Raw genomic sequence first — 114658 nt, 5'->3', positions numbered from 1 at the left:
GGCGGTGCTGGCCTGAACCCGTCGCCGAGACGTATTCAAGGGGGCGCTGAACCGACGAACGACCCACCAGTTTTTTGCATGATCGCAACGGGCTTCTATGCTTGATCTGAACACGAATAGCTTCGGTGACGCCATGGAAGACATTTTCGTTGTGAAACGCTGCAACAAGATCATCGTTCATGGCCGCCGGGCCGGAGAAGTCGGCCATCCACCGCCCGACGCCGCCGTCTGGTATCGCATCATCGATACCCGCACTCGCGGCTTTATCGGTGACGGTTACGATCTTGAAGAGGACGCCAGGCGCGAATGTCGCAGGCTTAACGAGGCCAGTTCGCCGGTGTCGCACGGGTTGGCCTGAAGCCGGCCACTTTCATTTTCCGGGTCTATACTTGAAGGAGCTGAAGGACCAGCGACCCATCGGCAGAAAGCTCGCTCCCCCGCGGGCTTTTTGTTGCCCTTTAGCCGATATCCTTGAACGGAGGTGATTGTCATGTCCGAGAAAGAGTCTATCGCCACCCTGCTCACCCTGCTTGACTCCCGTCAGGCCCGCCTTGCTGCTGCGTGCAAGGAAATCGCCGACTGGGTCGATCATCAAGGGGGGCATCCGACAGCGCTCAGGATTCGTGACCGCTTGAACGACATCGAGAAGGACACGCCGCAGATTCGCAGCGCGTTGTCTGCACTCAAACATGTCGAGCCGCCACTGCCTCGGTTCAAATCAGGCGACCGCGTTATTTGAGCCAGGGACAGAGTCCAATTCAGCACACCTGAGCGGTGACCTCTTCGTCACCGTGGTTATGCCTGCCTGCCAGACTCGCGCTGCATCCCAACCCGGCCCAGTTTGCCGGGCTTTTTTTTATTCGTGCCTTCGGCCATTTCACACCGCCTTCACAAGCCACCTCCTACAGTTCACCTGCTCCTTTGAAAACATCCCCTGGCCCGCCCGCATGCGGGCCATTTTTTTGCCTGCCGTAACGCGAACGAACGCCCTCACCCGCCAGGTGTCGAACGCTTACACATCACGAAGGAGAATGTCCCATGGTCACTCACTTCAAAGTCGGCGGGCACCTGGCCTGCGGGCACAAAGGCAGCAACCTGACTTCCAGCAGCATATTGAACCGGGTGAAATGCAGAAGCTGCCGCAACACCGATGCGTACAAGGAAGCGCGCAAAGCCGAACGCAACGCCGCACGTCGGGCCGCACGCAAAGCCAAAGCCACCCATGCCGCCAATGACTGGCGCGCATCCTGGGTACAACGGCTGATCGAGATGCCTGGACTGCAACGGCTACCGCGTGGCTTTACTGGCCAGCCATTTGTATAGCTGACACGCCAGGCGTGAGGATTTCCTCTAGAAAATCGATAAACACATTGATCCGGCTGGATCCCCGGTGGTTGGGCAAGTACAGCGCGTTGATGCAGCTGCTCGCACTGCCGGGATTGACTTCGTAGTGTTCCAGCAATCGCGTCAGCCGGCCTGCGGCGACATCGTCGCGCACCAGCCAGTCGGCCAGCAGGGTCACCCCGCCGCCGGCGATTGCCGCTTCGCGCAGGATGTCGGCGTTGTTGCTTTGCAGGCGGCCATGCACATTGAGCTGGATGGTTTCCTTGTCGCCCTGGAACGTCCAGCACTGGTGCGAACCAGCGTAATCAAAGCGCAGGCATTGGTGCTCGAGCAAGTCGCGAGGATGACACGGCGCCGTGTGGCGGCTCAGGTAATCCGGGCTGGCCACCACCCAGCGCTGGAAGGCCCCTACCCGTTTACTGACGATGTCTTCACTGACCACCGACGATCCCAGACGCACCGACACATCGATCTGTTCGCTCAGCAGGTCGCTGACCTGATCGCTCAACGACACGCTTATTTCCAGTCCCGGATGGCGCTCGAGCAATCGACCCAGATGCGGCGCGATGATCCGCCGACCAAACTCGACGGGCACGCTGATCCGCAGGCGTCCTTGCGCCTCGCTGCCACGGTCGGCAACCACGGCATCGGCTTCGTCGATGGCGTCAAGAATCGCCACAGCCTTTTCGAAATAGGTTTGCCCGGCGACGGTCACGCTGGTGTTGCGTGTCGTGCGGTTGAGCAGGCTGGCGCCGAGCTCGTTTTCCAGCCCCGCCACCTGGCGAGTGACCGAAGACGTCGAGATGCCGAGCTTGCGCGCCGCAGAGGAATAACCGCCGCAACGCACGGTTTCAACAAACATCTTCAGTGCCAGCAACTTGTCCATAAGTGGAATCCGGTCAAAAGGGAACGGTGGTGATTGTGCATCACCGTTCGCCAACCGTCTTGTATGACGGTGCTTCACCGGATTCCCCGGCGCCTGGCGCTCAGGCATTGGCCTTGCGACCGAGGAACATCACCAAAGCCAGGGTCGGGAGCAATGCCACCGATGCGGCAGACAGGTTCCAGCCGAAGTGCTCGTAGAGCGGGCTCGCCACCAGCGATCCCAAGGCACCGCCAACGAAGATGCTGGTCATGTACACGGCGTTGAGTCGTGCCCGGCTGTGCGGGTCGATGGCGTACACCTCGCGTTGGCCCAGCACCATGTTCAGTTGCACGGCGAAATCCAGCAGCACCGCACACACCACCAGCCACAAGTAGCTGCTGCCGGGCAGCGCAGCGATCAACAATGAAGCCGGTGCCAGCAGCAGTGCGACCAATGTTCCGCGGTGGCCGTGACCGGCATCGGCCAAGCGCCCGGCAATCGGCGCAGCGACTGCACCTACCGCTCCGACCAGGGCAAAAATCGCCACCTGCGCCTGGCTGAAACCGTGGTGACGCATCAGCTCAATCGGCGCAAGCGTCCAGAACAGGCTGAAGCTTGCGAACAACAATCCCTGATACAACGAACGTTGACGCAGCACCGGATGACGACGAGCCAGGGTAAACACCGAGCCGATCAGCGCGGCATAAGTCGCCTGATGCGTCGGCACACGGCGCGGCAGCGCAGCCGCTGTGATCAGGGCGATGACGGCCATCAGTGCCGCCGCGCTGTAAAACACCCCGCGCCAGCCGAACACTTCCACCAGCAGGCTGGACAGCGGACGCGACAACAGAATGCCCAGCAGCAGCCCGCTCATGATATTGCCCACCACACGACCGCGCGTGGCTTCGGGTGCCAGATGCGCCGCCAATGGCACCAGAATCTGCACCGCAACCGAAGTAAGGCCGATCAGCAATGAAAACACGAGGAACATCGACGGCGAGTGCGTCAGCCCGGCACACAACAGCGTAACGCTCGCCGCGAGGGTGAAACCCACGACCAGACGCCGGTTTTCCATCAGGTCGGCCAGCGGCACCAGCAACAGCAGACCCAGCGCATAACCAAACTGTGTGAGTGAAACGATCAGGCTGGCATTGGCGCTGGACAGGCCGATCTGCGGCGCGATCAATTCGACAATCGGCTGGGCGTAATAGAGGTTGGCCACGACCGCGCCGCAGCAAAATGCCAAGAACGCGACCATCAGGCCGGAGAGTGAAGCAGGCTGTTCGGCCTTGGCCGCTGCTGCGGGGTTACCCGTGAGCATGATGACACCTCGTTGAGTTCGGGAAAGTGATGCCAAGGCTAAGGGCTCGGGTCGATGCAGAGAATCCGTGCTCCCGGCAATGCAGTGATGCGCCATCCGCAACGACCCCGGCGTTGCTGTTGGCGCAAAGCGCTATTGCGCGACGTGGCAATACTCCGGCGCTTACGTCTTCTCTACCCTTGGGCACTTGGCGCAGGGCACTCCATCAGCGCCCTTCCCCGGTTGCTCAAGGAGCTGTTCATGACCCCGAATCCATCATCGATGCGCACTGCGTGTCTCTCGCGCTTCAAATCCTCATGAAGGGCAACTTCCTGAGATCCAGCCCCCTCTGGATCAGCACGGCCGTCCTCGCTTCGATAGGCGCAATCGGCGCAGCGATGCTGATGTGGCGCCCGGCGATAGCGCCGATTGAGCGCCCGCGAACGTTCGATGCCGCGCAATTGCAGCGCGGTGCGCGGGTGGTCGAAGCAGGCGATTGCGCGGTGTGCCATACGCGTCCGGGCGGTCAATACATGGCGGGCGGGCTGCCGCTGGTGACGCCGTTTGGCACGCTCTACAGCACCAACATCACACCCGACCCGCAGACCGGTATCGGCCAATGGTCACTGCCGGCGTTCGAGCGGGCGATGCGTGAAGGGATCGCCCGCGATGGCCACTTCCTGTACCCCGCCTTCCCGTACGTGCACTACCGGCGCATGAGCGAAGGCGACATTGCCGACGCGTATGCGTACTTGATGAGCGGCCCTGCCGTGAACTCACCGGCCATGCAAAACCGCATGAATTTCCCGATGAACATCCGGCCATTGGTGTCGTTCTGGAATCTGCTGTTCCTGCATGCAAAGCCGCTGACGCCGGTGGCGCAGCAATCCGAGGCGTGGAATCGCGGGCGTTATCTGGTTGAAGGCCCCGGCCACTGCGCGGGCTGCCATTCACCGTTGAACCTGATCGGCGCCGAGAAGTCTGGCGAAAGCCTCGCGGGCGGTGAGGTGGATGGCTGGGAGGCACCTTCGCTGCTCGGCATGGCCCGTCGCGCAAACCCGTGGAGCACTGAACAGTTGGTCCGCTATCTGCGGGCAGAAGTGGTGGATGGGCACGGCACAGCCGCAGGCCCGATGCGCCCGGTCAGCCTCAGTCTGGCTCGCTTGCCGGTCAGCGACGCAGAGGCGATTGCCGAGTATTTGCTGAGCCTGCAAACCAAGGCTGCGATCACCGAAATCCAACCCGGCGCCGGGAGCGTTGAGACCTTGGACCAGACCAGCGGCGCCCTGCTGTTCGCCAGTGCCTGCGCCGGTTGTCATGCCCCTGCGGCGCCGATGCGCGAGATCGACGGGCGTCCGGCGCTGGATCGCACCTCGGCACTGCAAGCCCCAAGCGCACGCAACTTCCTGAAAACCGTGCTCGAAGGTGTGCCGGCAACTCCGGGCGTGCCCGGACCGGTCATGCCGCCGTTTGCCGCCAGCCTGGACAACATTCAACTCGCAGCCCTGGCGTCATACCTGCGCCAGCAAGCCAGGCCTGACCAACCCTGGGCAGAGCTTTCTTCCACTATTGAAGCGATCCGTCAGGAGACGAAATGACCCAAGTCACGCTCAACGTCAACGGCTCGGCCCACGCCTTGGAGCTGGAACCTGACATGCCGCTGCTCTATGCGCTGCGCAATCATTTGGGGCTGAACGGCGCCAAATACGGGTGTGGTTTGGGGCAGTGCGGCGCCTGTACTGTCATCGTCGATGACAAGCCGGTCTTTTCTTGCGTGACGCCCTGCGCAGGCCTTGAAGGCAAAAAGGTTCGAACGGTTGAAAGCCTCGGTTCTGCCGAACGTCCCGGCCCTTTGCAGAAAGCCTTTATCGACAAACAGGCGGCTCAATGCGGCTACTGCATCGCTGGCATGCTGATGCGCGCGCAGTCATTGCTGGAGAGCAATCCGCGCCCGGACGAGCAGACCATTCGCGAGCACATGGCAGGTAACCTGTGTCGTTGCGGCACCCACCTGCGAATTATCGAGGCAATCAGCCTGGTGGCCGGGCAAAACGGGAGCGCGACATGACGATGGAGAAAAAAGTCGACCACAGTCGCCGGGCTTTCTTGCGTGGGGGCGCCTTGCTGGTGGCGTTTACCCTGGTGCCGGCGGCGCGTCGTGCATGGGCCGACACCGAAGTGGATACCCTCGGCACGGTGGTGCTGGCACCTGATCTGCCCGGCAGCCTGCGCACCAACCCCTACCTCGATGCGTGGATCCGCGTGGGCCCTGAAGGCATCACCGTCTACACCGGCAAGGTCGAATTGGGCACTGGCGTCAAAACAGCCTTGCTGCAAATTGCCGCCGAACGTCTGGAGGTTTCGCCGACGGCGATCAACCTGCTGACGGCCGACACCGCCCTGACGCCCAACGAAGGCTACACCGCCGGCAGCCACAGCATTTTCGACAGCGGCACCGCGTTGTTCAACGCGGCGGCGCAGGTGCGTGAGTTATTGCTGCAGTCGGCCGGGCGCAGCTGGGACGTTGTGCCGGCACTGTTGACGACGCAGGAGGGCGCCATTCACGGTCCTGCCGGACAACGAATGTCCTACGCTGACGCCGTCAAAAACGTCGATTTGCACCTCTATGCCAAGTCCGAATCGCCGGCAATGCCAGCGACGGGCTTCAAGCTGATCGGTCATTCGCTGCAACGGCTGGACATTCCGGCAAAAGTCAGCGGCGGCCCTGCATTTGTTCAGGACATTCGTCTGCCGGGCATGCTGCACGCTCGGGTCATTCGCCCTCCTCGTCCCGGCTGCACGCTGGAAGCCTTCGACGCGGAGTCGATCAAAACGTTGGCCGGGGTTGTGCAGGTGATTCGCGACGGCAATTACCTTGCCGTGGTGGCGCGTGATGAATGGCAAGCGATCAAGGCCATGCGCCGCGGATATGAATCGGCGCACTGGAGCGGTGGACAAGCGATACCCGAGTCACGGGACATCCACACATTGCTCGAGCGCCTGCCTTCACGCCGCTACCCGATCAGCCACGAGGGCACCCCAGAGGCAGCGACCGACAACCGCTATCGAGCGCGCGTGACCAAGCAATACCTGATGCACGGTTCCATCGGCCCATCCTGCGCAGTGGCCTGGTTCAAGGACGGCACCCTCACCGTCTGGACCCACACCCAAGGCGTGTATCCGCTGCGCGCCGGGATCGCCGAAATGCTGCGGCTACCGCCCGACCGCGTTCGCTGCATCCACACCGAAGGGTCCGGTTGTTACGGCCACAACGGCGCGGACGATGCGGCGGCCGACGCGGCGTTGATTGCCATGCGAATACCGGGCACGCCGGTGCGAGTGCAGTGGATGCGCGAGCAGGAAAATCTCTGGGAACCCTACAGCTCGGCGATGGTGACTGAAGTGCAGGCCAATCTTGATGCGCAAGGTCGACTGCAGGACTGGAACTATGAACTGTGGACCACGCCGCATAACGAACGCATCGTCAACGCGGGCCGGTTGCTGCCGGCGCGACTGCTGGCCCGACCGTTCATCTCTGCGCCTTCGGTGCCCATCGCTCAACCTGAAGGCGACGGCGATCGCAATGCCGTGCCGCTGTACACGCTGGCATCCACGCGCATCAACATGAACTTCGTCACTGAGATGCCGTTTCGCACCTCTGCCATGCGCTCGCTGGGCGCGCACATCAACATCTTCGCAATCGAGGCGTGCATCGATGAGCTTGCCGCCAGGGCCGGGAGCGATCCGGTGGCCTTGCGCCTTGCGCATCTGGCAGATCCCCGGGCGCGGGCCGTGGTGGAGCGCGTGCGCGACGCCATCGGCTGGTCGCAAAAAAGCAGCGAACCCGGCGCGGGCATCGGCTTCGCGTTTGCCCGCTATAAAAACATCATGGGTTATTGCGCGATCGCGGTGCGCTTGCGCGTACATCCGCAGACCGGCGAGGTGCAGGTCGATCACGTCGTCACGGCGGTAGACGTCGGGCAAATCGTCAATCCCGATGGACTGCGCAACCAGGTGGAAGGCGGGATCGTGCAGTCCACCAGTTGGACGCTGTATGAAAAAGTCGCCTATGACGCCGGGGGCATACGCAGCTACGACTGGAGTGGCTACCCGATCCTGCGCTTTTCGCAGGTGCCGAAAAAGGTCGACGTGCACCTGCTCGACCAGCCGGGACAGCCGTTTCTCGGCGCCGCCGAAATCGTCCAGGGACCGATGGCCGCCGCCCTCGGCAATGCCGTGGCGAACGCTACCGGCCGACGCTGGCTGAACCTTCCTTTGACCCGCTCAGAGCAACCGTCCTGACCCTGCGCAGCGTTGCGTTTCACGCAATGCAGCGTAGAGGCTGATGCGGATTATCAAGCGGCATGCAGCGGATTAACTTACGGCCATACGGTGCCTGGCCAAACGTCCATCGCCGCCCTGCTCCCTCTTTTCGAAACCTGGAGAAATTCTATGACGCAGCAACTGTTCCAACCCATCGCATTGGGGCCATACACACTCCCGCACCGAGTGGCGATGGCGCCGCTGACCCGCTCTCGTGCCGGGCAACCGGGCGATGTCCCGACGGCCATGAACGCCGAGTATTACCGTCAGCGTGCGAGCGCCGCATTGATCATCACCGAGGCGACGCAAATCTCCCGACAGGGCCAGGGCTATGCCTGGACCCCGGGAATCTACAGCGATGAGCAGGTACAGGCCTGGCGCGAAGTCAGCAGCCAGGTGCACGAGGCCGGCGGTTTGATCTTCATGCAACTCTGGCACGTGGGCCGCGTGTCGCACCCAAGCTTTCAGCCCGACAACGCCCTCCCGGTGGCCCCAAGCGCATTACCCGTGCCGGGCAAAACGTTCATCGTCGACGCGGATGGCAACGGTGTGTGGGGCGATGTGCCGGTTCCGCGGGCACTGGAAACTTCGGAGATCGCTGACATCATCAACGACTACCGCCGGGCCGCGCGCAATGCGCTGAGTGCCGGGATGGATGGCGTGGAAATTCACGCCGGCAACGGCTATCTGTTGGATCAGTTCATCAACAGCAACAGTAACCAGCGCGAGGATAGCTACGGCGGCAGCCTGGAAAACCGTGCACGGCTGTTATTGGAAGTGGTTGCTGCGGTTGTCGACGAAGTCGGCGCAGAGCGCGTGGGCGTACGCCTCACGCCAATGGGACGCTTCATGGGCATGGGTGATGAGACGCCGCAAGCGACGTTTGGCCATATCGTGCGTTCGTTGAACCAGTGGAATCTGGCCTACCTGCACCTCGTCGAGCCTGCCGTCGTCGGCACCGTCAAGGACGAGAACTTCGATCCGCGCTGGGATGCAATCATCGGCCAACTGCGTGCAGCGTGGGACGGCGTGCTGATGATCGCCGGTGGCTACGACCCCGAGACAGCGGAACAGGCCTTGATCGACGGTCGCGCGGACATCATCGCGTTCGGCAGGCCGTTTCTGGCCAACCCTGATCTGCCACGACGAATTCGCGACGGATTGTCGCTCAATGCGCCGGATCCGAGCACCTTCTTTGGTGGCGATCAGCGTGGATACGTGGATTACCCGGCTCACTCCTGACAGCTGAATCCAGACCATCAATGCACCTTGGCGCGCCCGTGGGCGCCCTGTCCGACGGGCAGGAGCGCCGCGCCAAGGAACTGATGCTGCGTGCAATCAGCCGCAGCGTTTGCATCAGCGAACGGGCTGAACAATGCGCTCTAGCACAACCTCCAGTGGATGGCGTAATTGCATGTTGGTAAAGCGCTTCACCTGACTGCGGCAGGAGTATCCCGTCGCCAGCGCCTCACCCTTTTTGTCCAGCTTGCCGGCCCATGACTGCTCGAAAATGGTCCGCGAGGTGTCCTGGTTTCGGGCTTCATGACCGTAGGTTCCGGACATGCCGCAGCAGCCGGTCGCCTCAGTCGTCAGCTTGAGCCCGAGCCGGGCAAAAACGGTTTCCCATTGCGAAGTGCTGGCCGGGACATTGGTTTTCTCGGTGCAGTGCGCCAACAAACGGAATGTATCAGTCGCGGGATGCGGATTTTCCGGCAACGCATCGCAGAGCCATTCCTGGGGTAGCAGGACCTTTGGGCAATCGTTGAGCCCCGGTACTTTCTGATATTCCTGGCGGTAGACCAGGGTCATCGCCGGGTCCAGCCCCACCAGCGGCACTCCACAGTCGGCGAGCGTCTTGAGCTGATGGGCGTTGCGGATCGCCGCCTTGGCGAAGGCACCGAGGAAACCCTGCACATGCAAAGGCTTGCCGTTGGCGCTATAGGGCGCCAGAAACACCCGATAACCCAGCTGATGCGCCAACTGAATGAAGCTCGCCAGCAACGGGGTTTCGAAGTACCGGGTGAAGGCGTCCTGCACCAGCACCACGCTGCGCTCACGTTGCGCGACAGTGAGCTCGCGCAAGGCCGGCACACTGGCGACAGCGACCTTGCAGCGGGTCAACGTGGCCTGCAAGTTATGGCGATTGATCAACGGACTGTCGAGCATACCGACCTGTCGCTCAAGCAAACGGCTCACCCATTTCGAGCTCATCACCGCGTTGTACACACCTGGCGCGTAGGCCATGTAAGGCAGGGTGAACTCCAGCGAGCCGATCAAATAGTCGCGCAGCGGGCGTTGATAACGACCGTGGTACAGCTCCAGAAATCGCGAACGGAATTCCGGCACGTTGACCTTGACCGGGCATTGTCCCGCACAGGATTTACAGGCCAGACACCCCGCCATCGCGTCGTAGACCTCATGGGAGAAATCCGCCTCGCCGCGCGAGCGCGCCAGGTTATTGCGCAACCGCGTTGGCAACCCGCTCAGCCACGACAATTTGCCTCGGGCCGCTTGCAGTACATCGATATTGGCCGCGCCTTGCAGACGCAACCACTCGCGAATCAATGAAGCCCTGCCCTTTGGTGAATGCTGGCGTTCACGGGTGGCTTTCCACGACGGGCACATCGCATCGTTGGGATCGTAGTTGTAGCAGGCGCCATTACCGTTGCAGTGCACGGCGGAGCCGAAGCTTTGCCATACGCGCTCGTCGATTTGCCGGTCCAGATCACCACGCAGCGTGACTTCGTTGACCTTGAGCAAGCCTTGGGCGGCGTCCGGCGGAGTGCAGATTTTGCCGGGATTGAGCTGATTGTGCGGGTCGAACGCCCCCTTGAGCGATTGCAGCGCCGGGTACAGCTCGCCAAAAAACTCGGGGACATATTCCGAACGCAAACCTTTGCCGTGCTCACCCCACAGCAGCCCCCCATAACGCCGGGTCAGCTCGGCCACGGCATCGGAAATCGGCTTGACCAGAGCGGCCTGGGCCGGATCTTTCATATCCAGCGCCGGACGTACATGCAACACACCGGCATCGACGTGACCGAACATGCCATAGGCCAGGCCATGGCTATCCAGCAAGGCGCGGAACTCAGCGATGTAGTCAGCCAGTTTCTCCGGCGGCACGGCGGTGTCTTCGACGAAAGGCTGCGGGCGAACCTCACCGTCGACGTTACCCAGCAGCCCGACCGAGCGTTTGCGCATGGTGTATACGCGGGTCACGGCTTCGGCCCCCTCGGCCAGGGTATGGCCCAGTCGCTCAATCGTCGTGTCGGCCTGCAGATGCTCCACGAACGACGCCACGCGAGCATTTACGTCCGCCAGGTCTTCCCCGCTGAACTCCACCAGGTTGATGCCCAGCGTCGCGCGCTCGGCGTCCGTCGGGAAGTACTCGGCGACGCTGTGCCAGACGATGTCTTTCATCGCCAGCATCAACACTTTGGAGTCCACGGTTTCGATGGACAACGGTTTGTGCGCCAATAACGCATTGGCGTCGCGCAACGCATCCATGAAGCTGCTGTAGCGCACGTTCACCAACACCGAATACTTGGGAATCGGCAGCACGTTGAGCTTGGCTTCGACGATGTAGCCCAACGAACCTTCCGCACCGCACAGCACACTGTTGAGGTTGAAACGCCCGTGCTCGTCACGCAGGTGCGCCAGGTCGTAACCGGTCAGGCAGCGGTTGAGCTTGGGGAACACCGACTCGATCAGGTCGGCCTGGGTTTCCTGAATGTGCCGCGCCGTCCGGTACACCTCGCCGATGCGGCCGGATTGCGTGCATGCCACTTCCAGCTCCGCGTCGGACAGAGGCCGGCTGTGCAGGCGCTCGCCACCGAGCAGCACACTGTGCAGTTCCAGCACGTGATCGCGGGTCTTGCCATAGGTGCAACTCCCCTGGCCGCTGGCGTCGGTGTTGATCATGCCGCCGACGGTCGCGCGGTTGGACGTCGACAGCTCCGGGGCGAAGAACAGCCCATGGGGTTTGAGCGCGGCATTCAGCTGGTCCTTGACCACGCCCGCCTGCACCCGCACCCAACGCTCGGCGACATTGATTTCGAGGATGGTGTTCATGTGCCGCGACAAGTCGACCACGATGCCATCGGTCAATGACTGGCCGTTGGTGCCGGTGCCGCCGCCTCGCGGGGTCAGCTTGATCTGGCGAAAGCGTGGTTCGGCCATCAAGGTCGCGATGCGTGCGATGTCGTCCGCGTCCATGGGGAACACCGCCGCTTGTGGCAGGCGCTGGTAAATCGAGTTGTCGGTCGCCAGCACGGTGCGGGTGGCGTAGTCGGCGCTGAGCTGGCCACGAAAGCCGCTGGCGCGCAGGGCCTGAAGAAATTCCGGGTAGTCTGCCGCGAGTGCAACGGTGGGCAACTGAGCGATCATCGCAGGCTGTTCTCTTGTCGGTCTAATCATGGAAAAAATCAAAACACTTGTCGCCTGAGCATTAATGGGTCAGCCTCAGGTCGTCGGCTACGCCAATGATCCTGTAGGCTCTGGCGCCGGACAAACGGATAATCCTGCCGCTATCGATGACTTTTACGAATGAATTACCGTCACCTCACGCCCTCGATGTCGTTGCTGCTGGCCTTTGAGGCCGCCGCCCGCCATGAAAGCTACACCCGCGCCGCGATGGAACTGTCACTGACCCAAAGCGCCGTGAGCCGGCAAGTCCAGGCGCTGGAACAGCAACTGGGCCTGACGCTGTTTCGCCGTGAAGGCCGGCAAGTGCAGTTGACCGATGTCGGTCGTCTCTACCAGCGGGAAATGAGCGAAGCGCTCGGACGCATCCGCAGCGCCACGTTGCAAGCCATGGCTTATCAATCCGGCAGCGGCACCTTGCGCCTGGCGACCTTGCCGACCTTCGGCTCGAAGTGGTTATTGCCGCGCCTACATGACTTCTACAAAACCCATCCCGGCATGCTGGTGCACATCAATTCCCGGATCGACGCCATCGACTTCGAAACCAGCGGTATCGATGCCGCGATCGTCGTCGGCAATGCCGATTTGCCGGGCCTGATCAGCCATCGCCTGCACACCGAAGAACTGATGGTGATCATTTCTCCAGAAGCGGCCGAGCTCCACGACGCCTGGACGCCGGAGCGCATTGGCGCACAGACACTGCTCAACGTCGCAAACAACGCCAACGTCTGGGGCGAGTGGTTCAGCCACCACGGCCTGCCCCATCGAATGATGCGGCTGGGGCCGAGTTTCGAACTCACCTCGCACTTGATCCAGGCCGTCAGGGCCGGCATCGGCATCGGTTTGGTGCCACGTATTCTAGTGGCCGACGAGTTGGCCAACGCAGAGCTGATCAGCCTCGACCAGCCGTTCGCCAGCCAACGCAGCTACTACCTGACCTACCCGCCGCGCAACGAGATGTTGCCATCGCTTATCGCATTCCGTACCTGGTTGCTGGAACAGATCTGAACGAGCGCGAAGAACAGGCTGACCATTTTGTTCTTCTATGATGTCCATCAGTTGCGCGCGCAACTGCGGGTTTTTTGATGCGTTGGTGGCAAGGAAATTGAGGAATCCATGACTGACCGCGAACAACTCCATCGAGATGGCTTTGCGCTGCTCCGTCGAGCGATCCCGGCCGAGTGGCTGGGTGACCTTCGTGCCGTGTTCGATGCCGGCGTGAAGCCGGCGGACCAATGGCCAGTGCCGCGTGGCATGGATTGGTGCCATTCGCTGCTGGATTCTGATTCGAAGATTCAGGCGGTGTGTCGTCTGCCGGAGCTGCTGGCGGTGGTGGGAGAGCTGATCGGAGAGCGGTTTTTCCTCTCGCAGGTGGAGGGTCGCGAGCCCCTTGCAGGTGGCGGTCATCAGCAGCTGCACCGCGACTTGTCGGCCCAACGGCCAGGCGACATTGTGAACGCCATTGCTTACTTCGACGATTATGGCCCCGAGAACGGCGCAACACGTATCGTTCCCGGCAGCCATCGCCCTGACCAGGAAGCGCCGCCATTCGACTTCAATGACGAGTCCCGGTCCGTGCAGCTTTCAGGCTCCGCGGGTGACATCCTGGTGTTTGATGCCGATTTAGTGCATGCGGGCAGTCTGAACTCGATCGGCGCACGCCGACGCTCCATCCTGATCAGCTATTTTTCGGAGCCTTTATACGCGTCACACCTGGAAACGGTGGGCCTGCGAAGTATTCGGATGGACACGACCGATCGGTTCGACCCTTCGGATTTTGCCTGCTCAAGCTATCAAGAATAGCGGACCGGAAACCAACAAGGAGTGCCTGCTATCAATGGCAGCACCCACGACACCCGTCCAACTGACAATCGGACGGGTGTGGTGGCCTTGATGGATTCTCCAGGGGGGATCCACCCCTACAGCTGGGACTTTTTTTGTGCTCGCCACTTTCCTGGGGTCATATTGAATTTCTTGGAGAACATTCGGGTGAAATGGGATTGATCAGCAAACCCGCACTCCAAGCCCACTTGAGTAATAGAAAAATCAGTTTGCTCAAGGAATTCTTTCGCTCGGGTTAATCTTGCAAGCTGAAGCCAATCACGTGGGGAGTGGCCCGTAGCATTCTTGAAAGCTCGGGAAAAATGACTTCGTGACAAGGAACACTCCTTGGCTACGGCCGAAACCTGAATGCCGCAATCAAGGTTTTCCATCATGACTTCTTTTGCTTTTCGCTCCTGCCAATAACTCAGCCTGCCCGGCCCGTTACTGGTCGCTATGAATCGCAGATAGGCGGGAGCCATCGTCATGATCTGCTCAGCGCCCAGCCCGGCGGCACTGATTGCGATGGATCCCCGTTTGTCGCCTCCCTGGCTGGACTTGAAGACTTCTACAACGTCCACGTCGTTCATTGTGACCTCTCAATGTTGGAGACGAGGTCTATTGTGGCCAGCATCATTTTGGCGAAAGCGCTTGATCGGGCCGTCCATGCGCCCGTTTGGGCCAGATCGTTAGCGGGGTTTGCGTAGCCCGCTTGGGGTTAGGCCCAGGTGGCGCTTGAACAGTCGAGCAAGGTATGAGGGGGAGTCCAGGCCTACCGCGAGGCTGACTTCGAGGATCGATAGTGAAGTGCATGAAACAAGCCGGGCGGCCGTTTCCACTCGGGTGCGGTTGGTGAAATCCAGCAGGGTTTCGCCCGTAATGTCTTTGAAGATACGAGTAAGGTGTCGCCGGGACAGGTGAAACTCATGCCCAATCGACTCAATATCCAAATCTGTTTCCAGATTCTCCTGAATGTAGCGCTGTATGTCGCGAACCAGCGTCGCCTGCTGCTGTTCACTCGGCTGCGGCTGAGTCTGCTGACAAGCGATAACCCGCGCGCACTCCTCGAAGAGCAGATGATTGAGATGGGGTAATTGGCGCTGAAAGGCCTCCGCGGATGCACTGCATTGCAGTTGGTCGTACAGGCGCAAGATACTTTCCAGAGCTTCGGTTCCTTGCCAGATCCCCGATCGATTTACCTGTTTGGCGAAACCGCTGTAACCGTTCATCTGTCCTTGATGTTTGATGTAAGAGGGATCGACATACAAGGTCATATGTTTCTCCCGCCCCGGAGCCGCTTGGGTTGCGTGTGCAAAGTCTGCCGGCACAAAGGAAAACAACCGGGGCGAAACGTGAGAAGTCTGGCTGCTTTCGGTCGACAGGAATAGCCCTCCCTGGCGTGGTAACAGCAGCATATGACAGTCGTGGGCGTGCCAATCCACGGCGTAGCCACTGGTGTCGCTAGTCTCCAAGTGAAACACTTCGGGCGACTGACCACTGAGCTTGGACGACATATAGGCCATAAAGCAGACCCCTTAATACTAATGCACCGCTGCAATAGCCTCGTCGGGGCGGTTCTGAGCGGCGGATAGGGACTATAGGAACGATAGGGTCATTATCATACATACCTTCCCAACGCGGCACGACCAGACCAAAGCGCTCCTCCCCCCTTGATATTCACTGCTGTCTTGGCCATATCCAATTGGTATTGCGCTGGCTTTACCGTGCGGTCACCGGGTGAGCATGGCGTATCGTCCTTGGGTCAACAGAACGGAGGCTGATATAAAAACTAAGGTCCTGCATGATAAATCTCACGCAAGCAATTGATATATATAGAAAAACAGGCGAATTGAAGGAGGTACAAAAACGCCACATCACCCTATAAGAATCAATAACTTAGCGTTGGATATTCCTACAATAGTTCACCCTTTCCCTGGCGTTCTGCCGACCGAAACAATCAAACCTCCCTGCAATACCAAGACTGCGCGTATAGAACACCATCGACCTCTTCCAGACCACTCAGCGTGAAACCGAGCGTTGCCATACTGGTCAGACGAGCATCAAGAAGCGGTCGAAGCGGCGGCTTATCACTTGGCCAGGCGCCATATCGCAAAGATGCGGTGCTGGACGTTCTTTTCAGGATGTCAGACGGCGCAGTGGAGAAAATGATATCGCCCCTTACCGGTTCGGCACTGGCAATATCCCTTTGGGATCTGGCGACACCACGCTCTCTCATGGGTACGATCAGGAACTGCATTGCTTAACCATACTGGACAAAAATACAGTATCCGGGCGATATGCTGATTGCTCAATTGGTCGCTGACGATTGGTAACGTTTCGCCTTGAAGCAGTAGAGACTGTTCTACGTTGAGAGCACGGCCAGGAGAACCTGACCATGGGTGGATAACGTGCGCAATCAGGAGCAGAAGCTAATCTCCCCATTGAACGATAAAACTCAATAATCGAAAGTGTCTGCCGATAGTCAAAACGATGCCCCAGCATTAGGGGATTTTAGAATGTGGAGTAGCAGGCTCAAGCTTATGAAAGATATCTATCTACTGATCGAACATGGTATGGATCAGGGCGAAGTTTATGTGCTTGGCTGGTTCGATGATGAGAAAAGGGCCAAGGAAGTGGCTGAGGAGAAGGAGTGGGAGGCATACCGCGCCAGCTTGAAAACTGAGCACCCCTGGTCAAATCACAAACCGCTGCCGCCAGACCAAACTAAATATCGTCGCTTCTGGATCAAAGAGATTTCCAAATTTGATCACGTTCCAGTTCCTAGATCCTCGGCAGTTCATTGACCCCCCATCCGACTTCTGCTCGATTGCAGATCTATCAACTTATCTTCCAGCGGTGACCTCCAGGACGTACGCCTGACAAGCAGCCATGCGGCCAAGCGTACGCAGCCGGAACGCCCTGTTAGCGATCGGGATCTCTGCCGTCTCTTCGCGGAAACGCTTGCGGGTAGAAGGTTTTGATTGATCGAATCATGTCCCGAAAGTCAGAACACAAGGTCCGCTCGACACGACTGATCGCTACAGCGGATGGCACACCAATGACAGTGGCGATGTTGCGGAGAAGGTTTGATTTGGCCAGGGAAGCGGCCGGCGTGGCGAAATCTGAATTTCAGATGCGGGATTTACGAGCCAAAGCCGGCACAGACAAAGCCGAATCCAGCGGTGAGATCATGCAGGCGAGAGATCAACTTGGGCACAAGACCGTGGTAATGACAGAGCAGTACATCCGGAACCGCATGGGCAAGAAAGCCACTCCTACCAAGTGAATTGCGGACCAAATCCAAAATAGCGGACCAGAAACAAACAAGGGCTTGCATTAGCTTTCGCCTGCAAACCCTTGATTTTAGATGGTGCCCGAAGCCGGAATCGAACCGGCACGCCCTTACGAGCGGGGGATTTTAAGTCCCATGCGTCTACCAGTTTCGCCATTCGGGCGGTAGCGCGGTAAAGCAGTCTGGAGACTGACCAGTTACGACCTGGCAGTTCTGACGCTTGTGCAACAGAGGGGGAAATATATACATCCCGCCCCGGTGAAGCAAGTTCGCAAGGATCCTTTTCAAGACTAAATCTTGCAGGACCGAGGAAATAAAAAAGCTCCGTAGATCATGGATCTACGGAGCTCGTTTAAAGTGGAGGCCGAAGTCGGAATCGAACCGGCGTAGGTGGATTTGCAATCCACTGCATAACCATTTTGCTATTCGGCCTCAAACATCTGATGTTCAGTAGCACAACATCAAACGTGTAAACTCGTATCTGGAAACAAGATTCTAATCTAGCTTCCAACCCTTTGAAATCTAAGGGGTTTTCGTGTTCCTGAATCAGGAATGGACGCAATTCTGGACTGGTTCGAAAGGCATGTCAAGAACTGGAAGAAAATAATTCCAGATGCGCTAACGCCACTACCCGGTTGCTTTCGAGACTAACACTTCAGCGCCACAGAAAGCGCTACCCACCGCAAGATGCACGCTGTAACCGCTGCCGATACTCGCTGGGCGTCTCGTGCATTTCATGGCGGAAGTGCCGATTGAAATTCGACAAGTTGGCGTACCCCACCTCAAAACAGATATCGGCAACGCTGAAACTGCTTTGCGCCAGCAAACGGCAGGCACGCTGGACTCGCAGCTTGCGCGTCAGGTCGACGAAGGTATGGCCGGTGGCGCGCTTGAAGAATTTGGAGAAGGCCGGCTCGTTCATGTCCAGGCGCTGGGCGATGACGGACATGCGCAACTCATCGGCGAGGTCGTTCAGGATGTAGTCGAAGACAATGCTCATGCGCTGGGCTGTCAACGCGTCGAGCATAGGCGCGTATTGCAGGCTGGCAAGCGTTTGTCTCTCGCTGTCGGGGGTCGAAGCCAGCAACTGCAACAATGACAGGAACAGGCACAACCGCTGCAATCCGTGGCACTGGCCGATCTCTTCCAGCAGTCGGGCCGCTTCCTTGCGGGTATTGCCATGAAATTCGATGCCCTGCGCCGCCAGGCGAAACAGGTTTTGCAACTCGCTGAGTTCAGGGAATTTGTCGCGCAGTTGCATCAGCATCTGGCCATCGAATTGCAACACCACGTCACGGCCGGTAATCACCTCGCCTTTGCCCAGATCGCTGATCCAGTCGTGAGGCAGGCCCGGGCCGATGAGGGCGACATGCCCGGCTTCGAATACGCCGATGTAGTCACCAGCCAGTAGCCGACCGCTGCCTTCGCGGATCAAGTGGATCTCGAACTCCGGATGATGGTTCCAGCGCGCCAGGTCGAAGGGATAGTCGTGTTCGTACCAACGAAAGCTGTGCTGGGGCTCGTTGAGGATAACTTCAAGCGCTGGTGGCTTGTCTGCGGTTACGTGATGGTTCATCACCCTGGCGATTCCGTTTTTGTTGGTTTTATCAAGGTACCGCGAAGCCCGGGACGAGTCGAAGTCTCGGGACGCTGACATGAGACTCGCACTAACGACGCCCGGCGCCTAGCGCGTTACATGGAGCCCACTGATACTTTTTTTCCACGGTCAAAAAAGTATCAGCGGCGCGTATGCCATTCATTTGTTCGCTGCTTGGGTAGCTGCAATTCTGTGGTCATCCCGGTGCGGCTATGACCCGCCTCGTGGATTACAACAACAATAAAGCTTCTGCCGCCCAAGGCGCAGAGCGGAGATCACGATGAAGATCATTCCAAGCGCACTTTTTCTGTCCGCCGGCCTGTGCTCTGCCCTGCTCTGCCAGGCGGGTGAAACGGTGACCATCGCCACCGTGAACAACAGCGACATGATCCGCATGCAGCGACTGTCCAAAACTTTCGAACAGCTGCACCCCGACGTGAAGCTCAACTGGGTGGTGCTCGAAGAGAACGTGTTGCGTCAGCGCCTGACCACCGACATTGCCACTCAGGGCGGCCAGTTCGACGTGCTCACCATCGGCACTTACGAAACACCCTTGTGGGGCGCCAAGCATTGGCTGGAGCCAATAAAGGACCTGCCCGCCAGCTATGACCTCGACGATATTTTCCCTGCGGTTCGCCAAGGGTTATCGGTCAACGACACGCTCTACGCCCTGCCGTTCTATGGCGAAAGCACCGTCACCTATTACCGAACCGACCTGTTCAAGAACGCCGGCCTGAGCATGCCCGAGCACCCGACCTGGACGCAGCTCGGCGAGTTCGCCGGCAAGCTGCACCAGCCGGATAAAGAACAGTATGGGATGTGCCTGCGCGGCAAGGCCGGCTGGGGTGAGAACATGGCGCTGCTGACGACCATGTCCAACGCCTTTGGCGCGCGCTGGTTCAATGAGCAGTGGCAGCCGCAACTCACCGGGCCGCAATGGACTGCCGCCGCCAACTTCTACGTCAACACCCTCAAGCAGTACGGCCCACCGGGTGTGTCGAGCAATGGCTTCAACGAGACGCTCGCCCTGTTCAACAGTGGCAAATGCGCAATCTGGGTCGATGCCAGCGTCGCCGGCTCCTTCATCACCGACACAACGCAAAGCAAGGTGGCCAATGATGTTGGTTTCGTCGCCGCGCCAACAGAAGTCACCGACAGAGGCTCGTCCTGGCTCTATGCCTGGTCACTGGCCATCCCGGCGACATCCAAACACAAGGAAGCCGCCAAAGCCTTTGTGACCTGGGCCACCTCCAGAGAATACATACAACTGGTTGCCGAGACGGATGGCATCAGCAATGTACCGCCGGGCACCCGCATGTCGACCTACAGCGATGCCTATTTGCAGGCGGCGCCCTTCGCCGGTGTCACGCTGAAAATGATGCAGAACGCCGACCCGGCGCACCCATCAGTCCAGCCCGTGCCCTACGTCGGTATTCAGTACGTGACCATTCCCGAATTCCAGGCGATTGGCACGTCGGTCGGCAAGCTGGTATCCGCGGCGCTCACCGGGCAGATGCCAGTGGAACAGGCCCTGGCCTCTGCGCAGCAAAGCACCGAACGCGAGATGAAGCGCGCCGGTTATCCCAAGTAGCACGGCGTGGCGCAATCACTGCGGGGTCTTCGCAGACTAACGACCATTTTTAATGCCCTCAACGGGCGTCTCTTTAGCTCTAACGATTGGATGGAAACAATGAAACGTCTAGAAGGAAAAAGTGCCCTGATTACCGGCTCCGCCAGAGGAATAGGCAGGACGTTCGCGCAAGCCTATATCCGCGAAGGCGCTACGGTCGCGATCGCCGACATCAACCTGGAACGTGCCCAAGCCACGGCAACCGAGTTGGGGCCCAATGCTTATGCAGTCGAGATGGATGTGACCGATCAGCAATCCATCGACGCCGCCATCGCCACGGTGATCGCCACCACAGGCAAGCTCGACATCCTGATCAACAACGCGGCGCTGTTTGATCTCGCGCCGATCACGGAGATTTCCCGGGACAGCTACGAACGGCTGTTCTCGATCAACGTTTCCGGCACCCTGTTCACGCTGCAGGCCGCGGCCAAGCAGATGATCCGCCAGGGCCACGGCGGCAAGATCATCAATATGGCCAGCCAGGCCGGTCGGCGCGGTGAAGCGCTGGTCGCGGTGTATTGCGCGACCAAGGCGGCGGTGATCAGCCTCACGCAATCGGCCGGTCTCAATCTCATTCCCCATCACATCAACGTGAACGCCATCGCGCCGGGGGTGGTGGACGGCGAGCATTGGGACGGCGTCGACGCGCTGTTTGCCCGCTATGAAAACCGCCCGCTCGGGGAAAAGAAAAAACTGGCGGGACAGGAAGTGCCGTACGGGCGCATGGGCACGGCAGATGACCTTGTCGGCATGGCGATTTTCCTCGCATCGGCCGAATGCGATTACATCGTGGCGCAGACCTATAACGTCGATGGCGGTAACTGGATGAGCTGACTGGCCCCAATTACAGGGCCAGCCAATGCCTCAAAGGCGAAACCGATCCACCGACTGCGAGAGCTGTCCGGCCAGGCTGGACAGTTCATCGGTGGTCGAGGCGGTCTGGTTGATCACCTTGCTGTTGCCTTCGGACATGCCGGCAATCATTTCCACCTGGTGCGCGATTTCGTTGCTGGCCAGGCTCTGCTCACCGATTGTGCGGCTGATGTCATTGACCAATTCTGTGGTACTGAGCGTGGCCTGGAGTATTTCGCGGATGGCGCGCTCGACGTCGGCAGTCACCGCCATGCCCTTGTCGACCTGCGCGACGCCCGCCTCCATGCTGCTGACCGCCTCGCGGGTGCTTTGCTGGATACGCGCGACCATGGTGGCGATTTCCTGGGTGGAGGCGCTGGTGCGGCCCGCCAGACTACGCACTTCATCGGCGACGACGGCGAAACCACGGCCCTGCTCACCGGCACGGGCGGCCTCGATGGCGGCGTTAAGCGCCAACAGGTTGGTTTGATCGGCGATGCCCTTGATCACCTGAATGATGCTGAAAATCCCCTCGGACTCCTTGTCCAGGGTGCGGATCACCTGGGCCGACTGCTGCGCCGAACGGGCAATCCCGTCCATGTCGCTGACCACTTGATGAATCACCCGACCGCCGTCCTTGGCCAGTTCCTCGGCCTGATTGGCCATGTTCAGTGCACGCTCGGCATGCCGGGTGATTTCTTCGATGCTCGCCGTCATTTCGCTGGCCGCCGCGGCCATGGTGCTGGCGGCAACGCTTTGCTGCTGGCTGCTGCCCGCGACCTGATGGCAGCCGCTGCTCAACTGCTGGCTCATGCCGCTTACGCCGTGGGCGTTGCTGCGAACCACTTCGATCATGCCGCGCAGGTCACGCTGCATGGTCGCCAGGCTGCGAATCAAGGTGCTGGCTTCGTCCTTGCGGGTGGGCTCGACGATAGGCTCGCTCAGGTTGCCATGGGCGATGCTGTCGGCAATCCGGCTGGCGATCTGCAACGGCCCCATGATGCTCAGGATGACCGAGCGTCCCAGGGCGAGCAGCAGCAACAAGCTGGCAATGAGTACGGCGCCGAGGGTGAAGTTGGCACTGCTGATGGTTTGCCGAGTGCCCGCGCTGGTCTGTTGAGTGTTGGTTTCGATCAGCTCACTGAGGGTGGCCATCTGGTCTTCCAGTTGGCTGAACGCGTTATTGAACGTACCCAGTTGCTGTTGTGCGGAATCCGGATTATCCAGAGCCAGCCCGACAATGCGCTCGGCGGCACTGATGTACGTATCGAGGCTTGGCTTGATCTTGTCCAGCGCGGCCTTGAGGGTGTCGTTGACCGGCAGCTTGAGGTTGTCACCGAGCATCTCGCGAAAATGCGCGGCATGCTCATTGAGTGAACTGCGCACCTCGGCCTTGCTGCTGGGGCTCTTGCCCAACCCTACCAGCATCGCCGACAGTACATCGGCGCGCAGTGCATCGTGCATCATGTCGGCTTCGAGGTGGTTGCGCAGCGCGGTCATACTGACCTCGTTGTCACTCACCGCTTCAGCCATCCGTGTATTGCCCACATAGCTGACCAGACTCAAGATCAGGGCGGTGAGCAAGCCAGTGCCTATCAGCAAAATCAAACGTAATTTTATGGACACTCGATGGTTCCCCTGTCAGCAGGTGCGTGGTCGGCTAATTGCCTACTGTTGGGGTTATCGACTGTTCCAACCGGTTACTTAGACTTATTTCCACGCAAGCCGATTTTTGCGACCTACGGTATGCGCGGGCTCAATGCCCGCGAATGTAGTGCTCAAGTTGCCGTATCAAATCGGCCTGCTCGACGATGGCTTCCTTGACCAGATCGCCGATCGACAGCAGCCCGATCAATTCGCCGCCCTCCAGCACCGGCAGATGGCGCAAATGACTGTCGGTCATGACCTCCATGCAGCGCTCGATGCTCTGCAAACTGTCGGCAGTCACCACCGGTGCGCTCATGATCTCGCGCACCGGCGTGCCGACCGAAGAACGCCCCTGTAGCACCACCTTGCGCGCATAGTCGCGCTCGCTGATGACGCCGACCACCTGCCCTGCTTCGATCACGGGCAGCGCGCCGACGTTCTTCTCGGCCATCATTTTCAGGGCGTCGAGCACCATTTGATCCGGTGCGATGCTGTGCACCTGCTGGTTTTGCACGACTTTCAGTTTGAGCAACTGTGCGGCTGTTTTCATCAACGTTCTCCGATGCGGTTCAGGGCGACGGTCAAGCCGCCGCGACTTCCACGACGCCGGCGTTCAGACGCACCGGCCACACCCGCAGACGCTGTTCGGGGTACTCCAGGCAGCTGCCGTCTTCAAGACGAAAGTGCTGCTTGTAGATCGGCGACGCCACTACCAGATCCCCCTTGAGACTGCCGATCAATCCGCGGCCAATCACGTTCGCGCCGGATTGCGGATCATGGTTGTCGATGGCGTAAAGGGTGCGACCTTCGGCCTGCGGCAGGTAGAACAGCGCGACCTGAGCGCCGTCGAGCCAAACGACGACACCGGAATTGCTGACCAGATCCTGCTGACTGCACACCGCCTGCCAGGCTTGGGCATTGGCCCCGGTGGCAAGGGCATCGACACGCTGGGTAGTGGACTGGCTCATCAGGCATTCTCCTCGGTGACAGGGATAAGGTTGAGTTCGGCGGCCATGATCGGCCGGCGTTGACCGCGTTCCTGAACAAAATGGATGTCCGGGTCCGGGCGCTGATCGTTAACGAAGGTGCGGAAGCGCTTGAGTTTTTCCGGGTCTTTGAGGGCATTGGCCCATTCGCATTCATAGCGATTGACCACCAGTTGCATCTGCGACTCAAGTTCCGCACCAAGTCCCAGGCTGTCGTTGATGATCACGTCCTTGAGGTAATCCAGGCCACCCTCCAGGCTTTCGCGCCACACGGAAGTGCGCTGCAATTTATCGGCGGTGCGGATGTAGAACATCAGAAAGCGGTCGATGTAACGGATCAGGGTTGCATCGTCCAGGTCGGTGGCGAACAGTTCGGCATGGCGTGGGCGCATGCCGCCGTTGCCGGCCACATAGAGGTTCCAGCCGTTCTCGGTGGCGATCACGCCGACATCCTTGCTCTGCGCCTCGGCACATTCACGAGTGCAGCCAGAAACCGCGAACTTGAGCTTGTGCGGCGAGCGCAGGCCTTTGTAGCGATCTTCGAGGGTCAGGGCCATTTTCACGCTGTCCTGCACGCCGTAACGGCACCAGGTGCTGCCCACGCAAGACTTCACGGTACGGGTCGACTTGCCGTAAGCGTGCCCGGTTTCGAAACCGGCCTCGATCAGCTCGGACCAAATGTCCGGCAACTGATGCAACTGCGCGCCGAACAGGTCGATCCGCTGGCCGCCGGTGATCTTGGTGTAGAGGTCGTATTTCTTCGCCACCACGCCGATCGCGATCAGTTTGTCGGCAGTGATCTCACCGCCAGCAATGCGCGGCACCACCGAATAGGTGCCGTTTTTCTGCATGTTGGCCATGAAGGTATCGTTGGTGTCCTGCAACGGCACCAGCGAGGCGTCCATGATTGGCTGGTTCCAGCACGAGGCGAGGATCGAGCCCACCGCCGGTTTGCACACGTCGCAACCGGTGTGTCCACGGCCATGCTTGGCCAGCAGCTCTTCGAAAGTGATCACCCCTTCTACCCGCACCAGCGCATAAAGCTCCTGGCGGGTGTAGGCGAAGTGTTCGCACAGGCTCTTGTCGACGCTCACGCCACGGGCAATCAGTTCATGCTCGAAGACTTGCTTGAGCAGCCCCGCGCAACCGCCGCAACCGGTGCACGCCTTGGTCTGCGACTTGAGCAGGCCCAGGTCGGTGCAGCCGCCATCGATGGCCGAGCAGATCGAGCCCTTGGTGACGTTATGGCACGAGCACACCGTTGCCGACTCGGGCAACGCGCCCGGGCCCAGGGTTGGTGCGCCGGTGGACGATGGCAGAATCAGGCTGGCCGGTTCCGACGGCAAGGCAATGCCGTTCTGCATGTATTGCAGCAAGGTGTCGTAATAGCTGTTGTCGCCGACCAACACCGCTCCGAGCACACGCTTGCTGTCGGCATCCACCACCAGCCGGCGATAGCTGGCCGTCGCTTCATCGATGAACTGATAACTGCGCGCGCCCGGTGTCTGGGCATGGGCATCGCCGATGGAGCCGACGTCAACGCCGAGCAGTTTGAGCTTGGTCGACATGTCGGCGCCCTGGAACGGCTCGGCGACTTGATCGCACAGCAGCGACGCGACGCCACGGGCCATCTGGTAACCGGGGGCGACCAGGCCGAAGAGGCTGCCATTCCAGGCGGCACACTCGCCGATGGCGTAGATGTGCGGATCGCTGGTCAGGCACTGGTCGTCGATCACCACGCCGCCGCGAGGACCAATGTCCAGCGCGCATTGGCGGGCCAATGCATCTTGCGCACGGATGCCGGCGGAGAACACGATCAGGTCGGCTTCAAGAAATTCGTCGTTGGCAAAATTCATCCGGTAGCGGTACTGCTCGCCGGCACTGATCGACTGCGTGCCACGGGACAGGTGCACACCCACACCGAGCCGCTCGATTTGCGCCTTCAGCGCCAGGCCGCCCTGCTCGTCCAGTTGCACCGGCATCAGGCGCGGGGCGAATTCCACCACATGCGCTTCCAGGCCCAGGCTTTTCAGGGCGTTGGCGGCTTCCAGACCGAGCAGGCCACCGCCGACCACCACGCCACGCCGGGCATTGGCCGCCGCAGCACGAATCGCGTCGAGGTCTTCAAGGGTGCGATACACCAGGCGCGAGTCGCCTTCGGCCCCCTCAATGGGTGGCACGAAGGGATAAGAGCCGGTGGCCAGAACCAGTTTGTCGTAAGCGACGCAACCTTGCGCGGTAATCACCTGGCGCCGGACGCGGTCGATTTCCAGCACCGGCACACCCAAATGCAGGGTGACGCCCGGCGTTTGATACAGGGAGGCTTCGCCCAGGGCCAGCGATTCGGCATCGCGACCACCGAAATACTCGGACAGGTGTACTCGATCGTAGGCACGCATCGGCTCTTCACTAAAGACATGCAGCCGGTAGTGGTCGAGGGCGCCGCGCTCGATGAGCTGCTCGACACAATGATGTCCGACCATGCCATTGCCGATCACGATCAGCGTTTGCAGTTTGTTCAATGCGGCAACATTGGAATTCATAGTAAGCACCCAGCCAAAGCCAATCACGGATAAAAAAGCAAAAAAAACGCCTGAAACCTCTCGGTTTCAGGCGTCTTTGCCTGTTCTCGCGGTGTTCGACCTGGCGCCTTCGCCTGATCCACCGATGTTGCCCACGACCTGCTCGGCCGGTCGATCTTCGTTGATCGACGGGGCGGCCCACTGCGTGGACCTTTGATCGATGTAATGCAGCGATTGTGCCAGTTGCGGATCGACGCTTTCGAAACGACGCTTCAGTGAGGGTTTATCGGGGTTTGACGTGTTTTCCTTTCAGGGTGAGCGAACATCGGGATGATTCGGTTTTTGCCTTGGCATAGTGCAGGCCATGCGCGACAAGCTTCATAAAAGTGCGTTTGCGTGTCTGATCTTCAGGTGTTGCGGTGGTATTGGCCTGCCCTCACCTGATAGCCTGAGCACCCTTGCCTGCATGTCTCTGATGGATCATCGGCGCGCGAAGACGCCGCGATGATCACTTCACCCCCATTCAATCAAGACAACGGTGACTCTCTTGATCAGCAGCACCCCCACATTTGCCCGCGATATCGACGGCAAAGCCATCTCTGCCAAGGTCCTCGACGAGGTCCGGGAAGAGGTTCTGGCCCTGGCTGGCCAACAGATCTACCCCGCCCTGGCGGTCGTACTGGTCGGCGACGACCCGGCCAGCCATGTGTATGTGCGCAATAAACTGCTGCGCGCCAAGGAAGTCGGTATCCGCTCCCTGGAATACCGCCTGCCGGAAACCGCCAGCCAGGCCCAGGTACTGGAACTGATTGCGCAACTCAATGCCGATCCCACGGTGAACGGCATCCTGGTGCAACTGCCCTTGCCGGCTTCTATCGATGAGCAGGCAGTGATTCATGCCATCGACCCGATCAAGGACGTGGACGGTTTTCACCGGGAAAACGTCGGCGGACTGGTGCAAGGCTTCGAGGTTCTGACCCCGTGCACGCCCAGCGGCTGCATGCGCCTGTTGCACGAAACCTGCGGTGATGACTTGAGCGGCTTGCACGCGGTGGTCATCGGCCGTTCGAATATTGTCGGCAAACCGATGGCGACTTTACTGTTGCAAGCCAACTGTTCGGTCAGCGTGGTGCACTCGCGCAGCGTCGATGCCCCGGCGTTGTGCCGGCTGGCGGATATCGTGGTCGCGGCAGTCGGGCGGCCGGCATTGATCGACGCCAGTTGGCTCAAGCCAGGTGCGGTGGTGATCGATGTTGGCATCAACCGCATCACCAGCGAGTTCGGCAACCGTCTGGTGGGCGATGTCGACTACGCCAGCGCCCGCACCGTCGCCAGCGCGATCACCCCGGTTCCCGGTGGCGTCGGGCCGATGACCATTGCCTATCTGTTGAAGAACACGTTGATCGCCAGCCGCTTGCAACGCGCGGCACAGGCTCGCGGGCAGCAGCCCGAAGACGACCTGGCGTTAAACTGAGCACAACGCACACGGCCCACTTGAAAGTGGGCCGTGTCGGTAATGCGAAACCTGTGTGCGGGCCTCTGTGGCGAGGGGGCTTGCCCCCGTTGGGTCGCGAAGCGGCCCCAAAAGCTTTGCGACTGCTTCGCAGCCGAACGGGGGCAAGCCCCCTAGCCACAGAAGCCCGCTCCTACATGGGTTGTGAGCATTTGGACCGTGTCGATCAGGTCCGTTATTTCCCCGCGTGCAGCACCTGCGTTTGCGGCATCGCCGAAGAGTGGTGGTTGAGAATCTTCCACTGACCGCCCACCTGCTCATAAACGAAGGTGTAGCGCGCCTGCACCTGGCGGGTCTTGCCATCGGCTTCGGTCAACGTAAAGGTGTAGACGCCACTGTCCATGGCCACGTTGGCGCCCAATGGGCGGATCTCACGGAAGTTGATCAGCCCTACCGGCTTGAGCGCCATGAAGTGATCGAAGTAGTCCTTGATCTGTGCCGGCGTGGTGCGCACCTGATTGGAAACCGTCGGTTGCAGCACCGCGTTCGGCGCATACAGGTCCACCACGCTCTGAACATTGCCACTCTTCAACGCGCTGTTCCAATGGTCAAACAGGGCGGCGATTTCACGATCCTTTGCGTTGGTCGGTTGCTGCGCCACGCTGCTGTAAACGTAAGGCACCGCTTCCAACGCCTGAGCCAACGGGGCGGTCAGGGCGAACAACAGGGCGATGGTCGAGGTCTTGAATTTCATTGCGCTATTCCAATGATGGTCGATGGGCACACTGTGCCGCCCTGAACGCGGCCCGCCATCGGCCAACCGGAGCCATTTGCCTATGCCATTCGGCAGATAGCGCCCTGCCCCGCTAACAAGGTTTAATGACGCCCCTGCCCGAACGGGCGTGCCCGCGCCGGAACCTGCCCATGCAAAATCCTGATCATGACCCCGGTAGCGCCTTGGCCATTCGCACTCAATATCGGCAGTCGCAAAGTCGCGCCGCGCGGCTGCGGCTGCTGGTGGATACCGGCCAGGAGCTGACCCAACTGGCTCCCGAGGCCATGCGCCAGCGGGTGCTGCAACGGGCCTGCGCCTTCCTGGCGATGGATCATGCGTTACTGCTGGAATGGGATGAGAATGCACAGGTCCGGACCACCACCAGTCACGGCAGCCGTGATCGTTTGCACAGCCTCGAGCACCTCGCCGACACCGCGATGTGCGCACCGCAATGGCAGGAACAGCCGAGCGCGGATCTGCCCAATGTGTTGCGGGTGCCTTTACGCGGTGGCGATGGTGCCGCCTTCGGTGCTTTGGTGCTGGCCAACAGCGTCAGCATCAGCGCACCGGACACCGAAGACCTCGAATCCCTGCAATTGCTCGCCACCCTGCTCGCCGCGCACCTGGAAAACCAGCGCTTGCTCGACGCATTGGTGACCCGCGAGCGCACCATGTCCGATCTGGTCCACCGACTGTTCCGGGCACAGGAAGACGAACGCAAACGCATGGCCTACGACCTGCACGACGGCCTGGCACAAACCCTCGCCGGGCTGCATCAGCGCCTGCAAGGTTTTGCCGGCCGCTGCCCACCATTGCCCGACGAACTCGGTGCGGACTTACAGACGATTCTTCAACTGGCCCAGCATTGCGTCGGTGAAGGCCGGCAATTGATCCGTGGCCTGCGTCCGACGGTGCTCGACGACTTTGGCTTGCTGAAAGCGGTCGACAAAGAGGCCGATCGCCTGCGCGAGGCGGGGATCAAAGTGAACTGGAATGCGCGTTGCGAAGCACGTTTGCCCAGCCAGGTGGAGATCGCCCTGTTCAGGATCGCCCAGGAAGGCATCAACAATATTCTCAAACATGCGCAGGCCAGCCACGTCGTGCTGGCGCTGCAACTGCATGACGGACACGCCTCGCTGCGGCTGGACGATAACGGCCAGGGCTTTGCCATGGAACAACCCCTCGACACCTGCGGCGCCCGGCACCTGGGGCTTGCCGCGATGCGGGAACGCGCGAGCCTGCTGGGCGGTGAGTTCTCGTGCATCAGCCATGCCCACGGCGGAACGCAACTGCGCGCCACCGTCCCCTCTGGCCTGAATGGAACCCCTCAATGACTGACGTTATACGACTGGTGGTCGCGGACGACCATGAAGTCACGCGCACCGGCTTCGTCTCGTTGCTCGCCGGCCTGACGCAATTCGAAGTGGTCGGCCAAGCGTGCAATGGCCAGCAAGCACTGGATTTATGTGAACGGCTTTTGCCCGACATCGTCATCCTCGATATCCGCATGCCGGTGCTCAATGGGCTCGGCGCCGCACGCCTGCTTCAAGAGCGTCTGCCGAGCCTGAAAGTGATGATGTTCACCATGGACGACAGCCCCGATCACCTTGAAGCCGCCATGAACGCCGGTGCTGTGGGCTATCTGCTCAAGGATGCCAGTCGCCACGAAGTGATCGACGCCTTGCAACGTGTCGCTGCCGGCGAGCAGGCCCTCAACAGTTCAGTCAGCGCGCAGTTGCTGCGCCGCCTGACCGAGCGCAACGCCAGCGGCGCCGCCCCCGTAACCTTGACCCCACGGGAACGCCAGGTGCTGGGGCTGGTGGCCAGCGGCATGAGCAACCGTGAAATCGGCGAAAAACTCGGCATCACCACCGGCACGGCCAAAGCCCACGTGGAACGGGTCATCGGCAAACTCGGTGCCGCCGACCGCACCCAGGCCGCTGTGCGTGGCATTGCGCTGGGTCTGGTGACCCAGTCATGAAAGCGTCAAACGCCCGCCGCTGGGCCGATCTGCCGTTACGCGGCAAAGCCCTCGTGGTGATTTCCCTGCCGTTGGTGATTCTGTTGCTCTCGCTGGTGCTGATCTACACCACCGAACGACAGACCGCGCGCGCGGAAGAGGACGTGCGCCGCGTGCTGCTGGTGCAAGGCGATATTCAGGCGGTGCACACCCTGCTCGCCGAGGCCGCCGCCAGCGTGCGCGGCTATCTGCTGACCCATCGCGAGGATTTCCTGCCGGGTTACCGGCAAGCCAAGCCCTTGATCGAATCGGCCCTGCAGCGGCTCGACCGCAACGTTCGCGATCAGCGGGTGCGTAAACATCTGGAGGCGATCACGCCGCTGATCGACACCAAGGTCGAAGGTCTGGTTGAACTGCTCGATGATCGCAACGCAACCCCAGAGTCGATCACCACAATCCTGATCAACAACAAACATGTCCTCGACGAATTACGCGAACGTATCAGCGCCATGCGCACGCTTGAGGACACCCTGCTGGCCGAGCGCACCGCAGCGGCGGCCTCCACTCGACAACGCCTGTTGTTCTCCACCTTGCTGGCCGCCGTTTGCGGGCTGTTCGGCGCCATTGTCGCGGTGCTGTTTCTGTCCAAAGGCATCGTCGCACGGGTGCAGCAGGTTCAGCGCAACGCCCAACGGCTGGCACTCGGTCAACCGTTATTGCCGCAACCGCCGGAGAACGATGAGATCGGTCAATTGGGCACGCGCCTGGTCGAGGCCGGGCTGTTACTGGCCGAACGTGAACGAGCCTTGCGCGACAACGAAGAACGCTTGCGGCTGATCATCGATGGGGTGAAGGACTACGGTATTTTCGCCCTCGACACACGCGGCTTCGTCACCAGTTGGAATGCCGGCGCCGAACGGATCAAGGGCTACACCGAACAAGAGATCGTCGGCCAGCATTTCTCGGTGTTTTATCTGCCGCAAGAATGTCCGCAGCATCCCGACATGGCACTGCGCGAGGCCACACGCAATGGTCATTACATGGAAGAGGCCTGGCGTTGCCGCAAGGATGGCAGCCGCTTCTGGGCCAGTGTGGTGATTACTGCGCAGTACGACAGCAGTGGCGCCCTGCGCGGGTTCTCCAAGATCACCCGCGACATCACCGATCGCCGTGTTGCCGAGATCGCGCTAAGTACTGCGCGGGAAGAAGCAGAACGCGCCAGCCGCGCCAAAAGCGAGTTTCTGTCGCGCATGAGCCACGAACTGCGTACTCCGCTCAACTCGATTCTCGGCTTCGCGCAACTGCTGGATATGGATTCGCCCAAAGGGCAGCGGGCGCAGATCGGTCACATCCTGCGGGCCGGGCAACACCTGCTGACCCTGATCAACGAAGTGCTGGACATCGCCAAGATCGAGGCCGGGCGCCTGCCACTCAACGTTGAAGCCGTGCCTTTGGCGGTGGTGCTGCAAGAAGCCCTGACGCTGGTGTCGCCCATGGCCTGCGACGCCGGCATTCGACTGGTGGAACTGCCGATGCTGGCCGCCGACAGCGGGATCGTCGCCGATCGGCAACGGCTGGTTCAGGTGCTGCTGAACCTGTTGTCCAACGCGATCAAATACAACCGGCCCCAGGGTCAGGTGCACATTGAAGTCAGGGTTCATCAACAACGAATTGCGGTATCGGTCTGCGATACCGGCAAGGGCATTGCAGCTGATCGGCAGGACCAACTGTTCAAGCCGTTCGAGCGCCTGGAGACCGACCCGAACGTGGAAGGCACGGGCCTCGGCCTGGCGTTGAGCAAAAGCCTGCTGGAAATGATGAACGGCAGCCTGACCGTCAAAAGCCAGCCCGGCAACGGCTCCAGTTTCACCCTGGAACTGCCCTTCGAGCGATTGCCGTCAACCACTGAGCCACCCGCGGCATTGATCAGCCCGCCAACCGCAACGCCCGCCCTCGCCGCCCCCGATTACCAGGGCAAAGTGCTGTGCATCGAAGACAATCTGTCGAGCCTGGCCCTGATCGAAACCCTGCTGCAACGACGGCCACACATCCAGTTGCTCTCAAGCATGCAGGGGCAAATGGGCCTGGACCTGGCCCGGCAACATGCACCGCAGCTGATTTTGCTGGATGTGGCGCTGCCGGATCTTGATGGTTTCAACGTTCTGCAACGCTTGCGTCTGTCCTCCAGCACCCGCGCCACACCCGTGCTGATGATCACCGCCGATGCCAGCGACCTCACGCAACAGGCCTTGCTGGAAGCAGGAGCGACCGCGGTGCTGACCAAGCCAATTCACATTCCTTCATTCCTTGCCCACCTTGACCAGCACCTACCGGAGCCCGTGTGAACACCGACCTGCGCATTCTGATCATCGACGACCAACGACCCAACCTCGATTTGATGGAGCAGTTGCTGGTCCGCGAAGGACTGACCAATGTACTGAGCAGCACCCAGCCGCTGCGAACCCTGGACCTGTTCAACAGCTTCGAGCCAGACCTGGTCATTCTCGACCTGCACATGCCGGAGTTCGACGGCTTTGCCGTGCTCGAACAGCTCAACCGGCGCATTCCAGCCGGCGAATATCTGCCGATCCTCGTGCTCACCGCCGACGCCACCCGCGATACCCGCCTACGCGCGCTGGCCCTGGGCGCCAAGGACTTCATCAGCAAGCCATTGGACGCCCTGGAAACCATGCTGCGGGTCTGGAACCTGCTAGAGACCCGCGCACTGTATAAAGCCCTGCGCACGCTGGTCCCTGCAGATCAAATCGAGTTGCTGCGTCAGTTAAGGCCGCAGCCAGTTAGCTGATTGCAGGGGCGGAATCACTGACGATTTGCCGCTGAAAGCCAGGTTGCGTGGCTGGCTCGGCGTCCTCACGGCTGCCGGCTGCAGAAAGCCCAGCAAGGCTCGCTGCGTGTCATGCCAGGCCGTGGGGTGTTCCATGTCGAGGAAATGCCCGGTGTTCTCGATGGTCTGAAACTGCGCCTTGCGGGTATGCGCCGCAAACAGACGGGCGTCTTCCACCGAGGTGTACTCGTCCCATTCACCATTGATAAACAGCAGCGGGACTTCGATGGCATCGGCACAAGACACGTAGCAGTGGGTGTCCTGGGTCAGCACCTCATTGACGTGGAAATGCATCTGCCGATATTCATGCTCATCCAGGCTGCTGACATGACGCTCATTGAAACGCTTGAACAGCGACGGCAGGTGCTTGCCGATCGTTCCGTTGATCAAACGCCCGACATTGCGTCGATCGCAGGCCTGAAGAAAGTGCCGCCCGCTCTCCAGATACTCACGCATCGGCGTGTTGATCCGCGCGGCGAATGAACTGATCACCGCCTTTTCGATCCGGCGGGGCCGCTGGGCCAGCGCTACCAAGGTCGCCGCGCCACCCCAGGAAAAGGACAGCACATGCTGGGCGCGAAAGTGCTCGATCAACTCCAGCAGTATTTCGGCCTCGTCTTCCTTGCGGATCGGTTGGTCATGCCGGTTGTGTTGTTTCGATTGACCGGCGTAGGGCTGATCGTAGAGAACCACATTGAAGCGTGGTCGCAGGTAACGCACCGTTTGCGCAAAGGATGCGGTCGTTGCCAGTGAGCCATTAACCAGAATGATGGTCTTGTCAGCAGCGGCGTTGAGATAGTGCTCGGTATAAACCTTGTACTTCTTACCAATCTCGACGATGGCAGTTTTCGGCATCATTTCATTCTATTCCTTGAACAAATTGGACCAGGCACACAGCGTGGTCGACTGTCCGGCTTCCTCCGGGCAAGCCTGACAGCACAAACCAGCGACAACGGTACAAGGGCGCTGAGATGAACGCCATGACCAATGAGTCACAACCCGACCAGCGGTTTCCAGTTAAGCAGGAATTTTCCCGTGTGCAAGCTCACAAGCTTGAAAGGGGCTGCCCAGACGCTTCGCCGGTATCAGCCTATGCTTGTTGATTGCCCCACCCTTTTCATCTGCCCATCAAGGAGTTGAAAAATGTCGCTAACGCTTTACTACCATCCGCTGTCGTCGTACTGCCACAAAGTGCTCATCGCGCTCTACGAAAACGGCATCGAGTTCGACAGAAGAATCATCGATCTCACGGACGCCGCCGACCGCGCAGAGCTTCAGGCATTGTGGCCCATCGGAAAATTCCCGGTACTTCGCGATCATGCTCGTCAACGTAATCTGCCGGAGTCCAGCGTCATCATCGAGTACCTGGATCGCCTGTATCCAGGTGAACAGCGCCTGGTTCCGGACGATTGGGAGACCGCGTTGGAGGTGCGCTTATGGGACCGGTTTTTCGACAATTATCTACAAACGCCGGTCCAACAGATTGTCAGTGATCGGATACACGCGACCAACGGTGATTTGACCAGGGAACGGGCCACACTTGCGACGGCGTACGGCATGCTCGAGCGCCGTATGGCGTCCAGAATCTGGGTGGCCAGCCCGGATTTCAGCCTGGCCGATTGTGCCGCCGCCCCGGCGTTGTTCTATGCCTGCACACTGGTGCCGTTCCCCGACGACTACCAGCATTTGAGCGCCTATTTCGACCGGTTGATCCAGCGACCGTCATTCCTGCGGGTGATCGACGAAGCCAGGCCCTGGTTTTCGTTTTATCCGTTTGCGGATCGCCTTGCACAACGGTTTCGTGAGGCGCCGGATAATGCATGACCAGTCATTGGCCGCAATGCGATCTGTAGACAACCCGGCGTTTGCGATGTTGCTGGAGGGGATTCGCAAGGCTGTGCGGGAGGGATGGGGGTCGTAGGAACTGCCCCTGCGACCGGCGGTTTACCGTTGCGCCAACTCATGCCGGATGCATTGCTCATAATACGTTTGCTTGATGCCGGCAGGCTTGAGACGCGAAGGGCTGTTATAGGTTTGCTCCGTGATGCCCATGGCCGTCATGCGCATCCACGGCCGGGGAAACTTGCGCGATTGCAGCTTCTTGCGTGCTCCGTAAAGCGTAAGCCCGGAAAGTTTCGAGGCTTGCGCGCCCTCGGCTATTTCCGAGCCCCAGCTGCATACATAGCGAGAGTTCTTGCTCAGTTCCTTTGCCTGGGCTCCAAACGAAATAGCCACCAGGACAAACGTTGCAGTCATCCATACCAAAGTCCGCATATCGCCAATGCCTAACCTGCTGAAAAGAAAGCAAGTTTGACAACGAACCGAAGATCGGGGGGCCAGCAGTTTGCCTCATTTCATCATTGATTCTCTCTGCCAGGCCCGATGTAAAAGATCGATGACCTCTTCATCCGACGTCTGAGTGAAGTCCGTGTACCAATAGCCGATCGATACCAGCCAATCGGGGGTGAGCGGGCAAATCAGCTCGTCCACTTCATCACGCAGCGCCTCTGCCGTTTCCATGGGGGCCACCGGTACGGCAACGACGATGCGCGATGGTGCTTGCAGGCGCACGGCCTGTATCGCGGCCATCATCGTGGCCCCTGTCGCCAGGCCGTCATCGATCAGAATCACCACTTGATCCTTGAGCGCCAAAGGCCCACGGGATTCCCGGAATAGCTGCTCGCGGCGCAACATTTCCTGCGTTTCCTTCGCCACCACAGCGTCGAGCGTACGCTGGTCGATGCCGTTAGCCCGCAGCGCATCGTCATTGACGATTTGAATGCCACCGCTGGCGATAGCGCCCATGGCGAATTCCTGGTGGGACGGCACGCCCAGCTTGCGGACCAGCATCAGGTCCAGGCGAACCTCCAGGGCCGTGGCCACTTCATAGGCGACCGGCACGCCGCCACGGGGTAAGGCCAGGACAATGACATCGGCTCTTTTAGCGTATTTAAGCAACGGTTCCACCAGGCTTCGGCCGGCATCAACCCGGTCATTCAAGATGGTTTGCAATGAAGGACTGTGATTCATCTGAAAACCTCCCTGGGGCGGGAACCCCGAAACGGGCAAGTCAATTTCGCCAAGGATGCTTGCGACTACACCGCCAGAATGCTGCAAGGCACCTGATACAGAATATGTTCGGTCGTGCTGCCGAGCAGTTTCTCCAGGCTGCCGTACTGTGTTCTGCCCATCACGATCACATCTATCTGGTGTTCGTGGGCGAACTCACTCAGCGCCGACACCGGATGCCCCGTGATGAAATGCCGGCATTCAGCGGGCACGCCGAACCGGGCGGCCAACTTGAGGAATGAGGTTTCCAGGTCCTTGCGCAATTCCCGGGTAAGCTCCGATAGCGTCAGGCCACCACCCAGATCCGCCAGAAAAGCGGCCGGAATGTCACATGCGTACAGCAGATGCAACTCGGCATTGCATTGCAGCGCAAGGGCAGACGCCTGCAGGATAATCCGGTCATTGAGTTCGCTGTTCGAAGGCTCGGTATCGACAACATCAACCGCGGCCACCACCTTCTGCGGCAAGGCATGGCTTTGGGCGCCCACCAGATAGACCGGCACCGGACAATGGCGCAACAAACGCCAGTCCAGCGGCGTAAAGAACGCGCGCTTGAGCACGGGCTCATGCTGGACTTGCTTGATCAACAGATCGGGGTGCATTTCCGTGACGTGATCAAGGATGTCCTGGCGCATGTTGTCGGCCCAGGCGACCTCGGTTGTCACCTCGATCCCCCTGCCCTGCATTTTTTCCGCCTGATCCTTGAGCCAGTCGCGGTGTTCTTGCAGGTAGCTCGCCCGTGCCACTTTCCGGTCGCCCTCTTCGAGCAACGACAGAATGTCCAACGAGGGGATCAGCGCAGCAATATGCAAACTCGCCCCACTGGCCTTGGCCACGGCAGCGGCATGGTTGAGCGCGGGAGACTGGCGCAGGAGCGGGTTGATGATCAGTAATAACCGTTGATACTGGCTCATGATCTGACTCCGGACAGCGATGGCGTTTTCGCCAGGTCAGCAACCCGGCTTCAGCCCAGACTCCCTCCTTAAAGTCTCTTGGGCCTTGATTTATATCAATCCCCTGTGGGCGTCATTGAAGGTGCCCACTTGGGAAAGAATAGTTCACAACGGTGTTGTGGAAATGCCCACCGGATGGTCGATGGCTCGGGTTTGTTTGTGACTCAAGAATCGGTCACCCAGTCCCAAGAACAAACAACTCCAACATGGCCTCGACAGCATGCACCCGCAAAGACTGACCCTGCACAATGAGTTGCACGCGCGCCCTTCGCTGTATTTCGACGAACCCGCCCACGTGTTTCATCTGGCGTTTCTGGCTAATGACGGGCAATGCGACACCCTGCTGAGTCGCTGCTGCCCCGGCCCCGTCGACCCGGATGCAGCCCAGGGCATCACCAGGCTTGAGGGGCATGCCTTGAAGTGGGAGCGACACGCGGAGTTCCTGACGCTGACACTGGTGGTGCCCTCTTCCAGTCAGGAGCCTGACTGGAGCCAGCCCCCCAAGACTTTGATGGACCGCGTCGAACCCTTCATGCAGCACGTGATCAACGCCGTGCAGATTGTGGTGCGCAACGACGCGTCATTTTCCGGCGATCTGTCGGTTTATGGATTCAAAGACCCTTGCGGCTCATGCATAGGCGGTGGCGATGCGACGGTCTGGAGCGATTTTCGCCTGAGCGAGGACGGCACTAACCGTTTCCTGTTCGTCAACAAGCGCCTGAATGCCTATCGCCAAGGCCGGATGATCCGCCGCCTGCTGGAAATCGAAACCTACCGCATGATGGCGTCGCTTTCCCTTACCACCGCGAAAACCTTGAGCGCTCAGCTCAACGTCTTCGATAAGACATTGGTCAACCTGTCGGAACGTAACGCCGGCCCCGATACCGGCAATGCGAAAGCGTTGTTGACTGATATCGCCAGTCTGTCGGCGCAAGTGGTCAGCAGCACCGCGAAAACCCGACACCGCTTCAGCGCCACCCAAGCGTATGCCCAGCTGGTTTTCGAGCGTTTGGGCGAACTCAGGGAAACTCACGTGGGCGATTGCCAGCGACTGGGGATCTTCATCGAAAGACGCTTCAAACCTACCGTCAGGTACTGTGACGTCACCGAACAGCGCCTGGAGCAGTTGGCCAAAAGCGTGGCCAACCTCGGGGATCTGCTGCAGGCGCGGGTGCAGGTTGAAATGGAAGAACAGAACTCGGAAATCCTGAGCAGCCTGAACGCTCGCGCCGATACCCAAATCAAAATCCAGCGTGCGGTCGAAGGCTTGTCGATTATCGCCATCACCTATTATTTGCTGAGCCTGTTCAAGCTGTTCTACTCAGGCCTGCACACCCTGGGCGCGGACATTTCCGCGCGGGACGCCATGCTGGCCATGACCCCGCTCGCACTGTGCATCCTGCTGTTTATTTTGATCAGGATCAGAAAGGCCAAAGAACACTGATCAATCGGTTGGCGGCGTTCAAGGCTTGCGCAACAGGTAGGTATCCATGATCCACCCGTTGGCCAACCGCGCCGCCTTACGCACCCGCTCAATTTCATCGGCCACGTCTTTGAGCTTGCCGCTGATCAGGATTTCATCCGGCGTCCCCAAATAGGCCCCCCAGTAAATGTCTGTCTCCTGATCAGCCACGTGATGGTAGGCATCTTGCGCATCCAGCATCACCACCAGGCTGTCGGCATCGCTTACTTGGCCGGCCGCCAGCCGTCGACCGGTGGTGATTTCAACTGAGCGACCGATGCTGTTCAGCGGCACTTTATGTTGCGCCGCCAACGCCTGCACGCTGGTGATGCCGGGGATCACCTCGAATTCGAACAGACAACGACCGGACGCCAGAATCGCCTGCAGGATCCGAATGGTGCTGTCGTACAACGCCGGATCGCCCCACACCAGAAAACCGGCGCACTGGTCGTCGGTCATTTCCTCATCGATCAGCCGCTCGAACGTCTGCTGCTTGGCACGGTTCAGGTCTTCGACGCTGGCGTTGTAGACCACATCCCCGCGCTCACGCTCCGGGCTGTGGGCTTCAACGAAGCGGTAGTCGTGATCGGTGATGTAGCGCTCGCAGATCTCGCGACGCAGGTCGATCAGTTTGTCTTTGCTCTGGCCCTTGTCCATGAGGAAAAACACGTCGACCCGGTTCAGCGCCTTCACCGCCTGCATCGTGATGTAGTCGGGGTTGCCAGCGCCGACACCGATGACCAGAAGTTTTTTCATCACAGCGCTCCTTCAGGGTCCATGCCCGTCAAACGAAACCGCCAGCGACCGTTGAACCGCAATTCGATGGCCGACAACGGTTCGACGTCGATCTGGTTGAACGCCGCGCCCTGCAACACCTGCATCAGCGCGGCGCGAATGACAAACGGATGGGTGATGGCAACGACATGCTCCGGTGTTGCCTCAAGGGTCTTCAGCCACGCGGCCACCCGCTCACCGAGCTGCGCCACCGATTCTCCACCGTGGGGCGCCGACGTCGGGTCACTGAGCCAGGTCTGAAGCGTCTCGGGTTCGGATGTTTGTAAGTCGTCGATCGACGTGCCTTGCCAGCGTCCGAAATCGCAATCCCCCAGTGCCGTGACAATCTCCACGTTGTCGCCAAACAGCTCAGCGGTTTGCCGGGTCCGCAGTTCAGGGCCGCAGAGTAAACGGGGGGCTCGCTTGAACTGACGACTGCGCGAGCCCTTCGCCGATTGCCAATCCATTTCCACGGGTTCATTCGTAGGAAAACGCGCCAGTTTCTGTGCGACGGTTCGAGCGTGGCAAATCAGGGTCAAGCGGGTCGCCTGCACGGAGGTTCTCTCTGTCAGTGGAATGAAAGACGGCACGATGCCGTGCATTGTGCCGCAAGAAACGCAATCTGAATGCCTTCCTTGTAGCAGCTGCCGAGCCTGCGAGGCTGCGTTCGGCCGCGTAGCGGTCGTAAACCCTGAGAGCACAGTGTGCCTGACGGACCGCAGTGCCCGATTTTACGACTGCTACGCAGCCGAACGCAGCCTCGCAGGCTCGGCAGCTGCTACGGCATCGGGCTCGCAGCCCATTTTATTCCTGGACAGGGTCGATATCTCACACCTCTATGGGCGATGTCCTACAAAACCTGTCGACATCCACGCAGCCCCGCACGCACGGGGGTTTCGCCCCATTTTAGTGCTTTTAAAATCCGCACAAAAATTCACTAGACATGTAGCGCACGTTACATAAATACTAATTTAGCGATTTATGAAATGAAACCGACATACCCATCCAGCAGGAGCCCGGATGCCCCCTCTCAGAGACCTGATCACCGAGCCCGGCCTGGACTTCACGCCGTCGGAACGCAAAGTCATACGTGCATTGCTGGACCAGTACCCGCGTAACGGACTGGGCCCGATGTCACGCTTGGCCGAACATGCCGGTGTCAGCGATCCGACCATCGTGCGGCTGGTAAAAAAACTGGGTTTCAGCGGTTACGCCGATTTTCAGGAAGCCTTGCTCAGTGACATGGATCACCGCCTGCGCTCCCCCAGCACCCTGTTGCAGCCCCGCGCCCAACTCAAAAAAGATGACCCCTGGAGCCATTATCTGGCAGACAGTCATCGGGCACTGGTAGAAACCCAGGCGCTGACCCAGCCTGAAGATGTGCGGATTCTGGTGGAGTGGCTGCTCGACACCCGCCACCAGGTCCACTGCTTTGGCGGTCGCTTCAGCAGTTTCCTCGCCAACTATTTGCTCAATCACCTGCGCCTGTTGCGGCCCGGCTGTTTCGCCCTGGAAGACAACGCCCAGTTACCGGACCGGTTGTTTGACGTGCAGCGTCAGGACGTATTGCTGGTGTTCGACTATCGCCGCTATCAGTCCCAGGCCCTGCGGGTCGCCAATGCCGCTAAGAGCCGACATGCGCGTGTCGTGCTGTTCACCGACATCTACGCATCACCGCTGCGGGAAATAGCCGACCTGATCATCAGCGCACCGGTGGAATCGGCGTCGGCCTTCGACTCGATAGTGCCGGCGCTGGCCCAGGTCGAGGCACTGATTGCCTGCCTGACCCTGCGCAGCCCCGATCTGGCCGATCGCCTGGAAGGCATCGATGCCCTGCGAGCCGACTTCGACACTCACCTGCTGGAGGATAAATAAGGATGTTCATGCTCCCCCACCATTCGCCCCGGGACTTGCCGTTTACCGCCGATCACACCGCGCTGTTGCTGGTGGACATGCAACGTGCCTGGCTTGAGCCGCAATTCGACCCGCACCTCAACGAGCCGGATGCCGACTACTTCCTGACCCGCGCCCGCACGCAGGTGGTGCCCAATCAACGCAGGCTGCTCAATGCCTTTCGCAGCGCCCGGCAAAACGTGTTGCACACACTCATCGAAAGCCTCACCGCCGATGGCCGCGACCGTTCGCTGGATCACAAACTCTCGGAGATGCACCTGCCCAAGGGCAGCCCGCAAGCGCAAATCATCGAAGAGCTGACGCCGACCGAAAACGAAATCGTGCTGCCCAAGACCTCTTCCGGGGTGTTCAACTCCACCAGCATCGACTACGTGCTGCGCAACCTTGAAACCCGCCACCTGATCATCGCCGGCATCGTCACCGACCAATGCGTCGACATGGCCGTGCGCGACGCCGCCGACCGTGGCTACCTGGTAACGCTGGTCGAAGATGCCTGCGCCACCTACACCGAACAACGGCATCACGCCTGCCTGAACGCCATCAAGGGCTACTGCTGGATCACCGACACCCAGACTGTGCTTGGCCGGTTGCAGGAGATCCAGCCATGAGCGAACGCCTGTCACCACTGCCCATGACCACCATTGTCACCACCGACCTCATCGGCGTGACACGCGGCCGTTCCTTCCCCACCGACGAACTCGATGCCTATCAAGTGGCCGGTTGCGGCTGGGTGCCGGCCAACAGCGCCCTGACCCCGCAAGACATCATCGCCTCCAGCAACCCTTGGGGTGCTTATGGGGATTTACGGCTGGTTCCCGACTTGAGCAGCCGCGTGACTGTCAACAACGGCCCGGATGCCGACGCCCCGGCGCTCGACTTCATTCACGGCGACATTCGCGAAACCGATGGCCGTCCGTGGGGTGCTTGCCCTCGTACGCTGTTGCGCAACGAGGTGGAGCGCTATCGCGATGAGTTGGGGTTGCAGATCAATGCCGCGTTCGAACATGAATTCAACCTCGACAGCGGCGCGGCGGAACACCTGGCGTTCTCTCTGGAAGCCCAGCGCCAGGGCGCCGGGTTCGGCGGCTGGCTGCTCAGTGCACTGCGAGCCGGCGGCGTCGAACCGGAAATGTTCCTGCCGGAGTACGGCAAGCACCAATACGAAATCACCTGCCGCCCGGCCCTTGGTGTCGCTGCCGCCGACCGCGCGGTGAACGTGCGCGAGATCACCCGTGAGATCGCCCGGCAAATGGGCCTTGGCCTGAGTTTCGCCCCCAAGACGGCCGAGCATGCCGTGTGCAACGGCGTGCATTTGCACGTGAGCCTGCAAGACATGGCCGGCCAACCGGTGATGTATGACGCCGACACCGCCAACGGCCTGTCGACCCTCGGCCAGCATTGGGCTGCCGGCGTTCTGCATTACTTGCCAGCGCTCTGTGCGTTCACCGCGCCAACGCCGATTTCCTATGAACGCTTGCAGCCCCATCACTGGAGCGCTTCCTACGCCTGCCTCGGCCAACGCAACCGCGAAGCGGCGCTACGGATTTGCCCGACCGTCAGCCTGGGCGGCAAATCCGTGGCGATGCAGTACAACCTGGAATTTCGCGCCATGGACGCCACCGCTTCACCGCACCTGGCCATGGCTGCATTGCTGATCGCCGGGCGCCTGGGTATCGAGCAGCGCCTGGCGTTGAACGCCATCACCGATGAAATCCCTGACTCCCTGAACGAAGAGCAACGCCAGGCCCGCGGCATCGTCGCCCTGCCCGCGTCGCTGTCCCGGGCACTGGATTGCCTGCGCAACAGCGAGGCGCTGATCGAAGCCCTGCCGAGCGCGTTACTGGATACCTACTTCGCCCTGAAAACCGAGGAACTGACGCTGACGGAACAGCTCTCGCCCGCCGACCTCTGTGAGCACTATGCGCGCCTGTACTGAATCCGCAGAACTGGGCCTCTACACCCGGCCTGCCTACACCCTGAGCCGGGAAGCTTCCGAGCACCCGCTGATTCTGGTGTGTGAACACGCCAGTCGTTTTATCCCGGACGGGTTAAACGACCTGGGCCTGAGCGAGGAGGCCGCCCGCGAACACATCGCCTGGGACATCGGCGCCCTGGCGCTGGCCGAGGGTTTGGCCGAAGCGCTGGGCGCGACCCTGTTGGCGGCCAACTATTCGCGGCTGTTGATCGACCTCAACCGCCCGCGCCACGCGCCGGACAGCATTCCGTTGCAGAGCGAGATTTATCAGGTGCCGGGCAATCGCGATCTGGACGAGGCCACCCGTGAATACCGCCGGCACTGCCTGTTCAAGCCGTTTCATGCGCGCCTGCAAACCTTGATCGACGCCCGTGTGGAGCAAAATAAACCGGTTCGAGTGGTGGGGATTCACAGTTTCACGCCGATATATTACGGCCAGCCACGATCGCTGGAAGTCGGCGTGTTGTACGGCCAGGCCACGGAATACGCCCAGCGAATGATCGACGGCCTGAGCCGGCACCCATTGAAAGTCGCCGGTAATCAGCCATACAAAGTCAATCCGCTGGGTGACATGACCGTACCGGTTCACGGCGACGCACGCGGGCTGGACTCGGTGCTGATCGAGGTGCGCAACGACCTGCTGCGCACCCCCGAGGACGTCAGTCGCTGGACCGACTATCTGGCGCCGTTGCTATAGCAACAGCTTCAAACTCGCAGCGTGTAGCTGCTTATATCAAGGAGAACGGCTTCATGGACATTGAAGAATTCGGCTACAGGCAAGAGTTGAAACGTAGCCTGTCACTGACCGACCTGGTGGTGTACGGGATGATCTTCATGATCCCCATCGCTCCGTTCGGCGTGTATGGTTACGTCAACGCCGAAGCACCCGGCATGGTGCCGCTGGCCTACATCATCGGCATGGTAGCGATGCTGTTCACCGCCCTCAGTTACGGCAGCATGGCCCGGGCCTTTCCGGTGGCAGGCTCGGTGTATTCCTACGCACAACGCGGGCTCAACCAACATGTCGGGTTTATCGCCGGCTGGCTGATGCTGCTCGATTACTTGCTGATTCCACCGCTGCTCTATGTGTATGCGGCGATGGCACTGAATCACTTGTACCCGGACATCCCGAAAGTCGGCTTCATCCTGGCCTTTCTGGTCAGCGCCACTTTCGTCAACCTGCGGGGCATCACCTTCACCGCACGCATGAACATCATCTTCCTGCTGGCGCAACTGGTGGTGCTGGGGATCTTCCTGTTCTACGCCTGGACTGCCTTGCACAGTGGCGGCGGTAACGGTCAGCTGACCCTGGCGCCGCTGTACAACCCCGAAACCTTCAACTTCGCCCTGCTGATGCAAGCGGTGTCGATTGCGGTGCTGTCGTTCCTCGGTTTCGATGCCATTTCCACCCTCGCCGAAGAGATCAAGGGTGATCCGGGCCGCAGCGTCGGCAAGGCTGCGCTGATCACTCTGCTGGTGATGGGCGTGATCTTCGTCGTGCAGACCTGGATCGCCACCGACCTGGCCGCCGGCCTGGGCTTCAAGTCCGCCGACACCGCGTTCTATGAAATCGCCGAAATCGCTGCCGGTAGCTGGCTGGCCACCCTGACCGCCGTGGCCACCGCGCTGGCCTGGGGTGTGGCGGTCGCCATCACCTCCCAAGCGGCGGTTTCGCGACTGCTGTTCGGCATGGCCCGGGACGGCAAACTGCCAAAAGTGCTGGCCAAAGTGCACCCGAAACACAACACACCGTACTTGAGCATTTATCTGGTGGCGGTGTTGTCGCTGGTGATCTGCTACCTGTTCATCAACTCGGTGGACACCCTCACCTCCCTGGTGAACTTCGGCGCCCTGAGCGGCTTCATGCTGCTGCACCTGACCGTGATCAACTACTACTGGCGCCGGCAGCAATCCGGCCAGGTGATCCGTCACCTGATCTGCCCGGTCATCGGCTTCATCATCGTCGCGGCCATCATGTACAACATGGGCGTCGATGCACAGAAACTCGGCCTGATCTGGATTGCCCTGGGCCTGGTCTATCTGTTCTTCCTCAACAAACTGGGTACCAGCACGGCACTGCCCGACCCAAGCAATGGCTGACAAGAAAAAGAGCAGCGTCTGACACGATTTCAGGCGTGCGCCGATTTAACGCGTGGAAACCGACAGTGATAGTCAGGTTCGGTGCAAGCCGCCGAACCTTTTGATACAGGAGTATGTCCATGCTGGTCTTACGTCCAGTCGAGTTAACCGACCTGCCCCAGTTGCAGCAGCTGGCGCGCGACAGTCTGGTGGGGGTCACGTCCTTGCCGGACGACACCGAACGCCTGAGGGAGAAAATTCTCGATTCCTGTGCTTCGTTCGAAAAAGACGTCCAGGGCCAAGGCCCGGAGAACTATTTCTTCGTGCTGGAAAACCTGACGACTCGCCGTCTGGTCGGCTGCTCCGAAGTGCTCGCCACCGCCGGGTTCGGCGAGCCGTTCTACAGTTTGCGCAACCGCCATTTCACCAGCGCCTCACGGGAGCTGAACATCGAACATGGGGTGCCGGCGTTGTCATTGTGCCAAGACCTCAGCGGTCACTCTTTGCTGCGCGGTTTCCATATCGACTCGGCACTGGAGCGCACGCCATTTTCCGAGTTGCTGTCCCGGGCGCGGCTGCTGTTCATCGCCGCCCACCCGGAACGTTTTGCCGAAGCGGTGATCACCGAGATCGTCGGTTACAGCGACGAACAGGGGCAATCGCCGTTCTGGGATGCGCTGGGCAAGCATTTCTTCGATTTGCCTTATGTCGAGGCCGAGCGGCTTTGCGGCCTGCAGAGCCGGACATTCCTCGCCGAATTGATGCCGCAATACCCGATCTACGTGCCGATGCTGTCGCAGGCTGCGCAAGATTGCATCGGCCGGATCCACCCCGATGGCCAGGAGGCCTTCGACATTCTGGAGCGCGAAGGCTTCGAGACCAACAGCTACATCGACCTGTTCGACGGCGGCCCGACGCTGTACGCCCGCACCTCAAGCATTCGTTCCATCGCCCAGAGCCAGGCCGGCACAGTGCAAACGGGCTCGCCCATCGACGCCCGCGGCAGTTACCTGGTGAGCAACGATTCTTTGAAGGGCTACCGCGCCATCGTCGCCGAGCTGGACTACAGCGCCGGGCAACCTATCGCCTTGAGCGCCGAGATGTGCGCGGCCTTGAACGTGACCGACGCCAGTGCGATCCGGCTGATCGCCCTGTGAGCGGCAACCGGCCCCAAGCCCAACGACAGCGCCCGAGCAGGCGCGAAGAAGGAGCTGCATCATGATTTTGCGCCCGGTTCAAATGACCGACCTGCCCGCTTTGCTGGAATTGGTACAACGGGCCGGCCCCGGGTTCACCACCCTGCCGGCCAACGAGGAGCGCCTGACCCACCGGGTGCGCTGGGCCCAGCGGACTTTCGCCGGACAGGTCGAGCGCGCGGATGCCGACTACCTGTTTGTGCTCGAAGACGATGATCAGCAAGTGGTCGGCGTCAGTGCCTTGGTCGGGGCCGTCGGTCTGCGGGAGCCCTGGTACAACTATCGGGTCGGGCTCACGGTCAGTTCATCGCCGGACCTGGGTATTCAGCGCCAGATCCCCACGTTGTTCCTCAACAACGAAATGACCGGGCAATCGGAAATCTGCTCGCTGTTTCTGCGACACGATCAACGCTATGGCAGTAACGGTCGATTGCTGTCGCTGGGGCGTCTGCTGTTTGTTGCCGAATTCCCCCAGCTATTCGGCGACAAGCTCATCGCCGAACTGCGCGGCAGTGCCGACGAACATGGCTGCTCACCGTTCTGGGACAGCCTGGGCCGGCACTTTTTCAAGATGGATTTCAGCCATGCCGATCACTTGTCGGGGCTGGGCAGCAAAGCGTTCATCGCCGAACTGATGCCGCGCCAGCCGCTCTACACCTGCCTGCTTACCGAACAGGCCCAGGCGGTGATCGGCAAGCCCCACCCCAACACCGAACCGGCGCTGAAGATCCTCACCGCCGAGGGGTTTGCCCATAAGGGTTACATCGACATCTTCGACGCAGGCCCGGTGATCGAAGCCCCGGTGTCGAGAATCCGCGCGGTGCGCGACAGCCAATCATTGATGCTGGCCATCGGCACGCCCGACGACCAGGCCCCGGTATGGCTGATCCACAACCGTCGCCTGGAAAGCTGCCGCATCACCACCGCCCGGGCGCGGCTGGTGGGCAATAGCCTGGTGGTCGACCGCCTCACCGCCAAACGCCTGCAATTGCAGCCCGGCAGCTCGATACGTGCGGTGCCGCTGCGCAACCAACAGCAGCAAGCGGTAGCGGCGTGAGCTGTAGCCGCTGGCGAAGCCTGCGTTCGGCTCGGGCCGCGTTCGGACGTAGCAGTCGTAAAACCTGCCATTTCGGTCTTTCAGACTGATCGTCGATTAAACATGACTTCCGATCAAACGTGCCTATCGGATGGCGAGCGCTTCGCACTCGAACGCAGCCTTCGGCAGCTTCTACGCAGGATCGTATGAAGGTCAGGATTGATATCAATCCTGATTAACGGCCCCCGATCGCTGTTGACCAGGCGATTCGTTTCGTTGGTCAGAAATCGCTACCTCCCCCCCCCGGCCTGTCGCGAACAACCTGACATTGCCAAAAAATTGCACCACCCACCGAAACATTCAACCTCGACAAACACATCAAACAACAACTAACAATACCAACTTACAACTACAAAATTGCCTTTACCAAAAGACATCCCCATACTCAAAAAACGCCAACAAACCCCACAACAAAAAAAACTTATGATTAGAACTTTAATTTCCAAGAAGCTGACACCAACCGAAATAACCACTCTCATTAAAACTTCAAACATGACAGCAGAAATCAAAGACCTGATCAGCAACTTTAATATTCAACCAACACTCACCAAAACTATTGCGCGACGTGCAGCGATCATGAACATCACCAACCCGCACACAGGAAACATTACACTGCACTGCACCGACATCGGCAATATCAGCATCAAGGTACCGCACGTCCAATCAGTACCGTCACCGCTGTACTCGGTTCCTGGACAATCCATTTTGTTTGCGATTAACAAACAGTCTTTCATCGTCCACCGATATACCGTTGAAAATGATCGACTAACAGTGAAGGACGCCGTCATCGTTGATGAAAGCAACCCACTGCCCATCGATGGTGCACAGACGCTGTACGATTGCGACCCAACGGGCCAAGGGCACAATGCATTTATCGGCAGCATCAACCTGCCGGACAGAAGTGCAGACATCAGTGTGTTTGACCGTACCTCATTGCGCAAAATCGCCTGGTTCCCGCATGACGATAGCGCCGCACGTTATCTGGTGAGTCTTGAGCTACTGGAAGCCGCCGAGGATCCCGGGGCCGGGAAAGTGGCAGAAGAATTGATTTATCACTACCACCCCGCTATTGCGTGGAAGGCGTTTCAGGTGCTTTACCAAGCCGATCAGGAGGCCGCACTAAATTACATACCGCTATTAAGAAACCTGCAAAACCGTCGCCTTGACCATTTACTCGATCAGTTCAAGGAATCGGCATGAAACTGAAGACATTTATTGAGCGTATGTCGGCTTACGATCTGCAGCGAGACAAACCAGAAATCATTAGCGATCTACGTCGACTGGCGACAAACCGCACGTTGCTGAGCGAACACCTTTACACCACCATTCAGCGTGACGGTTTCAGTACCCGCAACAGTCTTTACAGCGCTTATGCATTTGTACTGCACTACAATGAATTATTTACTGTCCGCTTGGGGTTCTGGTCGCCAGTTACGTCACAAGACGAAAACGAAACATTCATCTACAACCTGAACCACACCCACGATTTTGAACTTTATGCGGTGGGCTATAGCGGTGACGGCTATACAACCGTCACACGAAGAATACTTGATGACGCACCGCTACGAGTTGGGACAAGACCCGCACTGGGTGAAAAGCGATTACTTAAACTTTCGCCCGGCGAAGTCCTGCACATGCTTCCACTGCAAGAGATACACAAGCAACTTCCACCCCAAACAATGTCTGCATCGCTGAGTTTGCTTATCCACCCTCAGCGTTCGGTTAAAAACCAAGAAGCCTGGTGCTTCGACGAAAACCACGTGCCGACTTACCCCGGCATTGCTACGCAGGAAACAGCACTCTTTGAAAATGCGCTGTCACTCCTTAACGATGGGTAGTCATTCACTGCCCCAAAACACCAAAGGAAAAACATATGAACAAGCCAATGAACAACTGGAACGAAACCCCACTGCTGCGCGCAGCTACCAACGTGATCAACACTCCGGTCAAGACCACGATGGAAGCGCCATGTGCCTCTTTCATGCCTCGATATAACGTGGGCAATATCCACGAAATCAAGCAAATCTGGAGCGTGCCAGCCAAAGACTGAAGACACTCGTAGTAACGCACTACCTGGCTGCAGACCGACAAGGTCTGCAGCTTTTTTTTAATCCAGAAATGGCATTGACGAAAATACCGCTTCCCTCCGGCAAATTCGTCATCATCCTTTACCCGCCCGCGTGATAGCCTTTTGTTCCTTCGGCGTTGACACTTTTGCTCAAGCCCTTCCATTCCTTTATATGGTGGAACTCGTATGTCCAGGCTTTCTCATCAAGATTTGCGCCGTAATTTCCGCCAACTGCTCGCTTCCGACACCTGCTACCACACGGCCTCGGTCTTCGATCCGATGTCGGCACGCATCGCCGCCGACCTGGGTTTTGAGGTGGGAATCCTGGGTGGTTCGGTGGCGTCGTTGCAGGTATTGGGTGCCCCGGACTTTGCGTTGATCAGCCTCAGCGAGTTCGCCGAACAGGCCACCCGCATCGGCCGAGTGGCGCAATTGCCGGTCATTGCCGACGCCGACCACGGCTACGGCAACGCGCTCAATGTCATGCGCACCATCGTCGAACTCGAACGCGCCGGCGTGGCCGCCCTGACCATCGAAGACACCCTGCTGCCGGCACAATTCGGTCGCAAGTCCACTGACCTGATCACGGTCGCCGAAGGTGTCGGCAAGATCCGCGCGGCGCTGGAAGCCCGGGTCGACTCGGAAATGGCGATCATCGCCCGCACCAACGCAGGGATCCTGCCGGTCCAGGAAATCATCAGCCGCACCCAGCATTACCAACAGGCCGGGGCCGACGGGATTTGCATGGTGGGCGTGCAGGATTTCGATCATCTGGAACAGATCGCCGAACACCTGAGCGTACCGCTGATGCTGGTCACCTACGGCAACCCGTTGCTGCGCGACGACAAACGCCTGGCCGAATTGGGTGTGCGAGTCACCATCGACGGCCATGGCGCCTACTTCGCAGCGATCAAAGCCACTTATGACAGCCTGCGTGAACAACGCCAGATTTTCACCCAGGCCTCCGACCTGAACGCCACCGAACTGACGCATACCTATACGCAGCCGGAGGACTACATTCGTTGGGCGAAAGAGTTCATGAGCGTCAAAGAATGACGGCACAAGCGCCCTCACCACAGCGCTCGCGCGTCTGTCGTGAGGGTGCAGTCAAACCATGTGCACTGCTTTCGATTCGACCTCCGGCGCCACCTCAAACCGATCCGCCAGAAACGGTGTGATATCCAGCGGCAACGGCTCGTTGTTCACCAGTTTGTCCAGCAACACGCCGGTAATCGCCGAGGTCAGGATGCCGGTGCGGAAATGTCCGCAGGCATTCAGGTAACCCTGCACGCCTTTCATCGGCCCGAGAATCGGCAGTTCGTCCGGCGAACCAGGACGTAACCCGGCCCAGCAACGTTTCAGGTTGATGTCGGCGAGCGCCGGAATGCAGCGCACTGCGCCTTGCACCAGACCGCGGATTTCCGGGTAGGTGGTGGTCACGTCGAAACCTTTGTCTTCGGTGGTGCTCCCGATCAGGATTTCGCCGTTGTCTTTCTGCGCCACGTAACAGTCGCTGGTGGTCAGGCAACCGCGCAGGATCTTCGGCATACGCTCGGTCAGCAGGATCTGGCCCTTCACCGGTTTCACCGGAATGCGAATGCCGGTGGCCTGCTCGCTGAGGTCGGCGGCCCAGGCACCAGCAGCGTTGATCAGCGTATCGCAACGGAACACGCCGGCCTCGGAGGTCTGCACGCCAGTGACCTGCGAGCCGTGGTGCAGCACCCCGGTGACGTTGGTGTTGAAATACAGGTCCACACCGTTTTGCCGCGCGCCTTCGGTGTAGGCGTCGGCCAGGCGGAACGGGCTGACCTGATGGTCGCAGAGAAACTCCAGCGCCCCCCTCGCCTCATGGCTGACACTTGGCTCGACTTCGCGCAGTGCCGCTTGATCAAGCCAGCGCACCTGATCCGCCAGGTGCGGAATGCACGCCACGATGTGCTCGGCGTAGAGCCGGTCTTCATCGTCGTAGATCACGAATTTCAAGCCGGTCTTCTCGAACTTGAAATCCATCCCGTGATTGTCCTGCAGCTCCCGGTGCAAATCCGGGTACATCGCGTTGGACTGCAAGGCGAAATCGAAGAACGACTGCGGCAGGATATGCGGCGTGCTGGAGTCCACCGCCACCGCCGCGCCCTGGGCTTCGCGCTTGCGATTGGCCGACATCATGCGGAAGAAAATCACCCCGCAGCCCAGGCCTACCGACTCACCGATCGCCCACAAGCCACCGGCCGAAGCGCGGGTCGCGTTACCGGGCCGCTTGGCGTCGATCAGCGCGACTTTCAGGTGTTTGCGCTTGGATAACTGATAGGCGCAGGACGCCCCGATCACACCGCCGCCGGCGATGATTACATCGTAGAACTTACTCATGGCTTGCAGCCTCCGTGCCGACAGACTGGAATGCTGAAAAAGGAATCGGGTCGACGGGAAAGCGCGGTCGCAACCAACCCACATCTTGCCGCCCGGTGGCTTCGCGCAAACGGTCGGTGCAATAGCCGACACACATCCGCCCCTGACAGTCGCCCATGCTCACGCGGGTACGCATTTTCAGGCTGGCCAGGTCTTGCACACCCTGCTCCAGCGCCCGATCGATGTCGGCGCGCGTCGCGTGCTCACAGCGGCAAATCACCGTGTCGGCGACCGGCAATGCGGTCTGCCCGGCACCGCGTGCGGTGTAACGGTCGACGGCGGCGCGAAAGCGCACGATGGACTTGAGTTTCGACAGGTAGCGGTCACGTCTGACCCGCGCCAACTCCGCGTCCAGCACATCCCGTTGCAGCAGGATCGACACTGCTGCGATTCGTCCCGCGAGCATGGCCGCCTCGCCACCGCGAATTCCGCCCATGTCACCGGCCAGATGCACATGGGGTTCGCTGCTTTGCTGCCAGACATTGGCGCTGGCCCGCAGGTAGCCGTCATCGTTGAAGCCGTGGTCCAGGCCCATTTGCTGGCTGAGTTGGGTGCGAGGAATGAAGCCATAGCCGACCGCCAGGGTCTGCGCGGCAATCCGTTCGGCGCGGCTCAGGTCTGGCTCCCAGGTGCTGGAGTACGGCGCAACGGTCACTGATTTCAACTCTTCCTCGCCTTGAGCCTCGACCACGCCCCAACCATAGTGCATGGGAATGCCGTGCAGTTTCAGGTATGCGAGCATGCTCAAACCGTCGAGGAACAACTGCGGTTTATTCAATAGTGCGAGGCTTTCCCGGGCGATCTTGCCGAACGCACACGCCTCGTAGACCCCTGCGACGCTCACCCCCGAAGCGTGCAGCTGGCAGGCCACCAGCGGCAACAGCGGACCGGTGCCGGCGATCACCACCGGCCCCTGGGGTTGAACGACGCCGCTCTTGATTTGCAGTTGCAAACCACCCAGCAGAATCACCCCAGGCAAGGTCCAGCCGGGGAACGGTACGCTGCGCTCATGGCAACCGGCAGCCAACAGCAGCTGCGGGTATTGGACCTCCTGCAAATGCTCATTGACGTCCAGCACCACCAGCGCCCGGGTACCTTCGGCGCCGACCACGCGGTGGTTCAAGCGCACGTCGATCAGGCCCGACTGCTCGTGGAATTCTCCATGCAGTTTGGCCAGCACTTCCGAATAGCGTGGCCCCAGGTAATCCAGTTGCACGTTATCGCGCAAGGGGCCGCGATAGACCACCCCGCCAAGACGCGAAGCCTCTTCGAGCAAGGTACAACGCACACCATGGCGCGCCAGTTCAATGGCCGCGGCCATACCCGCCGGCCCGCCGCCGACGATCACCGGTTGCAGGCTCATAAAACCTCCTGCCCGGCGATACGGTTGACCCGGGTTTCGATGCTCATGCCCTCACGCACGATTGTCTGGCAGGCGCGCCGTTTGTGCCGGCCATCGATTTTCACCAGGCAGCATTGGCACACGCCCATGCCGCAATAGGCACCGCTGATTTGATCGTGATCGTTTCGGGCCACCTGGCGAATGCCCAGTGATTGAATGACCGTCAGGACAGTTTCGCCGATGGCGGCGCTGACGGTCTGGCCATTGATGCGCACAGTCATATCCGCCCGCACCAGCGGCTGGATATCGAAGGTTCGGTTTATGCGTTGCATTGCGATTGTTCATCCGTGAAAGGTTCAGGTGAGATTCTTCAGCTCCATGCTGCACTACACCTTGCGGGCCACCTGACTAATAACAACGAGAAGGTCTGCACTGGTACTTCGACAGCGCATCAGCTGCGCGTCAAAGCAATGTAGTCGATACCGCGGGATGGGGCTTGATCTTTGATGCTAGGAGATATCGCTGAAGGAAATATTGATCCAGGCCAGTGAAAACACCTGCGTCCTATCCCACATCGTCGCTAAGCATTGCGCTAAGCGTTTTTTGGCTGCAAACGAATTACTTGCGCTTGTAACTCTTGTTACCACTGGGCGTCAGGCAATACACCCCGCCTCTGGGCCCGGTGCAGAACGTACCGGTGCCGCAGGCGCAGCCGTCGGTTTCCTGTAACAGCGTCTGCGGTCGCGCCTGGCCTTGAGTGCCAAACATCGCCGAACAGCTTTTCTTCGAACCGCTGATGGAGCCGTCATTGCACAGGAACAGATCACCGTCGCAACGATCGATACCGCCCTTCTTCCCCGAACACGGCGTATTGGCAGCCCAGGCGGATGAACCGAACAGGCACAACAACAGCACAAATATTGGCATCCAGCCACGAACCATTAAAGTGCGCACGGTGCAGCTTCCCTTTAGAGTCATGGCTGGATGATATCAATGTTGCGACCAGCCTCACGAGACCACATGAAAGTTAATTTAATCAGCCGCATGTAATTCTTGGCAAAATGCCTCAACTTCGTATTGAACCGATTATCAGGCAAGCCCTATGACCCGTATTTTGACCATCGAAGACGACGCCGTGACCGCCCGGGAAATCGTCGCCGAACTGAGCAGTCACGGCCTTGAGGTGGATTGGGTCGACAATGGCCGCGAAGGCCTGGAGCGCGCCGTCAGTGGCGACTACGACCTGATCACCCTCGATCGCATGCTGCCGGAGCTCGATGGCCTGGCGATTGTCACCACCTTGCGCACCATGGGCGTGGCCACGCCGATCCTGATGATCAGCGCCCTCTCCGACGTCGATGAACGCGTGCGTGGCTTGCGCGCCGGCGGCGATGATTACCTGACCAAACCGTTCGCCACCGATGAAATGGCCGCCCGGGTCGAAGTCTTGCTGCGCCGGCAGAACACCGTGACCGCCCAGGCCACCACGTTGCGCGTGGCCGATCTTGAGCTGAACCTGATCAGCCACGAGGCCAGCCGCGACAGCCAGTTGCTGACGCTGTTGCCCACCGAGTACAAGTTGCTGGAATTTCTGATGCGCAACACCGGGCAGATTCTGTCGCGGATGATGATTTTCGAAGAAGTCTGGGGTTATCACTTCGACCCCGGCACCAACCTGATCGACGTGCACATCGGCCGTCTGCGCAAGAAAATCGACCCGCCAGGCAAAGTCCCACTGATTCGGACCGTGCGAGGCTCGGGTTATGTCATTGCTGAACCCCTCTAAAGGCTGGCGTTCCTCCAGCAGCCGCTTGCTGGCCCTTTACAGTTCGCTGTTCGTGGCCTGGAGCGCGATTCTCATGGGGGTCATGTATTACGAGGTGTCCAGCTACCTCGACACCCTCGCCAAACACTCGCTGATGCAACGTCAGCATCTGTTTTCACGCTTCCAGGGCGAGCAACTGGTGGATGCCCTCGCCGCCAGCATGACCTTCGACATTCGCGGCATCGATGCCTATGGCCTGTTCGATGACCAGCAGCGCTACCTCAGCGGCGCCTTGCGCCAGATCCCCGACGAACTGCCGCTGGACGGCAAGATTCACATGCTCGGCGATTGCGCAGAATCCGACGACCCGACCCTGCCCGCCGACAGCTGCGACGCCGTCGCGACCCGAACCCTGGACGGCCGCTGGCTGGTGCTGGTGCGGGACAACGGTTCGTTGTTTGCCGTGACCCGAATCATCCTGCACGCGCTGTTGTGGGGCGTGTCGCTGACGATTTTGCCAGGCATCGCCGGCTGGCATTTATTGAGACGGCGCCCGCTGCGGCGGATCCGGGCGATCCAGGCCAGCGCCGAAGCCATCGTCGCCGGCGACCTGACCCGGCGCCTGCCATTGTCCAATCGCCGTGACGAACTGGACATGCTCGCCGCCATCGTCAACGCCATGCTCGAACGCATCGAGCGCTTGATGAATGAGGTCAAGGGCGTGTGCGACAACATCGCCCATGACCTGCGCACGCCGCTCACTCGTCTGCGGGCGCAACTGTACCGGATTCAGCAGCAGGCCGATGAAGGATCGACGCTGGCCGTGCAACTGGACTCCGTGCTCGGCGAGGCGGACACCTTGATGGCGCGTTTCCGTGGTTTGCTGCGGATTTCCGAACTGGAGGATCGTCAGCGCCGTTCGGGGTTCGTGCAACTGGACCCGGTGCCGTTGCTGCAGGAGTTGCATGACTTTTATCTGCCGCTGGCGGAAGAAGGCGAACTGACCTTTGAACTGCAAATGCCCGAATCCTTGCCCGGGCTCAACGGCGACCGTGCTCTGCTGTTTGAAGCCGTGGCGAATTTGCTGAGCAACTCGATCAAATTCACCCCGCCGGGCGGCCAGGTGATTTTGCGTGGGGTGAATGACGCAGGGCACACGCGCATTGAAGTGCTCGACTCCGGCCCCGGGATTGCGCCGGCCGAGCGCGAGGCGGTGTTTCAGCGTTTCTATCGCGCCGAAGGCGGCAACCCGCAAAACGGTTTCGGGCTGGGGTTGTCGATCGTCGCGGCGATCATCAGCCTGCACGGATTTACGCTGGAAGTGGGCGACAGCGAACTGGGTGGCGCGCAGTTGATGATCGACTGCCGGCAGAGCCTGATTCCCCAGGCTTGAGCCAATCTCCATAACAAAGAAGATCAATGTGGGAGCAGCCCTGTGGCGAGGGGGCTTGCCCCCGTTTGAGTGCGTAGCGCTCACGAGATCTTTGGTACATCAGAGATTCTGGGGCTGCTTCGCAACCCAACGGGGGCAAGCCCCCTCGCCACAGGGCCACTTCCCATAGCGGATTTATGCTGTTATTGGGCCTGGGCTCGACTCAATACCCCGGAACCTCGCGCAAAAACTCTGACAGGTCGGTGATCGGCGGTATGGCCGGAATGTCGAAGTACATCTGGATCACCCAGCCCCGGTGATAGCTGGCGTGGTTGACCACATGCAACAGCATGGCGCCGGCACTCATGACCCCGCTTTCCCCGGACATGGAGGTGAATTCGATGGGCTTATCCAGCGACTCCTCGGTCTGGGCCGAGCTCCAGCCACAGAACCATTGATCAATCTCCTGTTGCGCCATTCGCAACTCGGCGAGCTCGGTATGGAGCAGGCCGTGGGAGGTTTTGAAGTCGTGCCCCCGGCCCTCCAGATGAGCTTGCCAGATGCAATCCACTACGTAGGTGTGGTTCAAGGCGCCGATCATGTTATTGAACACCGACACCCGTTTGCGATTGAGTTCTTCAGGTGGCAGCGCCATGAGGCTGTCGAAGAGTCGCTGATCGGCCCAGCGCTTGTAATCGGCGAGCATGCGGGCAGTGCGTACGTTGATCATCAGAGATCTCCCATAGCGATGGGCGCATTGCCAAGAATAGCCCTCACGGCGGGCAGGATCGTAAACGCTGATTATCGGTCATGCCGCAACCTTGTAGCAGCTGGCGAAGCCTGCGTTCGGCTGCGTAGCAGTCGTGAATCCTGCGCACGTGGTTTATCTGACCCACCCGTAGCGTGTGGTTTAGCGACTGCTGCGCAGCCGAACGCAGGCTGCGCCAGCTGCTACAGAGCTTTATCGCGAACTACATTAAGGTCAGGTGCTGCACCACCCGTTCGGCCAATGCCAGGCAACTGGTCAGCCCCGGCGATTCGATGCCGAACAGATTGACCAGGCCCGGTACGCCGTGGACGTCCGGGCCGCTGATGACGAAATCGGCGGCCGGCTCGGTCGGCCCGCTGATTTTCGGGCGGATGCCGCTGTAGGCCGGTTGCAGACTGCCATCGGGCAACGCCGGCCAGTAGCGCCGGATTGCCTGATAGAAGCCTTCGCCGCGATGGGGGTCGACGCGATAATCGACTTGCTCGACCCATTCGACATCCGGCCCGAAACGCGCCTGACCGCCCAGGTCCAGGGTCATGTGCACGCCCAGCCCGGCGCTTTCCGGTGCTGGATAAACCAGATGCCGGAACGGCGCCTGGCCACTGAAACTGAAGTAGCTGCCCTTGCACAACCAGGCCTTGGGCACGTGCCGCGCCGGCAAGCCTTCGATCCGGCTCGCCACCTCTGGCGCAGACAGTCCGGCGCAGTTGATCAGTTCACGACAGCTCAAGGTCATCGGCTGAGTCCCCCCCATGTGCAGCTCGAAACCCTGTTCGGTACAACGGGCCGATGCAAACGGCGTATGAAAGGCCACCGAGGTGCCCCAGGCTTCGGCATCGGCCTGAAGCGCCAGCATCAAGGCATGGGAATCGACAATCCCGGTGGACGGTGACCAAAGCGCTGCAACGCAAAACAACGCCGGCTCAAGCGCTCGTGCCTGACCGGCATCCAGTAATTGCAGGTCATCGACACCGTTGCGCCGGCCTTGCTCCAGCAACGCCTGCAAGGCATGGCGCTGACGGTCATCGGTGGCCACGATCAGCTTGCCGAGGCGCCGGTAATCGACACCGCGCTCATCGCAGAAGGTATACAGGCGTTGCTTGCCCTCCACGCACAATTGCGCCTTGAGACTGCCGCTCGGGTAATAGATCCCGGCGTGGATCACTTCCGAATTGCGCGAGCTGATGCCCACGCCAATCCCCTCGCCCGCCTCGACCAGGATCACTTCTCGCCCGGTCCGGGCCAGGGCTCTGGCCACCGCCATCCCGACCACGCCAGCCCCGACTACCACGCATTCGATATCGACGCCCACCTGCCCTCCACTCATTCAAGCCAGCCCTGGATGCGATAATCGATCAGGCTGGAGAATATCGCCAGCATGACCGCATACGGTCTGCTACGTGGCGTTCATACTCTATGTTTAATTTCCCATTTAACGATCATTCAAAATGACAATTAACTGTCATTGACCTGAACACTTTCCAACTTCCCCCCTTCAACACAACCTTAACCGGCTATCGGCGATTGACTTTGCCAACCTGCCTGAGTAAATTGCGCCGGCCGATAACAACGGCTTTTTTCAACTCACAAAAGAATTCAATGGACACAGTATCTAGTCGCTGTCGGATGACTGCTCACACGCAGGATCTGGCACATAACCCAGACAATGACGGGCCTCGACTTTTCGGTCGGGTGAGCTGCGCTAGAGCTTGAGGCTCCACCGTAACTTGCCTCACCGGAATCAGTCCGGCCCAGAGGCATGTTATGAACTTCAAAAACACTGTAATGCCGGGCGTACGCGCCTTTGCATCGACCATGCGGGTCAAGCTCTGCCGTGAGCGTCTGCTGACGACTCGGCTCTGCGCCCCGTTCTCCGCCCCTTCTACCCACGCCAAGGTGCGCCCTCGTGCCAACTGGCGTGTCTGCCCGACGACCGGCCGGCTTCAGCAACGCTGGAGCTTCGACGACAGTCAGGACCCACAAAGTCGGCGCATCGCGCGCCTCTTCCAGCAGGCGAGCCTGATGCTCGGCCTGTCTATCGGGGCATGCATTTTCAATTGATCTGAAGGCACTTTAAAGTCCTTCCAGAACGGTTTCCTTAAACGGGAATTCGACAACTTTTTATTGCCCGTCAAAAGCTGAATTATTTGAATTAGTTGTGGACCATCAAGTAACACCGCAATCACGGGTGTTAATTCAGATACCACGAACCGCGCTCCGGGCCTTCAATAAATGCAACACGAAACAAGGGAGAGTCCTCATGTCGGGAACTACTCTACTGATCAATCTCGCCGGCTCCATCGCCCTGTTGCTATGGGGCACTCATATGATTTCTTCGGCGCTGTTGCGCGGCTTCGGCACGCCGCTGCGTCAGTGGCTGGGCCACAACCTGAACAACCGCTGGATGGCGTTGCTGTCAGGAATCGGCATCACCGGGGTCTTGCAAAGCAGCACCGCCGTGAGCCTGATGGCGACCTCATTCACTGCCGCCGGGACGCTGGGACTGGCGCCGGCCCTGGCGGTGATGCTCGGCGCCAACATCGGCTCAACCCTGGTGGTGCAGTTGCTCAGCGTCGATGTGTCGATGCTCACGCCCAGCGTTTTGCTGGCGGGCCTGATCGTCTTTCGGCTGCGCGATGACTCGCGCTACGAAAGCGTCGGTTGTGCACTGATCGGCCTGGGGCTGATGCTGCTGGCCTTGCACATGCTCGGCTCCACATTGGCGGAAGTCGAAGGCACGCCGATTTTCCAGTTGATCATGCAGAGCCTCGAGGGCGATCTGGTCATTGCGCTGCTGGTGGCGCTGATCCTCACCTGGCTGTGCCACTCCAGCGTGGCCGTGGTGTTGCTGATCGTCTCGCTGGCCGCCACTGGCATGCTCTCGGCCAGCACCATCGTCGCGCTGGTGCTGGGGGTGAACATTGGCGGTGCGCTGCCCTCGGTCATCAACGCCGGATCGAGCGTCGGCCGACGCCTGCCGCTGGGCAACCTGCTGGTGCGCGCGGTGGGTGCTCTGGCGGTCTTGCCGTTTGCCGGGTTGCTCGCTCAGGCGCCGCTCGCGCCCTCGACCCTGGTGGTGTGCCTGCACACCGGTTTCAATCTACTGCTGGCGTTGGTGTTCATCGGTCTGACCGACATACTCGCCAATGCCCTCACCCGACTGCTGCCGGCACCTGAGCGGGATGTCGATCCCGGCATGCCGTGCTATCTGGACGAGGCCGGCCTGGAAGTGGCCAACATCGGCCTGTCGAATGCCGCTCGCGAAGCGTTGCGCATGACCGACATGTTCTCGGCCATGCTCGGCCGGATGCTGCAGCTGTTCCACACATCGCTACCGGCCTGCGCCGATGAAGTGCAGCGGATCGATCAATCCCTGGACCTGCTCAGCGCGGCGATTCGCGCTTATCTGGCCGACATCGGCAAGGAAGGCATCAGTGACAGCGATGCCGATCGTTCCCAGGAAATCCTCACGTTCGTGATCAACCTCGAACATGCCGCCGACATTCTTTCCAGCAGCCTCACGCAATTGGCCGTGCGCCGCTTGCGCCGGGGTGAACAGTTCTCGGCCTTCGAACTGGGCAACATCGCCCCGCTGCACGACGCCGTTCTGGAAAGCCTGAGCCTGGCAATCACCGTGTTCCTGCGCGAAGACATCGCCACCGCCCATCAACTGATCCAGCGCAAGGAGACCGTCAGAAGACTCGAAGCCTGCGCCAGCCGCGAGCACTTTCGCCAGTTGCAGGAAGACAAAAGTACCTGGGCGCAATCCGGTGATATTTTCCAGCGGGTACTGCGTGATTACCGGCGCCTGCATCACCACATCGCCGCCCTGGCGTATCCGCTGCTCGAACGCGCCGGTGAGCGCTCGGTCGAGAGCATCGACGCTCCCGTTACGGATCGCATGACGATAGATCTGGCTGGTATTGAGTGAGGCATATATCGATCGGCAGGGAACTCCTGACCACCGCCAGGCATCCTAAATTATGTGTTACTTCCTTCACGCTTCACGCTTTCGGAGGACGCCGTCATGCGCCGTCTGTTTTTAGTATCTTCACTCGTGCTTTGCTTGCCCTTTGGCTCAGCCATGGCCCGTGTGGATGCGGGCGATGTCGCCACCTCAGCCGGGATCTCCGCATCGCTGTACTCAACGTTCAAGGATCACAAAATGGTCGTCCCTGCCCGGGATGACGCCTCCAGTTTTGTCGCCAGCGGCGGTACGATCCGTGGCGTCTACCTGGAGTCGGTACTGAAGGAGATTCGTCAAAATCATCCCGACTTAAAGGCCAGCGATGAAGACCTGGCCAGAGCGATCCTCGTTCAGGAAGGTGTGCCAGCGGGTCAATAAAGTCTCAAATGCAAGCGGTAGGGCTAATGACGGCCCTACCTTGCTTCAGCGCTGTTCTTCTCGACTCCTGCGGACAAACGTGCCCAGCTGGCGACCAGTTGCGCGCTGATGCTGACGCCGCCGCACACGACAATCACCACATCATGGGCCTCGGCAATTGCCGGATGGTCGAGGTAGGCAATCGCCAATGAAACGCCACACGCCGGTTCGACCAACTGGCGCAGGTCGTTGGCGTAACGAACCACGCCCATGATCGCCTCATCATCGCTGAGCACCACGCATTCATGCGGGAAATCAAGGATGTGCTGCACCGGCCAGGCGGCCACTTGCGCGGCGCCGAGTGACGTGGCAACGGTGTCGATGCGCGGCAGTCTGACCGGGTGCCCGGCAGCGATGGCGGCAGCGAACGACGCCGCCCCTTGGGTTTCGCATGCAACGATCCGACAATCCATGCGCTGATGACGGATCAGGCCGGTGAGCAGGCCCGCCAGCAATCCGCCCCCCCCCACGGATGTCACCAACGCATCGACTTGAGGGCAGTCCTCGAGGATTTCATCGATCATCGTGCTGTGCCCCTCCCACAACACCGGGTGATCGAAAGCCGGTACATATTCGGTGTCTGCGCCCTGCGCGAGTTCTTTCGCCCGTTGATTGGCCTCGTCCCAGACCTTGCCATGGACAATCACCTCGGCACCGGTTTTCCTGATCCTGGCGCGGGTGGTTTCCGGGGTCGTGTTCGGCACCACGATGCAGGCCTTCAGCCCAAGGTTGGCAGCGGCCACCGCCGTGGCCAGACCGGCATTGCCACCGGAAGGACAGACGACTTTGCGCTTGCCCTGCTCTGCCGCCTGGCTGCACAACAGGCCCATGCCGCGCAGTTTGAACGAGCCGCTGGGTTGCAGGTTTTCCAGCTTGAGCCAGATTCGCCGGGTCGGAGTCGACAGACCCGGGTGCAGAATCAGGGGCGTTCTGATGTGAAGCATCGTGTGCTCCTTGTGACAGCACCGGCGCGTTGAGATCTTTCAACGGGCCGGAAGTGAACGGACAGGCTCATCCTTATCCAAGCTTAGTTCACCCTGCTCGACGACTACCGCTCTCATAACGGGCTGCCCTCTACACTGGTGATATGCCCTTTTTGCGAGATCAGTTATGAAAATCTCAGCCAAACTCGCGTTTTTCGCCCTCGTCAGCACCCTTGCCTACCTCGCTCTCGCGGTGTTCGGGCTGGGCGGGTTGGCGGCGTTTTCCTCGCATCCACCGCTGGTGGTCATTGCGCTTGCGACCCTGGTGATGGCGATCGCGTCGTTGTTCAGTGAGGGCAATTTGAGCACTGGCGAACGTGAAGACCGGGCCAATCGCTGGGTGCTGCCGGTTTTCGGGGTGCTCGGGTTGTTGAGCGGGTATCTGCCGGCCTACACCGACCGGATCGACTTCTGGACCTTCGGTGGCGAGGGCGTGCGTTGGCTGGGAGCGCTGCTGTTCATTGGCGGCGGCGCGTTGCGGATGTGGCCGGTGTTTGTACTGGGCAAGCGCTTCAGCGGATTAGTGGCGATTCAGCCAGGACACCGCCTGGTCACCGACGGAATTTATCGGAATGTGCGCAACCCCAGTTACCTGGGGCTGCTGATCAATGGCGTGGGCTGGGCGCTGGCCTTTCGTTCCGGCGTCGGGTTGCTGCTGGTGGCACTGATGTTGATACCGCTGATCGCCCGCATTCGCTCTGAAGAAGCGCTGTTACGCACGCAGTTCGGCAGCGAATACGACGCTTATTGCGCCCGTAGCTGGCGATTGATTCCGGGGATCTACTGAACTGACCGCATCAGGGCCGTGTCGATTATAAAAAGTGTAAGCGGATCAGGTTATTGCCATCCACATGGCTCGTGACCGAGTCATAACTGGCCAGTGTGGCGTGCCGGGTCTGAAGGGGATGAACGTGGGTCGCGGTGATGACCATGATGTTGGCACCCGCCGCTTCACCTGCGCGAATTCCGACGTCGGCGTCTTCGAAGATCAGGCACTCGGCTGGATCAACCTGCAGTCGACGAGCCGCCAGCCGATAGCCCGCAGGGTCGGGCTTGCCGGCGCTGACGTCTTCGGCGGTCACCATCACGCCAGGCTCGGGAATGCCGGCAGCGGCCATTCGGCGCAACGCCAGGGCCCGCGGCGCAGAGGTAACGATGGCCCATTGGTGGGCGGGCAGCGACTTGAGGAAATTCGCCGCGCCGGACACCTCGACAATCCCCTCCACATCATCGATTTCCGCCTCGGTGATCCACGCCGCTTCAGCTTCGGCATCTACCCCTGGCAACGCCAGGCGATTGATGGTGTCGATGGCGCGAACCCCATGGATGGTCGGCAGGAAGGTTTCGACATCGACGCCGTGGCGCACGGCCCAGGTTGTCCAGATCCGCTCGGCGGCGGCGATGGAGTTGAGGATGGTGCCGTCCATATCGAACAGCAAGCCACGGTATGACCCGTTGAGCAGGGATGTTTTGACAGACAAAGGGCGACTTCCTTTTGCAAGAGCCAGGCAAATGTTGTCAGCTAATGTACACCAGCTCCTACACGGTTCGGGTCGACTGCAAGGCGCGTTGCACACAATCGAGCAACTGCCCCACCGCCCAGGGTTTCTTGATGAACGAAACCGGATGCTTGACCCCGGAGCTTTTCGGAGTTTCGAAGCCGGACATGATCATGATCGGTTTGTCTGGCCAACGGTCGCCAAACTGATTGGCCAGGTCCGCGCCATTGAGTTTTCCCGGCATGGTGATGTCCGTCAGCAACAGCCCCACCTCCGGCGCGTGCTGCTCCAGAAACTGCGAAGCCGCATCCGCGCTGATCTGTGGTTCAACCGCAAAGCCTTCCTCCTGAAGAATTTCGCAAAGAAACTCGAGGATCAACGGGTCGTCCTCAACCACAAGAATCAATCCGTCAGACAAATGCGCGCCCGCCGTCGATACTGGACTCATCACTGTGCCACTCCCTGATTGCGCAAATAGTTTCGCAGGCTCAAATCCGCCACCTACAGGTATGAACAGCGGACTTCACGGAAAATTCATTTTTGATACACCTATCCAGGACATTCTCCGTCCAGGCCGGTAAACCCGACCGTTTGTCCGCGCATAATTGTGGTTAAAATGCCGCCCCCTTCTACATTGCCGACCTTGTCCGATGAATCCAGACGCCCTCTCCATCCTCCACGACCATTTGCTGACAGCACTTGCGGCCGCCCCCGCAGAAACCCGTCGGCTGTTTCACGGCCGTGGGCGCTGCTGGCCGGGGTTGGAGCAATTGACCGTCGACTGGCTCCAGGGCGTGGTGCTGGTCTGCGTGTTCAAGGAGCCGCAAGCGTCGCAACTGGATGATTTGAAGCAGCGACTGATGGCGATCACGCAGTCACCTGCGTGGAAAGCCTCAGGCGCGCATACCTTGCTGCTGCAACATCGCTATTTGCAGGAAAGCACCACCGAATGGCTGCTCGGGGAGCCGATCGAGGAGATGACGATCACCGAGGGCGGCCTGCAGTATCGCGTGGACCTGGGCCGCAAACAGAACACCGGCCTGTTTCTCGACATGCGCTACGGCCGCGATTGGGTGCGGGCCAATGCTGACGGCAAGCGGGTGCTGAACCTGTTTGCCTATACCTGCGGGTTTTCAGTGGCCGCCATCGCGGGAGGCGCTACGCATGTGGTCAACCTGGACATGTCCCGCGCGGCCCTGAGCCGTGGTCGCGACAATCACCGGCTCAACGGCCATGACTTGAGCAAGGTGAGCTTTCTCGGCCACGACCTGTTCAAGTCCTGGGGCAAAGTGATCAATAGCGGCCCTTATGATCTGGTGATCATCGACCCACCGTCCTTTCAGAAGGGCAGTTTTCTGCTGACCAAGGATTATCAGCGCGTACTGCGCCGTCTGCCGGAGTTGCTCAGCCCTCAGGGTACGGTGCTGGCCTGCATGAATGATCCGGCCTTTGGCGCGGACTTCCTCATCGACGGCGTCACTCGCGAAGCACCGAGCCTGCGGTTTGAGCAACGGTTGGAGAATCCGCCGGAGTTTCCCGATGCCGATGTCGAGTGTGGGTTGAAGGCGTTGGTGTTCAGGCAGGGGTAGCTGAAAATCAAAATGGTGATTCAACACCAGGCAGGCCGGCCAGACTCAGTAGACTAATGGTACTTGAGCCCGAACCCGCGGCTTCCTACGATGATGATACGCAGCGGTTGGAGGTTTAAACCGTTGCGTAAGTGGTGGGTGAACTGAACCCCAATAAGCCCACCCCTTGTTTCATGCGCATCTTGAGCCTCTCGGCTCTACTTCCTCCCCATCAAAGAGCTTTGAGGCTCTTTTTTTGTCTGTCAAAAAGCCTCGGCGCCGACCGCTCGGCAACGTTGAACATCCTGGCCCACATCGCAGCGCCCAGAGGCAGCGAAAAGCTCACGACCGATCGTGCGAGCAGCCTGCAGATGAACCGTCGGTTCCTGGATTTCCGATTCGAGCAGCAACTCGGACGTCACCACGCAAGCACCGCAATAATCGAAGATCCCATGGTCGATCTGCGTCTTCATGGCGTCGGCATAACCGTGGCGCGCATAGGTTCCTGCGTCGGCACCGCCAACACCCACCAGATGAACCCGCAGATGGCGAAGCTTCTTCTCCAACCTGGCATCCGCCGCGAAATCGAACGCCCAGCCATTGGCGAACACACGGTCGATCCAGCCTTTGAGCAGCGCCGGCATCGACCACCAATAAACCGGATAAACCAGCACCAGTGCATCGGCGCGATCGATTCGCGCCTGCTCGGCGGCCACATCGGCGGGCGGCGGTGCTTCACGGTGATGGACGGCGAGATCGGCCGCGCCGAATCTCGGATCGAACCCTTGCGCCCAGAGGTCCGCAATTTCGAAAGAGTGGTCGGCATCCGCCTCGGATACTCCTTCAGCGACGTGTCTCGCGAGGCTATGGGTAAGCGATTGGGGGTCATGGTGAGCCACAACGATGAGCGCGTGCATGGCAAAATCTCCTGCTACGGAATGAGTGATTGAGGGTGAAAGGCGAGCCTTATATACTCTTGGTAAGTTACGCTCAGTAAGCTACTTTTGGTATATAGCCATGTCAAGCACCGAAACACCCGAGCAAGATTCCAGTCCGCAACCGCGCCGGCGGATGTCGCGGGAGGAGCGCCTGCGCCAGTTGCTGGATGTCGCCTGGCAACTCGTTCGAGAGGAAGGTACGGACGCGTTGACGCTTGGCCGGCTCGCCGAACAGGCGGGGGTCACAAAACCGGTGGTTTACGATCACTTCACCACCCGCCCCGGGTTGCTGGCGGTGCTCTATCAGGAGTTCGACGCACGTCAGACCGCGCTCATGGATACCGCGCTTGAAGCCAGTGAACCGACACTGGCCAGTAAGGCAATGGTCATCGCCTCGTCTTATGTCGACTGCGTTCTGCTTCAGGGCCGCGAGATACCGGGTGTGATCGCGGCGCTGACGAGCTCGCCCGAGCTGGAAAAGATCAAGCGCGAGTACGAAGCGATCTTCATGGGCAAGTGCCGCAACGCCCTGCTCCCCTTCGCCGGAACCGGTGATATCGCGCCAGCGAGTCTTCGGGCGATGCTCGGTGCCGCCGAGGCGCTGTCCCATGCTGCCGCGACCGGAGAAATCACCGCGGAGCAGGCACAGGACGAACTCTTCGAAACGATCGTGGCGATGGTCGAAAGGAGCGCACGCTTCAGGAGGGTCTAGAAACCTAACACGCATCGTAGGGCTGGTAAGCGCCCGCCAGGACAGCAGCGTAATGCCACCTATACTCAAGCCACCTTCCCCGCGCTACCCACAATAAAAAGCAGAGGTGGAAAATGGTCTGGCAGCAAATCTACGACCCCTTCGGTAATCCGGTGCTATCAACGCTCATGGCGGCGACGCCGGTGGTGGTGATGCTGGTTTCCCTGGCGTTTTTCCACATCAAGGCACATCTGGCGGCGTTGTTGGCCCTGGGTTCGGCCTTGCTGATCGCGATTTTCGCCTTCGGCATGCCCGCGAACATGGCGGGCTCGGCCGCACTGTTCGGCGCCGCCAACGGTCTGTTGCCGATTGGCTGGATCGTGCTCAACATTATTTTCCTGCATCGGCTGACCACCGAGAACGGCTCGTTCAAAGTGCTGCAAGACTCCCTGGCGCGCATCACCGACGATCGACGTCTGCAGTTGCTGCTGATTGCCTTCTGCTTCGGTGCCTTCTTCGAAGGGGCCGCCGGTTTCGGCACTCCCGTGGCGGTAACCGGGGCCATTTTGATCGGGTTGGGTTTCTCGCCCCTGGCCGCGTCTGGCCTGGCGTTGATCGCCAATACCGCGCCCGTGGCGTTCGGTGCACTGGGCACGCCCGTCATCACCTTGGCCAAAGTGACCGGGCTGGATGAAATGGAGCTGTCGATGATGGTCGGTCGCCAGTTGCCGTTCTTCTCGGTGATCGTGCCGTTCTGGCTGATCTGGGCCTTCGCCGGTTGGCGCAAGATGCTGGAAATCTGGCCGGCGATTCTGGTTGCCGGCGTCAGCTTCGCCATACCGCAATTCCTCGTCTCCAACTACCACGGGCCAATGCTGGTGGACGTCATCGCGGCACTGATTTCCATGGCCTGCCTGACTGGTTTCCTCAGGGTCTGGAAACCGGCCACGGTGCATACCTCGGCCGCCCTGTCAGGGCGAGTCGACCATTCCAAAATAGCCGAAGAGCATGACGAAAAACCCGTCGCCAGCGCGACCTTTGCCAGCGATGCAAAACCCGCCGTAATGCGCGCATGGATGCCGTGGATCATCCTCACGGTGTTCGTTTTCGCCTGGGGCACCCAAAGCTTCAAAAACCTGTTCGATACCCGCCCGGCCATGGATCCGCAAACCCACTCGGCCAGACTTGATCCTCAGGGCAAGCCAATGCGCGAGGCCAACCCGATCTTTGCCCCGAGCGTGACCTTCACCACGATTCATCAACAGATCGAGAAGGTCCCGCCCGTGGTGCCCGCGCCGAAAACCGAGGACGCGATCTACAAGTTCACCTGGTTCACCAGCACCGGTAGCGGCATCTTGCTCGCGGCGATCCTTGGCGGGCTGCTGATGGGTTATTCCATCCCGCAACTGCTGCACCATTACCTGCGAACGCTGTGGGTAGTGCGCTATTCGCTCACCACCATTGTGGCGATGCTCGCCCTGGGCTTCCTGACCCGCTACTCGGGCCTCGACGCCACCATGGGCCTGGCCTTCGCTGCAACGGGCATTTTCTATCCGATGTTCGGCACCCTGCTCGGCTGGCTCGGCGTGGCCCTGACCGGCTCGGACACGGCCTCCAACGTGCTGTTCGGCGGCTTGCAACGGGTGACCTCCGAGCAACTGGGCCTGAGCCCAGTGCTGATGGCCGCCGCGAACAGTTCTGGCGGGGTCATGGGCAAGATGGTCGACGCCCAGTCGATCGTGGTCGCGTCCACCGCCACCCGCTGGTACGGCCATGAAGGGGAAATCCTGCGCTACGTGTTTTTCCACTCCGTGGTGCTGGCGATTCTGGTCGGCGGGCTGGTGACGTTGCAGGCGTATGTGGCGCCGTTTAGCCATATGGTGGTGGGCGGGCACTGATCCAGGGGGGCGGGCCTGATCGCGAACATTAATTCCAGCCGCCCCCCATTACCTTGTACAACGTCACCCGGTTGCTCTGCTCGGCCAGACGCAGGGTGATCAGGTCCTGTTGGGCGCTGTACAACGAACGCTGGGCGTCCAGCGCTTCGAGGTAGCTTTGCGAGCCGCCGCGATAGAGCGCGTCGGCCAGTTCAAAGCTTTTGCGGCTGGCGTCGGTCAAGGCTTGCTGGGCTGTCAGGCGTTGGTCCAGGGTGCTGCGCACCGCCAGGGCATCGGCCACTTCCTTGAAGGCTGTCTGCAAGGTTTGCTGGTAGGTCTGCACCTGAATTTCACGCTCGACCTTGGCCGCATCCAGTGTCGCGCGATTGCTGCCGGCATCGAAGATCGGCAGGCTGACGCTCGGGGCGAAGGTCCAGGCGCCGCTGCCGGACTTGAACAGACCGGACAAGGCCGAACTCGCAGAACCGGCGTTGGCGGTCAGGCTGATGCTCGGGAAGAACGCCGCACGGGCCGCGCCGATATCGATGTTGGCCGACTTGAGGGTGTGCTCGGCGGCCAGCACATCCGGGCGCCGTTGCAAAAGACTGGACGGTAACTCATCCGGCACCTGAACCAGCAGCGCGACCGATTGCAGACTCGCACCGGGAAGCAGCTCATCGGGAACATCACTGCCGACCAGTAAGCGCAGGGCATTGCGGTCCTGGAGAATCTGACTGGCGTAGACCGCCACATCGCCTCGGGCCGACTCCACAGTGGTTTGCGCCTGAGCCAGGGCCAAACCGGAAGAGCCGCCCAAGGCATGGCTGCGTTGGGTCAGTTCGTAGGTTGCCTGTTGGCTGCGCAGGGTTTCCTGGGCCAGTTGCAAACGCTCGTTGTCCGCCGCCAGCGTCAGCCAGGCCGTGGCCACTTCAGCCACCAGGCTGATCTGGGTGCTACGCCGGGTTTCGGTCAGTGCCAGATAGTCTTCCAGCGCTTCGTCCTGAAGGTTCTGTACCCGCCCGAACACATCCAGTTCATAACTGCTCAGCCCCAGTTGCGCACTGTACTCATGACTGGTGCTCGCCGTGCCGCTGCTGGACGTGCGGCTATGTGTGCCGCTGACTCCGGCATCGATGGTGGGAAACGCCGCCGCCCGTTGAATGCGATATTGAGCCTGGGCCTTTTCGATGTTCAGGCTGGCCAGACGCAAATCACGGTTGTTGGTCAGCGCCAGGGTCTGCAAACGCGCCAGGCGACTGTCGGTAAAGAACTGCTGCCAGTGAATGTCCGCCGCTGCATCGCCCGAGGGCACACGGGTGGTCGGCAGCCATTGCTCGGCAACTGGCGCCTCGGGGCGCTGATACTCCGGCGCCAGATTGATACAGCCACTGAGCAACGCCAGAGCAGCCAACAAGGGCCAATGAAACTTGATCATGCATCACCTTTCTGCGCGGTTGGGTTGGCGGTTGTTGTGGTGGATACGCGACCGAAACGACGACGGATCAGCACGAAAAACAGCGGCACAAAGAAGATCCCCAGCACGGTGGCGCTGAACATCCCCCCCAGCACGCCAGTGCCGATGGCCTGGCGCCCGGCAGAACCGGCGCCGGAGCTCAATGCCAGTGGCAACACGCCGAACATGAAGGCTAAAGACGTCATCAGGATCGGTCGCAGGCGTTGACGCACGGCAGTCAGCGTCGCGTCCCTCAGGCTATTGCCCTGCTCTTGCAGGTGCTTGGCAAACTCAACGATCAGGATCGCGTTCTTCGCCGCCAGCCCCACCGTGGTCAACAACCCGACCTGGAAGTACACGTCGTTGCTCAAACCACTGAAACGAGTCGCCAGCACCGCGCCGACCACCCCCAGCGGCACCACCAGCATTACCGAAAATGGCACCGACCAACTCTCGTACAACGCCGCGAGGCAGAGGAACACAAACAGCACCGAGATCCCGTACAGCAGCGGTGCCTGGGAGCCGGACAAGCGCAGTTGATATGACTGCCCGGTCCACTCGTAGCCGATGCCTTCGGGCAGTTGTTTGATGATCGCTTCCACCGCATCCATCGCAACCCCGGAGCTCACCCCCGGTGCCGGATCACCGACCACCTCCAGCGAGGCATTGCCGTTGTAGCGTTCCAGCAACGGCGAGCCATAGCTCCACGCGCTGCTGGCGAACGAGGAAAACGGCACCATCTCACCTTTGCTGTTGCGCACGAACCAGTGCTCCAGGTCGGCCGCCTGCATCCGCGCCGACGCCTCGCCCTGCACGTAGACCTTCTTCACCCGGCCCTGGTTGAGGAAGTCGTTGACGTAAGTGCCGCCCAACGCGGTGGACAAGGTAGCGTTGATATCGCTGGTGCTCAGACTCAAGGCCCCGGCCTTGCGATCGTCTATGCTGACCTTGAGCTGCGGTGTATCGTCCAGGCCATTGCTGCGTACTCCCAGCAGCCGCGGGTCTTTCTTCGCCAACTCGATGAACTGCTCCCGCGCGGCGACCAGGGCGTCATGCCCCAGTCCGCCAAGGTCTTTGAGTTGCAGGTCGAAACCCGAACTTTGCCCCAGGCCACGTACAGCCGGCGGCTGCATGACAAACACGTTGGCATCGCTAATGCTCGCCAACGCCAGGGTTGCACGTTGGGCAATAGAAGCCGCGTCCTGCCCTTTCCCCGATCGCTCGCTCCAATCCTTGAGTTTGATGAAAGCCCGGCCGGTATTCTGGCTGTTGCCACCCATGCCCAAACCGCTGATGCTGATCAGCGCCTCGACTTCCGATTGTTCGAGCATGTAGCTCTCGAACTGCTTCATTACTGCCTGAGTTCGACTATCAGTGGCGCCCACCGGCAGCTGGATCTGCGCCATGAGGATGCCTTGGTCTTCATCCGGCAAGAACGAAGTCGGCAGGCTGGCGTAACCAGCGCCCATCGCGAACAAAATCACCCCGTACACCAGCAAGCTCCGACGCCCACGCTGCAAAATGCCACCGACCCATTGTTGATAACGCAAGGCACTGCGCTCGAAGCTGTGGTTGAACCAGCCGAAGAAGCCGCTTTGCGCACCATGGCCCTGGGCATCGGACGGCTTGAGCAAGGTCGCACACAAGGCCGGTGTCAGGGTCATCGCCACCAACACCGACAGGAGCATGGCCGAGACGATGGTCACCGAAAACTGCCGATAGATAATCCCTGTGGAACCACCGAAAAATGCCATGGGAATAAACACGGCGCTGAGCACCAGAGCGATGCCGATCAGCGCGCTGGTGATTTCCGCCATGGACTGGCGAGTCGCCGCCAGCGCCGGAAGTCCCTTCTCACTCATCACCCGCTCGACGTTTTCCACCACCACGATGGCATCGTCCACCAGCAGTCCGATAGCCAGGACCATGGCGAACATGGTCAGGGTATTGATTGAATAGCCGAACAGCGCCAGCACGCCGAAGGTGCCCAGCAATACCACCGGCACGGTGATCGCCGGGATCAATGTGGCCCGCAGATTCTGCAGGAACAGGAACATGATCAGCACCACCAGTACGATCGCTTCGCCCAAAGACTTGACCACTTCTTCGATGGACAGGCTGACAAAGGGGGTCGTGTCGTATGCGATCACGTTCTTGAGCTGCATTTCTGCAGGGTAGAAAGGCTCCAGTTCCTTAAGTTTGGCCTTCACCGCTTCGCCCACGCTCAGGGCATTGGCCCCGGCGGCGAGCTGCACGCCCATGGCGGCAGCGGGTTTGCCGTTGAGGGCAGAACTCACGTCGTAGCTTTCACTGCCCAATTCGACCCGCGCCACATCGCCCAACAGCACCACGGCTCCATTGCTGGTGGACTTGACCACCACGTTGCGAAACTCTTCGGCGGTTTGCAGCTTGCTGCGGGCACTGATAGTGGCGTTCAACTGTTGCCCGGCCACCGCCGGCAAGGCACCGAGCTGGCCGGCGGACACTTCGGTGTTCTGTGCTTCCAGGGCGCTGCTGATGTCCGAGGGCATCAACGCATACTTTTCCAACAGGGCCGGGTCCAGCCAGATGCGCATGGCATAACCCGAACCGAGGGTCTGCACGTCGCCGACGCCATCGATGCGACTGATCTGGTCGAGCAAGGTGCTGGAAATGTAGTCGCCGATCTGGGTGCCGGTAACGCTTTCGTTATCGGAGGCCAGGGCGGCAATCATCAGAAAGTCCGAACCGCCCTTGGTCACGGTCAAGCCTTCGCTCTGCACCGATTGCGGCAGTCGGGATTCGGCCTGTTGCAGTTTGTTCTGCACCTGCATCTGCGCCACATCCGGGTTAGTGCCGGCGGCAAAGGTCAGGCTGATGCTGGCGCTGCCCGCCGAACTGCTGGAGGCCGACATGTAGGTCAGGTTATCCAGCCCTTTCATCTGCTGTTCGATGACCTGGGTCACCGAGTTTTCCACGGTCTCGGCCGAGGCGCCGGTGTAGGTGGCGGAGATCCGTACCGTTGGCGGCGCGATGTCCGGGTACTGTTCCAGCGGCAGTTGGCTGATCGACAAGGCGCCGGCGAGCATGATGACAATGGCGATGACCCAGGCAAAAATCGGTCGATCGATAAAGAACCGCGCCATGCTCAACCCTCCTGCGCAATGGCAGTCGGCGCCGACTGCCGCGTGCGGCTGCGAGTGCCCGGGTTTTGCGCCAGCACCGGGGCGCCGACCCGGACTTTCTGCCCACCTTCGACAATCACCTGATCACCCGCCGTCAGGCCAGAGGTGACCCACCACTGGTTACCCACGGCGCGATCGATGGTCAGCACGCGCTGCTCGACCTTGCCATTGACCACCAGCAACACCGACGTCACGCCACTGGCGCTGCGGGTCACGGCTTGCTGGGGGATCAGAATGGCTTGATCGTCCCGGGCCTGTTCCAGCACCGCCCGCACATACATCCCGGGCAGCAACAGCCGGTCCGGGTTGGCGATTTCCGCCCGCAGGGTCACGGTGCCGGTGCCCTCATTGACGCTGACCCCGCTGAATTTCAATCGGCCCTCATGGGCGTAGGTGCTGCCGTCGTCGAGTTTGAGACTGATCCGCGCTTCGCCCTCGCCGTTGCTTTGCAGCACACCGCTGGCGAGGTCGCGCTTGAGGCGCAATAGCTCGGTGGTCGATTGCGTGATATCCACGTAGATCGGGTCCAGTTGCTGCACCGTGGTCAGTGCGCTGTCCTGATTGGCCACCACCAACGCGCCGGGGGTGACCGTCGAAGTTTCGATGCGCCCGCTGACGGGCGAGCTGATGCGGGTATAGGCCAGGTTGATGCGCGCGGTATCCACGCCGGCCTGGGCCACTTGCAGTTCAGCCTCGGCGGTCAGCAGACTGGCCTGGGCATCCTCGTTGTCCTGCTGGCTGATGGCATCGATCTTCGCCAACTGGGCATCACGCTTGGCCGTGGCCTGAGCCGACTTCAATGTGGCGCGAGCCTTGGCCAGAGTCGCCTGCGCTTCAGCCAAGGCGGCCTTGTACGAGGCCGCATCCAACTGATACAGCGCCTGTCCGGCCTTGACCTCGGCGCCTTCGACAAACAGCCGCTGCTGGACGATACCGCCGACCTGCGGGCGAATCTCGGCGACCATAAACGCCTGAGTACGCCCGGCCAGCTCCGTGGTCAGCGCCTGGCTTTGGGGTTGCACCGTGATCACTGACACCTTGGCCGGTTCGACCACGGGCGCGGATGCGCCGGGGGAGCAACCGCTCAGCACCAACAGAATGATCAAGGACAGTAAACCCGCGGCGGTTACCAGGGATTTGGCGAGAATTTTGGTCGACATAAATGCCTCTGCAAGACGGGGTGGCTGAAGCCAGACGCCATACTGCGAGGCAAATGTGCAGGAAAATTGAAGATTGCCCGCCGCCCTTGAATCTTCGCCGCGCCAGGGCCTAAATGGGCGGGCCATTCACTGACCCGCCCGAGCCCATGAAACTGAGTATCTCCACCAAGCTGTTTATCGCGGTACTGGCCAGTGTGCTGTTTGTCATCCTGAGCATGGGGCTGGCCAACGGCTGGAGCTTCGGCAAAGGCTTTCTCGATTACCTCAACGAACAAGCGCTGTTGCGCATGACCCCGGTACTGCCGCGCCTGGCCAGCGCCTATGAGCGCGAAGGCAGTTGGGAATTTCTGCGCAACCAGCCGGATCGCTGGTTCGAACTCATGCGGCCGGAGCCCGGCGTAGATTTCACCGACCCGCATCGACCGAACCTGCCCACGTCCGACCTGACCGGCGCGGTGTTTCGCATCGCCCTGTTGGACCAACAAAAGCAGCTGGTCATGGGTTACTCGGCGATTGCCGACGACGCCCTGATGCGCCCGATCCAGGTCGCCGGTAAAACCGTCGGCTGGCTGGCGGTGACGCCGTTCCAGAACGTGACCGAAGCCGGCGGCGAACGTTTTCGTCTGTACCTGTTGCGTACCAGCCTGGCAATGGGTGTGCTCTCGTTGCTGCTGGCGATACTGATCGCCTGGTGGATCGCTCGCACCCTGCTTGACCCGGTCAAGCGGGTAGCCGCCGCCACGCATCGATTGGCCGCAGGCGAGTACAGCAACCGGGTGGCGGTGTCCTCCAATGACGAAGTCGGTCAGTTGGCCCGCGACTTCAATCAACTTGCGTATACGCTGGAGCGCAACGAAAAAATGCGCCGGGAGTTCATGGCCGATGTGTCCCATGAACTGCGTACCCCGCTGTCGGTGTTGCGAGGTGAACTGGAAGCGATCGAAGACGGTGTGCGCACGCTCGATCAGTCCTCGATGAAGTCGCTGCAAGGCGAAGTCGGCATGCTCAGTAAACTGGTGGATGACCTGTATGAACTGTCCCTGGCCGATGTGGGCGCGCTGACCTACCGCAAAAGCGAATGCGATCTCAACGACCTGCTGCACAGTTGCGTGGCGATGTTCCAGGAACGCTGCAACGCCCGGCACTTGCGCTTGGAGCTGGAACTACCGACAGCGCCGCCAAGGGTGGAAGCCGACCCCAAGCGCTTGCAGCAACTGTTCGGCAATCTGCTGGAAAACGCCGTACGTTATACCGATGAAGGCGGTGTACTGCGCATTCGCGCATCCAGCGATGGCGACGACGTACGCATCGATTTCCTTGATTCCGGCCCCGGGGTCGACGCAGATCAGTTACCGCGGCTGTTCGAGCGTTTCTACCGAGGCGAAACTTCACGCAACCGCGCCAGCGGTGGCGCCGGTTTGGGGCTGGCGATCTGTCACAGCATCGCCCTTGCTCATGGCGGCAGCCTCAGTGCCGATCATTCCCCGTTGGGTGGCCTTTGGCTGACCCTGCGCCTGCCACGGAATGCCTGAACCATGGTCAACGACAACCCGATCCTGATCGTCGAAGACGAGCCCAAACTGGCCGCATTGATGCGTGACTACCTGATCGCCGCTGGGTATGCGACCCAATGCCTGGACAACGGGCTGGAGGTGGTGCCAGCGGTCCGTGCCCGCGAGCCGCGGCTGATCCTGCTCGACCTGATGCTGCCTGGGTGCGACGGTCTGCAAGTGTGCAAGGAACTGCGCAGTTTCAGTGCCGTACCGATCATCATGATCACCGCTCGCGTCGAGGAAGTGGATCGCCTGCTCGGGCTGGACCTGGGCGCCGACGACTACATCTGCAAACCCTTCAGCCCGCGTGAAGTGGTGGCCAGGGTCAAAGCCATCCTGCGACGCAGCCCTCAGCTTTTGACGTCCGCACCACCGCGTCTACAGATTGACGAAGAACAGTACCTGGCCTCCCTCGACGGCATAACGCTGGACCTGACACCACTGGAATTGCGCCTGCTAAGCACCCTCGCCCGCTCGCCGGGACGGGTGTTTTCCCGGGATCAGTTGCTCGACCGGATCTACTCCGATCACCGGGTGGTCACCGACCGCACGGTCGACAGCCATATCCGCAATCTGCGGCGCAAGCTCGAACAGGCCTGCCCGGGGGAGCATCCGATTGAATCGTTGTATGGGGTGGGTTATCGGTTTCATCTCGCCGACGCCTGAAGCGTCGCCGAGATGAAGGAAGACTACCGCCCCGTTCCACGGGCAGAACGGGGCGGCACATCAAGACAGTGCGATCAGAACGTCACGCTGGCGCTGAGGCGTGCCGTGCGCGGCTCGCCGACATTGACCGCCAGTTGGCTGCCGGTGGAGGACGGGTAGTACTGTTTGTCGAACAGGTTGTCGACGTTGAACTGCAGCGAAGTCTTGTACCCGAACATCGGCGCCTCCCAGCGCACGAAGGCATCGGCGACGGTGTAGCTGCTCAGCCAGAAATCGTTGGCATTGTTGGCCGCACGCTCGCCGACATAACGCGCACCGCCGCCCGCATGCCAGGCCCCGAACTCCGTAGGCACATTCAGGTGATGGGTAAGGTACAGGCTTGCGGTGTGCTTCGGCGCATCGGCGAGGCGGTGACCTTCGTCATCCGGATCGTCGAGGATTTCCGTGTGAGTGTAAGCGTAGGTGCCGATCAGGTCCCAGCGCTCGGCGACACGCCCGGTGATGTCCAGTTCCAGGCCCTGTGAACCGACCTTGCCCGCGGCTTCCGAAAGGCTCGTACCATTGACGGTCTGGGTGGTCACGACGTTTTTCTTCTCAATGTCGAACAACGCCAGATTGATGTTCAGCCCCGGCAGCGGATCGTACTTGGCGCCGACCTCATAACTGCGGCCCTCCTCCGGATCGAAGGTATGGCCGGCATCGTCGACTTGGGTATTGGGCTTGAACGAACGGCTGTAGTTGCCGTACAGCGACAAGCTATCGGTGGCCTTGTAGACCAGCCCCAGGAACGGCACGAAGGCATCGCCGTTATCGTCGCGGTTGACCTGGTAGCTGCTACCGCGGCCCTGATCGCTGTACTGATCGAAATGCTGCTGGCGACCGCCGAGAACCAGGATCCAGCGGTCATCGAGGTGCCAGTTATCCTTGAAGTACACAGAGCTGGAGTTCAGCTGGTTGCTCAGGTCACTTTGGCTGGCACTGACAAGGCTCGGCTCGGCCAGACGACCATAAACCGGCGAGGTGATGTCGAAACCTGACCGCGCGGTATTGCGGTAGGTTTTGCCACGGAATTGGTCGGACGCTTCGGTATCCGCGCCGATCAGCAAGTCATGGCGCTGGCCGAACAGTTCCTGCTGGCCGATGAAATCCCAGCTGGCGTAGCGGGTCTCGTCATCGTAGTGAGCGCCGTTGGCAGCACGTCGCAGGTTGTTGCCGGTCAACGAACTCGGCTGGGCAATCGAGAGGCTATAGCGGTCGTTGTTCCAGCCGTAGGTAACGCGGGTTTTCCAGTCGTCACTCAGTTGATACTCGAAACGCGCGGTAGCCAATTCACGGATACCGACGCTTTTGGCCCATTTTTCGTCGAGGCGCTTGTCGTAGTCGATGTCCGCCGGATGACCATTGGTGAACACCGTGCCACGGTCGAAGGGTTTGGAGTAATCGTTGTATTCGTAGCTGAGGGTCAGGCTGGCACGGTCGCCCGTCCAGGTCAGCGAGGGTGCAACCAGGGTGCTTTCATTCACGCCGTAATTGCGCCAGTAATCCTCGTGGCCGCGTTCGGCAATCAGGCGATAGGCCAGGCCGGTATCGCCCAGCGGCCCGGTGGTGTCCACGGCCATGGTGCCGCCGCCTTCGCTGTAGGCCGAGCCGCTCAGGGTCGTGCTCTGGGCGTATTCAGGCTTCTTGCTGATCACGTTGATCAACCCGCCGGGTTCCAGCGCGCCGTACAGCATCGACGCAGGCCCTTTGAGCACTTCGATGCGATCTGTCGTGGCGCTGAAGTTTTTCCCCAGGTTGGAACGCACGCCATCGCGCAGAATCGAGCCGTCATCGTTGGTGCCGAAACCGCGCTTGACCAGCGAGTCCCGGGAACCGCCCAGGGTGTTGCCCTGGCTGACGCCGCTGACGAACTTCATCGCGTCGTTCAGCGAGCGCACCTGATAGTCGGCCAGGGTTTGCCGGGTTACTACATTGACCGATTGCGCCTCCTCCTTGATCGGCACATCGCTTTTGCTCGCGGTGCTGGCTTGAGAGGTGGTGTAGCTGGTGTCTTGACTGACGCGACTCGCCTGAATATCAGTGGTCGGCAGTTCGATCAATTCCTGTGCCCACAAAGGACCGGCGAACATCACGCAGGACAGTGTCGGCAGCGCGTGTTTGATGAAAACCTTGCGGCGGGCAAAGAGGTGGGGATGGCTCAAGACGTTGCACTCAATGAGTTAGTAGTAATGATTCTCATTGTATGGTGCGATGTATTTCCAGTAAACACCTTCGCGGCTATTAACTAACGAGTTATTGCTCTGCCGCATAGATGATGGTTTGCGCGCTGTCTGCTGTCGCGGGCGGCCGGGTGAAGTATGTGTCACCGTCATCCGTGAGGATCTCGTATTGCACCTTGCCGGCGACACGGCTCGATACAGCGGCATGCTTGATGATTTTCAGCACCCGCTGAAATTTCACACTTTGGGTGCCGTTCTGGGCTGGCCCGGTGAGCACATTGACCGTTTGAAACCAGCCATCATTTTTTTTGTTCGATACCAGGGTGCTGGTCAGCGCCTCGAAACGCTCCAGCCGGGTGAAGCCCCAGAGCGTCTGTTCCTCGACCGTTTTGCCCTGCGCGGTAGAACCCGTAAACACAAACAGATTGATGGCCGGATTGTCTTCACAAAAGAAGTCATAGGGCACCAGCCCGTCGACCATTTTCTTGCCGGAAACGAAGCCCTTTTTATGAACCAGAAACATGCCCACCTCCACACTGAAACATCAGCAAACGCTGCGTAAGTTTGAGCGGGAAGTCTACTTAGGCGAGGCGTACAGAGCCGTCAAGCCAATGTAATATCGTGTAAAGATCACGCCTGACGGGGCAAGCTGATTTCCACGGTCAGCCCAGCGGACGGCTCGTTGCGCGCCACAATCGTGCCGCCGTGCATTTCCACGGCCCTTGAAGCGATCGCCAGGCCCAGGCCGAAACCGGCACTGGCCTCGCTCAAGCCACGCTCGAACGGGTGAAAAATGCTCAGCAGCCGCTCGTTTTCAACACCCGCCCCCTGATCGGTGATCCGCACCGTCAGGCAGTCTGCTTCGAGATTGACCTCAGCCGACACAACAACCGCCGTCATCGGTTTGGTATGGCGCACGGCGTTGCGAATGACGTTCTCGAAACACCGATACAGCAACTCGCCGCTGACCCGACTGACGAAGACCGGACACGCCTGCAGGCTGACCCGGCAACCTTTCATTCCCGCCTCGAATTGAGCATCCTCGACGATCACCGCCAGCAACTCGATGATGTCGAGTGGCTCGCGGTCGATACTCTCGGGCCGGCCTTGTATGCGCGCCAAAGTCAACAACGCCTCGATCAGCGCATCCATCCGTACCGACTCGCGCTGGATGCGCTCCACCATTTCCTGGCGGGCCGGTTCTTGCTGCAGCAACCCGATGGCCGCTTGCATGCGCGTCAACGGTGAACGCAGTTCGTGAGAGATGTCATGCAGCAGGTGTTGCTGGGCCTCCACCAGCAGCTTCAGCTGGTTGGCCATTCGATCGCAGTCTGCGGCCAGATCGACGATTTCATCGCGGCGTCTCCCCATCATTGGCTTGACCCGGGTTTCGAAGCGCCCCTTGGCCACATCGCTCATCGCCCGCCTGAGGTAGGCCAGCGGCCACGCCAGGTAGTACGCCATGTAGCCGCTGAACAGTGCACTCATCACCGTGCCGATGATCAGCGGGATCGAACGCCCCGGCCCTTGCTCACCTTCTTTGCCAAGGGGCTGTGAGGATCTGAGCGAGAGGGTCAGACCGTCCTTGCTGATGACCGTTCGTTCAAAGGCCGGCCGCAGAACCGGCGACCCGGCCAGCAGTTGACCGGCACTGTCATAGACTCCAATGGTTTCGTCACCGGGGTGCCGCCACACTGCCAGCAATTGTGCTCCCGACTCGACCCCGAATTGCCGCAGCAGCTGTTCCTCGCTGGCCAGGATGGCCTCCAAATGAGGATCGCCAGGCCCGTGATTACCCAGCACCAGAATGCCCACCCCGACCAGAAACGTCAGGCTGGTGGCGAGCCAAAACGCCAGGAACAGTTTCCAGAACAGCCGGCTGGGTTTCATCATTCGGCGATCAACAGGTAACCGAGGCCACGCACGCTCTGAATCCAGGCCTTGGCGTCAGGGCGCGGACCGAGCTTCTGGCGAATGCTGCTGATGTGCACGTCGATGCGCCGGTCGTAGCGGGTCAAGGGACAGCCCAAGGCATTGAGCGACAGGTCCTGTTTGCTCACCACCTGCCCGGCACAACGGGCCAGTTCTTCGAGCAGGCTGAACTCGGTACTGGTCACCCCCAGCTCGCGCCCCTGCCACTGGGCCTGGCGCTTGCCGGGCCACAAGACCAGCGGGCCGGTCCTGATCACTTCTGAGACAGGTTGTTCCGCCGGCTGCACCCGACGCATGATTGCCCGCAAACGCGCCACCAGTTCCCCCGGTGAACTGGGTTTGGGCACGTAGTCATCGGCCCCCAGTTCCAGGCCGGTGATCTTGTCGATGTTGTCGCCACGGGCCGTGAGCAATACCACCGGCACCTGACTCACGGCCCGAATGCGCCTGAGCACCTCGATGCCCGAAAGGCGCGGCAGCATAACGTCCAGCACCACAATGCTGTAGCGCCCGGACAGCGCTTGAATCTCGCCCTCCTCGCCCGTGTGCACGGCAGTCGCCTCGAAGCCTTCACGCTCCAGGTATTGGCTGAGCATTCCTGTCAGTTCCTGGTCATCGTCGACGAGCAATACGCAGATCATTGGCGGGCTCTTGAGTGGGGGCCGCGCATTATCGCCCTTGTGCTGCACAGCGTCATCGCCCCGGGCAAACCTTTACCTAACTTGACACTTGGTTAACCGCATCAAACGCACCGAGCTTTTATGCTTCACCTTCACCAGCCTGCTCGCTTCGCGGTAACTCGTCTTGCTGTGGGATATCCGCGCCCGCCTACGCTGCTTGTCGATGTGTTCTGGATAAGATCTTGATGAATTTTTCGCGCCTGCTCTGCTCGGCTGCACTACTGCTCAACGCCTCACTTGCGCACGCCCAAGGCTTCAAAATTTCCGATATTCGCATTAATGGCCTGCAGCGGGTTTCCGCCGGCAGCGTGTTCGGTGCCTTGCCGTTGAACGTCGGTGATGAAGCGGACGATCGTCGCCTGGTGGAATCCACCCGTGCATTGTTCAAGACCGGTTTCTTTCAGGATATCCAGCTGGGGCACGACGGCGATGTTCTCATCATCACGGTGGTCGAGCGCCCCTCGGTCGCCAGTATCGAGATCGAAGGCAACAAAGCGATTTCCACAGAAGACCTGATGAAGGGGCTCAAACAATCCGGACTGGCCGAAGGTGAGATCTTCCAGCGCGCCACCCTCGAAGGTGTGCGTAACGAGTTGCTGCGCCAGTACGTCGCTCAAGGCCGCTACTCGGCCTCGGTCGATGCCGAGGTGATCGCGCAACCGCGCAACCGCGTGGGCCTGAAGATAAAAATAGATGAAGGCTCTGTAGCGGCGATCCAGCACATCAACGTGGTGGGCAATACCGTATTTACCGAAAGTGAATTGACCGATCAATTCACCCTCAAGACCAGCAACTGGCTGTCGTTCTTCAAGAACGACGACAAATACGCCCGGGAAAAACTCTCCGGTGACCTGGAACGCCTGCGCTCCTATTACCTGGATCGCGGCTATATCAACATGGACATCACCTCGACCCAAGTGTCGATCACCCCGGACAAGAAACACGTCTACATCACCGTCAACATCAACGAAGGCGCGAAGTACACCGTTCGTAACGTCAAGCTCAGCGGTGACCTGAAAGTGCCTGAAGACCAGATCCGTTCCCTGTTGCTGGTTCAGCAAGGCCAGGTGTTCTCGCGCAAGCTGATGACCACCAGCTCGGACTTGATCACCCGTCGCCTGGGTAACGAGGGGTACACCTTTACCAACGTCAACGCGGTCCCCAGCCCGAATAATGACGACCATACCGTCGATATCACCTTCGTGGTCGACCCGGGCAAGCGGGCCTACATCAACCGCATCAACTTCCGTGGCAACACCAAGACCGACGACAAAGTGCTGCGCCGTGAAATGCGTCAGATGGAAGGCGGCTGGGCCTCGACCTACCTGATCGACCAGTCCAAGACCCGTCTTGAGCGTCTGGGCTTCTTCAAGGAAGTCAACGTCGAGACGCCGGCGGTGGCGGGTGTCGACGACCAGGTTGACGTGAACTACAGCGTCGAAGAGCAAGCCTCCGGTTCGATTACCGCCAGCGTCGGTTTCGCCCAGAGCTCTGGCCTGATCCTCGGAGGTTCGATCACTCAGAACAACTTCCTGGGCACCGGCAACTACGCCAGCCTGGGCCTGACTCGCTCGGACTACCAAAGCAAGTACAACTTCGGTTTTACCAACCCCTACTTCACACCGGACGGGGTGAGCCTGGGCTACAACCTGTTCTACAACGCCACCGACTACAACGATTATTACAGTGACGGCGTTTCGTACTACTCCATCAACAGTTATGGTGCCGGCACTTCACTTGGCTACCCGATCAATGAAACCTCACGGCTGAGTTTCGGCCTGACCGTGCAACACGACAGCATCGAGCCAGGCACCTACAGCGCCGATGAGATCTACGATTTCATTGCACGCGAGGGCAAGGAGTTCAACAACTTCAAGGCCAACCTCGGCTGGTCGGAATCGACCTTGAACAAGGGCGTGCTGGCCACCCGCGGGCATTCGCAGAACCTCAACCTGACGATGACAGTGCCCGGCAGTGATCTGAGTTTCTACAAGATCGATTACACCGGGCAGACCTTCCTGCCGATCAGCAATGCCACTTCGCTGCGTTTCCACACCAAGCTCGGTTATGGCAACAGCTACGGCTCAACCGACGGCCTGCCCTTCTATGAAAACTACACGGCCGGTGGCGAAGGTTCGGTGCGCGGTTTTGAGAGTGGCACCCTCGGCCCGCGTAACACCCCGGCCACAGGCACCTATGCCAGTGCCGGCCAGGCGTACTACTCGGATCGGGACACCGACGCATTGGGCGGCAATATCCTCATCACCGGCGGGGTCGAATACCTGTTCCCGATGCCCTTCATCAAAGACAACAAATCTCTGCGTACCTCGGTGTTCTGGGACGTCGGCAGCGTCTACTCCAACAAGTGCTACCTGAGTACCACCCAGGGTTGCGACGGTGTCGACCTTGGCGAGTTGGCCAGTTCCGTGGGGGTCGGTGTCACGTGGTACAGCCCGATGGGGCCCCTGAGCTTCAACCTGGCGTTCCCGGTCAAAAAGCCTGAGAACGCTGATACCCAGGTGTTCCAGTTCTCTATGGGGCAGACTTTTTGAACCGATGAGTCCGCAAGCATTCCACTTCGTTGGTGCACTGACACGAAGTGCAGAATGTGGGGGCAAGCCCGCCCCCACAGGTTTCGCGCTCCCCCCCTGCATTATGGCGCTCTCAGTCAACTCTGGCCGTTGTGCTCAAGCATCACGAACGTTCGGGAATTAAAGTCGAAGTGCCAGGGGAGCTACCCCGGCTCACAATTCCAAGAATAGAGCCACTTCGATGAGCCTGAAAAAATCCCTGCCAGTATGCCTGGCACTCAGCTTCGCCTCGCTTGCCGTACCAGCAGCAGAGGGCCCTCCACCACCATCGGTGAGTGAACCCAGCGGTATCAATCTGGGCGGCACCAGTTTCTACGACGGTTTCGCGGGGCCGCCCGGTCTGTCCCACCTGACCTATCTGAAATTCAGCACCGCACGCAGCATCAGGGACAATGCAGGCAAGGATAATGGCGCCTTCGATAATCCGAAGATCAACGTCATCTCGCTGATCAACCAACTGAGCTATTACTCACCCGATACCATCGGCGGTGGTGCACACCTGGGCTGGAGCTTATTGGTGCCCATCATCTCCCTGGACGGTGACTTTGGCGACAACGGTGCCAAGCTCCAGGATAACGGCACAGGGCTTGGTGATGTCACGGTAGGGCCGCAGATCCAGTTCGACCCGATCGTCGACGCCCACGGCAGGCCCGTGTTTGTGCAGCGTCTGGCTTTCGACACCATCCTTCCAACCGGCAAATACGATAAACATAAAGACCTGAACCCAGGCTCCAACTACTTCTCTCTGAACCCCTACTGGGCCGCGACCTGGATGCCGGCGCCTCGTTGGGAAGTGAGCTGGAGGCTGCACTACCTGTACAACTTCAAGAACAACGATCCGGCGAGCAGTTCGACGCAACTTTTCGAGGGCCAGCCTGTGCGCGACACCCAGGCAGGACAATCGGCGTGGGCCAACTTCACGGCCTCGTATGAAGTGGTCCCCAACGTATCCGTCGGGATCAACGGGTACTACTTCAGGCAAATATCAGATGACGAGGTTAACGGAGGTCGGCTGAGCAACTCTCGGGAAAAGGTGCTGGGCATTGGCCCGGGCCTGTTCTGGAAAATCAGCGATGGCCAGGGCTTCTGGCTAAACACCTATAAAGAGACCGGCGTCGAGAACCGCGCGCAAACGGATTACGCCGTCCAGATCCGATACGCCCACACATTCTGACCGATGTGCGCCCACTCGTGCATGAGCGGGCCCTTTTACCCGAGGTGATGTTTCATGAACGCGCTCGACTCCATTGACAGTAAAAAATCACTGGCCGCTATCTGCCTGATGATGGTCATTTCCTTAGGGACGTTGCAAATCCAGCCTATTCTGGGCGGAGCCTTTATCGACCAACTCGGTTTGCCACTGAATGCCATCGGCGCCATTTTTGCGGCAGAACTGATTGCGATGGCCGTCGCCTGCGGCGTTTGCGCCATGTTGATGGCCAGCGTCGACCGGCGCCGCTTTGCCCTGATTGCCTTGCTGATGCTGGTACTCGGCAATCTGGCCAGTGCTCAACTGCATAGTCAGGGTTTGCTACTGATCTGCCGAATGATATGCGGCGCAAGCGGTGGCGCGGTCATGGCCGTTGTCTATGCCACCGCAGCCCTGCGCACATCCAAGGATTCGACGTTCGCGGTGATAAACATCGGCAACCTGCTCTGGGGGATGCTGCTTGTGAGTTCCATGCCGGTGATTCTGAAATCATTCGGCGTGGCCGGGGCGTTTTATCTCTTGGCCATCGCCAGTGCCCTGGCGATGGTTGGTAGCTGGAGAGTGCCGAGGAGCTACCCCGAGGCACATCGGGCAGCGAGCGGCTCGATCCCGCCTTTCGGGCTCACATCGATCTTACTGCTGATGCTTTTTACGCTGCTGTTTTTTGGCCATTCCGCACTGTGGGTTTACCAAGAGCGCATCGGTAAAAGCATTGGCCTGGAACCGCAACAGATCGGTGGAATACTGGGGGGCAGCATCCTTGCCGGTGCCCTTGGAGCGGCACTGGCCGGACTTATCGGCAGACGCCTTGGGTTGCTGTTTCCGCAACTACTGAGCTTCGGCACGGCGCTGATTGCGACTCTGGTCATGGTCTATGGCAATACCCCTGTCGCATTTGCGGTCACTGCCTGCCTGATCCATGCAGTATGGTTTTTCAGTCTGCCTTACTTACTGTCCATGGCGGCCGAGCTGGACCCTTCCGGCCGACTGGCCGGGCTGGGTAACGCCGCGATTTTCGTTGGTCAGGGGCTCGGCCCGTTTGGCGCGGCACTCGTGGTAGGCGAAGGGCAATTCCGCGCCGTCGGATGGCTGGCGGCCTCGGCCTACCTGACAGCCCTGGTTATCTCGTGTCTGCTCGTTGCACGTTTTCGTCGTGACGCGAAGCCTTGCACCACAGCACTGTCGCCTCAGTCGACCTGACCTGATATCAAACAGGAACCCCGTCAATGAACAATCGATACCCATCTTCAGAGGTTATGCCGATGACCACCCCGTTTCCCCAAACCCCTGAATTTTCCGGCGCGCTCTATGCACCCAGTCGGATAGAAGCCGAGGTGTTCGACCTGGAGATTGAAGGCACCCTTCCCGCTTCGATCCGTGGCGCTTTTTATCAGGTTGCGCCAGACCCGCAATACCCGCCGATGCTGGGCTCGGATATTTTCTTCAATGGCGACGGAATGGTCAGCGCGTTCTACTTTGCCGATGGCAAGGTGTCGATGCGACGTCGCTACGTAATAACCGACCGGTTGATGGCTCAGCGCCGCGAAGGTCGCTCGCTCAATGGAATCTATCGCAACGTCTACACCAATGATCCACTGGCGGCGAAGAACAACACCACCGCCAATACCAGCGTTGTCGCTCATAACGGTGTGCTGCTTGCACTCAAAGAAGATGCCATGCCCTGGGCAATGGATCTTGAAACACTGGAAACCCTCGGCGAGTGGCATTTTGACGGGCAGATCGAATCAGCGACGTTCACCGCCCACCCCAAGCTCGACCCGGTAACAGGAAACCTCTTGGCCTTCAGCTACGAAGCCAAAGGTGACGGCACACCTGACCTGGCCTATTTCGAACTGTCGCCCGACGGAAAGCTGTTGCACCAAATCTGGTTCCAGGCGCCGTACGCGGCCATGGTTCATGATTTCGCGGTGACTGAACACTACGTGGTGTTCCCGCTGATTCCGTTGACGACCGACCTCGAGCGTATGAAGAAAGGTGGCCAGCATTTCCAATGGCAACCCGATCTGCCTCAGCTCTTCGCCGTCGTACCACGCAATGGGCGCGCGGAGGACGTTCGATGGTTCAAGGGCCCCAAGGACGGTTTCCAGGGCCATACGCTCAACGCGTTCGATGAGGGCGACAAGGTTTACGTAGACATGCCGGTCACCGGCGGGAATATCTTTTACTTCTTTCCCCAGGCCGACGGTCATGTCCCGCCACCCGAAACACTGGCGGCCTGCCTGATGCGCTGGACCTTCGACCTGACCAGCACGCAGGAGGACATTCAACCGCAGCCATTGACGGATTACCCCTGCGAATTCCCAAGGTGCGATGACCGCTACATCGGTCGAAAATATGAGCACGGCTTTGTGCTCGCGTTCGATCCAGAGCGCCCGTACAACCCCGCGAATGGGCCGATTCCGTTTCAATTCTTCAATCTGCTAGCCCATGTGAACCTGAAAACAGGCACCACCGATGCCTGGTTTCCCGGTGACAGCGGATGCTTCCAGGAGCCCATTTTCATTCCGCGCTCCCCTGATGCGCAGGAGGCGGATGGCTACGTCGTTTCCGTTCTCAATCACATCGCGGACGGTCGCAGCGAGCTTGTAGTTCTGGATTCTCGTGACATGGAGAATGGCCCCATTGCACGAATCAAAGTGCCGTTCCGGATGCGCATGTCGCTACATGGTTGCTGGGTGCCGAGCAAACAATGACCCCATGGGCGACCCACTGAAATGACAGGAAGCCTGTGATTCACCAGGCCGGGATACGGCTCCTGCCCTGACCTTCCAAACACGTCACTGTCTCGTATTGCCTGTTCCGGAGGGTCGGCAAAATGCTGCCAAAAATACATAAAAAAGCATAATTCCTGCATTTTGGGATTTTTAATAAATCCCGCTTTACAGGATTAATCTCCACAACTAGATTGAACCTCAACCGCCGCGGCTTACCTGCCGCCATAGCTACATGAGCAGTGCCGAGCTTCTTTGCTCCCTGCGCATGCGCTGATCCTCTATCAAGGAGCACTCAATGAAACTCGCGAGCTTTATTGTTCAAGGCCGTAGCACCTACGGCGTCGTCGATGGCGAGCATGTCATCGATCTGGAGTCGGTCAAGCAAACCTTCGGCACCGATCTCAAGCAGGCTATCGCCAACAATCGCCTGGCCGAACTGAGCCACGAGGTCCTGGCGAGCCAGCCTCGTATCCCATTGGCTGAAGTAACTTTTCTACCCGTCATCCCGAACCCGGGCAAAGTGCTGTGCATTGGCATCAACTACGCCACACACGTACGTGAAACCGGTCGTGAGATGCCGACCTACCCGATGATTTTCACTCGTTTCGCTGACAGCCAGACTGCCCACCTGCAACCCATCGTTCGCCCGAAGGCCTCGCACAAGCTTGATTTTGAAGGCGAGCTTGCGGTGGTGATCGGCAAACCGGCGCGTCACGTCAAGCAAGCCGACGCGCTGGACTATGTCGCCGGTTACGCCTGCTACAACGACGGCAGTGTCCGCGACTGGCAGAAACACACCATTCAATTCGTGCCAGGCAAGAACTTCCCGAACACCGGCGGCTTTGGCCCTTGGCTGGTCACCCGCGACGAGATCGGCGATCCACAGGACCTGGAACTGACTACCCGCCTCAATGGCGAAGTCATGCAGCACACCAGCACCAGCGACATGATTTTCGATGTCCGCGCACTGATCGAATATTGCTCCACCTTCACCGAACTGGCCCCCGGCGATGTGATTGTCAGCGGCACCACCGGCGGCGTCGGCGCGTTCCGTGAACCGCCGGTATGGATGAAACCGGGCGATGAAGTCGAGATCGAAATTTCGCGAATCGGCATCCTGCGCAACAGCATCGTCGACGAGCAGTAAGCCATGGCCACACTACGCGAATCGGAACAATTGCCGGTGCAGGATATCGACAGTAAAGGTTCTAGCCTGGAGCGCATGCTGCGGGTACTCGATCTGTTTACCGAAGAGAGTCCGATCTGGGCTGTCGATGACATGGGCGGTGCATTGGGGTTTACCCGTTCAACCATCTACCGCTATGTGCGCGAACTGGCCGAGGCCAACTTGTTGTTCCAGGTCGGGGCCGGACGTTACGCCCTGGGCGCGAGAATCATTACCTGGGACCGTCAGTTGCGACTGAGCGACCCTTTGGTGCGCGCCGCACAATCATTGGAGCCAAGCCTCCCACGCTGGAGCGAGCAGCAGATCTGGCTGATCTGCCGCCTGTTCAAGGACCAGGTGGTCTGCATTCATCAATACGGCGATTTGTTCAGCGAGGTCAGTTACTCACGCGGCTCACCGAGGCCGTTGTTCCTGGGCGCGACCTCCAAGGCCATCCTCGCCAACATGACCTCGCGTCAACACAGCCAACTCTTCCTGGAAAACCCCGATGAGGTGCGCGCCAGCAATCTTGGTCAGACCTGGGAACAGTTCCGCCGCTCGCTGCAGCGTCTTCGTCATCAGGGCTATGTGGCCAGCGCCGGCGAAGTCGACGCTGGCGTCTATGGCCTCGCCGCTCCGATCTTCGATGGCGATGGCAAAGTCGTCGGCAGCATCAGCTGCGTGCGCCCGATTCAGGAACGTGACAGCACTCAGGAAGAACAGCAAGGACAGCAGGTCCTCGCCCTGGCGCAAAACCTGTCGCAACTCATGGCTGCACTCGCCAACCGCCCCAAGCCATTGGACTGAGCCATCCGGAAGGGAACAACAACAATGACACCCCTCAAAAAAATCAGTACGCACGTCTTGATCATCGGCGCCGGGCCCACCGGGCTGACCCTGGCCAACTTGCTTGGCCAAGCCGATGTGGACACCTTGATCATTGATCGCAAGCCAGACACCGTGACCGAGCCGCGGGCTGTTTCGATCGATGACGAATCCTTGCGCACCATGCAGGCCGTCGGATTGGATCAAGCCGTGTTGCGAGATGTAGTGCCGGGCTATGGCGTGCACTATTTCACTCGGCCCGGTGGCCGCTGCTTCGGCAAAGTCGAGCCCACCGGCAAGTTGTATGGGTTCCCCAAGCGCAATGCATTTCGCCAGCCACTGTTTGAACGCACCCTGAAAACGGGCCTTGAACGCTTTGCCAACCTGAAGGCCCGGTTCAGTCATGACCTGCTGGAATTCAGTCAGGATAAGCATGGCGTGCGCGCACTGATCCGTGACGCAGACGGCGAAACTGTCGAAGTCCATGCGGCCTATCTGGTCGCCTGCGACGGTGGTCGTAGCCCGGTGCGCAAGCAACTGGGAATCGAGATGGTTGGCTCGAGCTTCTCCTCGCGCTGGCTGGTGGTCGACACTGATCAGGATGACGATCCGTTCTGGCAAACACGTGTGTACTGCGATGCACGCCGTCCCGTCGTTGAAGTACCCGGCCCCCACCGCACACGCCGCTTCGAATTTCTACTCAAGCCGGACGAAACCGATGAGCAGGTACTCGGCGATGCTCGCCTGCAAGCGTTGCTTCATCCCTTCAAGGGCAACACCCCGGCATCCATCGTGCGCAAGACCGTTTATACCTTCCACGCCCGGGTTGCCGAACGGTGGCAAGTGAATCGCGTGTTTCTCGCCGGCGATGCCGCGCATCTGACCCCTCCCTATGCCGGACAGGGCATGAACAGCGGTGTTCGCGATGCCCATAACCTGGCCTGGAAACTGATCGGCGTTCTGAAGGGCAAAATGGCTGAAGCAGCTCTACTGTCTTACGAAAGCGAGCGTCGCGATCACGCCTGGGCACTGATCAGACTGGCCTTGAACCTCGGCGTGGTCATGGCGCCGACAACTGTCTTGCGCGCTCGTTTGATCAGCGGTGCATTTGCTTTGATCGGCCTGTTGCCACCGTTGCGGGACTATTTCCTGCAAATGCGCTTCAAGCCTAAACCCCGATTCACCAAAGGGCTGGTACTGACCGAAGGCAAAGCCGGGAAACTGTCCTGCGGACACATGTTCCCTCAACCGATGCTCACCGACGCTCAAGGCCAGGAATTTCTACTCGATGACTCGATCGGTGCCGGCTTCGCCTTGATTCAGTACGGCGACCACAGCCGCCAACGCATAGACGAACTCCAGCATGGCTTGTGGTTCCACCTCGAAGCCAAGCGCATTCTGATCCTTCCCGAGCCTGTCGAATACATGCCTTCGATGCCTGGCTGCACGGTGCTTCATGACCGCCAGGGTTTGCTCAAAGAAATACTGGGCGATTCAAACACGTTCTTGCTGCTGCGCCCGGATCGCTATATCGCCGCCATTTTCGATAAGGCGGGCGAAACAAAGGCTGCCGAGTCACTGCAGTCGCTGTTCGGCATCGCGCAGGCGCGAAACCAGACAGCCGAGTCGAGTATCGCGCCGGTCTTTCCCTGAACCCTTAAAGCTACGGAGGTGTTTATGCAAACCCTACAGACCTGCACCCCTGCGCGCCTGTGCTACCTGCATCTGGCGAGCAAAGAGCCGCAACGACAAATCGATTTCTACCGGCGCATGCTGGACATGGGCTGCCTGGCACAGCCCGATGGCAGCTGGATACTCAGTGGCCCGCAACGCGCCATGCTCGTGTCACCCGCCGATCACAGCGGCCTGCTCGCGGCAGCCTATGACCTGGGCGATCAGGCTCGGCTGGGAGAACTGCGCGCTCGCCTGATCGAGAACGGCTGTGCTGTCGAAGACATCGACTCACCGCTGCTCGAACCATGCGCCTTTCTGATTCGTGACCCTCAGGGTCGGCAAACGATATTTGGCGTATCCCGCACGGATTCCAGCGCCGACCGGCCAGGCATGCCGGGCCGCCTGCAACACGTGGTATTCCAGACCACTGAACTGGAAGCCATGATCGATTTCTATGTCAATACAGTCGGGTACACGGTGTCGGACAACGTCGTCGACGAGCAGACCGGCCAGCTCATGGTGTGCTTCCTACGCTCGGACGACGAGCATCATTCCCTGGCATTTTTCCGCGGTTCGAAAAACGAATGGGATCACCACTGTTACGAAACCAATGAATGGAATGACATCCGCGACTGGGGTGATCGCTTCGCCAAGGAACGCATCACCATTTTCTTCGGCCCCGGCCGGCATGGGCCGGGCAACAATCTGTTCTTTATGGTCGTCGATGCCGATCGCAACCGCCTGGAGTTTTCCGCCGAACTCGAAATGACCGATGCCGCCCGCCAACCCGGTGTCTGGCCGCAGGAGGAGTACACACTCAATTCCTGGGGGCGCGCCTGGATCAGAAGCTGAGCACATTTCTTCAGACAAGGTTTTGCATCATCCATGTCCTTAATCGACGCGGCCACCTGCCTCCAAAGGTAAGACTATGACGACTCAACATTTGCCCCTCTACGCCATCAACGGCGACCAATACATCAATGGCACCTGGCGCGCAGGTCGTTCCTCGCGGCGCCTGGATGACCGCAACCCCTTCAATGGCGAGCAACTGCTGGAAATGCCACTGGCCTCGATTGCCGATCTCAACGATGCCTATCAGGCTGCACATCGTGCGCAAACGGCGTGGGCAAAGCTGCATCCGACGCAGCGCAGCGCGCAACTGGAGAAACTCGCTCACGTCATCCTGAACCGCCGCGATGAAATCATCGACTGGCTGATACGTGAGTCCGGCAGCACGCGCATCAAGGCGAGCATGGAATGGCAGTTCACCCTGAACCTGGTGCGTGAGTGCGCAACGTTGCCGATGCAGGTTGAAGGACGAATCCTGACAAGCTACAAGCCCGGTGAACAGAGCTTTGTCTTTCGTGAACCGCTGGGTGTAGTCGGGGTGATCAGCCCATGGAATTTTCCGTTGTACCTGAGCATGCGTTCGGTGGTCCCGGCACTCGCACTTGGCAACACAGTAGTGCTTAAACCCGCCAGCGACACGGCGGTAACAGGCGGCCTGCTGATTGCTCATTTGTTCGAAGACGCAGGCTTCCCGGAGGGTTCGCTCAATGTCGTGGTCGGTGCAGGTTCGGAGATTGGCGATGCCTTCGTCGAACACCCGGTGCCAAGCCTGATTTCCTTCACCGGCTCAACCGATGTCGGTCGCAATGTCGGCCGGATTGCGACTGGCGGCAAACACATCAAGCGCGTTGCGCTGGAGTTGGGCGGCAATGCTCCACTGGTGGTCCTGGATGATGCGGATATTGATATAGCCGCGCACGCAGCAGTGGTCGGGCGTTTCCTGCATCAGGGCCAGATCTGCATGAGCGTCAACCGGGTGATCGTCGACCGCTCGCTGTATGCGGACTTCACCGCGCTGGTGGTGGAGCGAGTGCGCAAGCTCAAGACCGGCGACCCGGCCCACGCAGACACCGTGATTGGGCCGGTGGTCAATCAGAACCAGCTCGATGGCCTGTTGCGTAAAATCGATGCCGCCGAGAACGCGGGCCTCAAGCGGTTGTGTGGCGGCCCAGCGTCCGGGTTGGTGTTGCCTGCGCATGTCTTCGGTGAGGTCGGGGCCGATCAGGAACTGGCACGTGATGAAACCTTCGGGCCGTTGCTGCCGCTGCTGATCGCAGAAAACGAAGCGCATGCGTTGGAGTTGGCCAACGCCAGCGAGTATGGCCTGTCCAGCGCGGTATTCACCCGGGACATGGCCCGAGGCTTGAACTTCGCCCGTGGCATCGTGGCCGGGATGACCCATATCAACGACATCACCGTCGACGACCAGCCCAATGCGCCCTTCGGCGGCGAAAAGAACTCCGGTCTCGGGCGTTTCAATGGTCACTACGCCCTGGATGAATTCACCCGCGCCCATTGGGTCACCTGGCAACCGGGGAGCCACCACTACCCTTTCTGATTCTTGATCGATACTGACCGGACTAAAATTGGGCAAGTGTTGACCCATTTGCCCAATCTACAAAAACAATAAGAAAAGAGGCGAAAAAATGAGTCATTTAGCCTGTGTGTCCACCGATCAGGTTGTTCGCTCCGACCGGCTGATGAAGTGGAAAGAGTTCATGAGCGATCACTTGGGTCGCACGCCAGACTACATCAAGCGTCTGGAATCGACATTCATCGACCCGTTGCATAACAGCAACTTTCAAGGTCGGCTGGAATATGGCGATCTGGGTCAGCTCGGCTTCTGCCGCATGACCGCCAGTGCCCATCGCTACTCACGCCATCTGAGCAAAGCGGTCGACTCACCCGACACACCGCGCATGTTGATCCTGCAGATTGCCGGCGTCAGTCATTTCGAACAAGGTCGGCACAGCAGCGCGTTAGCCCCTGACGAGATGCTGTTGGTCGACAGCGGCCAGCCCTTCAGCGTCACCAGCACTCAAGGTTGCGAACATTTCATCCTGCTCTTCAAGGGGCTGGCCGGACAGCCACCGCAAGCGGGCGATGTTCACCTGAACGGGCGCAATGGATTGGGCCGCATGTTGATGCATCTGATCAGTGATGCCTACAGCCAGTACCCACTGCTCAACAACCATTCGGCCGAATTGATCGGCAACAGTATCGTGGGGCTTCTGGATAACGCCCTGAAGAACAAACAGGAAGAAAAGCAACTCGAACACGACTTCCGTTTCTTCAAGCAAAACCGCCTCAAAGCCTATATCGAACGTCACCTGGCCGACCGCGACCTGACCATCGAGCGCATCGCCAGCGTCGAGCAATGCTCGGTGCGCAGTTTGCACCGCGCCTTTCAGGAGGAGCTCGGCTGCAGCATCAGCGAATATATCTGGCAACGGCGCCTGTCGCGCTGCGCCGAAGATCTGCGCAGCCGGGAACATGCCCATCGCTCACTCACCGACATCGCCTTTGCCTGGGGCTATGGCAGCAGCGCTCATTTCAGCAGACAGTTCAAATCGGCATTCGGCATATCGCCCAAGCTGTTCCGCGATACCCAGGCCCGATCCTGACGCCGGCAAGTCAAGCCATTCATGAGCCATCCGGCCCTTGACCTTGTGCCACCTGCTGCTCGCCCATTGTGATGCGGGTGCACAACAGGTACTGGCCCCGCAAAACACATTCACTTGGGAGGTAGATGTGTCCCGCCACAAAGTCTGCGTAAAATACGGTGTCGATACCGAATCCAATACAAAAACAGACTCATCCTCCCTGTGATCAATACCACCGGTGAATTGTGGCTCCCTCCTACTTTCAATGCCTGAATGATCAACCATGAGCGGGAGTTCACGGATCTCAACTGCCCGTACAAAGACGCTTTGCAGGTTGTGCCTGTCGATCTCGCTGCTGATTGCCTGTCACGCGAGTGGCGCGCCCTTGCCGCTCGAACTGTATATCCCGGACGCTCCACCCCTGACGTTCGTCGATGGCTCCAAAGGCCACGGCATGGTCGGCGAGGCCGTGATGACCGCCATTGCCAACGCCGGCTATGTCGCGCATGTCCATGTGCTTCCCTGGGCCAGATCGCAGAAACATGTCAGCGAGACTCAGGACATCCTGATCGCCCCTTTGTCACGCACGCAGGAACGTGAAGATCGCTTCACCTGGATCGCGCCGATCATGCCCATGGAGCGTGCTTTTTTCAGCCTTGACCGGCCGGTGAGCAGCTTCGAGCAGGCGAAGCAAACCTACCGGGGGATCGGCGTCGGCCTGGGCAGTGCGCAGGAGGAAATCCTCCGTGAACAAGGCTTCAGCGACGAACAGATCCACCCCCTGACCATTGGCGACAACCCCGCGCAGATGCTCTTGAAAGGTCGCATCGATGCCTGGTTCAACGGTGTCCCGGAGAGTCGATACATCTGGCCGAAAGTGTCTGAGCGTACACTGCACATGAGCCCCGTCATGAGCAGTGTGCAGCTCTATCTCGCTTGCTCAAAGCAGTGCTCCGCTCAACTGGTGCAAGACTTGCGCGCGGCAGTTGAAACGCTTCGCGATGACGGCACCCTGGCGCGCATACAAAAGCGCTATTTGTCGCCATAGGAGTTCTGAGGGCACGCGGCTAAACCCATTCAAGGCAGGCATCCCTCCTCCTCTGGCACCTGCAACCCCATGAACCGCCGCACTCGATGAGCCTCGGGCTGCTCGCGGATCGCCTGTGGCGAGGCATCCAGCTGAATGTGGCCGTTTTCCATGAAGATCACCCGATCGGAAATCGACAGGGCAAAGTCCATCTCGTGGGTGACGATCAGCAGGGTCATGCCTTCGCGGGCCAGGTGGCTGATGACCGTGAGTACTTCGCCGACCAGCTCCGGATCCAGCGCCGAGGTCGGTTCGTCGAACAGCAGGATATCCGGGTCCATGGCCATGGCCCGGGCAATCGCCACGCGTTGTTGCTGGCCGCCGGACAGTTGATGCGGATATTTGTGGACGTGTGCCAACAGGCCGACCTTGTCGAGTAACTGGCAGGCGCGTTGTTCGCTCAACACACGACCGACACCGTGATAACGGGGAGCGAGGCTGATGTTGTCCAGCAGTGTGCGGTGCGGGAACAGGTTGAAGCTCTGGAACACCATGCCGATGCGCCGTACACCCTGACGAAGCCGACGGCCATCCGGTTTGTCCTCGGCATTGATGAAGCCCTCCCCGAACAGCAGGATTTCGCCCTGATCGATGCGCTCCAGGCCATTGACCGTGCGAATCAGCGAAGTCTTGCCGGAGCCGGACGGGCCGATGATCGAAATCACCTGGCCACTTTGTACCTTCAGGTCGATGCCCTTGAGCACATGATGATCGCCGTAGCGTTTGTGCACACCCTGCAGTTGCAGGGCCGGGGCGGCGCCTTTGGATGGCGGCTTGAGCTTGCTCGATAGAACAGGCGCCAGACTGTCACGCAGCACTTGTGTCGAGGCGCTGTCGAGGGTTTGCGGTGTCCGCAGGTTGAGGTCCAGGTAGCGTTCCAGACGCTGCAGGGCAAAGCCGAACAGCGTGACGATCAGCACGTAGTACACACCCACCGCCGCCAGGGTTTCCATCACCAGGAAGTTCTGCGCATACAGGCGCTGGCCGACGGTCAACAGTTCGGTCAATGAAATCACCGAGATCAACGAGGTCAGTTTGACCACCGTGATGTATTCGTTGATCAAGGTCGGCAGTGAGATACGAAAGGCCTGGGGAATCACAATCAGCCGTTGCAGGCCGAGCAGGCCGATACCCAGGGCGCGACCGGCTTCCTTCTGACCCTTGGCGACCGAGATCAGCCCGCCACGATGAATTTCAGCCATGTAGGCGGCCTCGGTGACCACCAGCGCCAACAGGCCGGAATAGAACGGTACCGACAGCACCGGCCCGGCACCGGGCAGCAGCTGCGGCAGGTTGTAGATGAAGACCACCAACACCAGCAGCGGAATGCTGCGAAAGAACCAGATGTAGAGTGACGCCGGCAGGCGCAGCCAGGGCGAGCCGGACAGCTTGGCTGACGCCAGGATGAAGCCCAGCAACATCCCCAGGAACCAGGCCAGGGCGCTCAGTTCGATGACGGTCAGGCTCGCCGCCCAGAAGTCAGTCTTGGAGAACAGCGAAATAAAGTAAGACCAGTCGAATTGCATAGACACCTCGTGCTCGCCGCGCCCTCGACCGAGGGCGCGGCTTCAGCCATTACTCGGAGACCGGTTCCAGGTCGTACTTTTTGAGAATGGCGGCGTATTCACCGTTGGCTTTGCTGTCGGCCAGGGCCTTGACCAGCGCCTGATAAGTCGCCTCGGCATCTTTTTTCACGTAGATGCCCAAGGTCTGTGGGTAAACCAGCTTCTGCGAACTGACCACGACCCGTCCGTTGGTGCGTTGGGCGATCATGTGTGCGGCACCGGCGATTTCCACCTGGGCCTGGATGTTTTTCGACAGCAGTGCCTGCGTCACTTCGGGGGCCGAAGGGTATTCGTTGACGGTGATCGCACCTTTGTTGTTGGGAACGCAGTAGTCGCTGGACAACTGGTTGAACTTGGCGACCCAGGTAGTGCCCTGCTCCAGGCCGATCTTCAGGCCGCACAAGTCCTCGGGAACCTGCGGGCTCAACTCGCTGCCCTTGGGCACCATGATCGCCGCGCCGGTATTGGCGTAGGCGATGGTGCGGGCCTGGAGCTGGCGCTCGGGGGTGATGTACATGCCGGAAATGATCGCGTCGTAATGCCCGGCGTTGAGGCCGTTGATCAGATTGGGGAACTTGGTGTCGACGAAGTTGGCCTTGACGCTCATCGCCTTGGCCAGGGAGTGGGCCAACTCAGGATCGGAACCGACCACATTCTTGTCAGCGTCGTAGGACTCGAACGGTGGGTAGGTGATTTCCATACCGACCTTCAACACACCGGGGGTCGCGGTGCTGGCGAAGCCGGTGCTGGCGCAGAACAGGCCGGCGGCGAGCAGGCTCAGTTTGGTCAGGGCGTTGTGGCTTTTCATGGTGGGAAGCTCCGTGGGTTGTTTTTTTAGGAATGAGAGGTGGTGTTCTTCAGATGGCCGAAACTCGATGGTTTTCGGGCCCGGGACGGCAACTCAAGCTCGCCGCTCTCCACGCGTTTGCGCAGGTACTGGTAGGTCTGCAAGGCCTGGCTCCACATGTGCTCGCCAATCGCCAGCGCCTCGTACTCCCGGTCATCCCTGGCGAAGGCCGGCAGCGGCTTGATCAGCGTGTGATAGTCGCAGGCGTAGAACAGCGGGAAGCTGTAGCGCTCCTGAGCAACCTTGCGCACCCGGTGGGCAGTGGCGACAAAGGCACCTGCGGTCATGACTTCCAGCATGTCGCCGATGTTCACCACGAACGCGTCGGGTAGTGGCGGCGCGTCGATCCACTGCCCCTGATCATTGAGCACCTCCAGCCCCGGTTGATCGGCGTGCAGGATGGTGAAGCACTCGTAGTCGGTATGCGCGCCGATGCCCGGAGCGTCGACGACATCGGCGTCGAAGGGGTAATGGATCAGCCGCAACTTGGAGGGCGGACGAGTCACCAGCGCATCGAAGTAGCCCTCCTCCAGCCCCAGGGCCAAGGCAAAGCCATCGAACAGCCGGCGGCCTAGCGCGAACACCGCCTGATAGTAGTTTTGGACCGCGCTCTGGAAGCCCGGCACGTCGGGCCAGTGGTTCGGCCCCAGCAGCGGTGTACGGTTGAGGAACAGCGGGTCATCCGCTGGCACTTCGAAGCCGATATCGAACGCTTCTTTGTGATCCGGCTTGCCCTTGGAATACACCTCCTCGCCTTCGGGCACGAAGCCCTTGTGGCTTTCCGAGGCGCCGATGTAGTGGCGCATCTTGGCTTCCAGCGGTTGCGCAAAATAATCCTTGGCCGCCTGACGTAAACCCTCGATCAGCGCCGGATCGATGCCGTGCCCGGTGATGTACAGAAAGCCTACATCACTGGCGGCGCGGCCCAATTGCTCGGCCACGGCCAGGCGATGCTCCAGCTCGATGCTGAAGAGTCCGGCGATGTTCACCACCGGAATGCTGCTGAAGTTGGCTTGGGTTGGCGAGGTGTTACGCATGGCGGGCTCCTTCACGGGTGAAACGGTCGAAGTGTTCGCGCTCGGTGCGGGCCATCCACTGGTTCAAGGTCCAGAGGTCGGCCACCGGCATGTTGGTGAAGGGCAAGTGATGCAGATAACCGTCGGCACCGAACTCCGGGGTCAAGGTGCTGACCGGGTAGCCACGTTCGCGCTGAGCGGTCCAGACGGCCTCCCAGTGGCGCTGGTGGAACGCCAGTTCACGGGCATATTCCGGGGCGGCGGGATGGGGGACTTGCGGGCCTTGGTCGTAGCCGACCCGAGCCTGGATGTGATGCACGCGCTCGACGAAGGCCGAAAGATCGTCGGCCGGATCGTCCAGCAGTCGCTCACAGCACACCACCCAGTGGCTGATGTCACTGGTGAAACGCAGGTCCGGCAGTTGGCGGATCAGCTCCAGGGTCACCCAAGGGCTGTAAAGGGAACGGGCGCGATGGGTCTCGAAACTGCAGAACACGCCATGCCTGGCGGCCAGTTCCATGGCCTGGCCGAAAAACTCGACCTGCAATGCCTGCGGCCAGCGGTCGTTGCCGGCCAGCAGATTGACGAAACGTGGGGTCAGCTCCGAAGCCCAGCCCAGTTTGCGATCTATGTCGGCCAAGTGTTGAGTGGGCGTGGCGTTCTGGTCGGGCAATACATCGTAGGCACTGAACAGTGTGCAGATGTAGGGAACTTGATTACTGCGCAGGAAAGCGCCGAACTCGCCACGCTCATCAGCCTGCAGTGGCAGGCGCGCTTCGAGGCCATCGAAGCCGGCGGCGAGCAGTTCATCCAGGGCCTGTGCCTTGCTGGCGGTATAGCCCCATAACGTGCGGAAAATTTCTAGCTTCATGCATTCCTCTCGGCTGCGTCAGGCCACCCGCTGTCTGGGCTGGCGTTACTGGGCAGTCGAAAGAAGTTGCTGCAGGCCGCTGCTCTGATGGCTGCGGTCCCGTGTGACGAATCCTAAGGCTACGGCGACAAGCGATTGAATAGGCTGCAGCAAATAGTTAGTTCAGAAATTCATGAACTAACGATGCCGGATTTTCTCGCGTTGTGTAAGCCGCAATGCGATCCGTAGCAGCTGTCGAGCTTGCGTTCGCTGTAGCAGCTGTCGAGCTCGCGAGGCTGCGTTCGGCTGCGCAGCAGTCGTAAAACCAGAACTCGCGGTGTGTCAGGTAGACCGCATCAGCCGGATTCACGACTGCTTCGCAGCCGAACGCAGCCTCGCAGGCTCGACAGCTGCTACCAAGCGCGCGCCCGGTGCGGATGGGCACGAACCAGAACAGAGCACGGCGGCTCTGCCATTCCCGCGACTGGTGCGTTGCTCGCCTGTGCGGCCTTCACAGCCCTGTAGCCATCAGATGCAATTCTCCTTCCACCGCGGGGTGACAGGCTGATCCGTTGTCGAGCACAAAGGCTGGCAAACAACTTGCTTAGGCTCTGCTCAAGCTTGAGCCATCAACACCGATGGTTTGGCAAATATCTCGGACAACGGCGTCCGCTTCCCTGCACATTGCGGCAGGAGAGCGTGCGCCGTTTTTGCTTTCATCCCGGCATCAGAAGGAAATCCTCATGTCCGCTCAAGGAATGCACCCACCGGGTCATGCCATCGTTCATCTGCGCAGCGATGGCGGCAAGTCGCACCCGGCCGGCACATCATTCGCCAAAGCCTTGTTCGAACCTGGCAGGGCCCTGCTCGAACGCAGCAGGTTCGGTTTCTGGTTACCGCTCGGTTTGGCCCTCGGCGCCTGCGGTCTCGCACTGGCCGAACAGGCCGCAAGCGCATTGGCCCTGATACCTGGCGTGCTGTACCTGGGATGCGCCTGGCAGCTGCGCGAGCGTCATCAACGCCAGCTACAGATATTCTGGGACACGGAACTCGCACAACTGCTGCGCAGTTCCCGGGATGCCGACCCCGCGACGCTGCTGGTGACCGCCAGCTTGCAACTGCGCAACAACGAACGCTTGCGCAGCGAAGTGCAGTTCGCCAGCCGTGCCCTGGAGCAGATGGCCCAACAGGCCCGCGACCAAGGAGCGGAACAGAGCCAACGTATCGCGATGATCGCCGCCGCCAGCGAACAGATCGATCAGACCCTGCACAGCATCGATGCCCTGGCCCAAGGCGCGCTGGCAGCCTTTGCCAACGCCCATGCCCAGAGCGAAACCGGGTGCCTGGAAGCGCGCTCAGTGGGTGACAGCATGCGCGCCATTCAGCACCGCTTGGGCAACACCGCACATGCCGTGGACGCGTTGCTGCAACGTACGACCGCCGTGGAAAGCACGGTCAACAGCATTCAGGCATTGGCCAAACAGACCCAGTTGCTGGCGCTCAATGCCTCCATCGAGGCGGCCCGTGCCGGCGAGCACGGGCGCGGTTTCGCCGTGGTCGCCGATGAGGTCCGCAGCCTGGCCCAGGCCACCGACCGGGCGACCCATGAAATCACTACCGCCGCGACAGCGATCGCCATGGCCGTGCGCCAGGTGGATGGCGAGGTCAAGGAACACCGCGATCTGCTGGCAGCCGGAAGTGAACAGAGCGAGCAGCTCGCCGCCAACCTCGACGACCTGGCGCAACATAGCCAGAGCAATCTGCAACAACTCGGCGCCATGCAACAGGCGCTCAGCGAGCATCAACAGGCCAATCATGACCTCAGCGAGCAACTGCAACAGGTCAATGGCGCGGTGCAGGAACAGAGCACGCAAACTAATGCGCTGCACGACCTGACCCGTTATCTCAACCAGCTCACCGTCGGAAGCCGCCCATGAATCCAGCATTCGACGATGGGCCATCCCGCCAAGTCCGTCTGCCACAGGGTGATACGGGACTAAGGCAGGCGCTGTTGCTCGGTCTCGACCTGCTGCAAGGACTACAGCAGCATCGCGGTCTCGGCGGACAAGTCACCCGCGAGGCGCAACAACGTTGCCAGGCATTGGGGCACGCGCTCGGCCAACGCTGGAGGGAGTGGCCGTATCCCGCACAGTGCCAGGCCTGGAGTGCGTTACGCCGCGACCCGGCGGATTTCGATGGCCATTGCCGATTGCTGCAGGACCTGCTCGGCGCCATCCAGCACCTCGAACTGCAACGCTGTGCGCTCAGTCTGGCGCGCCCGAGCATCGCCGCGCGCTGCTGGGAACTTGAAGAGCTGGGACGACTGCGCGGGCTGTCGGTACGCGCCGCCGCCCATCGAAGTTGCCCATTGGAAATGCTGATTCAATTGCAGTACCTGCACGAACGCTTGCTCAAGCACGCTCCCCATTCGTTGCACACTGCGCTCGAACAACTGCAACGCTGCCTGATAGGTACAACCACCGTGTCGATCACTCCGGCGCAGTGCTACGCCCTCCTCACCCCATTGCTCGACGAACGCCTGGACGCCATTCGCCGGGATCTGGATTGAGGCTGCCGCCACCAGAACAGAGATCCGCAACAGCTCGTTCCTTTAACGTAGATTCGCTACTATGTTTGCACCGCTTTCCTTGTCGGCGGATTTCTTCACTCTGGAGCCCGAATGCCTAGTCAAAAGGACATCGCCGCCGAAAGCGGCGCACCGATGATTCCTGAACAGCGCCGTGAATTGATGCTGCGCCAATTGCGCAAGCATCAGGTGCTGAGCGTTCATCAGTTGATGGAAATGTTCGACTGCTCGCACATGACCATCCGCCGCGATATCGCGCTGCTTGAACAGGAAGGCCGTGCTTACTCGGTCACTGGCGGCGTGCGAATCGCCAGCCAGCTCCACAGCGAGCCCAGTCATCAGTTCAAGGCGGTGGTCGAGTTGCCGCAAAAGCAGGCGATGGCCAAGCTGGCCGCGCGGCTGCTGCATGCTGATATGACGGTTTATCTGGATGCGGGGACCAGCACGCTGGAAATCGTTCCGTACATCAAGGCGCTGTCGGGAATGACCGTGGTGACCAACGATTTCGGGATTGTCCAGGCGCTGATCGATGCGCCCCATGTCACGGTGATTCACACCGGCGGGCAACTGGATCATTCGAATCAATCGTGCGTGGGCGGTCTGGCGGTGGCCACCTTGCGTCAGATCGTCACCGATATCGCTTTCATTTCCACCAGTTCCTGGGATTTGCGTCGCGGCCTCACCACGCCGTCGGCGCTGAAGGTGGAGGTCAAGCAAGTCGCGATGCAATCGGCCTCGCAAGTGGTGCTGGTGGCCAGCAGTTCGAAGTACGGCACGTTCAGCATGTACCGGATCGCCGGGCTCGAGCAGTTCGACATCATCCTCAGCGACGACGCACTGACCCCTGCCGCGGCCGATAGCATCCGCAAGCAGGGTGTCGAGCTGCTGTTGCCTTCCGATAACAACCTGTAAGGCGTTAGCGCGCCTTCCAGTCCCGCAGCCACTGCAAGCCGGCCGACGTGTTGCCACGGGGCCGGTATTCGCACCCTACCCAGCCGTCATAACCCAACTGGTCGATCAACTCGAACAGATAGGGATAGTTGACTTCGCCCAAGTCTGGCTCGTGTCGATCCGGTACGCCGGCGATCTGGATATGACCGATGCCGGCGAAATCCCGACGCAGTTTAGTGGCCAGGTCACCTTCGACGATCTGGCAGTGGTAGCAGTCGAACTGAACCTTCAGGTTACCGGCGCCCACTTCCTTGCAGATGGCCTGGGCCTGATCCTGGCGGTTGAGGAAAAAGCCCGGCATGTCGCGCGTGTTGATCGGTTCCAGCAGCACGGTGACACCGACCTTGGCGGCCTGCGCGGTGGCATAGGCCAGGTTCTCCAGGTACACGCCGTGATGCCGTGGTCGATCACTTTCCGACGGCAACAACCCGGCCATCACATGGATGCGTGAGTTGCCCAGGACGGCGGCGTATTCCAGTGCGCGATCGAAACCGCTGCGAAATTCACTCTCCCGGCCCGGCAACGATACCGTGCCCCGCTCGCCTGCCGCCCAATCGCCGGGCGGTGCGTTGAACAGCGCCTGCACCAGGCCGTTATCGCTCAAGCGCTGTTTGAGTTCCTGGGCGCTGTAGTCGTAGGGGAACAGGTATTCCACCGCTTCAAAACCATCGGCGGCCGCGGCGGCGAAACGATCCAGAAACTCATGTTCCGGGTAGAGCATGCTGAGGTTGGCAGCAAAACGAGGCATGGTAGCTCCTTGGACAGAAGGTTAGACAAACGGCCAGATCAGCAAGGTAATACCGAAACCCAGCGTGCCGAGCAAGGTGGTCAGCACGGTCCAGGTACGCAGGCCGTCGGCCACGTTCAACCCGGACAGCTTGGTGAAGATCCAGTAACCGGCGTCGTTGATATGGGACATGGCCAACCCGCCACCGCCCATGGCCAGGCACAGCAGCGCCATGTGATTCGCCGTGAGGTTGAGGGTCGCGATCAGCGGGCTGATGATGCCGGCAGTGGTCACCAGCGCCACCGTGGTCGAACCCTGAACCGCACGCAGCAGCATGGTCAGCAGAAAGCCCAGCGCGAGCACCGGCAGACCGGTGGTGCGCAACAAATCGGAGACCACCGCGCCGATGCCGGTATCCACCAGCACCTTGCCGAACACACCGCCGGCACCGGCAATCAGAATCACCATGGCCACACCTGGCAAGGCCGAACCGATCACGTCAGACACCTGGGTACGGCTCCAGCCCCGACGCGAACCCAGCAACCAGGCACACAGCAAGGTGTCGATCAGCAGCGCCACCAATGGCGCACCGAGCACAGTCATGATGCCGCGCAGGACCGAGTCGGCAGGCAGCAACGAGTTGGACAGCGTTCCCAGCAGAATCAGAATGATCGGCAGTGCGATTAGGCTGACGATCATGCCAAAACCCGGCGCGGGTGCTGGCGGCAACTTGGAAACGATAGCGCTGGTGGCCTCCTCCAGGCCCATGTGCGACGCGGCCACGGCTGCTCGTTCAGCGCTCTTGCCGTTGCCATTGGCCCAGGCGACCAAGTCTTCGTTGGTGACATGCGGGCCATAGACTTCGGCGCGGATATCGTCGGTCATCGGGTACACCCGACGGGTCATGCGCCCGGCCACGCGGTAACCGACATAGCAGAGGAACGCGGTGATCGGCAGACCGAACATCAGCACGCGACCGAGGTCGGCACCCAACTGACTGGCAGCGGCCACCGCGCCGGGGTGTGGCGGCAGGAAGGCGTGTACGGTCAGCAACGCCGCACACATCGGCAGCGCAAACACCAACAGCGGCTTGCGTGCACTGCGAGCAACGCCATAGGCCAGCGGCATCAGGATGATCACGCCGACCTCGAAGAACACCGGCACCCCGACCATGAACCCGGCAATCGTCAGCGCCAGCGGCGTGCGTCGATTGCCGAAACGGCTGATCAGCGTCTTGGCCAGCGCCTCGGCACCGCCGGAGAGCTCGATGATCCGCCCGATCATCGCGCCCAGGGCAATGATGATCGCGATGTGGCCCAGGGTCTTGCCCATGCCGCCTTCGATGGTGGCGACCAGGTCGGCCGGTTTCACCCCGGCCACCAGCGCCACCAGAATGCTCACCAGCATCAACGCCACGAACGGCTGGAACTTGTACTTGAGCACCAAAAACAACAACAGAGCGATCCCTAGCCCCGCGGTAACCATCAGGATTAACGGGCTCATTTCACAAGCCCTCCGCGCCGGGTGAACACAAGGGTGCTGCAACCGGGTCTGAAAATGCCGCAGTGAAGATGAGTCATGCCTGGATGTCCTCTTGTTATTGTATTTTTCAGGCAAGCCGGGGTCGTGGGAGTCGCTGCACGTCTCCCGAACAGGGCCTGCTTTATCGGTCTATCGTGTTAAAAAACTTCAGCGCACTACCAGTGCACACCGAAGGCCGCTCGCAGCTCGTCCAGTGCTGCCTGATCGAGCGGTTCGGGCTTGGGATTGCTCATCAGCCACAGCCGCGCGGTTTCCTCGAGTTCTTCCAGGGCGTAACTGGCCCTGGACACCGAACTCTCCCAGACCACCGGCCCCAGCCGTTCGAGCATCACGCCACGAACGCTATTGGCCAGTTGTGCGACCTGTTCGGCAACCTTTGGCGAGCCAGGACGCTGGTAGCCGATCAACGGGATATGCCCGACTTTCATCACCTGATACGGCGTCAGTGGCGGCAAGATGTCGTTCGGCTGCCAGACACCCGCCAGGGTCAACGCCACCAGATGAGTGGAATGGGTATGCACCACGCCACCGACACTCGGGTTGCGGTCGTAGACCTGGCGATGCAGCGCCAATGTCTTCGACGGCTTGTCACCGGAGACCCATTCGCCAGACAGATTGACCTTGGCGATGGTCGCCGGGTCGAGGCGGCCGAGGCACACGTCAGTCGGCGTGATCAACCAACCGTCGTCCAGCCGCGCGCTGATATTGCCGGCGCTGCCGACGGTGTAACCGCGCTCGTAAAGGCTGCGGCCAACGTCGCAGATTTCTTCGCGCAAAGCGTTTTCATTACTCATTGCGCACCTCCGGTCTGGGCCAGTTGCTTCAGCGCTTTGCTGAAGAAATCCCGACCACCGAAGTTACCCGATTTGAGCGCCAGAGCCAGAGGCTCATCGGTGCTGCTGACCGTTGCCGGCACACCCGGATCGATTTGCGCGCCGATCTGCAGCAGTTGCACTCCCAGCGCCTGAACCACCGCGCCCGAGGTTTCACCGCCGGCGATCACGAAGCGCCGTACGCCGCTCTGACGCAAGCCTTGGGCAATTTCGCCAAAGGCGTTTTCCACCAGACTGCCGGCCTGTTCGACGCCGAGCTGCTGTTGCACTGCCTTGACCTCGTCCGGTGCGCTGGTGGCGTAGATCAATACGGTTTGTTCATTGCCCTTGGCGAAGGCTAGAGCCTGGGCGACTACTGGTTCGCCAGCCGCCAGGGCCAACGGATCGATCCGCAGCGCGGGTCGACCAGCTTCGAGCCAGGCTGCGACTTGGCCATTGGTGGCGATAGAAGCGCTACCGGCCAACACCACTTCACCACCGGCCACCGCCGGGAGTTTCGAGGCATCGAGGTCGCGCAATTTACCGGCGCGACGGAAGTTTTCCGGCAAGCCCAGGGCCAGCCCCGAGCCGCCAGTCAACAACGGCAAGTCGGCACAGGCGGTGCCGAGGGTGTACAGATCCTGGTCAGACAAGGCATCGGCAATCGCCATGCCGATACCTTGAGCCCGCAGTTCGGCGATGCGCCCGCGCACCTTTTCGGCCCCTTGGGCAATGGTGTCGTAGCGCAACAAGCCGACGTTCAGATGGGTCTGCGACTGCAGTACCCGCACCAGGTTGGCATCGGTCATCGGCGTCAGCGGGTGATGCTGCATGCCCGACTCGCTGAGCAGTTGATCCTGCACGAACAAGTGGCCGCGAAAGATCGTCCGGCCATTTTCCGGGAACGCCGGGCACGCCAGAGTGAAGTCGCCGCCCAGCGCCGCGAGCAGCGCTTCGCTGACCTGGCCGATATTGCCGGCCCCGGTGGAATCGAACGTCGAGCAGTACTTGAAGAAAATCTGCTCGCAGCCTTGCTCACGCAACCAGGCCAGCGCGGCAAGGGATTGCTCGACCGCTTCGGCGACTGGAATGGTGCGTGACTTGAGGGCGATGACGATCGCATCGGCATCGAGCCCGGCCGCCACTTCGCTGCTCGGAATGCCAATGCTTTGAACGGTGCGCATACCGCCGCGCACCAGCATGTTGGCCAGGTCCGTGGCACCGGTGAAATCGTCGGCGATGCAGCCCAGCAATGGGCGTGCAGGGGTAGTGTTCATTGGGTGTTCCTCAAACCGGCTCGGTCTTGGCAGTCGGCAACTCGATGCCGGGGAAAATCTTGATTACTGCCGAGTCGTCCTCACGCCCGAAGCCGGCACTGGAAGCCTGCATGAACATCTGGTGGGCGGTGGCCGACAGCGGCAGCGGGAATTTGCTGGCCCGTGCGGTATCCAGCACCAGGCCCAGGTCCTTGACGAAAATATCCACCGCGGACAACGGCGTGTAGTCAGCCTTGAGAATGTGCGGCACGCGGTTTTCGAACATCCAGGAGTTGCCGGCGCTGTGGGTGATCACTTCGTAAAGCGCGTCGGCATCGACCCCTTCACGCAGGCCCAGCGCCATGGCTTCGGCGGAAGCGGCGATGTGCACCCCGGCGAGCAGCTGGTTGATGATCTTGACCTTCGAACCCAGGCCATGGCTGTCGCCCAGGCGATAAACCTTGCCGGCCATGCCTGCCAGGACGGCTTCGGCCTTGGCGTAAGCATCGGCCGGGCCAGACGTCATCATGGTCATTTCACCGGCAGCCGCCTTGGCTGCGCCACCGGATATCGGGGCATCCAGATACAGCAAGCCCTGGGCGGTCAGGCGCTGGCCCAGGTCGACGGCGTAGGTCGGGGCCACGGTGGCGCAACCGATCACCAGGCTGCCAGGGCGCAACGCAGCGACGGCACCACCCTCGCCAAACAATACGGTTTCGGTCTGCTCGGCGTTCACCACCACGGTAATGATCACGTCGCACGCCGCGGCCATCTGCGCGGGCGAAGAACACGCCACGCCGCCCTCCCCGGCAAACTGTTCAGTCACCTGCGCACGCACATCACAGGCATGCACATTGAAACCACTGCGCAACAGAGAGCGGGCAATGCCCAACCCCATCGCGCCCAGACCGACAACACCGACATTCTTGTTATTCATGGGGTACTCCTGAGGGAAGCAACGGCCTGTTCCACGCCGACAAAGCGCAGGCGGCGGGCCGCGATGTAGAGGTGGGCACCGGAGGCATGGCCGGCGGATCGCCCAACACAATGGCAGCTACGAGCTGCTTGACACGGGTTGAGCAGATAATCCACCAATGAACAGATTATGTGAAGTATTTTTTTAAAATAACATTTTTTAACATCGACTCAGATGCATCGATAGCCGCGACGCGCTTTTTTGTAGCAGCTGCCGAGCCTGCGAGGTTGCGTTCGGCGGCGCAGCCGTCGTGAATCCGGCTGATGCGGTTTGCCTGATGCACCGCGAGTTCTGGTTTTACGACTGCTGCGCAGCCGAACGCAACCTCGCAGGCTCGACAGCTGCTACGGGTCGCGTTCACGCAAGTGAAAAAAGTCAGATTGCCATCAGGCCGCCTTGCAAAAACACCATGACCGTCTAAGTTCAAAACTAGCTCTACAGGCGTAACCAAACCGTACATAAACCAGCCCCTCAGGCGAGAGAATCTATTGATCTAAAACCAACCAGACGCTGCTTTTAATTACTGACACGGAATCAGTCATAACAATAAAGAGGGATGCTTGATGAAGCGCAGCCATGGGTATCGTGCGTTCTCGCAACGGGGGCCTGCCGGTCATTTCTGGATTTCATTGCTTTGCTTCTCAGGCTTGGTGATCGCCAGCTTTCTGTTGTTCGAACAACAGATCCAGGACTTCCTGACCCATCTCAACTTGTACCAGCCTTCCACTCCCACCCAAAAACTCAACCTGGCCCTGCTGCTGATCGCCCTGCTCGCGCTGGACGTGGTGCTGCCGGTGCCTTCGAGCATGGTCGCGCTGCTGGCCGTGGCCATGCTCGGCGCTGTTGGCGGCTACCTGGTGATTTTCGTGGGGCTGTGCCTGGGGGCCGGGCTGGGGTATGCGCTGGGGGCGGGCTATTTTCGGCTGCTGTCCGGCCGCCTGGGCCTGCATCAGCGCCAGCCGGGGCAACTGGCATACAAGCTGGGCACGCTGTCGTTGATCTGCCTGCGCGGCGTGCCGGTATTGGCCGAAACCTCGGTGGTGGCCGCCGGGATGCAACGTTATCCGCTGCCCGCGTTCGTGTTAGTGACCACCCTGGCCAATGCCGGTCTGGCACTGGCCTACAGCGCCATCGGCATCTACCTCGTCGAGCAGAACGCGCTGCTGGTGACCCTGCTCGCCAGCATGGTGTTACCCGGGCTGTTTATCGCCGGGTACAGCCTGTTCAAAACCTTGCGCAAGCAAAACGCCGAGCATTCCCTGCACGGGCGTTTCGAGGTCCGTTACGACTACCCGGTGGTGTTCACCGATCACCTGTTCGAGCCGTCCAATCCTTGTCTGCACCGCCAGCTCACCGCACGACTCACCCCACAGCACCGGGGCCCGGTGACGGTGCTGGTGTTCGCCGATGAACAACTGCTGCAAAGCGCCCCGAAATTGCTGGAACAGATCGACGCCTACTTTGCCGCCCATGCGGCGGACCTGCATTTGCAGGCCGCGCCGATTGCGGTGCCGGCCGGAGAACTGAGCAAGAATTCACAGGTGTTGCAACAGCTCTACAGCGACATGCTGCAGCATGGGCTGGACCGGCATTGCTATGTGCTGGCCCTGGGCGGCGGTGCGGTGCTGGATGCGGTGGGCTACGCCTGCGCCACCTTCCACCGTGGCATTCGCCTGATCCGCATCCCGAGCACCGTGCTGGCGCAGAACGACGCCGGCATCGGGGTGAAAAACGGCATCAATGCCTTCGGCCAGAAGAACCTGCTGGGCGCCTTCTACCCTGCCACCGCAGTGATCAACGACTTCCAGCTGCTGACCAGCCTGACCCGCCGCGACCAGATCGCCGGGCTGGCCGAGGCGGTAAAAGTGGCGCTGATCAAAGACCAGGCCTTCTTCCAATGGATGGAGCAACAGGCCGACGCCCTCGCCCACTTCGATCACTCGGCCAGCCGCTATGCCATTCGCCGCTGCGCCGAACTGCACCTGGCGCACATCACCGGTGCCGGCGACCCCTTCGAGCGCGGTAACGGACGGCCACTGGATTATGGGCATTGGGCCGCGCACAAACTGGAAAACCTCAGCCAGCACCGACTGCGCCATGGTGAAGCCGTGGCGGTGGGCATGGCCCTGGATGGACTCTATGCCAATGCCCTGGGGCTGTTGAGCGATGCCGACACCGAGCGGGTGCTGAACCTGCTACTCAAGCTCGGCTTCAGCCTGAGCCCGCCGGAACTGACCTTGAAAGATGCACAGGGACGCTCGCTGGTTCTGCTGGGTCTGGAGGAATTCCGCCAGCACCTGGGCGGGCAACTCTCCATCCCCATGCTCAGCCGGATCGGCGAGTCGGTGGACCTGCATGAGATCGATGCCGCGCGGATGGAACAGGCGCTGCAAAGGCTGTCGACCCGCATCGATTCGGCGCTCACCCTCAGCGAGGGCTGCGCGCAATGAGCCAGACACCGCTGAACCTGAAAACCTGGATGACCCTCGGCCGGGTGTCCAACCTGCCCACCGTATGGACCAACACCTTGGCCGCCGCCCTGCTGGCCAGCAGCGCTGGTGCCCTGGCGCCGCCGTCGTCGCTGGTGTGGATCCTGCTGTTGGCCGCGCTGTCGTTGCTGTATCTGGCCGGCATGTTATTGAACGACCTGCTGGACGCCGACTGGGACCAACAGCACCACAATCCCCGCCCGATCACGTTGGGTCTGGTCAGCCGCCAGCAAGTGGGGCTGGCTACTGCGCTGTTACTGATACTGGCTGCGGCCTCGGTATTGGGCCTGAGCCGGTTGATCGATCAACCGCACTGGTTGCTGGGTAGCGCCACCCTGCTGGTGGGCTGCATCCTCGGCTACAACGTGCTGCACAAGAAATACGCCCACAGCGTCTGGCTGATGGGCGCCTGCCGCTCCGCCCTCTACCTGACGGCGGCGGCCAGCCTGGCGGTGCCGCCGGAGCCGATCTGGCTGTGCGCCATGTTGCTTGGCGTCTACATCAGCGGCCTGACCTACCTGGCTCGTCAGGAGCACAACAACCAGTTGCTCAGCCGCCTGCCGCTACTGCTGATGTTGAGCCCGCTGGCGCTGGCGATCTATTCCGACAACGCCTGGTTCTGGCCGGTACTACTGCTCTGGCTTGGCTGGCTGGGCTGGCATTACTGGCACCACTTGGCCAACCCGCAGCAACGGCAAGTCCGTGCCTTTATCGGCGCAGGTCTGGCGGCTCTGCCACTGTTTGATGCCCTGGTGCTGGCTGTGGCCAACCAGCCGCTGGGCAGCCTGTTATGCGTTCTGGTGTTTTTCCTGCTTCCACACTTCCAGCGCTGGATCAAACCGACATGAACATGGACGTCACTGCATCGCCATCGGCGGCCCTCGAAATGCGCCACGACTGCCTCGCCGAACAACACCAGGCCCTCACCCAACAACTCGATGACACCGAGCTGCAGTGGTGGCGCCAGGCCCAGGAGCGGCTTGCCCAACGCCCGGACGCCAATACCGCGGCGCTGTTGAGCAGCCAGTGCAAGCGCAACCTCAAGGAACAACCGCTGCCCCACAGTCCCGGCTGGAGCAACGTCCAGCTGGCGCGGGCATTGTTGCTGGCTCAGGTCCTGGAGCAACAGCCCCTCGCCGGGCAACTGCCCTTGCTTCGCCAACTGTTTCTGTGGGGCGACGATCAAGAAAAAATCGCCACCCTGAAGGCCCTCGACTGGCTCGACAGCCGTGGGCTCTGTGTGGAGCTGGCGCTGCAGGCCGGGCGTACCAGTAACAGCCAGGTGTTCGCCGCCCTCGCGCTCGACACCCTCTACCCATCGCGCCATTACAGCGAACGGGCCTTCCATCAATTGGTGCTGAAGGCGCTGGGCATGGGGCTCGACGTACGCCGCCTGATCGGCCTGACGCAACGACACAACTTCACCCTCAACCAGCTGGCCCTCGACCTGCTGGACGAACAGCTTGCTGCCGAACGAACGGTGTCCGCCGGGCTGCCCCGAGTGATTGCTTTCGACCTGCTCAGCCCGGCGCAACGCCAGCGCCTGGCTGGCCTGAATCAGCAGCAACGCTTACCACCGGAATGGCATGAGCACCTGGCCGGCACCTCACAGAACTGACACTCAACGACTCCTTTTCCTTGACGAGGATTTACCATGCTC

104 protein-coding genes, 2 tRNA genes and 3 pseudogenes (2 of these 109 only partly in view) are annotated in these 114658 nt (G+C 60.2%); 61 read left to right on the top strand and 48 right to left on the bottom strand.

All coding sequences use genetic code 11. The features are described from left to right. The 4 genes from modC to AF70_RS04490 form a co-directional block, all read left to right on the top strand. A protein-coding gene (modC, locus tag AF70_RS04505) for a molybdenum ABC transporter ATP-binding protein (RefSeq protein WP_028940673.1) crosses the window boundary here: on the top strand, window positions 1–16 show its 3' end. It extends 1064 nt beyond the left edge of the window; the window shows 16 of its 1080 coding nt (coding positions 1065–1080); its start codon lies beyond the left edge, outside the window; the stop codon is at window positions 14–16. Window positions 17–97: 81 nt separating this feature from the next. Then, window positions 98–358 carry a hypothetical protein gene (locus AF70_RS04500; protein ID WP_019578780.1) on the top strand — a complete coding sequence of 87 codons (261 nt, stop codon included), beginning with the start codon at window positions 98–100 and terminating at the stop codon, window positions 356–358. A gap of 132 nt (window positions 359–490) precedes the next feature. Next, on the top strand, window positions 491–739 hold the full coding sequence (locus tag AF70_RS04495; protein WP_018929055.1) for a hypothetical protein: 249 nt from the start codon (window positions 491–493) through the stop codon (window positions 737–739). 299 nt (window positions 740–1038) lie between these two features. Continuing rightward, window positions 1039–1323, top strand: coding sequence for a hypothetical protein (locus AF70_RS04490; RefSeq protein WP_019578779.1), 285 nt, complete (start codon window positions 1039–1041; stop codon window positions 1321–1323). Here AF70_RS04490 and AF70_RS04485 read toward each other — a convergent pair. Together AF70_RS04485 and AF70_RS04480 are read right to left on the bottom strand one after the other, a co-directional pair. Next, window positions 1301–2230 carry a LysR family transcriptional regulator gene (locus AF70_RS04485; RefSeq protein ID WP_018929053.1) on the bottom strand — a complete coding sequence of 310 codons (930 nt, stop codon included), beginning with the start codon at window positions 2228–2230 and terminating at the stop codon, window positions 1301–1303. The genes AF70_RS04490 and AF70_RS04485 overlap by 23 nt on opposite strands. A 100-nt stretch (window positions 2231–2330) precedes the next feature. Then, complete coding sequence (locus AF70_RS04480) at window positions 2331–3530, bottom strand: MFS transporter (RefSeq protein WP_019578778.1); 1200 nt, start codon at window positions 3528–3530, stop codon at window positions 2331–2333. A 377-nt stretch (window positions 3531–3907) separates the two neighbouring features. Here AF70_RS04480 and AF70_RS04475 point away from each other — a divergent pair, with 377 nt between their 5' ends. The 4 genes from AF70_RS04475 to AF70_RS04460 all read left to right on the top strand — a co-directional run bounded on the left by AF70_RS04475 (window position 3908) and on the right by AF70_RS04460 (window position 9074). Beyond that, window positions 3908–5107: a cytochrome c gene (locus tag AF70_RS04475; protein WP_231508977.1), complete on the top strand. Its 1200-nt coding sequence runs from the start codon at window positions 3908–3910 to the stop codon at window positions 5105–5107. After that, the gene (locus AF70_RS04470; protein ID WP_028940675.1) at window positions 5104–5577 is read left to right on the top strand and encodes a (2Fe-2S)-binding protein; all 474 of its coding nucleotides are present in this window, start codon (window positions 5104–5106) and stop codon (window positions 5575–5577) included. The genes AF70_RS04475 and AF70_RS04470 overlap by 4 nt, the downstream gene beginning before the upstream one ends. Further along, on the top strand, window positions 5574–7811 hold the full coding sequence (locus tag AF70_RS04465; RefSeq protein WP_028940676.1) for a molybdopterin cofactor-binding domain-containing protein: 2238 nt from the start codon (window positions 5574–5576) through the stop codon (window positions 7809–7811). The genes AF70_RS04470 and AF70_RS04465 overlap by 4 nt, the downstream gene beginning before the upstream one ends. Before the next feature lie 150 nt (window positions 7812–7961). Further along, window positions 7962–9074, top strand: a complete 1113-nt coding sequence (locus tag AF70_RS04460) for an alkene reductase (RefSeq protein WP_028940677.1) — start codon at window positions 7962–7964, stop codon at window positions 9072–9074. Window positions 9075–9188: 114 nt separating this feature from the next. Here the strand turns inward: AF70_RS04460 and AF70_RS04455 are convergent, their stop codons facing one another. Then, window positions 9189–12218 (bottom strand): FAD-binding and (Fe-S)-binding domain-containing protein, encoded by a 3030-nt coding sequence (locus tag AF70_RS04455; protein ID WP_028940678.1) that lies wholly within the window; start codon window positions 12216–12218, stop codon window positions 9189–9191. Between the two features lie 159 nt (window positions 12219–12377). On the opposite strand from AF70_RS04455, the gene AF70_RS04450 reads away from it, so the two are divergent. Then, the gene (locus tag AF70_RS04450) at window positions 12378–13262 is read left to right on the top strand and encodes a LysR substrate-binding domain-containing protein (RefSeq protein ID WP_028940679.1); all 885 of its coding nucleotides are present in this window, start codon (window positions 12378–12380) and stop codon (window positions 13260–13262) included. A 108-nt stretch (window positions 13263–13370) separates the two neighbouring features. Next, a complete protein-coding gene (locus AF70_RS04445; protein ID WP_028940680.1) occupies window positions 13371–14057 on the top strand; it encodes a phytanoyl-CoA dioxygenase family protein in 687 nt (228 codons plus the stop codon). A gap of 116 nt (window positions 14058–14173) precedes the next feature. Here AF70_RS04445 and AF70_RS04440 read toward each other — a convergent pair whose 3' ends face one another. Further along, the gene (locus AF70_RS04440; protein WP_019578770.1) at window positions 14174–14665 is read right to left on the bottom strand and encodes an AraC family transcriptional regulator; all 492 of its coding nucleotides are present in this window, start codon (window positions 14663–14665) and stop codon (window positions 14174–14176) included. Between the two features lie 99 nt (window positions 14666–14764). Next, window positions 14765–15598, bottom strand: coding sequence for a helix-turn-helix domain-containing protein (locus AF70_RS04435; RefSeq protein ID WP_019578769.1), 834 nt, complete (start codon window positions 15596–15598; stop codon window positions 14765–14767). A gap of 1017 nt (window positions 15599–16615) precedes the next feature. Here AF70_RS04435 and AF70_RS04430 point away from each other — a divergent pair. After that, on the top strand, window positions 16616–16879 hold the full coding sequence (locus tag AF70_RS04430; protein ID WP_026286635.1) for a hypothetical protein: 264 nt from the start codon (window positions 16616–16618) through the stop codon (window positions 16877–16879). Between the two features lie 81 nt (window positions 16880–16960). Here AF70_RS04430 and AF70_RS04425 read toward each other — a convergent pair. Further along, a pseudogene (locus AF70_RS04425) lies at window positions 16961–17044 on the bottom strand (DUF2280 domain-containing protein); the annotation flags it as partial. Between the two features lie 2 nt (window positions 17045–17046). On the opposite strand from AF70_RS04425, the pseudogene AF70_RS04420 reads away from it, so the two are divergent. Continuing rightward, a pseudogene (locus AF70_RS04420) lies at window positions 17047–17361 on the top strand (tyrosine-type recombinase/integrase); the annotation flags it as partial. Window positions 17362–17443: 82 nt separating this feature from the next. Here AF70_RS04420 and AF70_RS04415 read toward each other — a convergent pair. From AF70_RS04415 to AF70_RS04405, 3 genes are all read right to left on the bottom strand, one after another. Beyond that, window positions 17444–17530: transfer RNA gene (locus AF70_RS04415), tRNA-Leu, on the bottom strand. A gap of 195 nt (window positions 17531–17725) precedes the next feature. Further along, window positions 17726–17799, bottom strand: a tRNA-Cys gene (locus tag AF70_RS04410). Window positions 17800–18040: 241 nt separating this feature from the next. Further along, a complete protein-coding gene (locus tag AF70_RS04405) occupies window positions 18041–18943 on the bottom strand; it encodes an AraC family transcriptional regulator (RefSeq protein WP_028940682.1) in 903 nt (300 codons plus the stop codon). Window positions 18944–19244: 301 nt separating this feature from the next. On the opposite strand from AF70_RS04405, the gene AF70_RS04400 reads away from it, so the two are divergent. Together AF70_RS04400 and AF70_RS04395 are read left to right on the top strand one after the other, a co-directional pair. Continuing rightward, complete coding sequence (locus tag AF70_RS04400; RefSeq protein WP_028940683.1) at window positions 19245–20555, top strand: sugar ABC transporter substrate-binding protein; 1311 nt, start codon at window positions 19245–19247, stop codon at window positions 20553–20555. A gap of 99 nt (window positions 20556–20654) precedes the next feature. Next, window positions 20655–21428 carry an L-iditol 2-dehydrogenase gene (locus AF70_RS04395; RefSeq protein ID WP_028940684.1) on the top strand — a complete coding sequence of 258 codons (774 nt, stop codon included), beginning with the start codon at window positions 20655–20657 and terminating at the stop codon, window positions 21426–21428. A gap of 30 nt (window positions 21429–21458) precedes the next feature. Here the strand turns inward: AF70_RS04395 and AF70_RS30010 are convergent, their stop codons facing one another. The 5 genes and pseudogenes from AF70_RS30010 to nirB all read right to left on the bottom strand — a co-directional run bounded on the left by AF70_RS30010 (window position 21459) and on the right by nirB (window position 26622). Beyond that, the gene (locus tag AF70_RS30010; RefSeq protein ID WP_371929187.1) at window positions 21459–22184 is read right to left on the bottom strand and encodes a methyl-accepting chemotaxis protein; all 726 of its coding nucleotides are present in this window, start codon (window positions 22182–22184) and stop codon (window positions 21459–21461) included. A gap of 132 nt (window positions 22185–22316) precedes the next feature. Continuing rightward, window positions 22317–23072: pseudogene (locus AF70_RS30005) on the bottom strand (MCP four helix bundle domain-containing protein); the annotation flags it as partial. A gap of 130 nt (window positions 23073–23202) precedes the next feature. Then, window positions 23203–23643 (bottom strand): CBS domain-containing protein, encoded by a 441-nt coding sequence (locus AF70_RS04385; RefSeq protein WP_028940686.1) that lies wholly within the window; start codon window positions 23641–23643, stop codon window positions 23203–23205. A gap of 31 nt (window positions 23644–23674) precedes the next feature. Continuing rightward, complete coding sequence (nirD, locus tag AF70_RS04380; protein WP_028940687.1) at window positions 23675–24061, bottom strand: nitrite reductase small subunit NirD; 387 nt, start codon at window positions 24059–24061, stop codon at window positions 23675–23677. After that, window positions 24061–26622, bottom strand: coding sequence for a nitrite reductase large subunit NirB (nirB, locus tag AF70_RS04375; RefSeq protein WP_028940688.1), 2562 nt, complete (start codon window positions 26620–26622; stop codon window positions 24061–24063). The genes nirD and nirB overlap by 1 nt, the downstream gene beginning before the upstream one ends. A gap of 526 nt (window positions 26623–27148) precedes the next feature. Between nirB and AF70_RS04370 the strand changes: the two genes are divergently transcribed. Next, window positions 27149–28075: a bifunctional 5,10-methylenetetrahydrofolate dehydrogenase/5,10-methenyltetrahydrofolate cyclohydrolase gene (locus tag AF70_RS04370; protein ID WP_028940689.1), complete on the top strand. Its 927-nt coding sequence runs from the start codon at window positions 27149–27151 to the stop codon at window positions 28073–28075. Between the two features lie 214 nt (window positions 28076–28289). On the opposite strand, the gene AF70_RS04365 is transcribed toward AF70_RS04370, so the two are convergent. Continuing rightward, window positions 28290–28808: an SgcJ/EcaC family oxidoreductase gene (locus tag AF70_RS04365; protein WP_028940690.1), complete on the bottom strand. Its 519-nt coding sequence runs from the start codon at window positions 28806–28808 to the stop codon at window positions 28290–28292. Window positions 28809–28978: 170 nt separating this feature from the next. On the opposite strand from AF70_RS04365, the gene AF70_RS04360 reads away from it, so the two are divergent. The 4 genes from AF70_RS04360 to AF70_RS04345 are packed head-to-tail and all read left to right on the top strand — an operon-like array spanning window position 28979 to window position 33595. Then, a complete protein-coding gene (locus tag AF70_RS04360) occupies window positions 28979–30163 on the top strand; it encodes a sensor histidine kinase (RefSeq protein WP_028940691.1) in 1185 nt (394 codons plus the stop codon). Then, window positions 30160–30810: a response regulator transcription factor gene (locus tag AF70_RS04355; protein ID WP_028940692.1), complete on the top strand. Its 651-nt coding sequence runs from the start codon at window positions 30160–30162 to the stop codon at window positions 30808–30810. Before AF70_RS04360 ends, AF70_RS04355 begins: the two co-directional genes overlap by 4 nt. Further along, the gene (locus AF70_RS04350; protein WP_028940693.1) at window positions 30807–33134 is read left to right on the top strand and encodes an ATP-binding protein; all 2328 of its coding nucleotides are present in this window, start codon (window positions 30807–30809) and stop codon (window positions 33132–33134) included. Before AF70_RS04355 ends, AF70_RS04350 begins: the two co-directional genes overlap by 4 nt. Next, entirely contained in the window at window positions 33131–33595 is a 465-nt protein-coding gene (locus tag AF70_RS04345) for a response regulator (protein WP_018928998.1), read from the top strand. Before AF70_RS04350 ends, AF70_RS04345 begins: the two co-directional genes overlap by 4 nt. Here the strand turns inward: AF70_RS04345 and AF70_RS04340 are convergent. Continuing rightward, window positions 33572–34492 carry an alpha/beta fold hydrolase gene (locus tag AF70_RS04340; protein WP_028940694.1) on the bottom strand — a complete coding sequence of 307 codons (921 nt, stop codon included), beginning with the start codon at window positions 34490–34492 and terminating at the stop codon, window positions 33572–33574. The genes AF70_RS04345 and AF70_RS04340 overlap by 24 nt on opposite strands. A 285-nt stretch (window positions 34493–34777) precedes the next feature. Between AF70_RS04340 and AF70_RS04335 the strand changes: the two genes are divergently transcribed. Then, window positions 34778–35458 carry a glutathione S-transferase family protein gene (locus AF70_RS04335; RefSeq protein ID WP_028940695.1) on the top strand — a complete coding sequence of 227 codons (681 nt, stop codon included), beginning with the start codon at window positions 34778–34780 and terminating at the stop codon, window positions 35456–35458. Between the two features lie 120 nt (window positions 35459–35578). Here AF70_RS04335 and AF70_RS04330 read toward each other — a convergent pair whose 3' ends face one another. From AF70_RS04330 to AF70_RS04320, 3 genes are all read right to left on the bottom strand, one after another. Next, entirely contained in the window at window positions 35579–35908 is a 330-nt protein-coding gene (locus AF70_RS04330; RefSeq protein ID WP_018928995.1) for a hypothetical protein, read from the bottom strand. A gap of 75 nt (window positions 35909–35983) precedes the next feature. Further along, window positions 35984–36664, bottom strand: a complete 681-nt coding sequence (locus AF70_RS04325) for a phosphoribosyltransferase (protein WP_028940696.1) — start codon at window positions 36662–36664, stop codon at window positions 35984–35986. 65 nt (window positions 36665–36729) lie between these two features. Beyond that, complete coding sequence (locus AF70_RS04320) at window positions 36730–37617, bottom strand: universal stress protein (protein WP_028940697.1); 888 nt, start codon at window positions 37615–37617, stop codon at window positions 36730–36732. Window positions 37618–37876: 259 nt separating this feature from the next. Between AF70_RS04320 and AF70_RS04315 the strand changes: the two genes are divergently transcribed. Continuing rightward, complete coding sequence (locus AF70_RS04315; protein ID WP_026331625.1) at window positions 37877–39100, top strand: DUF3422 domain-containing protein; 1224 nt, start codon at window positions 37877–37879, stop codon at window positions 39098–39100. Window positions 39101–39118: 18 nt separating this feature from the next. Here the strand turns inward: AF70_RS04315 and cobF are convergent, their stop codons facing one another. Beyond that, window positions 39119–39874, bottom strand: coding sequence for a precorrin-6A synthase (deacetylating) (gene cobF / locus AF70_RS04310; RefSeq protein ID WP_028940698.1), 756 nt, complete (start codon window positions 39872–39874; stop codon window positions 39119–39121). After that, on the bottom strand, window positions 39874–40446 hold the full coding sequence (locus AF70_RS04305; RefSeq protein ID WP_026331624.1) for a histidine phosphatase family protein: 573 nt from the start codon (window positions 40444–40446) through the stop codon (window positions 39874–39876). Before AF70_RS04305 ends, cobF begins: the two co-directional genes overlap by 1 nt. A 466-nt stretch (window positions 40447–40912) precedes the next feature. Between AF70_RS04305 and AF70_RS04300 the strand changes: the two genes are divergently transcribed. The 11 genes from AF70_RS04300 (at window position 40913) to AF70_RS04250 (ending at window position 51276) form a co-directional block, all read left to right on the top strand. Then, window positions 40913–41767 carry a MurR/RpiR family transcriptional regulator gene (locus AF70_RS04300; RefSeq protein ID WP_018928989.1) on the top strand — a complete coding sequence of 285 codons (855 nt, stop codon included), beginning with the start codon at window positions 40913–40915 and terminating at the stop codon, window positions 41765–41767. Window positions 41768–41769: 2 nt separating this feature from the next. Then, the gene (locus tag AF70_RS04295) at window positions 41770–42414 is read left to right on the top strand and encodes an isochorismatase family cysteine hydrolase (protein ID WP_028940699.1); all 645 of its coding nucleotides are present in this window, start codon (window positions 41770–41772) and stop codon (window positions 42412–42414) included. Beyond that, window positions 42411–43742 (top strand): glutamine synthetase family protein, encoded by a 1332-nt coding sequence (locus AF70_RS04290; protein WP_028940700.1) that lies wholly within the window; start codon window positions 42411–42413, stop codon window positions 43740–43742. Before AF70_RS04295 ends, AF70_RS04290 begins: the two co-directional genes overlap by 4 nt. Next, window positions 43726–44478, top strand: a complete 753-nt coding sequence (locus tag AF70_RS04285) for an N-formylglutamate amidohydrolase (RefSeq protein WP_019578736.1) — start codon at window positions 43726–43728, stop codon at window positions 44476–44478. Before AF70_RS04290 ends, AF70_RS04285 begins: the two co-directional genes overlap by 17 nt. Before the next feature lie 53 nt (window positions 44479–44531). After that, complete coding sequence (locus AF70_RS04280) at window positions 44532–45881, top strand: APC family permease (RefSeq protein ID WP_028940701.1); 1350 nt, start codon at window positions 44532–44534, stop codon at window positions 45879–45881. Between the two features lie 119 nt (window positions 45882–46000). After that, entirely contained in the window at window positions 46001–47017 is a 1017-nt protein-coding gene (locus AF70_RS04275; RefSeq protein ID WP_028940702.1) for an arginine N-succinyltransferase, read from the top strand. Window positions 47018–47078: 61 nt separating this feature from the next. Further along, entirely contained in the window at window positions 47079–48113 is a 1035-nt protein-coding gene (gene astA / locus AF70_RS04270) for an arginine N-succinyltransferase (RefSeq protein WP_019578733.1), read from the top strand. A 462-nt stretch (window positions 48114–48575) separates the two neighbouring features. Then, window positions 48576–49352 carry a hypothetical protein gene (locus AF70_RS04265; RefSeq protein WP_028940703.1) on the top strand — a complete coding sequence of 259 codons (777 nt, stop codon included), beginning with the start codon at window positions 48576–48578 and terminating at the stop codon, window positions 49350–49352. Further along, window positions 49349–49990 carry a hypothetical protein gene (locus tag AF70_RS04260; protein WP_028940704.1) on the top strand — a complete coding sequence of 214 codons (642 nt, stop codon included), beginning with the start codon at window positions 49349–49351 and terminating at the stop codon, window positions 49988–49990. The genes AF70_RS04265 and AF70_RS04260 overlap by 4 nt, the downstream gene beginning before the upstream one ends. 35 nt (window positions 49991–50025) lie before the next feature. Next, on the top strand, window positions 50026–50202 hold the full coding sequence (locus AF70_RS04255) for a hypothetical protein (protein WP_019578730.1): 177 nt from the start codon (window positions 50026–50028) through the stop codon (window positions 50200–50202). Window positions 50203–50406: 204 nt separating this feature from the next. Further along, window positions 50407–51276 (top strand): oxaloacetate decarboxylase, encoded by an 870-nt coding sequence (locus AF70_RS04250; protein ID WP_028940705.1) that lies wholly within the window; start codon window positions 50407–50409, stop codon window positions 51274–51276. 51 nt (window positions 51277–51327) lie between these two features. Here AF70_RS04250 and hcnC read toward each other — a convergent pair whose 3' ends face one another. From hcnC to AF70_RS04230, 4 genes are all read right to left on the bottom strand, one after another. Then, complete coding sequence (hcnC, locus tag AF70_RS04245) at window positions 51328–52587, bottom strand: cyanide-forming glycine dehydrogenase subunit HcnC (protein ID WP_028940706.1); 1260 nt, start codon at window positions 52585–52587, stop codon at window positions 51328–51330. Then, entirely contained in the window at window positions 52580–53989 is a 1410-nt protein-coding gene (hcnB, locus tag AF70_RS04240) for a cyanide-forming glycine dehydrogenase subunit HcnB (RefSeq protein WP_019578727.1), read from the bottom strand. Before hcnB ends, hcnC begins: the two co-directional genes overlap by 8 nt. Beyond that, window positions 53986–54300: a (2Fe-2S)-binding protein gene (locus AF70_RS04235; protein WP_019578726.1), complete on the bottom strand. Its 315-nt coding sequence runs from the start codon at window positions 54298–54300 to the stop codon at window positions 53986–53988. Before AF70_RS04235 ends, hcnB begins: the two co-directional genes overlap by 4 nt. A 286-nt stretch (window positions 54301–54586) precedes the next feature. After that, window positions 54587–54910: a hypothetical protein gene (locus AF70_RS04230; RefSeq protein ID WP_019578725.1), complete on the bottom strand. Its 324-nt coding sequence runs from the start codon at window positions 54908–54910 to the stop codon at window positions 54587–54589. 160 nt (window positions 54911–55070) lie between these two features. Between AF70_RS04230 and AF70_RS04225 the strand changes: the two genes are divergently transcribed. Then, on the top strand, window positions 55071–55754 hold the full coding sequence (locus AF70_RS04225) for a response regulator transcription factor (RefSeq protein ID WP_007934994.1): 684 nt from the start codon (window positions 55071–55073) through the stop codon (window positions 55752–55754). Continuing rightward, complete coding sequence (locus AF70_RS04220) at window positions 55732–57126, top strand: HAMP domain-containing sensor histidine kinase (RefSeq protein ID WP_028940707.1); 1395 nt, start codon at window positions 55732–55734, stop codon at window positions 57124–57126. Before AF70_RS04225 ends, AF70_RS04220 begins: the two co-directional genes overlap by 23 nt. A 202-nt stretch (window positions 57127–57328) precedes the next feature. Here AF70_RS04220 and AF70_RS04215 read toward each other — a convergent pair whose 3' ends face one another. After that, window positions 57329–57835 (bottom strand): DinB family protein, encoded by a 507-nt coding sequence (locus AF70_RS04215; RefSeq protein WP_018928975.1) that lies wholly within the window; start codon window positions 57833–57835, stop codon window positions 57329–57331. Between the two features lie 241 nt (window positions 57836–58076). Further along, a complete protein-coding gene (locus AF70_RS04210) occupies window positions 58077–59186 on the bottom strand; it encodes an NAD(P)/FAD-dependent oxidoreductase (RefSeq protein WP_028940708.1) in 1110 nt (369 codons plus the stop codon). 452 nt (window positions 59187–59638) lie between these two features. On the opposite strand from AF70_RS04210, the gene AF70_RS04205 reads away from it, so the two are divergent. The 3 genes from AF70_RS04205 (at window position 59639) to AF70_RS04195 (ending at window position 62219) form a co-directional block, all read left to right on the top strand. Next, window positions 59639–59935: a hypothetical protein gene (locus AF70_RS04205; RefSeq protein ID WP_019578722.1), complete on the top strand. Its 297-nt coding sequence runs from the start codon at window positions 59639–59641 to the stop codon at window positions 59933–59935. A 199-nt stretch (window positions 59936–60134) separates the two neighbouring features. Further along, window positions 60135–61805 (top strand): Na/Pi cotransporter family protein, encoded by a 1671-nt coding sequence (locus AF70_RS04200; RefSeq protein ID WP_019578721.1) that lies wholly within the window; start codon window positions 60135–60137, stop codon window positions 61803–61805. Window positions 61806–61901: 96 nt separating this feature from the next. Beyond that, a complete protein-coding gene (locus AF70_RS04195) occupies window positions 61902–62219 on the top strand; it encodes a DUF2388 domain-containing protein (RefSeq protein WP_019578720.1) in 318 nt (105 codons plus the stop codon). Window positions 62220–62254: 35 nt separating this feature from the next. On the opposite strand, the gene AF70_RS04190 is transcribed toward AF70_RS04195, so the two are convergent. Beyond that, entirely contained in the window at window positions 62255–63202 is a 948-nt protein-coding gene (locus tag AF70_RS04190) for a pyridoxal-phosphate dependent enzyme (RefSeq protein ID WP_028940709.1), read from the bottom strand. Between the two features lie 166 nt (window positions 63203–63368). Here AF70_RS04190 and AF70_RS04185 point away from each other — a divergent pair, with 166 nt between their 5' ends. Continuing rightward, window positions 63369–64028 carry an isoprenylcysteine carboxylmethyltransferase family protein gene (locus AF70_RS04185; protein WP_028940710.1) on the top strand — a complete coding sequence of 220 codons (660 nt, stop codon included), beginning with the start codon at window positions 63369–63371 and terminating at the stop codon, window positions 64026–64028. Between the two features lie 25 nt (window positions 64029–64053). Here AF70_RS04185 and AF70_RS04180 read toward each other — a convergent pair whose 3' ends face one another. Beyond that, window positions 64054–64722, bottom strand: a complete 669-nt coding sequence (locus tag AF70_RS04180) for an HAD-IA family hydrolase (RefSeq protein WP_028940711.1) — start codon at window positions 64720–64722, stop codon at window positions 64054–64056. Between the two features lie 58 nt (window positions 64723–64780). Next, window positions 64781–65188, bottom strand: coding sequence for a response regulator (locus tag AF70_RS04175; protein WP_028940712.1), 408 nt, complete (start codon window positions 65186–65188; stop codon window positions 64781–64783). Window positions 65189–65390: 202 nt separating this feature from the next. Between AF70_RS04175 and AF70_RS04170 the strand changes: the two genes are divergently transcribed. Next, a complete protein-coding gene (locus AF70_RS04170; RefSeq protein WP_019578716.1) occupies window positions 65391–66329 on the top strand; it encodes a class I SAM-dependent methyltransferase in 939 nt (312 codons plus the stop codon). A gap of 242 nt (window positions 66330–66571) precedes the next feature. Here AF70_RS04170 and AF70_RS04165 read toward each other — a convergent pair whose 3' ends face one another. Next, the gene (locus tag AF70_RS04165) at window positions 66572–67225 is read right to left on the bottom strand and encodes an NAD(P)H-dependent oxidoreductase (protein WP_028940713.1); all 654 of its coding nucleotides are present in this window, start codon (window positions 67223–67225) and stop codon (window positions 66572–66574) included. A gap of 100 nt (window positions 67226–67325) precedes the next feature. Between AF70_RS04165 and AF70_RS04160 the strand changes: the two genes are divergently transcribed. Together AF70_RS04160 and AF70_RS04155 are read left to right on the top strand one after the other, a co-directional pair. Continuing rightward, window positions 67326–67958, top strand: coding sequence for a TetR/AcrR family transcriptional regulator (locus AF70_RS04160; RefSeq protein WP_028940714.1), 633 nt, complete (start codon window positions 67326–67328; stop codon window positions 67956–67958). Between the two features lie 113 nt (window positions 67959–68071). Next, the gene (locus tag AF70_RS04155) at window positions 68072–69835 is read left to right on the top strand and encodes an L-lactate permease (RefSeq protein ID WP_028940715.1); all 1764 of its coding nucleotides are present in this window, start codon (window positions 68072–68074) and stop codon (window positions 69833–69835) included. A 28-nt stretch (window positions 69836–69863) separates the two neighbouring features. Here the strand turns inward: AF70_RS04155 and AF70_RS04150 are convergent, their stop codons facing one another. From AF70_RS04150 to AF70_RS04140, 3 genes are read right to left on the bottom strand one after another with little or no spacing between them, the layout of a single operon-like run. Beyond that, window positions 69864–71249 carry an efflux transporter outer membrane subunit gene (locus AF70_RS04150; protein ID WP_028940716.1) on the bottom strand — a complete coding sequence of 462 codons (1386 nt, stop codon included), beginning with the start codon at window positions 71247–71249 and terminating at the stop codon, window positions 69864–69866. Beyond that, the gene (locus AF70_RS04145; protein WP_028940717.1) at window positions 71246–74392 is read right to left on the bottom strand and encodes an efflux RND transporter permease subunit; all 3147 of its coding nucleotides are present in this window, start codon (window positions 74390–74392) and stop codon (window positions 71246–71248) included. The genes AF70_RS04150 and AF70_RS04145 overlap by 4 nt, the downstream gene beginning before the upstream one ends. A gap of 2 nt (window positions 74393–74394) precedes the next feature. Further along, window positions 74395–75591, bottom strand: a complete 1197-nt coding sequence (locus AF70_RS04140; protein WP_028940718.1) for an efflux RND transporter periplasmic adaptor subunit — start codon at window positions 75589–75591, stop codon at window positions 74395–74397. Window positions 75592–75704: 113 nt separating this feature from the next. Here AF70_RS04140 and baeS point away from each other — a divergent pair, with 113 nt between their 5' ends. Then, window positions 75705–77123: a sensor histidine kinase efflux regulator BaeS gene (baeS, locus tag AF70_RS04135; RefSeq protein WP_028940719.1), complete on the top strand. Its 1419-nt coding sequence runs from the start codon at window positions 75705–75707 to the stop codon at window positions 77121–77123. A gap of 3 nt (window positions 77124–77126) precedes the next feature. Then, window positions 77127–77810 (top strand): response regulator, encoded by a 684-nt coding sequence (locus AF70_RS04130; protein WP_028940720.1) that lies wholly within the window; start codon window positions 77127–77129, stop codon window positions 77808–77810. A gap of 74 nt (window positions 77811–77884) precedes the next feature. Here AF70_RS04130 and AF70_RS04125 read toward each other — a convergent pair whose 3' ends face one another. From AF70_RS04125 to AF70_RS04110, 4 genes are all read right to left on the bottom strand, one after another. Further along, on the bottom strand, window positions 77885–80011 hold the full coding sequence (locus AF70_RS04125; RefSeq protein WP_028940721.1) for a TonB-dependent siderophore receptor: 2127 nt from the start codon (window positions 80009–80011) through the stop codon (window positions 77885–77887). A 91-nt stretch (window positions 80012–80102) separates the two neighbouring features. Further along, window positions 80103–80552: a hypothetical protein gene (locus tag AF70_RS04120; protein ID WP_019578705.1), complete on the bottom strand. Its 450-nt coding sequence runs from the start codon at window positions 80550–80552 to the stop codon at window positions 80103–80105. Window positions 80553–80659: 107 nt separating this feature from the next. Beyond that, entirely contained in the window at window positions 80660–81922 is a 1263-nt protein-coding gene (locus tag AF70_RS04115; RefSeq protein WP_028940722.1) for an ATP-binding protein, read from the bottom strand. Next, window positions 81919–82602 carry a response regulator transcription factor gene (locus AF70_RS04110; protein ID WP_019578703.1) on the bottom strand — a complete coding sequence of 228 codons (684 nt, stop codon included), beginning with the start codon at window positions 82600–82602 and terminating at the stop codon, window positions 81919–81921. The genes AF70_RS04115 and AF70_RS04110 overlap by 4 nt, the downstream gene beginning before the upstream one ends. 224 nt (window positions 82603–82826) lie before the next feature. Here AF70_RS04110 and bamA point away from each other — a divergent pair, with 224 nt between their 5' ends. The 11 genes from bamA to AF70_RS04055 all read left to right on the top strand — a co-directional run bounded on the left by bamA (window position 82827) and on the right by AF70_RS04055 (window position 97341). Continuing rightward, entirely contained in the window at window positions 82827–85193 is a 2367-nt protein-coding gene (gene bamA / locus AF70_RS04105; RefSeq protein WP_028940723.1) for an outer membrane protein assembly factor BamA, read from the top strand. A 220-nt stretch (window positions 85194–85413) separates the two neighbouring features. Beyond that, entirely contained in the window at window positions 85414–86406 is a 993-nt protein-coding gene (locus AF70_RS04100) for a transporter (protein WP_028940724.1), read from the top strand. Between the two features lie 54 nt (window positions 86407–86460). Continuing rightward, entirely contained in the window at window positions 86461–87642 is a 1182-nt protein-coding gene (locus AF70_RS04095) for an MFS transporter (protein WP_028940725.1), read from the top strand. 62 nt (window positions 87643–87704) lie between these two features. Next, on the top strand, window positions 87705–89156 hold the full coding sequence (locus AF70_RS04090) for a carotenoid oxygenase family protein (protein ID WP_028940726.1): 1452 nt from the start codon (window positions 87705–87707) through the stop codon (window positions 89154–89156). Between the two features lie 316 nt (window positions 89157–89472). Further along, entirely contained in the window at window positions 89473–90324 is an 852-nt protein-coding gene (locus tag AF70_RS04085) for a fumarylacetoacetate hydrolase family protein (protein ID WP_028940727.1), read from the top strand. 3 nt (window positions 90325–90327) lie between these two features. Continuing rightward, complete coding sequence (locus AF70_RS04080; protein ID WP_028940728.1) at window positions 90328–91149, top strand: IclR family transcriptional regulator; 822 nt, start codon at window positions 90328–90330, stop codon at window positions 91147–91149. A gap of 24 nt (window positions 91150–91173) precedes the next feature. After that, entirely contained in the window at window positions 91174–92820 is a 1647-nt protein-coding gene (locus tag AF70_RS04075; RefSeq protein WP_028940729.1) for a bifunctional 3-(3-hydroxy-phenyl)propionate/3-hydroxycinnamic acid hydroxylase, read from the top strand. Window positions 92821–92844: 24 nt separating this feature from the next. Beyond that, window positions 92845–93693: a VOC family protein gene (locus tag AF70_RS04070; RefSeq protein WP_028940730.1), complete on the top strand. Its 849-nt coding sequence runs from the start codon at window positions 92845–92847 to the stop codon at window positions 93691–93693. 76 nt (window positions 93694–93769) lie between these two features. After that, window positions 93770–95248 carry an aldehyde dehydrogenase family protein gene (locus AF70_RS04065; protein WP_028940731.1) on the top strand — a complete coding sequence of 493 codons (1479 nt, stop codon included), beginning with the start codon at window positions 93770–93772 and terminating at the stop codon, window positions 95246–95248. A gap of 88 nt (window positions 95249–95336) precedes the next feature. Next, window positions 95337–96314, top strand: coding sequence for a helix-turn-helix domain-containing protein (locus AF70_RS04060; RefSeq protein ID WP_028940732.1), 978 nt, complete (start codon window positions 95337–95339; stop codon window positions 96312–96314). 262 nt (window positions 96315–96576) lie between these two features. Then, entirely contained in the window at window positions 96577–97341 is a 765-nt protein-coding gene (locus tag AF70_RS04055) for an ABC transporter substrate-binding protein (protein ID WP_028940733.1), read from the top strand. Window positions 97342–97370: 29 nt separating this feature from the next. On the opposite strand, the gene AF70_RS04050 is transcribed toward AF70_RS04055, so the two are convergent. The 4 genes from AF70_RS04050 to AF70_RS04035 are packed head-to-tail and all read right to left on the bottom strand — an operon-like array spanning window position 97371 to window position 101679. Then, window positions 97371–98906 (bottom strand): amino acid ABC transporter permease/ATP-binding protein, encoded by a 1536-nt coding sequence (locus tag AF70_RS04050; RefSeq protein WP_028940734.1) that lies wholly within the window; start codon window positions 98904–98906, stop codon window positions 97371–97373. A gap of 49 nt (window positions 98907–98955) precedes the next feature. Continuing rightward, window positions 98956–99753, bottom strand: coding sequence for a transporter substrate-binding domain-containing protein (locus tag AF70_RS04045; protein ID WP_028940735.1), 798 nt, complete (start codon window positions 99751–99753; stop codon window positions 98956–98958). 26 nt (window positions 99754–99779) lie between these two features. Then, window positions 99780–100829, bottom strand: a complete 1050-nt coding sequence (locus AF70_RS04040; RefSeq protein ID WP_028940736.1) for an isopenicillin N synthase family oxygenase — start codon at window positions 100827–100829, stop codon at window positions 99780–99782. Further along, complete coding sequence (locus AF70_RS04035) at window positions 100822–101679, bottom strand: sugar phosphate isomerase/epimerase (RefSeq protein ID WP_028940737.1); 858 nt, start codon at window positions 101677–101679, stop codon at window positions 100822–100824. The genes AF70_RS04040 and AF70_RS04035 overlap by 8 nt, the downstream gene beginning before the upstream one ends. A 617-nt stretch (window positions 101680–102296) precedes the next feature. On the opposite strand from AF70_RS04035, the gene AF70_RS04030 reads away from it, so the two are divergent. The 3 genes from AF70_RS04030 (at window position 102297) to AF70_RS04020 (ending at window position 105157) form a co-directional block, all read left to right on the top strand. Further along, window positions 102297–103595, top strand: a complete 1299-nt coding sequence (locus tag AF70_RS04030) for a methyl-accepting chemotaxis protein (RefSeq protein ID WP_371929185.1) — start codon at window positions 102297–102299, stop codon at window positions 103593–103595. A 74-nt stretch (window positions 103596–103669) separates the two neighbouring features. Beyond that, entirely contained in the window at window positions 103670–104227 is a 558-nt protein-coding gene (locus tag AF70_RS04025; protein ID WP_028940739.1) for a hypothetical protein, read from the top strand. Between the two features lie 111 nt (window positions 104228–104338). Next, window positions 104339–105157, top strand: coding sequence for a DeoR/GlpR family DNA-binding transcription regulator (locus AF70_RS04020; RefSeq protein WP_018928936.1), 819 nt, complete (start codon window positions 104339–104341; stop codon window positions 105155–105157). A gap of 4 nt (window positions 105158–105161) precedes the next feature. On the opposite strand, the gene otnI is transcribed toward AF70_RS04020, so the two are convergent. From otnI to AF70_RS03990, 6 genes are all read right to left on the bottom strand, one after another. Beyond that, complete coding sequence (gene otnI, locus AF70_RS04015) at window positions 105162–105944, bottom strand: 2-oxo-tetronate isomerase (protein WP_018928935.1); 783 nt, start codon at window positions 105942–105944, stop codon at window positions 105162–105164. Window positions 105945–105965: 21 nt separating this feature from the next. Further along, complete coding sequence (locus tag AF70_RS04010) at window positions 105966–107426, bottom strand: SLC13 family permease (RefSeq protein WP_028940740.1); 1461 nt, start codon at window positions 107424–107426, stop codon at window positions 105966–105968. 194 nt (window positions 107427–107620) lie between these two features. Next, entirely contained in the window at window positions 107621–108259 is a 639-nt protein-coding gene (locus AF70_RS04005; RefSeq protein ID WP_028940741.1) for an aldolase, read from the bottom strand. Further along, window positions 108256–109554, bottom strand: coding sequence for a 3-oxo-tetronate kinase (gene otnK, locus AF70_RS04000; protein ID WP_028940742.1), 1299 nt, complete (start codon window positions 109552–109554; stop codon window positions 108256–108258). The genes AF70_RS04005 and otnK overlap by 4 nt, the downstream gene beginning before the upstream one ends. Before the next feature lie 10 nt (window positions 109555–109564). After that, a complete protein-coding gene (gene ltnD, locus AF70_RS03995) occupies window positions 109565–110470 on the bottom strand; it encodes an L-threonate dehydrogenase (RefSeq protein WP_018928932.1) in 906 nt (301 codons plus the stop codon). Between the two features lie 166 nt (window positions 110471–110636). Further along, a complete protein-coding gene (locus AF70_RS03990; RefSeq protein ID WP_081791078.1) occupies window positions 110637–110969 on the bottom strand; it encodes a hypothetical protein in 333 nt (110 codons plus the stop codon). Window positions 110970–111072: 103 nt separating this feature from the next. Between AF70_RS03990 and AF70_RS03985 the strand changes: the two genes are divergently transcribed. The 4 genes in view from AF70_RS03985 to AF70_RS03970 are tightly spaced (at most 36 nt apart) and all read left to right on the top strand, a layout consistent with a single transcriptional unit that may run on beyond the window. Beyond that, on the top strand, window positions 111073–112959 hold the full coding sequence (locus tag AF70_RS03985) for a 3-dehydroquinate synthase (protein WP_028940743.1): 1887 nt from the start codon (window positions 111073–111075) through the stop codon (window positions 112957–112959). Beyond that, window positions 112956–113846 (top strand): UbiA family prenyltransferase, encoded by an 891-nt coding sequence (locus AF70_RS03980; RefSeq protein ID WP_028940744.1) that lies wholly within the window; start codon window positions 112956–112958, stop codon window positions 113844–113846. The genes AF70_RS03985 and AF70_RS03980 overlap by 4 nt, the downstream gene beginning before the upstream one ends. Beyond that, window positions 113843–114616, top strand: coding sequence for an EboA domain-containing protein (locus tag AF70_RS03975; protein ID WP_028940745.1), 774 nt, complete (start codon window positions 113843–113845; stop codon window positions 114614–114616). The genes AF70_RS03980 and AF70_RS03975 overlap by 4 nt, the downstream gene beginning before the upstream one ends. Window positions 114617–114652: 36 nt before the next feature. Continuing rightward, a protein-coding gene (locus tag AF70_RS03970) for a TatD family hydrolase (protein ID WP_028940746.1) crosses the window boundary here: on the top strand, window positions 114653–114658 show its start. Its footprint extends 879 nt past the window's final position; the window shows 6 of its 885 coding nt (coding positions 1–6); the start codon lies at window positions 114653–114655; the stop codon falls past the right edge of the window.

This window comes from Pseudomonas sp. KD5 (assembly GCF_012932895.1).
Lineage (GTDB): Bacteria > Pseudomonadota > Gammaproteobacteria > Pseudomonadales > Pseudomonadaceae > Aquipseudomonas.
Note: the sequence above shows the minus strand (reverse complement) of the source record. Positions and strands in the feature narration are given on the sequence as shown.

Excerpts from the sequence above, each read along its gene's own strand:
- otnI (WP_018928935.1), bottom strand. The coding sequence starts at position 105,944 with ATGCCTCGTTTTGCTGCCAACCTCAGCATGCTCTACCCGGAACATGAG.
- AF70_RS04295 (WP_028940699.1), top strand. The coding sequence starts at position 41,770 with ATGTTCATGCTCCCCCACCATTCGCCCCGGGACTTGCCGTTTACCGCC.
- AF70_RS04475 (WP_231508977.1), top strand. The coding sequence starts at position 3,908 with ATGCTGATGTGGCGCCCGGCGATAGCGCCGATTGAGCGCCCGCGAACG.
- AF70_RS04145 (WP_028940717.1), bottom strand. The coding sequence starts at position 74,392 with ATGGCGCGGTTCTTTATCGATCGACCGATTTTTGCCTGGGTCATCGCC.
- AF70_RS04280 (WP_028940701.1), top strand. The coding sequence starts at position 44,532 with ATGGACATTGAAGAATTCGGCTACAGGCAAGAGTTGAAACGTAGCCTG.
- AF70_RS04120 (WP_019578705.1), bottom strand. The coding sequence starts at position 80,552 with ATGTTTCTGGTTCATAAAAAGGGCTTCGTTTCCGGCAAGAAAATGGTC.
- AF70_RS04220 (WP_028940707.1), top strand. The coding sequence starts at position 55,732 with ATGTCATTGCTGAACCCCTCTAAAGGCTGGCGTTCCTCCAGCAGCCGC.
- AF70_RS04190 (WP_028940709.1), bottom strand. The coding sequence starts at position 63,202 with ATGCTTCACATCAGAACGCCCCTGATTCTGCACCCGGGTCTGTCGACT.
- AF70_RS03990 (WP_081791078.1), bottom strand. The coding sequence starts at position 110,969 with ATGTACGGTTTGGTTACGCCTGTAGAGCTAGTTTTGAACTTAGACGGT.
- AF70_RS04395 (WP_028940684.1), top strand. The coding sequence starts at position 20,655 with ATGAAACGTCTAGAAGGAAAAAGTGCCCTGATTACCGGCTCCGCCAGA.
- nirD (WP_028940687.1), bottom strand. The coding sequence starts at position 24,061 with ATGAGCCAGTCCACTACCCAGCGTGTCGATGCCCTTGCCACCGGGGCC.
- AF70_RS04020 (WP_018928936.1), top strand. The coding sequence starts at position 104,339 with ATGCCTAGTCAAAAGGACATCGCCGCCGAAAGCGGCGCACCGATGATT.
- AF70_RS04215 (WP_018928975.1), bottom strand. The coding sequence starts at position 57,835 with ATGATCAACGTACGCACTGCCCGCATGCTCGCCGATTACAAGCGCTGG.
- AF70_RS04140 (WP_028940718.1), bottom strand. The coding sequence starts at position 75,591 with ATGTCGACCAAAATTCTCGCCAAATCCCTGGTAACCGCCGCGGGTTTA.
- AF70_RS04250 (WP_028940705.1), top strand. The coding sequence starts at position 50,407 with ATGTCCAGGCTTTCTCATCAAGATTTGCGCCGTAATTTCCGCCAACTG.
- AF70_RS04385 (WP_028940686.1), bottom strand. The coding sequence starts at position 23,643 with ATGAAAACAGCCGCACAGTTGCTCAAACTGAAAGTCGTGCAAAACCAG.
- AF70_RS04290 (WP_028940700.1), top strand. The coding sequence starts at position 42,411 with ATGAGCGAACGCCTGTCACCACTGCCCATGACCACCATTGTCACCACC.
- AF70_RS04170 (WP_019578716.1), top strand. The coding sequence starts at position 65,391 with ATGAATCCAGACGCCCTCTCCATCCTCCACGACCATTTGCTGACAGCA.
- AF70_RS30010 (WP_371929187.1), bottom strand. The coding sequence starts at position 22,184 with ATGGCCGCGGCGGCCAGCGAAATGACGGCGAGCATCGAAGAAATCACC.
- AF70_RS04330 (WP_018928995.1), bottom strand. The coding sequence starts at position 35,908 with ATGCGGACTTTGGTATGGATGACTGCAACGTTTGTCCTGGTGGCTATT.
- cobF (WP_028940698.1), bottom strand. The coding sequence starts at position 39,874 with ATGAAAAAACTTCTGGTCATCGGTGTCGGCGCTGGCAACCCCGACTAC.
- baeS (WP_028940719.1), top strand. The coding sequence starts at position 75,705 with ATGGGCGGGCCATTCACTGACCCGCCCGAGCCCATGAAACTGAGTATC.
- hcnB (WP_019578727.1), bottom strand. The coding sequence starts at position 53,989 with ATGAGCCTGCAACCGGTGATCGTCGGCGGCGGGCCGGCGGGTATGGCC.
- AF70_RS04265 (WP_028940703.1), top strand. The coding sequence starts at position 48,576 with ATGATTAGAACTTTAATTTCCAAGAAGCTGACACCAACCGAAATAACC.
- AF70_RS04490 (WP_019578779.1), top strand. The coding sequence starts at position 1,039 with ATGGTCACTCACTTCAAAGTCGGCGGGCACCTGGCCTGCGGGCACAAA.
- AF70_RS04275 (WP_028940702.1), top strand. The coding sequence starts at position 46,001 with ATGCTGGTCTTACGTCCAGTCGAGTTAACCGACCTGCCCCAGTTGCAG.
- AF70_RS04200 (WP_019578721.1), top strand. The coding sequence starts at position 60,135 with ATGTCGGGAACTACTCTACTGATCAATCTCGCCGGCTCCATCGCCCTG.
- nirB (WP_028940688.1), bottom strand. The coding sequence starts at position 26,622 with ATGAATTCCAATGTTGCCGCATTGAACAAACTGCAAACGCTGATCGTG.
- AF70_RS04175 (WP_028940712.1), bottom strand. The coding sequence starts at position 65,188 with ATGAGTCCAGTATCGACGGCGGGCGCGCATTTGTCTGACGGATTGATT.
- AF70_RS04010 (WP_028940740.1), bottom strand. The coding sequence starts at position 107,426 with ATGAGCCCGTTAATCCTGATGGTTACCGCGGGGCTAGGGATCGCTCTG.
- AF70_RS04320 (WP_028940697.1), bottom strand. The coding sequence starts at position 37,617 with ATGAGCCAGTATCAACGGTTATTACTGATCATCAACCCGCTCCTGCGC.
- AF70_RS04460 (WP_028940677.1), top strand. The coding sequence starts at position 7,962 with ATGACGCAGCAACTGTTCCAACCCATCGCATTGGGGCCATACACACTC.
- AF70_RS04300 (WP_018928989.1), top strand. The coding sequence starts at position 40,913 with ATGCCCCCTCTCAGAGACCTGATCACCGAGCCCGGCCTGGACTTCACG.
- AF70_RS03985 (WP_028940743.1), top strand. The coding sequence starts at position 111,073 with ATGAAGCGCAGCCATGGGTATCGTGCGTTCTCGCAACGGGGGCCTGCC.
- AF70_RS04080 (WP_028940728.1), top strand. The coding sequence starts at position 90,328 with ATGGCCACACTACGCGAATCGGAACAATTGCCGGTGCAGGATATCGAC.
- AF70_RS04255 (WP_019578730.1), top strand. The coding sequence starts at position 50,026 with ATGAACAAGCCAATGAACAACTGGAACGAAACCCCACTGCTGCGCGCA.
- AF70_RS04050 (WP_028940734.1), bottom strand. The coding sequence starts at position 98,906 with ATGCAATTCGACTGGTCTTACTTTATTTCGCTGTTCTCCAAGACTGAC.
- AF70_RS04500 (WP_019578780.1), top strand. The coding sequence starts at position 98 with ATGCTTGATCTGAACACGAATAGCTTCGGTGACGCCATGGAAGACATT.
- AF70_RS04160 (WP_028940714.1), top strand. The coding sequence starts at position 67,326 with ATGTCAAGCACCGAAACACCCGAGCAAGATTCCAGTCCGCAACCGCGC.
- AF70_RS04450 (WP_028940679.1), top strand. The coding sequence starts at position 12,378 with ATGAATTACCGTCACCTCACGCCCTCGATGTCGTTGCTGCTGGCCTTT.
- AF70_RS04315 (WP_026331625.1), top strand. The coding sequence starts at position 37,877 with ATGCACCCGCAAAGACTGACCCTGCACAATGAGTTGCACGCGCGCCCT.
- AF70_RS04155 (WP_028940715.1), top strand. The coding sequence starts at position 68,072 with ATGGTCTGGCAGCAAATCTACGACCCCTTCGGTAATCCGGTGCTATCA.
- ltnD (WP_018928932.1), bottom strand. The coding sequence starts at position 110,470 with ATGAATAACAAGAATGTCGGTGTTGTCGGTCTGGGCGCGATGGGGTTG.
- AF70_RS04075 (WP_028940729.1), top strand. The coding sequence starts at position 91,174 with ATGACACCCCTCAAAAAAATCAGTACGCACGTCTTGATCATCGGCGCC.
- AF70_RS04095 (WP_028940725.1), top strand. The coding sequence starts at position 86,461 with ATGAACGCGCTCGACTCCATTGACAGTAAAAAATCACTGGCCGCTATC.
- AF70_RS04110 (WP_019578703.1), bottom strand. The coding sequence starts at position 82,602 with ATGATCTGCGTATTGCTCGTCGACGATGACCAGGAACTGACAGGAATG.
- AF70_RS04130 (WP_028940720.1), top strand. The coding sequence starts at position 77,127 with ATGGTCAACGACAACCCGATCCTGATCGTCGAAGACGAGCCCAAACTG.
- AF70_RS04360 (WP_028940691.1), top strand. The coding sequence starts at position 28,979 with ATGCAAAATCCTGATCATGACCCCGGTAGCGCCTTGGCCATTCGCACT.
- AF70_RS04350 (WP_028940693.1), top strand. The coding sequence starts at position 30,807 with ATGAAAGCGTCAAACGCCCGCCGCTGGGCCGATCTGCCGTTACGCGGC.
- AF70_RS03975 (WP_028940745.1), top strand. The coding sequence starts at position 113,843 with ATGAACATGGACGTCACTGCATCGCCATCGGCGGCCCTCGAAATGCGC.
- AF70_RS04060 (WP_028940732.1), top strand. The coding sequence starts at position 95,337 with ATGAGTCATTTAGCCTGTGTGTCCACCGATCAGGTTGTTCGCTCCGAC.
- AF70_RS04325 (WP_028940696.1), bottom strand. The coding sequence starts at position 36,664 with ATGAATCACAGTCCTTCATTGCAAACCATCTTGAATGACCGGGTTGAT.
- otnK (WP_028940742.1), bottom strand. The coding sequence starts at position 109,554 with ATGAACACTACCCCTGCACGCCCATTGCTGGGCTGCATCGCCGACGAT.
- AF70_RS04235 (WP_019578726.1), bottom strand. The coding sequence starts at position 54,300 with ATGCAACGCATAAACCGAACCTTCGATATCCAGCCGCTGGTGCGGGCG.
- AF70_RS04340 (WP_028940694.1), bottom strand. The coding sequence starts at position 34,492 with ATGATGCCGAAAACTGCCATCGTCGAGATTGGTAAGAAGTACAAGGTT.
- astA (WP_019578733.1), top strand. The coding sequence starts at position 47,079 with ATGATTTTGCGCCCGGTTCAAATGACCGACCTGCCCGCTTTGCTGGAA.
- AF70_RS04430 (WP_026286635.1), top strand. The coding sequence starts at position 16,616 with ATGAAAGATATCTATCTACTGATCGAACATGGTATGGATCAGGGCGAA.
- AF70_RS04005 (WP_028940741.1), bottom strand. The coding sequence starts at position 108,259 with ATGAGTAATGAAAACGCTTTGCGCGAAGAAATCTGCGACGTTGGCCGC.
- hcnC (WP_028940706.1), bottom strand. The coding sequence starts at position 52,587 with ATGAGTAAGTTCTACGATGTAATCATCGCCGGCGGCGGTGTGATCGGG.
- AF70_RS04480 (WP_019578778.1), bottom strand. The coding sequence starts at position 3,530 with ATGCTCACGGGTAACCCCGCAGCAGCGGCCAAGGCCGAACAGCCTGCT.
- AF70_RS04085 (WP_028940727.1), top strand. The coding sequence starts at position 89,473 with ATGAAACTCGCGAGCTTTATTGTTCAAGGCCGTAGCACCTACGGCGTC.
- AF70_RS04115 (WP_028940722.1), bottom strand. The coding sequence starts at position 81,922 with ATGATGAAACCCAGCCGGCTGTTCTGGAAACTGTTCCTGGCGTTTTGG.
- AF70_RS03980 (WP_028940744.1), top strand. The coding sequence starts at position 112,956 with ATGAGCCAGACACCGCTGAACCTGAAAACCTGGATGACCCTCGGCCGG.
- AF70_RS04465 (WP_028940676.1), top strand. The coding sequence starts at position 5,574 with ATGACGATGGAGAAAAAAGTCGACCACAGTCGCCGGGCTTTCTTGCGT.
- AF70_RS04205 (WP_019578722.1), top strand. The coding sequence starts at position 59,639 with ATGAACTTCAAAAACACTGTAATGCCGGGCGTACGCGCCTTTGCATCG.
- bamA (WP_028940723.1), top strand. The coding sequence starts at position 82,827 with ATGAATTTTTCGCGCCTGCTCTGCTCGGCTGCACTACTGCTCAACGCC.
- AF70_RS04070 (WP_028940730.1), top strand. The coding sequence starts at position 92,845 with ATGCAAACCCTACAGACCTGCACCCCTGCGCGCCTGTGCTACCTGCAT.
- AF70_RS04100 (WP_028940724.1), top strand. The coding sequence starts at position 85,414 with ATGAGCCTGAAAAAATCCCTGCCAGTATGCCTGGCACTCAGCTTCGCC.
- AF70_RS04400 (WP_028940683.1), top strand. The coding sequence starts at position 19,245 with ATGAAGATCATTCCAAGCGCACTTTTTCTGTCCGCCGGCCTGTGCTCT.
- AF70_RS04405 (WP_028940682.1), bottom strand. The coding sequence starts at position 18,943 with ATGAACCATCACGTAACCGCAGACAAGCCACCAGCGCTTGAAGTTATC.
- AF70_RS04365 (WP_028940690.1), bottom strand. The coding sequence starts at position 28,808 with ATGAAATTCAAGACCTCGACCATCGCCCTGTTGTTCGCCCTGACCGCC.
- AF70_RS04185 (WP_028940710.1), top strand. The coding sequence starts at position 63,369 with ATGAAAATCTCAGCCAAACTCGCGTTTTTCGCCCTCGTCAGCACCCTT.
- AF70_RS04090 (WP_028940726.1), top strand. The coding sequence starts at position 87,705 with ATGACCACCCCGTTTCCCCAAACCCCTGAATTTTCCGGCGCGCTCTAT.
- AF70_RS04225 (WP_007934994.1), top strand. The coding sequence starts at position 55,071 with ATGACCCGTATTTTGACCATCGAAGACGACGCCGTGACCGCCCGGGAA.
- AF70_RS04055 (WP_028940733.1), top strand. The coding sequence starts at position 96,577 with ATGAGCGGGAGTTCACGGATCTCAACTGCCCGTACAAAGACGCTTTGC.
- AF70_RS04435 (WP_019578769.1), bottom strand. The coding sequence starts at position 15,598 with ATGGCCTATATGTCGTCCAAGCTCAGTGGTCAGTCGCCCGAAGTGTTT.
- AF70_RS04150 (WP_028940716.1), bottom strand. The coding sequence starts at position 71,249 with ATGATCAAGTTTCATTGGCCCTTGTTGGCTGCTCTGGCGTTGCTCAGT.
- AF70_RS04030 (WP_371929185.1), top strand. The coding sequence starts at position 102,297 with ATGGTTTGGCAAATATCTCGGACAACGGCGTCCGCTTCCCTGCACATT.
- AF70_RS04440 (WP_019578770.1), bottom strand. The coding sequence starts at position 14,665 with ATGAACGACGTGGACGTTGTAGAAGTCTTCAAGTCCAGCCAGGGAGGC.
- AF70_RS04035 (WP_028940737.1), bottom strand. The coding sequence starts at position 101,679 with ATGAAGCTAGAAATTTTCCGCACGTTATGGGGCTATACCGCCAGCAAG.
- AF70_RS04470 (WP_028940675.1), top strand. The coding sequence starts at position 5,104 with ATGACCCAAGTCACGCTCAACGTCAACGGCTCGGCCCACGCCTTGGAG.
- AF70_RS04045 (WP_028940735.1), bottom strand. The coding sequence starts at position 99,753 with ATGAAAAGCCACAACGCCCTGACCAAACTGAGCCTGCTCGCCGCCGGC.
- AF70_RS04355 (WP_028940692.1), top strand. The coding sequence starts at position 30,160 with ATGACTGACGTTATACGACTGGTGGTCGCGGACGACCATGAAGTCACG.
- AF70_RS04335 (WP_028940695.1), top strand. The coding sequence starts at position 34,778 with ATGTCGCTAACGCTTTACTACCATCCGCTGTCGTCGTACTGCCACAAA.
- AF70_RS04065 (WP_028940731.1), top strand. The coding sequence starts at position 93,770 with ATGACGACTCAACATTTGCCCCTCTACGCCATCAACGGCGACCAATAC.
- AF70_RS04445 (WP_028940680.1), top strand. The coding sequence starts at position 13,371 with ATGACTGACCGCGAACAACTCCATCGAGATGGCTTTGCGCTGCTCCGT.
- AF70_RS04455 (WP_028940678.1), bottom strand. The coding sequence starts at position 12,218 with ATGATCGCTCAGTTGCCCACCGTTGCACTCGCGGCAGACTACCCGGAA.
- AF70_RS04485 (WP_018929053.1), bottom strand. The coding sequence starts at position 2,230 with ATGGACAAGTTGCTGGCACTGAAGATGTTTGTTGAAACCGTGCGTTGC.
- AF70_RS04230 (WP_019578725.1), bottom strand. The coding sequence starts at position 54,910 with ATGGTTCGTGGCTGGATGCCAATATTTGTGCTGTTGTTGTGCCTGTTC.
- AF70_RS04260 (WP_028940704.1), top strand. The coding sequence starts at position 49,349 with ATGAAACTGAAGACATTTATTGAGCGTATGTCGGCTTACGATCTGCAG.
- AF70_RS04195 (WP_019578720.1), top strand. The coding sequence starts at position 61,902 with ATGCGCCGTCTGTTTTTAGTATCTTCACTCGTGCTTTGCTTGCCCTTT.
- AF70_RS04285 (WP_019578736.1), top strand. The coding sequence starts at position 43,726 with ATGCGCGCCTGTACTGAATCCGCAGAACTGGGCCTCTACACCCGGCCT.
- AF70_RS04040 (WP_028940736.1), bottom strand. The coding sequence starts at position 100,829 with ATGCGTAACACCTCGCCAACCCAAGCCAACTTCAGCAGCATTCCGGTG.
- AF70_RS04495 (WP_018929055.1), top strand. The coding sequence starts at position 491 with ATGTCCGAGAAAGAGTCTATCGCCACCCTGCTCACCCTGCTTGACTCC.
- AF70_RS04165 (WP_028940713.1), bottom strand. The coding sequence starts at position 67,225 with ATGCACGCGCTCATCGTTGTGGCTCACCATGACCCCCAATCGCTTACC.